The sequence below is a fragment of the Methanonatronarchaeum sp. AMET-Sl genome, from assembly GCF_029854155.1.
Lineage (GTDB): Archaea > Halobacteriota > Methanonatronarchaeia > Methanonatronarchaeales > Methanonatronarchaeaceae > Methanonatronarchaeum.
The window spans coordinates 115,343-230,685 of record NZ_CP122958.1; the positions used below are offsets into that span (position 1 = coordinate 115,343).

The 115,343-nt window shown below is 39.9% G+C and carries 105 protein-coding genes, 2 tRNA genes and 1 pseudogene (1 of these 108 cut by a window edge); 47 read left to right on the top strand and 61 right to left on the bottom strand.

The features are described from left to right. The 4 genes from QEN48_RS00555 to QEN48_RS00570 all read right to left on the bottom strand — a co-directional run. Positions 1 to 160, bottom strand: the beginning of a protein-coding gene (locus tag QEN48_RS00555; protein WP_280108473.1) for a glutamate synthase-related protein. Its footprint begins 1,481 nt before the window's first position; 160 of the gene's 1,641 nt are visible here — the first part of the coding sequence; the start codon lies at positions 158 to 160; the stop codon falls past the left edge of the window. 271 nt (positions 161 to 431) lie between these two features. Beyond that, on the bottom strand, positions 432 to 977 hold the full coding sequence (locus QEN48_RS00560) for a ribbon-helix-helix protein, CopG family (protein ID WP_280108474.1): 546 nt from the start codon (positions 975 to 977) through the stop codon (positions 432 to 434). Between the two features lie 22 nt (positions 978 to 999). Next, positions 1,000 to 1,824: a methanogenesis marker protein Mmp4/MtxX gene (mtxX, locus tag QEN48_RS00565; protein WP_280108475.1), complete on the bottom strand. Its 825-nt coding sequence runs from the start codon at positions 1,822 to 1,824 to the stop codon at positions 1,000 to 1,002. A gap of 156 nt (positions 1,825 to 1,980) precedes the next feature. Then, entirely contained in the window at positions 1,981 to 2,958 is a 978-nt protein-coding gene (locus tag QEN48_RS00570) for a methanogenesis marker 2 protein (RefSeq protein WP_280108476.1), read from the bottom strand. Positions 2,959 to 3,148: 190 nt separating this feature from the next. On the opposite strand from QEN48_RS00570, the gene QEN48_RS00575 reads away from it, so the two are divergent. The 4 genes from QEN48_RS00575 (at position 3,149) to QEN48_RS00590 (ending at position 7,084) form a co-directional block, all read left to right on the top strand. Then, complete coding sequence (locus tag QEN48_RS00575; protein ID WP_280108477.1) at positions 3,149 to 3,787, top strand: fumarylacetoacetate hydrolase family protein; 639 nt, start codon at positions 3,149 to 3,151, stop codon at positions 3,785 to 3,787. Further along, positions 3,780 to 5,261 carry a stage II sporulation protein M gene (locus tag QEN48_RS00580; protein WP_280108478.1) on the top strand — a complete coding sequence of 494 codons (1,482 nt, stop codon included), beginning with the start codon at positions 3,780 to 3,782 and terminating at the stop codon, positions 5,259 to 5,261. The genes QEN48_RS00575 and QEN48_RS00580 overlap by 8 nt, the downstream gene beginning before the upstream one ends. A 402-nt stretch (positions 5,262 to 5,663) precedes the next feature. Further along, positions 5,664 to 5,948 carry a hypothetical protein gene (locus tag QEN48_RS00585; RefSeq protein WP_280108479.1) on the top strand — a complete coding sequence of 95 codons (285 nt, stop codon included), beginning with the start codon at positions 5,664 to 5,666 and terminating at the stop codon, positions 5,946 to 5,948. Between the two features lie 53 nt (positions 5,949 to 6,001). Continuing rightward, positions 6,002 to 7,084, top strand: coding sequence for a GTP-binding protein (locus tag QEN48_RS00590; protein WP_280108480.1), 1,083 nt, complete (start codon positions 6,002 to 6,004; stop codon positions 7,082 to 7,084). Between the two features lie 50 nt (positions 7,085 to 7,134). On the opposite strand, the gene rtcA is transcribed toward QEN48_RS00590, so the two are convergent. The 3 genes from rtcA to QEN48_RS00605 form a co-directional block, all read right to left on the bottom strand. Then, positions 7,135 to 8,139, bottom strand: coding sequence for an RNA 3'-terminal phosphate cyclase (gene rtcA, locus QEN48_RS00595; RefSeq protein WP_280108481.1), 1,005 nt, complete (start codon positions 8,137 to 8,139; stop codon positions 7,135 to 7,137). Positions 8,140 to 8,160: 21 nt separating this feature from the next. After that, the gene (locus QEN48_RS00600; RefSeq protein ID WP_280108482.1) at positions 8,161 to 8,694 is read right to left on the bottom strand and encodes a nicotinamide-nucleotide adenylyltransferase; all 534 of its coding nucleotides are present in this window, start codon (positions 8,692 to 8,694) and stop codon (positions 8,161 to 8,163) included. A gap of 218 nt (positions 8,695 to 8,912) precedes the next feature. Beyond that, positions 8,913 to 9,476 (bottom strand): RNA 2'-phosphotransferase, encoded by a 564-nt coding sequence (locus QEN48_RS00605; RefSeq protein WP_280108483.1) that lies wholly within the window; start codon positions 9,474 to 9,476, stop codon positions 8,913 to 8,915. 244 nt (positions 9,477 to 9,720) lie between these two features. On the opposite strand from QEN48_RS00605, the gene QEN48_RS00610 reads away from it, so the two are divergent. From QEN48_RS00610 to QEN48_RS00635, 6 genes are all read left to right on the top strand, one after another. Further along, complete coding sequence (locus tag QEN48_RS00610; RefSeq protein ID WP_280108484.1) at positions 9,721 to 10,302, top strand: DUF2179 domain-containing protein; 582 nt, start codon at positions 9,721 to 9,723, stop codon at positions 10,300 to 10,302. A gap of 260 nt (positions 10,303 to 10,562) precedes the next feature. Continuing rightward, a complete protein-coding gene (locus tag QEN48_RS00615) occupies positions 10,563 to 12,689 on the top strand; it encodes an STT3 domain-containing protein (protein ID WP_280108485.1) in 2,127 nt (708 codons plus the stop codon). A 177-nt stretch (positions 12,690 to 12,866) separates the two neighbouring features. Beyond that, the gene (locus QEN48_RS00620) at positions 12,867 to 13,919 is read left to right on the top strand and encodes an NAD(P)-binding protein (protein WP_280108486.1); all 1,053 of its coding nucleotides are present in this window, start codon (positions 12,867 to 12,869) and stop codon (positions 13,917 to 13,919) included. A 140-nt stretch (positions 13,920 to 14,059) separates the two neighbouring features. Then, complete coding sequence (locus QEN48_RS00625; RefSeq protein ID WP_280108487.1) at positions 14,060 to 15,493, top strand: flippase; 1,434 nt, start codon at positions 14,060 to 14,062, stop codon at positions 15,491 to 15,493. A gap of 118 nt (positions 15,494 to 15,611) precedes the next feature. Continuing rightward, positions 15,612 to 17,612, top strand: coding sequence for a ribosome rescue protein RqcH (gene rqcH, locus QEN48_RS00630; protein ID WP_280108488.1), 2,001 nt, complete (start codon positions 15,612 to 15,614; stop codon positions 17,610 to 17,612). Next, complete coding sequence (locus QEN48_RS00635; protein ID WP_280108489.1) at positions 17,596 to 18,657, top strand: mRNA surveillance protein pelota; 1,062 nt, start codon at positions 17,596 to 17,598, stop codon at positions 18,655 to 18,657. Before rqcH ends, QEN48_RS00635 begins: the two co-directional genes overlap by 17 nt. A gap of 164 nt (positions 18,658 to 18,821) precedes the next feature. Here QEN48_RS00635 and QEN48_RS00640 read toward each other — a convergent pair whose 3' ends face one another. Genes QEN48_RS00640 through QEN48_RS00650 form a run of 3 tightly spaced genes read right to left on the bottom strand, consistent with a single transcriptional unit; the run spans position 18,822 to position 20,475 of the window. Beyond that, positions 18,822 to 19,280: a bifunctional nuclease family protein gene (locus QEN48_RS00640; RefSeq protein WP_280108490.1), complete on the bottom strand. Its 459-nt coding sequence runs from the start codon at positions 19,278 to 19,280 to the stop codon at positions 18,822 to 18,824. 27 nt (positions 19,281 to 19,307) lie between these two features. Beyond that, complete coding sequence (locus tag QEN48_RS00645) at positions 19,308 to 19,544, bottom strand: hypothetical protein (RefSeq protein ID WP_280108491.1); 237 nt, start codon at positions 19,542 to 19,544, stop codon at positions 19,308 to 19,310. A gap of 40 nt (positions 19,545 to 19,584) precedes the next feature. Continuing rightward, entirely contained in the window at positions 19,585 to 20,475 is an 891-nt protein-coding gene (locus tag QEN48_RS00650; protein ID WP_280108492.1) for a mechanosensitive ion channel domain-containing protein, read from the bottom strand. A gap of 461 nt (positions 20,476 to 20,936) precedes the next feature. Here QEN48_RS00650 and QEN48_RS00655 point away from each other — a divergent pair, with 461 nt between their 5' ends. Further along, the gene (locus QEN48_RS00655; RefSeq protein WP_280108493.1) at positions 20,937 to 21,266 is read left to right on the top strand and encodes a DUF5611 family protein; all 330 of its coding nucleotides are present in this window, start codon (positions 20,937 to 20,939) and stop codon (positions 21,264 to 21,266) included. A gap of 1 nt (position 21,267) precedes the next feature. Here QEN48_RS00655 and QEN48_RS00660 read toward each other — a convergent pair whose 3' ends face one another. Genes QEN48_RS00660 through QEN48_RS00680 form a run of 5 tightly spaced genes read right to left on the bottom strand, consistent with a single transcriptional unit; the run spans position 21,268 to position 25,480 of the window. Then, on the bottom strand, positions 21,268 to 22,035 hold the full coding sequence (locus QEN48_RS00660; RefSeq protein WP_280108494.1) for a DUF2797 domain-containing protein: 768 nt from the start codon (positions 22,033 to 22,035) through the stop codon (positions 21,268 to 21,270). Positions 22,036 to 22,070: 35 nt separating this feature from the next. Continuing rightward, positions 22,071 to 22,901 carry a metal ABC transporter permease gene (locus QEN48_RS00665; protein WP_280108495.1) on the bottom strand — a complete coding sequence of 277 codons (831 nt, stop codon included), beginning with the start codon at positions 22,899 to 22,901 and terminating at the stop codon, positions 22,071 to 22,073. Between the two features lie 8 nt (positions 22,902 to 22,909). Further along, complete coding sequence (locus QEN48_RS00670; protein ID WP_280108496.1) at positions 22,910 to 23,668, bottom strand: metal ABC transporter ATP-binding protein; 759 nt, start codon at positions 23,666 to 23,668, stop codon at positions 22,910 to 22,912. Positions 23,669 to 23,680: 12 nt separating this feature from the next. Next, positions 23,681 to 24,994 carry a zinc ABC transporter substrate-binding protein gene (locus tag QEN48_RS00675; protein WP_280108497.1) on the bottom strand — a complete coding sequence of 438 codons (1,314 nt, stop codon included), beginning with the start codon at positions 24,992 to 24,994 and terminating at the stop codon, positions 23,681 to 23,683. 9 nt (positions 24,995 to 25,003) lie between these two features. Further along, complete coding sequence (locus tag QEN48_RS00680; protein WP_280108498.1) at positions 25,004 to 25,480, bottom strand: iron dependent repressor, metal binding and dimerization domain protein; 477 nt, start codon at positions 25,478 to 25,480, stop codon at positions 25,004 to 25,006. 146 nt (positions 25,481 to 25,626) lie between these two features. Here QEN48_RS00680 and QEN48_RS00685 point away from each other — a divergent pair, with 146 nt between their 5' ends. Continuing rightward, the gene (locus QEN48_RS00685; protein ID WP_280108499.1) at positions 25,627 to 26,403 is read left to right on the top strand and encodes a sulfide-dependent adenosine diphosphate thiazole synthase; all 777 of its coding nucleotides are present in this window, start codon (positions 25,627 to 25,629) and stop codon (positions 26,401 to 26,403) included. Between the two features lie 63 nt (positions 26,404 to 26,466). Here QEN48_RS00685 and QEN48_RS00690 read toward each other — a convergent pair. The 3 genes from QEN48_RS00690 to tatC all read right to left on the bottom strand — a co-directional run bounded on the left by QEN48_RS00690 (position 26,467) and on the right by tatC (position 28,090). Continuing rightward, positions 26,467 to 26,538: transfer RNA gene (locus QEN48_RS00690), tRNA-Ala, on the bottom strand. A 111-nt stretch (positions 26,539 to 26,649) separates the two neighbouring features. Continuing rightward, positions 26,650 to 26,988 (bottom strand): DUF192 domain-containing protein, encoded by a 339-nt coding sequence (locus QEN48_RS00695; RefSeq protein WP_280108500.1) that lies wholly within the window; start codon positions 26,986 to 26,988, stop codon positions 26,650 to 26,652. A 10-nt stretch (positions 26,989 to 26,998) separates the two neighbouring features. Next, positions 26,999 to 28,090: a twin-arginine translocase subunit TatC gene (gene tatC, locus QEN48_RS00700; RefSeq protein WP_280108501.1), complete on the bottom strand. Its 1,092-nt coding sequence runs from the start codon at positions 28,088 to 28,090 to the stop codon at positions 26,999 to 27,001. Between the two features lie 179 nt (positions 28,091 to 28,269). On the opposite strand from tatC, the gene QEN48_RS00705 reads away from it, so the two are divergent. Further along, the gene (locus tag QEN48_RS00705) at positions 28,270 to 29,511 is read left to right on the top strand and encodes a Glu/Leu/Phe/Val dehydrogenase (RefSeq protein WP_280108502.1); all 1,242 of its coding nucleotides are present in this window, start codon (positions 28,270 to 28,272) and stop codon (positions 29,509 to 29,511) included. A gap of 329 nt (positions 29,512 to 29,840) precedes the next feature. Further along, a complete protein-coding gene (locus QEN48_RS00710; RefSeq protein ID WP_280108503.1) occupies positions 29,841 to 30,053 on the top strand; it encodes a ferredoxin in 213 nt (70 codons plus the stop codon). Between the two features lie 130 nt (positions 30,054 to 30,183). Here QEN48_RS00710 and QEN48_RS00715 read toward each other — a convergent pair whose 3' ends face one another. From QEN48_RS00715 to ilvE, 5 genes are all read right to left on the bottom strand, one after another. Then, positions 30,184 to 31,272, bottom strand: a complete 1,089-nt coding sequence (locus QEN48_RS00715; RefSeq protein ID WP_280108504.1) for a radical SAM protein — start codon at positions 31,270 to 31,272, stop codon at positions 30,184 to 30,186. Between the two features lie 16 nt (positions 31,273 to 31,288). Next, a complete protein-coding gene (gene lysS, locus QEN48_RS00720; RefSeq protein ID WP_280108505.1) occupies positions 31,289 to 32,848 on the bottom strand; it encodes a lysine--tRNA ligase in 1,560 nt (519 codons plus the stop codon). Between the two features lie 196 nt (positions 32,849 to 33,044). Further along, positions 33,045 to 33,359: a divalent-cation tolerance protein CutA gene (cutA, locus tag QEN48_RS00725; protein WP_280108506.1), complete on the bottom strand. Its 315-nt coding sequence runs from the start codon at positions 33,357 to 33,359 to the stop codon at positions 33,045 to 33,047. A 199-nt stretch (positions 33,360 to 33,558) separates the two neighbouring features. Continuing rightward, entirely contained in the window at positions 33,559 to 34,791 is a 1,233-nt protein-coding gene (locus QEN48_RS00730) for a site-2 protease family protein (RefSeq protein ID WP_280108507.1), read from the bottom strand. A gap of 17 nt (positions 34,792 to 34,808) precedes the next feature. Then, positions 34,809 to 35,681 carry a branched-chain-amino-acid transaminase gene (ilvE, locus tag QEN48_RS00735; protein ID WP_280108508.1) on the bottom strand — a complete coding sequence of 291 codons (873 nt, stop codon included), beginning with the start codon at positions 35,679 to 35,681 and terminating at the stop codon, positions 34,809 to 34,811. A 236-nt stretch (positions 35,682 to 35,917) separates the two neighbouring features. Between ilvE and ppcA the strand changes: the two genes are divergently transcribed. Beyond that, a complete protein-coding gene (ppcA, locus tag QEN48_RS00740) occupies positions 35,918 to 37,528 on the top strand; it encodes a phosphoenolpyruvate carboxylase (RefSeq protein ID WP_280108509.1) in 1,611 nt (536 codons plus the stop codon). Between the two features lie 214 nt (positions 37,529 to 37,742). Here ppcA and pyrG read toward each other — a convergent pair whose 3' ends face one another. The 9 genes from pyrG to thrC form a co-directional block, all read right to left on the bottom strand. After that, positions 37,743 to 39,377 carry a CTP synthase (glutamine hydrolyzing) gene (pyrG, locus tag QEN48_RS00745; protein WP_280108510.1) on the bottom strand — a complete coding sequence of 545 codons (1,635 nt, stop codon included), beginning with the start codon at positions 39,375 to 39,377 and terminating at the stop codon, positions 37,743 to 37,745. A 94-nt stretch (positions 39,378 to 39,471) separates the two neighbouring features. Beyond that, the gene (locus QEN48_RS00750; protein WP_280108511.1) at positions 39,472 to 39,648 is read right to left on the bottom strand and encodes a methytransferase partner Trm112; all 177 of its coding nucleotides are present in this window, start codon (positions 39,646 to 39,648) and stop codon (positions 39,472 to 39,474) included. 1 nt (position 39,649) lies between these two features. Beyond that, the gene (locus QEN48_RS00755) at positions 39,650 to 40,663 is read right to left on the bottom strand and encodes an adenylosuccinate synthetase (RefSeq protein ID WP_280108512.1); all 1,014 of its coding nucleotides are present in this window, start codon (positions 40,661 to 40,663) and stop codon (positions 39,650 to 39,652) included. A gap of 112 nt (positions 40,664 to 40,775) precedes the next feature. Beyond that, entirely contained in the window at positions 40,776 to 41,759 is a 984-nt protein-coding gene (locus tag QEN48_RS00760; protein ID WP_280108513.1) for a radical SAM protein, read from the bottom strand. Then, positions 41,756 to 43,057, bottom strand: coding sequence for a TldD/PmbA family protein (locus tag QEN48_RS00765; RefSeq protein WP_280108514.1), 1,302 nt, complete (start codon positions 43,055 to 43,057; stop codon positions 41,756 to 41,758). The genes QEN48_RS00760 and QEN48_RS00765 overlap by 4 nt, the downstream gene beginning before the upstream one ends. Further along, positions 43,047 to 44,396: a TldD/PmbA family protein gene (locus QEN48_RS00770; RefSeq protein WP_280108515.1), complete on the bottom strand. Its 1,350-nt coding sequence runs from the start codon at positions 44,394 to 44,396 to the stop codon at positions 43,047 to 43,049. The genes QEN48_RS00765 and QEN48_RS00770 overlap by 11 nt, the downstream gene beginning before the upstream one ends. A gap of 288 nt (positions 44,397 to 44,684) precedes the next feature. Then, positions 44,685 to 46,607: an ATP-dependent protease LonB gene (gene lonB, locus QEN48_RS00775; RefSeq protein WP_280108516.1), complete on the bottom strand. Its 1,923-nt coding sequence runs from the start codon at positions 46,605 to 46,607 to the stop codon at positions 44,685 to 44,687. 240 nt (positions 46,608 to 46,847) lie between these two features. Continuing rightward, positions 46,848 to 47,405, bottom strand: a complete 558-nt coding sequence (locus QEN48_RS00780; protein WP_280108517.1) for a VIT1/CCC1 transporter family protein — start codon at positions 47,403 to 47,405, stop codon at positions 46,848 to 46,850. A gap of 22 nt (positions 47,406 to 47,427) precedes the next feature. Next, positions 47,428 to 48,633, bottom strand: coding sequence for a threonine synthase (gene thrC, locus QEN48_RS00785; protein ID WP_280108518.1), 1,206 nt, complete (start codon positions 48,631 to 48,633; stop codon positions 47,428 to 47,430). Positions 48,634 to 48,811: 178 nt separating this feature from the next. Here thrC and QEN48_RS00790 point away from each other — a divergent pair, with 178 nt between their 5' ends. Continuing rightward, positions 48,812 to 49,360, top strand: a complete 549-nt coding sequence (locus tag QEN48_RS00790; protein WP_280108519.1) for a TATA-box-binding protein — start codon at positions 48,812 to 48,814, stop codon at positions 49,358 to 49,360. 118 nt (positions 49,361 to 49,478) lie between these two features. On the opposite strand, the gene QEN48_RS00795 is transcribed toward QEN48_RS00790, so the two are convergent. The 4 genes from QEN48_RS00795 to QEN48_RS00810 all read right to left on the bottom strand — a co-directional run bounded on the left by QEN48_RS00795 (position 49,479) and on the right by QEN48_RS00810 (position 53,395). Then, a complete protein-coding gene (locus QEN48_RS00795) occupies positions 49,479 to 50,156 on the bottom strand; it encodes a phosphoglycolate phosphatase (protein ID WP_280108520.1) in 678 nt (225 codons plus the stop codon). Positions 50,157 to 50,160: 4 nt separating this feature from the next. Next, positions 50,161 to 51,132 (bottom strand): DNA repair and recombination protein RadA, encoded by a 972-nt coding sequence (gene radA, locus QEN48_RS00800; protein WP_280108521.1) that lies wholly within the window; start codon positions 51,130 to 51,132, stop codon positions 50,161 to 50,163. A gap of 106 nt (positions 51,133 to 51,238) precedes the next feature. Then, a complete protein-coding gene (locus tag QEN48_RS00805; protein ID WP_280108522.1) occupies positions 51,239 to 52,669 on the bottom strand; it encodes an OB-fold nucleic acid binding domain-containing protein in 1,431 nt (476 codons plus the stop codon). Between the two features lie 63 nt (positions 52,670 to 52,732). Then, positions 52,733 to 53,395, bottom strand: coding sequence for a DUF5612 domain-containing protein (locus tag QEN48_RS00810; RefSeq protein WP_280108523.1), 663 nt, complete (start codon positions 53,393 to 53,395; stop codon positions 52,733 to 52,735). Positions 53,396 to 53,521: 126 nt separating this feature from the next. Here QEN48_RS00810 and mtnA point away from each other — a divergent pair, with 126 nt between their 5' ends. Continuing rightward, the gene (gene mtnA, locus QEN48_RS00815; RefSeq protein WP_280108524.1) at positions 53,522 to 54,484 is read left to right on the top strand and encodes an S-methyl-5-thioribose-1-phosphate isomerase; all 963 of its coding nucleotides are present in this window, start codon (positions 53,522 to 53,524) and stop codon (positions 54,482 to 54,484) included. A 36-nt stretch (positions 54,485 to 54,520) separates the two neighbouring features. Continuing rightward, positions 54,521 to 55,063 (top strand): DUF116 domain-containing protein, encoded by a 543-nt coding sequence (locus tag QEN48_RS00820; protein WP_280108525.1) that lies wholly within the window; start codon positions 54,521 to 54,523, stop codon positions 55,061 to 55,063. Between the two features lie 160 nt (positions 55,064 to 55,223). Here QEN48_RS00820 and pheT read toward each other — a convergent pair whose 3' ends face one another. The 3 genes from pheT to QEN48_RS00835 form a co-directional block, all read right to left on the bottom strand. After that, the gene (gene pheT / locus QEN48_RS00825) at positions 55,224 to 56,870 is read right to left on the bottom strand and encodes a phenylalanine--tRNA ligase subunit beta (protein ID WP_280108526.1); all 1,647 of its coding nucleotides are present in this window, start codon (positions 56,868 to 56,870) and stop codon (positions 55,224 to 55,226) included. Then, the gene (locus QEN48_RS00830) at positions 56,861 to 58,375 is read right to left on the bottom strand and encodes a phenylalanine--tRNA ligase subunit alpha (protein ID WP_280108527.1); all 1,515 of its coding nucleotides are present in this window, start codon (positions 58,373 to 58,375) and stop codon (positions 56,861 to 56,863) included. The genes pheT and QEN48_RS00830 overlap by 10 nt, the downstream gene beginning before the upstream one ends. 150 nt (positions 58,376 to 58,525) lie before the next feature. Then, entirely contained in the window at positions 58,526 to 59,158 is a 633-nt protein-coding gene (locus QEN48_RS00835; RefSeq protein ID WP_280108528.1) for a diphthine--ammonia ligase, read from the bottom strand. A gap of 102 nt (positions 59,159 to 59,260) precedes the next feature. Between QEN48_RS00835 and QEN48_RS00840 the strand changes: the two genes are divergently transcribed. Genes QEN48_RS00840 through QEN48_RS00860 form a run of 5 tightly spaced genes read left to right on the top strand, consistent with a single transcriptional unit; the run spans position 59,261 to position 64,293 of the window. Continuing rightward, positions 59,261 to 60,217: an NDP-sugar synthase gene (locus tag QEN48_RS00840; RefSeq protein ID WP_280108529.1), complete on the top strand. Its 957-nt coding sequence runs from the start codon at positions 59,261 to 59,263 to the stop codon at positions 60,215 to 60,217. Between the two features lie 9 nt (positions 60,218 to 60,226). Beyond that, on the top strand, positions 60,227 to 61,570 hold the full coding sequence (glmM, locus tag QEN48_RS00845; RefSeq protein ID WP_280109110.1) for a phosphoglucosamine mutase: 1,344 nt from the start codon (positions 60,227 to 60,229) through the stop codon (positions 61,568 to 61,570). Further along, on the top strand, positions 61,567 to 62,481 hold the full coding sequence (locus QEN48_RS00850) for an SDR family NAD(P)-dependent oxidoreductase (RefSeq protein ID WP_280108530.1): 915 nt from the start codon (positions 61,567 to 61,569) through the stop codon (positions 62,479 to 62,481). Before glmM ends, QEN48_RS00850 begins: the two co-directional genes overlap by 4 nt. A 28-nt stretch (positions 62,482 to 62,509) precedes the next feature. Next, positions 62,510 to 63,208, top strand: coding sequence for a glycosyltransferase family 2 protein (locus tag QEN48_RS00855; protein WP_280108531.1), 699 nt, complete (start codon positions 62,510 to 62,512; stop codon positions 63,206 to 63,208). Then, on the top strand, positions 63,205 to 64,293 hold the full coding sequence (locus QEN48_RS00860) for a glycosyltransferase family 4 protein (protein ID WP_280108532.1): 1,089 nt from the start codon (positions 63,205 to 63,207) through the stop codon (positions 64,291 to 64,293). Before QEN48_RS00855 ends, QEN48_RS00860 begins: the two co-directional genes overlap by 4 nt. 843 nt (positions 64,294 to 65,136) lie before the next feature. Here QEN48_RS00860 and QEN48_RS07950 read toward each other — a convergent pair. Next, a pseudogene (locus tag QEN48_RS07950) lies at positions 65,137 to 65,285 on the bottom strand (flagellin); the annotation flags it as partial. Between the two features lie 369 nt (positions 65,286 to 65,654). On the opposite strand from QEN48_RS07950, the gene QEN48_RS00870 reads away from it, so the two are divergent. The 4 genes from QEN48_RS00870 to QEN48_RS00885 all read left to right on the top strand — a co-directional run bounded on the left by QEN48_RS00870 (position 65,655) and on the right by QEN48_RS00885 (position 68,559). Beyond that, positions 65,655 to 66,845, top strand: a complete 1,191-nt coding sequence (locus QEN48_RS00870; RefSeq protein WP_280108534.1) for a FlaD/FlaE family flagellar protein — start codon at positions 65,655 to 65,657, stop codon at positions 66,843 to 66,845. Next, positions 66,845 to 67,282 carry a hypothetical protein gene (locus tag QEN48_RS00875; RefSeq protein WP_347985112.1) on the top strand — a complete coding sequence of 146 codons (438 nt, stop codon included), beginning with the start codon at positions 66,845 to 66,847 and terminating at the stop codon, positions 67,280 to 67,282. The genes QEN48_RS00870 and QEN48_RS00875 overlap by 1 nt, the downstream gene beginning before the upstream one ends. A 2-nt stretch (positions 67,283 to 67,284) precedes the next feature. Further along, positions 67,285 to 67,737 (top strand): hypothetical protein, encoded by a 453-nt coding sequence (locus tag QEN48_RS00880; RefSeq protein ID WP_280108536.1) that lies wholly within the window; start codon positions 67,285 to 67,287, stop codon positions 67,735 to 67,737. 93 nt (positions 67,738 to 67,830) lie between these two features. Next, on the top strand, positions 67,831 to 68,559 hold the full coding sequence (locus tag QEN48_RS00885; RefSeq protein WP_280108537.1) for an ATPase domain-containing protein: 729 nt from the start codon (positions 67,831 to 67,833) through the stop codon (positions 68,557 to 68,559). Positions 68,560 to 68,918: 359 nt separating this feature from the next. On the opposite strand, the gene nrdD is transcribed toward QEN48_RS00885, so the two are convergent. Both nrdD and QEN48_RS00895 read right to left on the bottom strand, forming a co-directional pair. Then, positions 68,919 to 71,177 (bottom strand): anaerobic ribonucleoside-triphosphate reductase, encoded by a 2,259-nt coding sequence (gene nrdD, locus QEN48_RS00890; RefSeq protein WP_280108538.1) that lies wholly within the window; start codon positions 71,175 to 71,177, stop codon positions 68,919 to 68,921. Then, a complete protein-coding gene (locus QEN48_RS00895; RefSeq protein WP_280108539.1) occupies positions 71,164 to 71,433 on the bottom strand; it encodes a glutaredoxin domain-containing protein in 270 nt (89 codons plus the stop codon). The genes nrdD and QEN48_RS00895 overlap by 14 nt, the downstream gene beginning before the upstream one ends. A 495-nt stretch (positions 71,434 to 71,928) precedes the next feature. Here QEN48_RS00895 and pyrE point away from each other — a divergent pair, with 495 nt between their 5' ends. From pyrE to QEN48_RS00910, 3 genes are all read left to right on the top strand, one after another. After that, positions 71,929 to 72,447, top strand: a complete 519-nt coding sequence (gene pyrE, locus QEN48_RS00900) for an orotate phosphoribosyltransferase (protein WP_280108540.1) — start codon at positions 71,929 to 71,931, stop codon at positions 72,445 to 72,447. A 94-nt stretch (positions 72,448 to 72,541) separates the two neighbouring features. Then, positions 72,542 to 73,039 carry a hypothetical protein gene (locus tag QEN48_RS00905; RefSeq protein WP_280108541.1) on the top strand — a complete coding sequence of 166 codons (498 nt, stop codon included), beginning with the start codon at positions 72,542 to 72,544 and terminating at the stop codon, positions 73,037 to 73,039. 2 nt (positions 73,040 to 73,041) lie between these two features. Then, the gene (locus QEN48_RS00910; RefSeq protein ID WP_280108542.1) at positions 73,042 to 74,031 is read left to right on the top strand and encodes a homoserine dehydrogenase; all 990 of its coding nucleotides are present in this window, start codon (positions 73,042 to 73,044) and stop codon (positions 74,029 to 74,031) included. A gap of 190 nt (positions 74,032 to 74,221) precedes the next feature. On the opposite strand, the gene QEN48_RS00915 is transcribed toward QEN48_RS00910, so the two are convergent. Both QEN48_RS00915 and QEN48_RS00920 read right to left on the bottom strand, forming a co-directional pair. Further along, positions 74,222 to 75,124 carry a homoserine kinase gene (locus QEN48_RS00915; protein ID WP_347985140.1) on the bottom strand — a complete coding sequence of 301 codons (903 nt, stop codon included), beginning with the start codon at positions 75,122 to 75,124 and terminating at the stop codon, positions 74,222 to 74,224. A 109-nt stretch (positions 75,125 to 75,233) separates the two neighbouring features. Beyond that, entirely contained in the window at positions 75,234 to 76,313 is a 1,080-nt protein-coding gene (locus QEN48_RS00920) for a DUF373 family protein (RefSeq protein WP_280108543.1), read from the bottom strand. A gap of 352 nt (positions 76,314 to 76,665) precedes the next feature. Here QEN48_RS00920 and QEN48_RS00925 point away from each other — a divergent pair, with 352 nt between their 5' ends. Next, complete coding sequence (locus QEN48_RS00925) at positions 76,666 to 77,895, top strand: GDP-mannose 4,6-dehydratase (RefSeq protein WP_280108544.1); 1,230 nt, start codon at positions 76,666 to 76,668, stop codon at positions 77,893 to 77,895. A gap of 83 nt (positions 77,896 to 77,978) precedes the next feature. Here QEN48_RS00925 and QEN48_RS00930 read toward each other — a convergent pair whose 3' ends face one another. The 10 genes from QEN48_RS00930 to QEN48_RS00975 form a co-directional block, all read right to left on the bottom strand. Next, positions 77,979 to 79,106: a DNA topoisomerase IV subunit A gene (locus QEN48_RS00930; RefSeq protein WP_280108545.1), complete on the bottom strand. Its 1,128-nt coding sequence runs from the start codon at positions 79,104 to 79,106 to the stop codon at positions 77,979 to 77,981. Continuing rightward, positions 79,096 to 80,958: a DNA topoisomerase VI subunit B gene (locus QEN48_RS00935; protein ID WP_280108546.1), complete on the bottom strand. Its 1,863-nt coding sequence runs from the start codon at positions 80,956 to 80,958 to the stop codon at positions 79,096 to 79,098. Before QEN48_RS00935 ends, QEN48_RS00930 begins: the two co-directional genes overlap by 11 nt. 104 nt (positions 80,959 to 81,062) lie before the next feature. Continuing rightward, positions 81,063 to 83,474 carry a DNA gyrase subunit A gene (gene gyrA / locus QEN48_RS00940; RefSeq protein ID WP_280108547.1) on the bottom strand — a complete coding sequence of 804 codons (2,412 nt, stop codon included), beginning with the start codon at positions 83,472 to 83,474 and terminating at the stop codon, positions 81,063 to 81,065. 14 nt (positions 83,475 to 83,488) lie between these two features. Then, complete coding sequence (gene gyrB, locus QEN48_RS00945) at positions 83,489 to 85,372, bottom strand: DNA topoisomerase (ATP-hydrolyzing) subunit B (protein ID WP_280108548.1); 1,884 nt, start codon at positions 85,370 to 85,372, stop codon at positions 83,489 to 83,491. 152 nt (positions 85,373 to 85,524) lie between these two features. Further along, on the bottom strand, positions 85,525 to 85,758 hold the full coding sequence (locus tag QEN48_RS00950) for an Lrp/AsnC ligand binding domain-containing protein (protein ID WP_280108549.1): 234 nt from the start codon (positions 85,756 to 85,758) through the stop codon (positions 85,525 to 85,527). Then, the gene (locus tag QEN48_RS00955) at positions 85,759 to 86,181 is read right to left on the bottom strand and encodes a dCMP deaminase family protein (protein WP_280108550.1); all 423 of its coding nucleotides are present in this window, start codon (positions 86,179 to 86,181) and stop codon (positions 85,759 to 85,761) included. 101 nt (positions 86,182 to 86,282) lie between these two features. Continuing rightward, positions 86,283 to 86,356 (bottom strand) — tRNA-Lys (locus tag QEN48_RS00960). A 36-nt stretch (positions 86,357 to 86,392) separates the two neighbouring features. Further along, positions 86,393 to 87,478 (bottom strand): hypothetical protein, encoded by a 1,086-nt coding sequence (locus QEN48_RS00965; protein ID WP_280108551.1) that lies wholly within the window; start codon positions 87,476 to 87,478, stop codon positions 86,393 to 86,395. Then, positions 87,478 to 88,797: a replication factor C large subunit gene (locus QEN48_RS00970; RefSeq protein WP_280108552.1), complete on the bottom strand. Its 1,320-nt coding sequence runs from the start codon at positions 88,795 to 88,797 to the stop codon at positions 87,478 to 87,480. The genes QEN48_RS00965 and QEN48_RS00970 overlap by 1 nt, the downstream gene beginning before the upstream one ends. Before the next feature lie 111 nt (positions 88,798 to 88,908). After that, positions 88,909 to 89,811, bottom strand: coding sequence for a hypothetical protein (locus tag QEN48_RS00975; RefSeq protein WP_280108553.1), 903 nt, complete (start codon positions 89,809 to 89,811; stop codon positions 88,909 to 88,911). Positions 89,812 to 90,020: 209 nt separating this feature from the next. Between QEN48_RS00975 and QEN48_RS00980 the strand changes: the two genes are divergently transcribed. Continuing rightward, on the top strand, positions 90,021 to 90,437 hold the full coding sequence (locus tag QEN48_RS00980; protein ID WP_280108554.1) for a 4Fe-4S dicluster domain-containing protein: 417 nt from the start codon (positions 90,021 to 90,023) through the stop codon (positions 90,435 to 90,437). Beyond that, complete coding sequence (locus tag QEN48_RS00985; RefSeq protein WP_280108555.1) at positions 90,437 to 92,335, top strand: aldehyde ferredoxin oxidoreductase family protein; 1,899 nt, start codon at positions 90,437 to 90,439, stop codon at positions 92,333 to 92,335. The genes QEN48_RS00980 and QEN48_RS00985 overlap by 1 nt, the downstream gene beginning before the upstream one ends. 74 nt (positions 92,336 to 92,409) lie before the next feature. Here QEN48_RS00985 and QEN48_RS00990 read toward each other — a convergent pair whose 3' ends face one another. Continuing rightward, positions 92,410 to 94,386, bottom strand: coding sequence for an IGHMBP2 family helicase (locus QEN48_RS00990; protein WP_280108556.1), 1,977 nt, complete (start codon positions 94,384 to 94,386; stop codon positions 92,410 to 92,412). A 130-nt stretch (positions 94,387 to 94,516) separates the two neighbouring features. Between QEN48_RS00990 and hemL the strand changes: the two genes are divergently transcribed. Genes hemL through cobA form a run of 3 tightly spaced genes read left to right on the top strand, consistent with a single transcriptional unit; the run spans position 94,517 to position 97,376 of the window. Then, the gene (hemL, locus tag QEN48_RS00995) at positions 94,517 to 95,791 is read left to right on the top strand and encodes a glutamate-1-semialdehyde 2,1-aminomutase (protein WP_280108557.1); all 1,275 of its coding nucleotides are present in this window, start codon (positions 94,517 to 94,519) and stop codon (positions 95,789 to 95,791) included. After that, on the top strand, positions 95,788 to 96,642 hold the full coding sequence (gene hemC, locus QEN48_RS01000; protein ID WP_280108558.1) for a hydroxymethylbilane synthase: 855 nt from the start codon (positions 95,788 to 95,790) through the stop codon (positions 96,640 to 96,642). Before hemL ends, hemC begins: the two co-directional genes overlap by 4 nt. 5 nt (positions 96,643 to 96,647) lie before the next feature. Then, positions 96,648 to 97,376 carry a uroporphyrinogen-III C-methyltransferase gene (gene cobA / locus QEN48_RS01005; protein WP_280108559.1) on the top strand — a complete coding sequence of 243 codons (729 nt, stop codon included), beginning with the start codon at positions 96,648 to 96,650 and terminating at the stop codon, positions 97,374 to 97,376. A gap of 43 nt (positions 97,377 to 97,419) precedes the next feature. Here cobA and QEN48_RS01010 read toward each other — a convergent pair whose 3' ends face one another. Next, positions 97,420 to 98,475 (bottom strand): flippase-like domain-containing protein, encoded by a 1,056-nt coding sequence (locus QEN48_RS01010; RefSeq protein ID WP_280108560.1) that lies wholly within the window; start codon positions 98,473 to 98,475, stop codon positions 97,420 to 97,422. Positions 98,476 to 98,696: 221 nt separating this feature from the next. Here QEN48_RS01010 and QEN48_RS01015 point away from each other — a divergent pair, with 221 nt between their 5' ends. The 4 genes from QEN48_RS01015 (at position 98,697) to QEN48_RS01030 (ending at position 103,047) form a co-directional block, all read left to right on the top strand. Next, positions 98,697 to 99,332: a hypothetical protein gene (locus QEN48_RS01015; RefSeq protein ID WP_280108561.1), complete on the top strand. Its 636-nt coding sequence runs from the start codon at positions 98,697 to 98,699 to the stop codon at positions 99,330 to 99,332. Positions 99,333 to 99,447: 115 nt separating this feature from the next. Next, the gene (locus QEN48_RS01020; RefSeq protein WP_280108562.1) at positions 99,448 to 100,686 is read left to right on the top strand and encodes a YcaO-related McrA-glycine thioamidation protein; all 1,239 of its coding nucleotides are present in this window, start codon (positions 99,448 to 99,450) and stop codon (positions 100,684 to 100,686) included. After that, positions 100,637 to 101,287, top strand: coding sequence for a TfuA-related McrA-glycine thioamidation protein (locus QEN48_RS01025; RefSeq protein WP_280108563.1), 651 nt, complete (start codon positions 100,637 to 100,639; stop codon positions 101,285 to 101,287). The genes QEN48_RS01020 and QEN48_RS01025 overlap by 50 nt, the downstream gene beginning before the upstream one ends. Before the next feature lie 5 nt (positions 101,288 to 101,292). Beyond that, on the top strand, positions 101,293 to 103,047 hold the full coding sequence (locus QEN48_RS01030; RefSeq protein ID WP_280108564.1) for an ATP-dependent DNA ligase: 1,755 nt from the start codon (positions 101,293 to 101,295) through the stop codon (positions 103,045 to 103,047). A gap of 151 nt (positions 103,048 to 103,198) precedes the next feature. On the opposite strand, the gene QEN48_RS01035 is transcribed toward QEN48_RS01030, so the two are convergent. Then, positions 103,199 to 103,852, bottom strand: a complete 654-nt coding sequence (locus QEN48_RS01035) for an ATPase domain-containing protein (protein ID WP_280108565.1) — start codon at positions 103,850 to 103,852, stop codon at positions 103,199 to 103,201. Then, positions 103,849 to 105,030, bottom strand: coding sequence for a nickel pincer cofactor biosynthesis protein LarC (larC, locus tag QEN48_RS01040; RefSeq protein WP_280108566.1), 1,182 nt, complete (start codon positions 105,028 to 105,030; stop codon positions 103,849 to 103,851). The genes QEN48_RS01035 and larC overlap by 4 nt, the downstream gene beginning before the upstream one ends. Before the next feature lie 146 nt (positions 105,031 to 105,176). On the opposite strand from larC, the gene QEN48_RS01045 reads away from it, so the two are divergent. Both QEN48_RS01045 and QEN48_RS01050 read left to right on the top strand, forming a co-directional pair. Further along, positions 105,177 to 107,402 (top strand): CDC48 family AAA ATPase, encoded by a 2,226-nt coding sequence (locus tag QEN48_RS01045; protein ID WP_280108567.1) that lies wholly within the window; start codon positions 105,177 to 105,179, stop codon positions 107,400 to 107,402. Between the two features lie 119 nt (positions 107,403 to 107,521). Then, a complete protein-coding gene (locus QEN48_RS01050; protein ID WP_280108568.1) occupies positions 107,522 to 107,755 on the top strand; it encodes a PRC-barrel domain-containing protein in 234 nt (77 codons plus the stop codon). 61 nt (positions 107,756 to 107,816) lie between these two features. On the opposite strand, the gene QEN48_RS01055 is transcribed toward QEN48_RS01050, so the two are convergent. After that, the gene (locus tag QEN48_RS01055) at positions 107,817 to 108,497 is read right to left on the bottom strand and encodes a metallophosphoesterase family protein (protein ID WP_280108569.1); all 681 of its coding nucleotides are present in this window, start codon (positions 108,495 to 108,497) and stop codon (positions 107,817 to 107,819) included. Positions 108,498 to 108,544: 47 nt separating this feature from the next. On the opposite strand from QEN48_RS01055, the gene QEN48_RS01060 reads away from it, so the two are divergent. Together QEN48_RS01060 and QEN48_RS01065 are read left to right on the top strand one after the other, a co-directional pair. Next, positions 108,545 to 109,234 carry a DUF1614 domain-containing protein gene (locus tag QEN48_RS01060; RefSeq protein ID WP_280108570.1) on the top strand — a complete coding sequence of 230 codons (690 nt, stop codon included), beginning with the start codon at positions 108,545 to 108,547 and terminating at the stop codon, positions 109,232 to 109,234. A gap of 129 nt (positions 109,235 to 109,363) precedes the next feature. After that, positions 109,364 to 110,395, top strand: a complete 1,032-nt coding sequence (locus tag QEN48_RS01065; RefSeq protein ID WP_280108571.1) for a radical SAM protein — start codon at positions 109,364 to 109,366, stop codon at positions 110,393 to 110,395. Between the two features lie 12 nt (positions 110,396 to 110,407). Here QEN48_RS01065 and QEN48_RS01070 read toward each other — a convergent pair whose 3' ends face one another. Both QEN48_RS01070 and QEN48_RS01075 read right to left on the bottom strand, forming a co-directional pair. After that, positions 110,408 to 110,938 (bottom strand): FumA C-terminus/TtdB family hydratase beta subunit, encoded by a 531-nt coding sequence (locus QEN48_RS01070; protein WP_280108572.1) that lies wholly within the window; start codon positions 110,936 to 110,938, stop codon positions 110,408 to 110,410. A 3-nt stretch (positions 110,939 to 110,941) separates the two neighbouring features. Further along, a complete protein-coding gene (locus tag QEN48_RS01075; RefSeq protein WP_280108573.1) occupies positions 110,942 to 111,778 on the bottom strand; it encodes a fumarate hydratase in 837 nt (278 codons plus the stop codon). Between the two features lie 103 nt (positions 111,779 to 111,881). Here QEN48_RS01075 and QEN48_RS01080 point away from each other — a divergent pair, with 103 nt between their 5' ends. The 3 genes from QEN48_RS01080 (at position 111,882) to QEN48_RS01090 (ending at position 115,322) form a co-directional block, all read left to right on the top strand. Then, positions 111,882 to 113,285, top strand: coding sequence for an aspartate kinase (locus tag QEN48_RS01080; RefSeq protein WP_280108574.1), 1,404 nt, complete (start codon positions 111,882 to 111,884; stop codon positions 113,283 to 113,285). A gap of 55 nt (positions 113,286 to 113,340) precedes the next feature. Beyond that, positions 113,341 to 114,159 (top strand): glycosyltransferase, encoded by an 819-nt coding sequence (locus QEN48_RS01085; RefSeq protein ID WP_280108575.1) that lies wholly within the window; start codon positions 113,341 to 113,343, stop codon positions 114,157 to 114,159. Positions 114,160 to 114,332: 173 nt separating this feature from the next. Continuing rightward, positions 114,333 to 115,322 carry a glycosyltransferase gene (locus tag QEN48_RS01090; RefSeq protein ID WP_280108576.1) on the top strand — a complete coding sequence of 330 codons (990 nt, stop codon included), beginning with the start codon at positions 114,333 to 114,335 and terminating at the stop codon, positions 115,320 to 115,322. Positions 115,323 to 115,343: the final 21 nt, after the last annotated feature.

Genomic DNA, 115,343 nt, shown 5'->3' on the forward strand with positions numbered 1-115,343 from the left:
CAAAATCTCTGGGATAAAGCATTTTACGGCCCTTCAAACTAGACATCCATACCTCACACTTACCTTTACAATCAGCTCTGCAGAGCGTGCATAACCCAGACTCAGATGGATTGCCTCTATTAATCGTACCCAATACGTCATTTCTTTTCAAATTAGACATAATAAACACCAAATATTAAATGGAGAGCTCAACACACATACTGGAAACACAATTCAAACAACATTAAATGGCCATAACAAAACTCTCCAACGACACTCTATATAACCTATATATTAATTTAAATCATTTCCTACAAAACACAAAAAAACTCAACACCCATCAAGGTAGCAAAAATTTATAGACAGGATGGCTAAGTCAGAGCTAAGATCCTTTTTTCCCTCCTAAATAGGGAGGTCTTAGCACTGCTTTAAGATAACCTAAGAACGCTTCTTTAGGTGGGGTTGGATGTCACTTTAACTCTTATTTTAGAAACACCTTCAATAACCTCTACTTCATATCCCATACCTCTTAATGTATTTTCTACGAGTTGTTTGATGAATTTCTTGCTTTCGTTGTTGTTCAATATCAATGTATATTCTTTCGGGGAGGTTTGGTTTAATTTAAAGAAATTACAGGCCTCTATTCTCTCTAAATATTCTTTTGGACCGTCAATGGTTTCTTTTAGTTGTTCGGCGTGGGACTCTGCAACCTTCTCGATTTCTTGCCAGAGCTCACTGTCATCTGGAATATCTTTGAGGTATTTTAAGAAAAGTATCCAGTGGTCCATGTCAAGTATGACGTGTTCGCCTTTGAAAAGCATGTCAGCATAGAACTTAACTCTATCTTCACCATAGTTTTCTAAAAACTCTTTGTTTTCTGAATAAAACTTTAAGGCGTTTCTAACCACTTCACTTTGGTTTTGGTCGAACTCTTCTTTAAGTTGGTCTAAAAGGTGTTGTGATTCTTCATCCAACACGATTGTTACTCTATTGGTCATATTTAACACTTCTTTTTGTATCTCAAATATACTTGTTTTTAAATTTGGCTAGGGCCGCTGCAAGCGCTATAGAGTCTTCATAGTTATCGCTTGCTCTCGAGGTATCGATATAGGTCTTATCGATATTCATTATGGGGGCTCCGATTGCTTTTCCATCTCCTAAAAACGTTAAAGTTCTGAAAATGAGGTTTCCGGTAATTCCATCTGGGGGTATAATCATGTTGGAGTCCTTGATTGCATCTTCAATCAATATTTGGTGGTTAATGGCTTCAACCCCCTCTTTTTTTAGTTTCTCAGTCAGTTCTTTAGCTTGTTTTAAGGTAAGGTCTACTCTCTCGCTCCTACCAAAATCTTCGGCTCTACCGCCAGATAATACAGCGATCTTTCCATCCATATCTAGCTGGTTCAATAAAGAGATAGATAATAAACCGAACTTAACTTTTTCATCTACAGTTTCTCCCTCATCGATTCCGACTGGTGCAAGTAAAAAAACCTTGTTGGTTGGATGGAGAGTTTCAAGAACAGCAACCCTGTAAAGGCTATTTAAACTAAATAAATCTTTTAGCGATGAAAGGGTTTTTTCAGCACCTAAAGTCCCTCGGACAACTGCATCTACCTCTCCTTGGACGAGCATTTCAGTAATAAGTTCTTCAGGACGTTCAGATTCAACAAAATCAATCTCTCCACCAACATCATTATACCCAACAACAACCACGTTAAACCTATCCTCTATCTTTCTAACTGAATCAATAACTTTCTGGGTATATCCTTCTCTCTCAAGACCGGCTCCAACAGCAACCTTAACATCCCTCCGGCCACCCAAACTATACAGCTCATCTAACCTCATAGCTATCAAGGAAACATACAGGGCTATAGTACTTAAAACAAACTTTTTAAAAAATTGCTTTCGTAAACTCAATATTATTTTTATTGTGGTGTATTTGTGGTTTTGTTTGTTTAGATTGGCTTAAAACGTTATTCTTCGTGTTTTTGGGGGTTTTGTTTATTTTTTAGGTTTTTGGCAGGAGATTCCTGTTATTTTATCTTTTTCAAAGTCGAATACTGTTTCTTCTTCTTTTCCTTGTTTTATTTTTAGTTTTCTGTGTTCATGGACCTCTCCGATTTTCTTGCTTGTAAGCCCTGATTGTTCGAATACTTTTATGGCTTCGTCTGTTTTTTCTGGGGGGGTTGTTACTACGAAACCCATTCCTGGATACATTTTGATCCAGTCAACCATATCTATGTCTTTTGGTTTTGGTATGCTGTCTATATCGATCTCTGCTCCCATGTCACATATTTCTATCATCATTCCTGCGGTCCCGACAACTCCAGGGTTGCTTATGTCCTTGCCTGCCGATACTAATTCTTTTTTAGCAAGTTTCTCCATCGACCCTAACTGTTTTAGTAATATGTCTCGGTCTTTCATTGTAGTTGTATCGTAGTTGTATTGGAACGATGGATGTATTCGGCCTTCTAGGTCTATTCCCACCACTATGTCGTCTCCTGGTTGAGCTGTTGTGCTGAAGATTACGTGGTCAAGATCTATTGTACCCATGATTGCGACATCTATTGCGTTGTATTCACAATCTGGGTTTGTATGGCCACCAACCATTGGGACGTTAAGTTTTTTCATCCCCATATTGATTCCTTCGACCAATCTATTACAAATGCCTTCGTCGGAGGTGCTGCAGACGCTTACCATTGCTATTGGGGTTCCACCCATTGCAGCTATGTCGTGTGTGTTTACTAGGACGGAGCAATATCCGGCCCAATGTGGGTCTGCACGCATTAATTTGTCCCAAATACCATCTGCTGCAAAAACGACTCCCTTTTCTCCTACCTCTATAACGGCGGCATCCTCTCCAAAAGAAGCTATTACATTTTCAGGGTGGTCTGTGAACTTCTCTACCAATTCGCCTATAGGGTTTTTTCGGGTAACCCCAGGAAAATTCCTAATCTCCGATGCAAGTCTTTTTAGCATGGCATATCAGATATATTCTATATCTTTTTATCTTTTTTGATTAAATTTTGATTAAAAACCGAAATCAATATACGGATTAAGTTTTATTTAGTGTTTTTATTTTGTTGTTTATGGTTTGTTGTTTGTTTTATTTTGTTTTTATGGAAATTGTTTTGTGGTTATAGGTATATAGTTGGGTTTGGAGGTATTTTTGATTACTGGTCTTGGTGATGGGTTTCCATGCTATCCGTCTAAGGTTGTTTGTGTTGGTTTGAATTATGTTGATCATGCGAGAGAACTTGGTATGGATATTCCTAAGCGGCCTGTGTTTTTTTATAAACCGGTTTCTAGTGTTGTTGGAGATGGGGATGTGATTCAAGTTCCTAGAGGTGTTGGTCGGGTTGATTATGAGGCTGAGTTGGCTGTTGTTGTGGGGGAGCGTTGTAAGGATGTTGAGCGGGATGAGGTTGATGATGTTTTAGCTGGTTTTACCTGTCTGAATGATGTGACTGCTCGAAAGGTTCAGGAAAAGGAGAGTCAGTGGGTTAGGTGTAAAGGCTTTGATAGTTTTTGCCCTATAGGTCCTCGGGTTGTAGGTAGTATTCCTGTTGACGCTGAAGTTAAGTGTAGGGTTAATGGTCGTGTTAAACAGGAATCGGATATCACCAATTTTATATTCAGTATAGAGGAAATTATCATGGATTTATCTAGCGTTATGACTTTGGAGAAGGGAGATGTTGTCTCTACCGGCACTCCCTCCGGTGTTGGAGAGTTAAGGGATGGAGACGTTGTTGAAGTTATGGTTGATGGTGTCGGTGTTTTAGAAAATGAGGTGAAATATATTGAGTAACATAGATTTTGAGTTTAATATAAGAGAGAGTATATGGGTTTTCAGACGTTATATCTCGAAGATTGTGCCTTTCTTTGCTTTTGTTTTAGGTCTTAATATCGTTATACAGATTCTTGGTCTCGTTGGTTTAGGTACGGCTTTTTCATATCTACATCTTACTGAGGGATTGGGTACCTTTGTGGATCTGTTGGTTGATGGAGAATTTATGTTGTTTTTTGAGACCATATTGGATCAAACTGTTTTCCTTGTATTAATTGGCCTCACAATGGTTGTGGGGGCTATAGCTAATCTAGCTGGATATAGCTTGATATTGGGTGGTTTTATTGAGCTTGTGAAAAACTCGTTGATTGGTGAAAGGGTTAGTGTAGGTGTTGGTTTGAATGGGGCCGTGAAATACTTCAAGAGGTTGTTTTTACTCTACCTACTTGCTTTAATCCTACTTTTCCTGGGTTTTGTTTTACCGTTTGTTGTAGGGCAACTCAGTATTGTGGCAGGCGTACTTACAGGTTTGTTTTCCGTTATAGCGTTGTTGTTTATCTACGTTGTCTTCTTCCTTTTTGCACAGGAAGCGATAGTTATAGAAGACGTGGGTGTATTAAGTGGGTTGAGAAAAAGTGGTGGGTTTGTTAAATCCAATCTACTGGAGGTAGTTGGGTATATAATTCTGGTTGTAGCTGTCTCTATAGTTATAGGAGTTCTGAGCCAGTTGTTTACATTCCTATTCCGGATTCCGGTTGAGAGTTTCGTTAGTGTATTTATGTTGTTAGTGGTTTTACCGGTACTTTTGATTCTAAAGGTCCGTATGTACACGGCATATAAGGGAGTTGGTGAGTTTAAGAGGTTTGATGCAGAGTATTGGCCATGGATGAAGAATGGTTTTCTTAAGTCATGGAACACTTTCCTTGGGTTTGTAAAGAAGGAGTTAGGTTTGTTTGGTGTTTCCCTTGGAATCTTCTTGATAGGTGTTTTAGGCGGATGGTATCTAGGTGGCTATATACCTTTTGAGTTAGCAGAACTTGATTTGCCTCAACAAATTGATTTAGGTGTTGACGGGGCGTTTGCCTCTTTATTCCTCTATTTGATGTTCCATAACTGGACGGTTGGTATTGGAGTTGCTTTTGGAGGTATTGTTTTCGGTTTACCTACAATTGGAGCTTTGTTATTAAATGGAGGTATTGTTGGAGTTGTATTTGCTTTAATAGATGATTTAGTGTTCTTCCTTGTTGGAATATTGCCACATGGAGTTATTGAAATACCTGCAATAGCTTTTGCAGCAGCGATGGGTCTTAAACTCGGTATTGGCCTTAAAAAATATCTATGGAACGATCTTGAATTAGAACAGCTCGGAGACAAAATTGAGAAAGTAATGATCGCTTTAGTAGGGTTGTTCCCATTGTTTGCAGTTGCCGGCATTATTGAAGCATTTATAACACCAGTATTGATGTCTATCTTCCTGGGGACACCACTGTTTTAACTATATACCTAAATTTAATATTGGTCTCTATCCCCTATTTAGGTTGGATAGGGTGGATTGTTTTTTTTTCATTCTCTGTTTTTTATTTGAAGGTGGTTTGTTATTGATTGGTTTCTGTGTTTTAAGTTGGTTTTAGAGAGGGTTTTATTTAGTTTTTAGGAGTTTTTTTGTATCGGGTTTTTAGGCCATTATTTAGTGGTTGTTTTTTTATATCTGGGTTTTTCGTTATACCTAATTTTCAGTATCTTAAAAAAATTTTTATAACCTTTAATATAAATTAATAGTAGTTTTAAATGCTTTAGTTCTTATTTAAGGAATTTTGTATTGTTTTTCAATCCAAAAGTTTTATATTAGATTTAGTATATTAATTGAATCACCCTAAAAAGAAAGGGGGGAGATTAGATGGAAATGATCAAAGAAAAGAACACAGTACCAGACTCATGTGCAGAGTGTCTTGTTGAAAAATGCGCTAGCTGTATTCGACAGGGATGTACACTTTCCGAACGGGCTTGCAACCTATGTAGTGAAGACAAACAGGACTCACCAGAGTTCGAAGATATTATCGATGAAATTGAGGAATGTCAAAAAGAAAAACTTAACGACCCCCAAGGAATGGCGATGGGGTATGAAGACGATTTTTATTCAGAAGACCAATTCGATGATGGCTCCGACCCCTACATGTATTGAATTGGTTGAAGGTAAGGTTTATTGAGTGTGAGAACGGAAAGATTCTGTAGAAGATGACAGAATCAATTAGACAAGAAATCAAAGAACTCGAAGATGAAATAAAAAACACGCCATACAACAAAGCAACCTCTAAACATATAGGTAGGCTTAAAGCAAAGGTTTCAAACCTAAAAGAAAAACTTGAGAAACAAAGTTCTGGCTCCAAAGGCGGAGAAGGATACGACGTGCAGAAAAGCGGTGATAAAACCGCTGTCCTCGTCGGCTTTCCCTCCGTCGGAAAATCTACTTTATTATCAAAATTAACGGGAGCAGAATCCGAAATAGCTTCCTACGACTTCACAACACTAGACGTAATCCCAGGCATGCTTAAACATAAAGGATGTGCCATACAGCTTCTCGACGTACCTGGATTAATCGAAGGTGCCTCCTCCAACAGAGGTCGAGGTCGGAGAGTTCTATCAGTTGTGCGAAACTGCGACCTAGTACTGATAACAACAGACGTACATCGAATGGAACACATCGAGAAGATTAAAAAAGAGTTATACGATGCAGGAATCAGACTTGACAAAGAACCACCTAAAATAGAGATCGAAAAAAAAGATAAAGGCGGTATCGACATAGTCAGCTCAGTTGAACAAGAACTTGAAGAAGACACAATAAAAGCAATCCTAAGTGAATACAAAATCATAAACGCCACAGTTATCTTAAGAGAAAAATTCGATTTAGATCGATTGATAGACGGAATCGCAGACAACAGAGTATACATGCCATCCCTAACCGTAGTAAACAAAATAGATGAAACCACACGAAACACAAAAGAAGACGAAGAAGGCCGTATCTATATCTCTGCCGAAAAAGAAATCAATCTAGATTACCTTAAAAACAAGATATTAGGGAAACTTGATATAAAAAGAGTCTACCTCAAGCCACATCGAGGCGAACCAGACATGGAAGACCCAATAGTAGTTGATAAACACGCAACCGTACAAGATGTATCCAGAAAACTACATAGAGATTTTGAAAAAAAATTCAGATACGCAAAAGTATGGGGCGATTCAGCCAAACACGATGGCCAGCAGGTAGGTAAAGACCACCAACTAGAAGATGGAGATATATTAAGCATAATCACAAATTAACATAATCACAAACTAACCCCTTTTTTTTCACTAACTCGTTTATAGTGTTTTTATGCCGTTATTTTGGGTGGCTGGTTTTTGTTTTCCTGTATCTTGATTTTTTTGTTACCGATGAATTGGTTAACAAGCCAGGCATTTGTTTTTGTATGCGTTGTTAGCTTGGTTGTTGTGTAACTACCGCCTGATAAACCAACTATAGGTAATATCTGGTCACCAGAATATTTGTCAACAGCTCCAATTTCTTTAATTTGTTTTATTAGTTTTTCACCGGCTTCTTTACCAACTTTTTCAGCGGGTTTTCCGGGCTCTCCTAGAGCGCTGGAGCCATAACGACATCCTTCTGTGCTCCATAACACAATTCCAGAGCCCTTCCCCATTACATCAGTTGTTTGTTCAACCTTTATCTCAATCGGGATGTCAAGTTTTTTTAATTGTTTTTCGGCTGAATTGGCCTGTCTCTCAGCTATATGGCGTGGAAGATTTCCACAATGCGATATCCCCATTATTTTCTGAGGCCTTTCACAATCTATATCAAAAGGATTCAAATCGGAATTGGAGGCAGTAAACCGTACTTCACCACCACCTTTTGGGTAATACCCTCTTTTTATTAAATCCAAATCGAATTCAAGTCCATATTTACTTAATATTGGTTTAGTAACATTTATTAGGTAATCTATAGGTGGAGACCACTTTACATCTGTTCCACCAACCGCATATACCCTTATTTCATTTGAAACATGCAGGGTAGGTAATAAACACTGCAATAACAAAGTTATACTCCCAGCAGTCCCAATATCGATCTCTATATCTCCCCCTGGTTTTTCAGTTGGTTTAAAAAATAATTCGGTTGAACGGAGTCTATCTCCATTTACCTCAGCATTGGTTAACCGTTTCATCAACTTTACACAACTTAAATGTTGATACGACAACCCTGGATTAGACCTACCAGCCCGGATATTCATTAATTTAATAGGTTCCCCAAAGACACTTGATAAAGCCAGAGATGTTCTAACAACCTGTCCACCACCCTCACCATAACTACCATCGATTTCCAACAAAAAACCACCTAAAAAAATTTATATATTCTTTCTTCCATACGAGTCTTCTTCTCTAACTATATCTTTTAATCTCTGCACCCCATCGACTTCATTTATTACCTCTAAAGTTCCCTCCGGGACTAAATGACTCCAACTTTCACCCTCAACCATCCGACGCCTAATCTCAGTTCCAGAGTACTCCTCACGCTTAAACAACGGTGGATGCCTCACCTCATAACCCTCTTCCTTACACAACCTAACCACCAAGGGATTGTTACTATAAACTACATCAAAAGGAGGTGTCATCGACTCAAGATGTGCAGTCCAGATAGAGTTCCGTTGAATATCCTCAATAGGAATTATATACGACAGGCCCCTAAAACCATTCAACTCAAGCGTCCTACGAATCATAGCAACCCTCTCACCCGCCGTAAACGGATTATCAAGTTCATGACTAATCTGAGCACTACCAATACCAACCACAATCTCATCAACCACATCAATAATCTCCTTAATAACATTGAGATGGCCTTTATGAAAAGGCTGGTACCTACCGATAGTGAGAGCTCTCATACCCCAATATTATATCGCAAAACACCATATAACTGACGGAAACAACAAAAAACCCCTTCAACTCAGTTTGAATAAAAATGGTAACAAAACTAATCAAATGGAGAGCGAGTAGGTCAAAGCCTCTTTTTCGAAATTATTTTGTCCCCAAAATCCCTCTAAACCATTTATCATGGTGTTATCTAAAGCAGGGTAGAAGACCTATTTTATAGGGGTCAATTTTATAGGTTTATTTTTTCATTGACTTCTATAAATGCTGGTGGTACTTCATCTGCAACCCATACTCCTTCTGCTGCCTTTCTTATGTCTACACCATTTACCTGTGCTTCTCTACTTCTAACTATTATAAGTATTGGGTTGTCTGTTGATGAACTGGCGACCTGTAAAGCCGATTCTTTCTCCTCACTAAGATGGACTTTAACTTTGTCTGCTGGTTTTAAACCTATTTCAAGAACTCTTCCAGCTTCTTCTTCACTACTACCGTAATAGAGTTCTTCTGGCGGTTCAGTAATTGGTAGGTCTGGCTCCACATCTACTGTATGGCCGTATGTTGCACGGATCTCCCCGTCCTCAAGTTCATACCTACCTTTCTCATCTGTTTGGACAAGAACCTCGATATGTTCTTTATCAAGCCAGCTATACCTACCTCTCCTACTAATAGCCTTATATAAACCGTCAAGAGAAGCCCAGCCATTACCATCCAACTCAACCCCAATATCTTTAGGGAAATGCCTCAGAGAACCAGAAACTATCTTACCCAAAGCAGTAGCCCTCTCTTCCGACATAAACAACTCTCCCTCTTCCCCACAATCACAGAGATCGCCACGAAAGTAACCATGGACGGGACATTTCTTTATTTGCATCCTTTAAAAAGAAGACCCACTCCTCTAAAAAATTTTCTATCAATAACCCTACAAATCACTACCAAAGAAATATAGATAACTTCAATTAAAAACCTATATATCGACTCAAAATCGATAAAACTATATGTATAAACCCTTAAATTAAGTTTAGTTAAGAGAGATATTTTTGATTGAATCAGAGTTGTTTAGTCTAGTTATACTGCCATTGTTGATTTTTATCGCCAGGGTAATCGATGTAAGTATGGCAACGATACGAACAATATTTGTTGTAAGAGGGATCAAGTTTTTAGCTGCCTTTATAGGTTTTTTCGAAATCCTTATCTGGTTATTAGCTATCGGCCAGATAATGGCTAACCTAACCGACCCAGTAAACTACATAGCGTATGCCGGAGGTTTCGCAACCGGAAGTTATGTTGGAATCATATTAGAAGACAGATTAGCAATAGGCGACCTTCTAATACGAGTCATGACCACGGATAAAGCAGACGAAATGTCAAATGAACTGCACAAAAAAGGATACAAAGTAATAAAAACACCGGCAACCACAAACGGAGATAAAATCGAGTTGATACACATACGGATACAGAGAAAAGAATTAATGAAAATAATCAAAACAATAAAAAACCACGACCCAAATGCAGTATACACAGTACATGACATACGAGAAGCAAGTGACGAAACATCACTCCAAATCGAACAAAAACGATACCACAGACGTATATTCGACTACATAAGACGGGGAAAGTGAAATCCTAAACAACCAAAAATATTGATGCACCCCAACAGGTATATTGAATCTGTCATTGAGTCTATTTTTTTAGAAAAACCAATAAATTGATTATTAAATCACACAATAAACCATTAGACAGGACAAATTGAATTATAAATAATTAAGAGCTATTTGAATGAAAACAGTTAAAGACCATTGGGTTATTAAACGTTTTTAGGGATTGAAATAAATATCTAACCTACTTCAATTTATAAATGCGAAAACGGGGTTTTCAGTATATGGCGGATGATTCTAAAAAAGAAAAAACATTTCAACAAAAACTTGCCGACGGAGATTATACACGTAAAATCTCTATAGTAACAGTTCTTTTCGCTATAGTGGTCGGTACTTGGATGCGGATCAGTATGGGGACCTTGGATCGGTTGCAGAAATTCGATCCATTTCAACACTATTTATTATCGGAATATTGGTATGAAAACTGGGCTTACGCAACCCATGACTTAATGATGTATCCAGGGCCAGATGGAGCGCTTAGAGGTGTTGGATATCCTCCATTAACACATGCAGTACCGGCAATAATAACCGAGATAACAAGTTTCTTTACCTCGATAACTGTTTTGGATGTTGTGATACTTGGCCCCGTGATATTCACCGCTTTAATACCCTTGGTTTATTGGGGTCTGGGGACTGAGCTTTATAACGAGAAGGTTGGTATTGTTGCTGCCCTACTTACCCTGGTGTTTCCACACTTTATTGAGGTTGGTCGTGCAGGAGCTTACGACACAAACCCCCATATAGCTTTGTTCTATCCATTGATCCTGTTATTATTGGTTAAATCATTCCGGCAGAACACAATTCGTGGAAGAGTGCAGTGGGGGCTTGGTGCAGGCGTAACTATGGGGTTATTCGGGTTGTTTTGGGCTGGTTTTAACTCAATATTCGCTTACACCGCTTTCGCAATAGCAATATATGTCTTAATCGGGTCATGGCTGGATAAGGTAAAACCGGAAGACAGTTATTCATTACTCGGGATATTGGTGGCATACCCAATAATCTCTTATTTCCACACCCTATCATTCCCAGGTGAAGAAACACTATTGGTTGCACCACTTGTTGTATTGCCTTATATAGCTGCTAAACTACCAGATTGGTCAGAAAAACTAAATTATGTATCTAACGGCATTAAATTCAGAAACTATGTAGCAACCAGCATAGTAGGTATAGTATTTGCTGGAGCCTTATTGGTCTGGTATGGAATACTGCCGATAAGTGTCAGTGGTTTCGGGTTGATCAGTGGTGAAGGGGTTTGGGGTACTGTCGCCGAACTTCAACCTACTTTCGGAACAGGGTTTGAAGCCGGATTAACACCTCTATACAACCATTTCGGACATTGGGGAACATTCCTACTGCCTCTAGTATTTATCGGTCCAATTCTCTATACTGGTTATAAGATTTATAGTGATTTCCGGACGGAGCGGGTGTTCGAGTTTACATTCCTGTTGTTAACATTTATAATGATTTTCTGGGCTCACAGATTCCTACCACTCTACCTATACTTCGTTCCACCTGTTGCCGCTGCAATGATTGTTGGTTTTGTCGAGTTTATTGGTTTGAAAGATATCAAGAGAGAGATGTCTCGAAGTTGGGGTGAGATAAAGAATTGGGATATCCTCAAGGTCTCAGCAATCGTTGTTTTTGTAGTCATGATTTCATTTATGTCTTTACCTCTTGCAGATGGAGGTGTGCAACAATATCCATCTACGATATACCATGAGAATAATGGTGCTTGGATATCTACTTTTGACCACATGGATGAGTCGGAAGACTTCACTCCGGATGAACATGTAATGACTTGGTGGGACTATGGATTCCCATTAAAGGCTCTGGGTGATGTAGGTGCTTTCACCGATAACACTCAATGGAACGTGGATGATGCAGCCGCATTCTATATGTCTAAAGATATTGAAGAGGCGCATGAGATGTTGGTGGAGTGGTCTGAAGACCGGGATGAAGAAGTGGATTACATAGTTGGAAACAAAGGACTTGGAATACTTGTTCCAGGAACGATGTACGGCGGTAAAACAAGCGCCGTTGCAACAGTAGCCGATGTAAACCCTAGTGATTACGTTGATGATTGGCCAGAAGGACAAGACGATATATCACAGCAAGTGCCATGGTCAGTGGTCTGGCAAGAAGGTATGGCTGAACCAAATGTTCCAGAACCACTCCAGAACACCGTGTACTACGACCTAGCTTTCCCAGAGGGAGTGACTCCAGGCGATGACGAACCAGAAGTTGGAGACGTATTATACGATAAATTCGAAGTGGTTTACAAAAGCCCAGAAGTTATTGGCGGGCCTTTCGATGGTAACGCGATAATAGTATACGAGGTAATATACGACTAAAGCCACAGAGAGACGTTTCCAACAGGGGTTCTCCACAACCACCCCTCTTATTTAATAATTATAGATTCGTCATCGATTTTTCTTTTTTTTGTTTTTTTGTTTGGTTATTTCATAAAGATTAAAATTGTTTGATGTTGATATCTTTATTAATGTCTTTTGGTTTAAGGGGGTTTTTTATTGGATATAGGTGATGTTGGTGTTGTTGGGGGTGGTCTTTCAGGTTTGTTGACTGCTAGGTATATTGATAGGTTGTGTCCTGATATTGAGGTCAGGGTTTTTGAGCGACGTAGTAGGGATAGGTATCGTGTGGATTGTGGTGGGGGTTTTATCGATCTGCGGGGCGAGTTGGGTCGAGTGGTTGATGAAGTTAGGCCTTTTGTGAGTTGTATGGTTGATCGGTCTTTATGGCGTTTTAGTAATGGCTCAAATCTAACAGAGGTTTGTTTTAAACATGATGATTTTTTTTGGATTATCGATAGGCTTGGTTGGCAAAAAAAGATATTAAACGATATTGAAGGTAGTGTTGACGTGGTTTTTGATATGGAGGTTGAACCGGGTTCTCTAGATTTTGATTTGGTTGTTGATGCAAGTGGGGCTAAATACCAGGTTGCAACTGCTGTATATGGGGTTTATAAAGGAGATTTTTCTAGTTTTTCTGGTAAGGCTGTTTTTGATTATAAAAAAGGTTTAAATGGTTATTATTGGTTATTTCCATTAGAGAGTGGTTATGCTAACATAGGTTATGGAGATTTTGGTGGAGAGATCCGAGAGCAGATGTTGGATAGGTATATTGAGAGTTTACCGGTTGATGTAGAGTCTAAGGAGAGCGGTGGTGGAGGTTATTTTGACTACACCTACTTCCTCAAGGATGTCAGGGGTAAAAGAAATAAGTTGGTTCAAAAAAGAGATGGCGGTTGGTTGGCTAGGGTTGGAGACGCAGCAGGAATTATGGATCCACTTACAGGTGAAGGTATCGGTGGTGCAGTATCCAGTTCTTATCACCTAGCCAAATCCATCAAAAAAGGCAATCTAGAGAAATATCCAAACAGGATAAAACGACATAACAACCATTCAATACGCTTAAAGATGGCCCGACATAGAACTGAAAACTACCATAAGTTTGTTAAAAAAATCAGTACATTGGATGGGGTTAATGCCAGCGATTGTTATAAAGTACCGAAATTCTTGTTGAAACACCCAATACGCTCAATAAAATTCCTGTTTGCCTGAAAAACCCAAAAAAATAACTCAATACACCTAACCTTGTTTTTATCAAAAATAATAAGCCTATAGGTTAAACTACTGGTAGAGTTTAATTGAATAGTTAATTGGTAATTTAACTGGTAATTTAATGGGGATTGGTTAATTCGATGAAACTGGCAAAATCTTCTATCGCTGTTTTTTTAATTAAGATTTCAGTTGCGGTTATCGGTTTTCTAGGTACTTTGTATGCGGCAAGGGTTGTTGGTGCTGATGGTCTTGGTGTGTTTTATTTGTTTACTGCCGTTGTTTCAGGATTATCTTTATTCCTTTCATTTGGTATTGGGAGCGCTACTACTAAGCGGGTTAGTGAGGGAAGGGAACAGGGGGAGTTTTTAGGTGCGGCATTCTTAATGAATTTAACGCTTTATGGGTTTACAGCTTTATTTATATTGATATTTAAGGATGAAATAATTAGTTTTATCGGTTATGAACCAGCTTACTACTTTATTTTCATTGTATTGTTGTTTAAGGTTTTTAAGAAACCTATCAGTTATGCTTTAAAGGGTGAGAGGCGGGTTGCGACTGGTAAATCTCTGTCTTTGGTAAGTGATTCTGTTAGGGTTGGTTTATGGGTGGTTTTATTATCGGTTGGAGCCGGTGTTTTAGGCCTGATCGTTGGTTATGTGGCTGGATATTTAATCGCATTGATTGTTGGTTTGTTTCTTATATCGATTAGGCTTAAATTACCTTCTAAAAGACATTTTAAGAGTATATTTGATTTCAGTAAATACAGTTGGCTTGGCTCTGTAGAGAGTAAGGCGTTTAGTTGGACCGATACAATTGTTCTTGGTTTGTTTGTAACCCCTGCATATATAGGTATTTATGAGGTTGCTTGGAGTATCTCGGGTCTTTTCTATTTCGTTGCGAGTGCGGTTGGAGCGGTACTGTTTCCCAATGTAAGTTATCTAGCTTCAAAAGGGAAAACCAATGAAATTAGAGATATTATTGAAGAAGCTTTGATATATGTACCTATAATAGCTTTTCCTGGACTTATAGGGGCTGCTATAATTGGGGAGGGGGTTTTAAGGCTTTATGGTGAAGAGTTCACAATCGGTTACATCGTTCTAGCAATATTGATATTTGCTAGGATAGGAAATACATTCAAATCTGTTATGGCCAAAATAATTAATGGGATGGATCGGCCTGATCTTTCGTTTAGGGTTTATGGTGTATTTCTTGTTTTGAATCTTTCTTTAAACTTCATTTTGGTTTACATGGTTGGTTGGGTTGGTGCTGCGGTTGCAACCGCTTTTTCGATATCAATTGCTGCTTTATTGGCGTATTGGTATCTAGATAACTTAATAGGTCTATCTTTACCTCTGGGTGAGCTTGGTAAGGAGGTGGGTGCTGCTTTAGCGATGGGTCTTTTCTTGTATCCCGTTAGTCAGGCTTTAACACCTCTCTCGATGTTTGAAACAATCGCTCTCGTTGTTTTAGGGACGTTGGTTTACTTCGGTGTATTGTTATCAATTAGTAAAAAGATACGAGATAAGTTATTTGGCTTATCTAAAACTATCTACAGTGAATACATTAAGGTTTGATGTTGTAGTCTTTGTGTGGTTAAAAACTGTGGTTAAAAACTGTGGTTAAAAACTGTGGTTAAAAACTAAATTGTGTGAGGAAGATTACCATATAGATTTATGGTTTTTTGGTGTTTTTATGAAAGAACGTATGACAAGTGTTGATGTTGCTGCTATTCAAAGTGAGCTTGGTAGGTTTGTTGATGCTCGGGTAGAGAAGTCTTATCAACTTACAGAGGATGAGGTTTTGATTAAGCTTTATCATCATGAGCATGGTAAGGCTAATCTATTGATCGTTGCAGGTGAACGTATCCATTTTACTGAGTATCCAAGACCTTCTCCTGAACGGCCTCCTAACTTCCCTATGGTTTTGCGTAAGCATACCAAGGGTGGAGTGATTGTTGATGTTCGTCAATATGATTTTGATCGGATTGTTGAGATAGATATTGAGAGGGGTGGGGAAAAGATGACTTTGGTTGCAGAGTTGTTTGGTGAAGGTAATGTTATTTTAACCAGTGGTGGAGAGATTGTTGCTCCTTTGAAGCGGAAGAGTTTTAGAGACCGTAAGGTTAAGCATGGGGATCGTTATGAATATCCTCCTAGTAATGAAAATCCACTTGAATTGGATTTAAATGGCTTTCGAGAGATATTTAGTGGTTCTAATTCCGATGTGGTGCGGACGTTGGCTACTCAACTTAATATTGGTGGTACCTATGCTGAAGAAATCTGTTTGAGGTCGGGTGTTGAAAAGAACAAGGATGTTGATGAAATAGAGCCAGATGAATTAAGGGTTTTATATAACGCGTTGTCAGAGATTGCAGAATCGATTCGGAGTGGTGATATCAAGCCTCAGATAGTTAAGGATGGGGAGAAGGTTGATGTTGTTCCCTTAAAACTTGAGATCTATGAAGAGATGGATACTGAGGATTATAGTTCATTTAACCGTGCTTTGGATGAGTTCTTCAGTAAGGATGAAATCAGGGAGTTGGAAGAGGAGAAGAAAAGTAAGTATCGAGAGAAGCTTGAGGGATTGGAGGGTCGTAAACGAGGTCAGTTAGGTACGGCTGAAAAATACATGCAGGAATATCACACTGGAATCGAGAAGGGGGATTTGATTTATGCCTACTTTACTCAACTAAAAGAGATATTAAATACAATTAGAGAAGCTAGAGAGTCATATACATGGAGTGAGATTAAAGAGAGGTTTAATAAAGCTAAAGAAAAAGGTATAGAGCCCGCAAATATCGTTAAGGAGATTAATGAGAACAAGGGTGAGATAGTTGTCGAACTAGATGATAAAGATGTTTCTATCGATATAAGGAAATCGATAGAGAAGAACGCTCAACATACATATCAAAAAGCTAAGAAAATGAAGAGGAAGAGTAAAGGAGCTCGAAAGGCAGCTAAAAAAACCCAGGAATTGATTGATGAATTAAAAGAAAAAGACATCGATGAATTTAAATCACGTGAAATCCCACAGAGAAAGGTTCGGAAAAAACAGGTTTGGTACGACAAATACAGGTGGTTCAAGAGTTCAGATGGCCATATCGTTATCGGTGGGAGAAATGCAACCCAGAACGAAGAGATAGTGAAAAAACATATGGACAGCACCGACCTTTTCTTCCACACACAGATGGAGGGGGCTTCAGCAGTTGTAGTCAAGTCAGAGGGAGATGAAATACCCCAAAAAACTAAGGAGGAAGCAGCAGTTTTCGCAGCTTCAAACTCCAGTGCATGGAAGAAATATTACTCCACAGATGTATACTGCGTCTCACCAAACCAAGTTACAAAAACGCCTGAAAGCGGTGAATATGTCGGTAAAGGAAGCTTTGTAATCAGAGGAGAACGTGAATATTTCCGAAACACACCACTTAAACACTCGGTTGGACTAGAAATAACCGACCAAACAAGAGTGATTGGCGGCCCTCCCTCAAGCGTTGAAAAAAACGGTGAATATAAAGTTGATTTAAAGCCCGGTGACACAGATAGGATGAAAGCCGCTAAAAAAATATATGAAATTTTTCTAGATAAAGCCCAGCCTGAAGACCGTGACTTAATAAAGAAGATAGCTAAACCTGATGAAATTGATCGATTCATACCACCAGGAGATGTGGAGATAGAAAATGCAAGTTCGTCATAAAAACCTTGAAGAAGGAGTTTTAGCAATAGTTCCAGAAAACGTAGATGATTTCTGGACCATCCGTAACATCGTTCAAGAAGGCGATTATGTACGTTCACTCACCTACCGGAGTCCAGAAGACGCTGAAGACAAATTAAGGCCTGAAGCAAGGAAGAAACAAGCTGTTAAACTAACAATTGAAGTCAGCGACATCGATTACCAAGATTTTTCAAACAGACTCCGCATTGGTGGAACTATACGGGAGGGAAAACAGGAATACATCGGCCGTTACCACACAATAAACGTAGAAGAAAATAAACAACTCACAATCAGGAAAAAAGAATGGAAAAAAGACCAGTTAGACCGAATTCAAACTGCCGTCAAAGAATCAAAAAAACCAAAGGTATTAGTAGTGGCTGTAGAAGAAGGGGAAGCCACACTTGGAGAAATAAGGCGACATGGTGTCGGAGAAACAACCTCAATAAAATCAGGGTCTGGAAAAAACCTAGACGGTTCAAAAAACAAAAGAACAGAGTTTTTTGGAGAAATAAATAAAATAATTAAAAGAACTATCGAAACAAAAGACATAGAATATCTGGTTCTCGCAGGACCAGGATTCACAAAAGACGATTTATACGACTACCTAATCGATAAAACACCAGAAATCAAAGACAAAATAGTGAAAGAAGACACCTCAAGCGGTGGAGAAGGAGGAATCCATGAAGCGATAAAACGAGGAGCAGTCCAGAGAATATGGAAAGAATCCAGAATAACAAAAGAAGCAAACCTAATCGACCAACTACTAACAGAAATAGCCAGAGATGGAAAAGCAACATACGGAAAAAAAGAAATAGAGAGAGCAATAAAACTCGGAGCAGTAAAAAAACTAATAATAACCGAAAACACCCTCAGAGAACAAAGAGAAAAAGGAAAAGAAATCGAAAAACTACTAGAACAAACAAAACAACAAGGAGGCGAAAACACAGTAATAAGCAGTAAATTCGAGCCCGGAGAAAAACTAGAAGGACTAGGAGGAATCGCAGCCCTACTAAGATTCAAAATCTAAAAAAACCCAAAAACAAAATAAAAAGGCATTAACTAAAATACCTCAAGAAAAAACCAAGCCAGACCTTTTTTTGATTATGGTTATGTGGTTGACTTGATATCCTCCTCTCCCTAAAGAGGAGAGGACTATACTGCTCTCTCAAACCCTCACAAAAGTTAAAAAAGTTATATATAATCTTTAAATGGTTTTAAATCCTCTATATCTTCTTTGTCTTTACCTACATCTTTGATTATAGTTGTTTTTGTATAGAGCTTTGTGTTACATCTTGTTGAGAGGGCAAGGCAATCGCTTGGACGTGCATCAATATTAATATCCTCTCCCTCACTCTGGGATAATGTTAGTTGTGCGAAGAAAACGCCTCCCTCCAATTCATCAATAACCGCTTTCTCTGCGTTTGCACCAATCTTTTCCATTAAATTCATCATCAAATCATGGCTATAGGGTCTTTTTAACTTCTCTCCTCTATGTCCTTTATCAATAGATATAGCTTCAGATAGACCTACATAGATATTTATGTATTTATCTTCTTTTGTTTTCAAAACAACTACTGGAGCGATGCCTTTATTTGTTTCAGTTATACAGACATCATATATCTCTATTGGAACCAATTTATTATCTGACATCAATATATACCTCAAAGTTGGGGGAGATTAGAATGGGTTTGGGTCTGGTATCCCACGTTCTTCTTCAGGATTTGTGTATTCCCTGCAGTCTAGACAGTAGTTCACCTGTACCTTTCCTCTTAATGAACAATATACAATTGAGAAACTTCCTCCCTCAACATACTTTATAAAGTATTTACAGTCGGATGTCTCTAGATCTTCTTGATGGCTGAATAAACCACCATTTATGTCATCGCCTGGAAACCTTTTGTCGTCATCTGGCATACCAATTCTAGATAACTTGTTACACAATAAAACATTTTGCTTAATCTGTTTCTGGTGGTATGTTTCCATCTCCACCAACGTCCATGGTATTTAAATCGTTTTTAAACCAAACCGATCTCTGTGGGAATGGAATTGTTATATCTTCTTCCCTGAATCTCTTATCTATCATGTAGTTCATCTGGCTCCTAACGGTTCTCCGTTCAAACGGCCCTCTAACCCAACACTTAACTACGAACTCTAGTGATGACCCACCGAACTCACGGAATCGAACCATTGGTTCAGGGGTGTCTAAAACACCTTCAATCTCTTCAGCCACTTCATAAAGAATCTCAGTTACCTTCTCAACATCAGAGCCATATGCAACACCTACCTCCACATTCATCCTGACCTTCTCTTCAACATAAGAGTAGTTCGTAAAGGACTTGGAGAACAACTCCTGGTTAGGAACGATAATAAAGATGTTCTCTCTTGTTCGAATCGTTGTAGCCCTCATACCTGTATCATATACCTCGCCCAAGGTACCATCGAATTCAATAACATCACCAATCCGGACCGTTCCCTCCCCCATAAGCAATATCCCTGAAATCATGCCGGAGGTTATCGATTGTAAACCAAAACCAAGTACAATACCAATAATACCAGCAGCTGCCAACAACCCTGTAAGAGGAATCCCAACAATGTTAAAAGCGAGATATACACCAAATATAATTAACGTGTAGTAAGTTAACTTTAAAATAGGATGGATTTCTTTTTGACCAAATCCACGGCGCTTTAAAACAGCGCTCAATATATTTCTAATCCATCTAGCTATGAAAACAGCTACCATTAATGCAATCAAGAAAATAAGGATGTCTCTAAGGCTGATAGAGGTCCCGGCAATCGTGAACAATTCATAGGTCCATAAATCTAATAAACCGATGTCAAAAGCCATCCTTCACCAAAACTACATTCATTTTTTACTTAAATACATTTATGATTTACCGACGCTTGAAATCATGGGCTTTCTAATTCAGCGGAGACAGTTAACGGAACAATTGTTCAATCAACAGTATCTATATCATAGAAATTAATCCAGACACACTACATCATATTTGTCCTAACCCTTTTTTAAACAATATGCATCATACCGCATTTAAATAACGGTCGGCCTTAAAAATCGTTTCTTTCGGTAGATGTGTTTTATAGATAGGTATATATTCTTTGACGAAAGCTATGGATATTCTGCCTCAAACATATGTAGTTATCGATTGTTCAAATGTGAACTGCCCCTGAATCACGTTCCAATGCACCCTCCCTCGCAATCTGTAGAAAGAAAAAGCTACCCATAACTATTATATCTTTAATGGAAAGTTATTTGCTATAGACGAAAAAAGGTTTTTGGAGGTAAAATTAATGGATGGTAGAATTTTTGAAGCGAAACGTGGACATTACATAAAACGGGAAAAAGTTGAAGATAAGATCAACAGTTTTTTTGGTGACTATCGGAAAGAAGATGGTGTTTACTTAATTGATGATTTTATGGCTTTTAAGTTGATGGAGATAGAGGTATTGGAGAACAAAAACAAGAAGAATAGGTTGAGGGTTAACACTGAGTCTGATATGGATAAGGCAGATCAAGCTCTTGAATCGAAAAGAAAGTTAGATAATTTTTTAGAGGAGGTTACTGGATATACACCGAAGGAGAGGATGAAGAAGGCGAAAAAGAAGGCGAAAGAATCTTGAATCATTTTTTAAAAGTATCAAGGGCGGTTTGAGATGGCTTTGTTATTTTTTTACCAGAAGTTAAAGCCATACAGAGGTCTCCATCTGAAACTATCTGTCCCTTAACTGTATTTATCTCACCACTGAACCGTCCTTTCCTCACCAACTTCCTACCTATTTTATCCGGATAACTAACGACATTCTGTAGGTCAACAACCTCTCCCTCCATCCCGATCAACTTTAGGTAGTGATTTAGTTTACAGGGTTTTTTAACAAGTTTCTCCTCTTTCCTTATAGTCTGACTCAAGTCTCTATGTTTTATGGATAGGTTTTTTTCGATATCTAGAGCTTGTTTTGAGGAAAGGCCGTCTTTGATTTTTACAGCGTAATCAACTCCCTGCTCCACCCAACGCCTTGTTAATTTTCTAGATCTAGTTACGCCTACCTTAACTTGGTTGCCGGCTTGAGCTAGATAGACGGTGAATTCGGCGTCTATTTTTGCTGGTGTCCGGCCTTCGATATAACCAGAATAGATGTCTCTTTCTCTACATTCATAGCATTGGGAGCCTTTTGATATTTCTCTATGTTCTGGGCAAGGCGTCATTTTTCGTTTAGAGTTATAATATCCTGTGCATACACGTTTATCAATGACCTCGAATTCAACGTGCATTCCGTTAACCAACTCAACCTCTTTATAGTTGGTGTTAGTTAGTTTGAGAAATGGTTTCCATTCGTCTTTGTATTTCCAACTAACCTTTACAATACCGCCTATTAGGTCCAGAGCTAACACCTAATAGGTCTTTTTGTTTGATTGAGAAATAGTTATTATTGTTGTTTAGATATTTTTTCTCCAATTTTGTTTCCGATTAATGCTCCTATGAATACTATTCCGGCGAATGTTACTATTGTTGGGCCTGCTGGTATGTCTAGGCTGTATGAGATGTAGAGGCCTAGGTAGGTGAATATTAGTGAGAATCCTATTGAGTATATCATTATGTGTTTCATGTTGTATGTTAGGAGGTTTGCTATTGTGGGGGGTATTGATAGCATTGCTATTACTAGGATTATTCCTACGAATTTGAGTAGGAGTACGATTGATATTGAGACTAGTAGTAGGAGTAGATAGTAGATGTGTTTTGTATTTATTCCTATGACTTCTGAGAATTCTTCGTCGAAGCTTACGGCTTGGAAACGTCTATAGTAGATTGTTACGATTATTATTGTTGCTATTGTTAGTATTGTGAGTAGTGTTATGTCTATTGATCTTATCATTAGTATGTTACCGAATAGGAAGCTTTCTGCGGAAGGTAGGTAGCCTGGTGTTAGGTAGTAGAATAATGCTCCTAGAGCCATTCCTACTGCCCAGATTATTCCTATTGAGGTGTCTTCTCTTTGAACGGATTCTTTTCCGATGTATCCTATTGAGATGGCGGAGCCTACTGCGAAGATTAGTGCTCCAATTAATGGGTCCCATCCTAAGAAAAAAGCCATTCCTACTCCTCCGAAGGTGGCGTGGGCGATTCCACCGCTTATGAAAACGATTCTTTTAACTACAACAAGGGTTCCTACTATTCCGAATATTATTGATGCTAGGAAACCGACTATCACTGCGTTACGGATGAATGTGTATTGGAAGAGTTCGATTAATTCAAGCATATCGGTTTTCACCCATCTTTCTGAGTTTTTTCTGGATGGTTTGGGTGTTCGTTGCTTAATATGTTTACGGGGGCGCCATAGGCTTCTTCGAATACTTTTAGTGGTATTTCATCTTCTCCATGGTAGATCAATCTCTGGTTTATACATGCGATGCTATCCATATCTAGGTGGAAGACTGTTGTGTCATGTGTGGATAGTAATATGGTTATGCCGGTTTTGTTTAGTTTTTTTAGAAGGCTGTAGATGTTTTGTTTTATTTTTTGGTCTATACTTGCGGTTGGTTCATCAAGTACTAATATTTCTGGTTCTGTGGCCAGTGCTCTGGCTATTAATACACGTTGATGTTGGCCGCCGGATAGGTCTGATATTTTTCTATCCATGTGGTCCTGCATATCGACTTTTTCAAGGCTTTTTCTGATTATTTCCCTGTCTTTCTGATTTAGTATGTCTAATAAACCGGTTTTACCGTACCTACCCATTTGAACAACTTCTTTAACGTTGATTGGGAATTCAGGGTCGAAGTCGGAGTATTGTGGTACATACCCGATTTCTCCTTTCGCTTTATCTGGAGATTTTCCTAATACTTCTATAGTTCCTTTATCGGGCTTTAGTAGTCCTAAAATTATTTTGATTAGGGTTGTTTTGCCACCGCCGTTAGGCCCGATCAACGCTGTATAGGAACCGTCCTTGATCTCTAGGTTAATGTTTTCTAGTGCTCTAGTTTCTCCGAAGCTAATTGAAACGTTCTCTAATTTGATTGCTTTCATTTTAATCGGTTTTTATTCAAGTGTTTCTTTAAGCTGGTTGTATATGTTGTTGATGTTGTCTTTGAGGTCTTTGTCAAGTGGGTTAAGGGTTTTCACTTCTCCATCAATTTCTTCTGCAATGGAGGTTGCTGCATCTTGGCTGAATTGTGGGGATACGAATATGGTGTTTATTCCTTCATCTTTTGCTTGATCAATTATGTTTTTGAGTTGTTGGGTTCCGGGGTCTTCTCCTTTTTCTTCGATAGCTATTTGACTTAAGTTGTATCGGTCGGCGAAGTATCCAAGGCTTGGATGGTATATCATGAATTTTCTGTCATCAAGTTCTGCTAGCCCTGTCTCTATCTCTTGATCTATTTCTTGTAATTCAGAGATGTATTGGTCTGCGTTTTCTTTATAAATATCAGAGTTTTCTGGGTTGACCTCAATCATGGCTTCAAGTATGTTGTTGGTCATTTGAATTGTGTTGTTGGGTGAAAGCCAGATATGGGGGTCCATATATCCGTTTTGTTCATCTTGGTCAACTTCTTCAACTAAAACTGTAAGGTTATCGATTCCTTGTCCATCTAACTCGATTATGTTTTCACCTGGCTCTAGCTCGATTGTCTGGTACTCAGCTATGTAATTGCATTCTTCAACTTCGTTGATATGGGTTGGTTCATTGCCTATGAAATCTATTTTGTCTTTTTTATCAGTAAAGAAGGCATATTTTTGAGTTTGATCTGTTTCAAAGGCTATGTATCCAGTTTGATCAGATAAATCGATTTCGTATGGTTGGTGTGTATCTGAAATAATGGTTGGGTTTTCTAACTGTCCGATGTCTATATCTATTCTTTCATCATGCTCCATGTGTAGACATGCATGCTCTATATCATGTGTGGACAAGCCATTGCTATCATCGTTGTGGTGGTCATGGTCGTGGTCGTGTGGACATTCATGGTCTTCCATGTCGATTAACTGGATGTCTTGGCTTCCATCTACGATTTTCATGTCTTTGTTGTATTCGATTATTGTATCCATGTGTCTTTCTTCGAATTCTAGGCCTGAACCTACTTTGAAGTATATGTCGGCTTCGCTTACTTCTTGTAGTCTTTGTGTGGTTGGGTCGTAGGTGTGTGGGTCTTCTCCTTCTGGCACCATTGTTGTGGTTTGTATTTTGTCTCCACCGATTTTTTGGACTATTTCTTCTTGTGGTGGGATTGAAACGGCTATGTTTATTTCTTTGTCTTGTTGAAGGATTTGGTCACTGGTTAGTGCTAGGGTTCCTCCTACTAGGATCATTATGAAGATGAGTATTGTGATTAGGGTTGTTTTTTTCTGTATTTTCATTTTTATTCCTTACTTGGTTAGGGTTTTTTGTTTTGTCCAGTGGCATTCGGGGATGTGTTTTGTTGTGACTTTTTTTTCTGTATGGAATTTGCATTTGTATTTTATGTTGTGGTCTGTTTTTTCTTCGATTTTTTTGATTAGGTTTTTGCTGAAGAATGGTGCTATTCTGTATGATTCTTGGCAGGATTCTTTTGGTGTTAGGTTTAGGTGGGTTCGGAGGAAGTTTTCGACTATGTGGTGTTTTTTTATTTCGTTTTTTATTGTTTTTAGGCCTTTTTCTGTTATTAGGAAGCCTTCTCCTGGTATGTATTCTCCATATCCATGTTTTGATAGGTGTTTCATTTTTTTGTATGCGCCTGCTCGGCTTATTTGTCTTTCTTCTGCGACTTTTGCGGGGCCTACTGGTTTTTTGTGGCCGTTTTGTTTTATTATGGTTCTTAGGTATTGGATGTCTCTTTCTGTTTTAGAATAATTCACGTTAACCATGCCTTAACAACCTGTTAACACCTAGTTAACAAAATCATTCTATTTAAAACTAACCCAAAAAACAACAAAAAACCAGGACAACCAAAAAAACGAATAGATTCATAATGAATTTAAATTATATTTTAGTAATCTGGAGAGTATAAAAATTGAACATAGACGATAAATTTGTATCCAAAGCAATAATAGACGAATTCAGCAAAGACTTCCTCAACTCACTATCAGTAGACGTAGTTATAGGAGGAGCCGGTCCAGCAGGAATGGTAGCAGCAAAATACCTAGCAGAAAACAACATCGACACAGTAGTATTCGAAAGAAAACTAAGCGTAGGAGGAGGAATGTGGGGCGGAGGAATGATGTTCCCACGAATCGTAGTAAAAGAAAAAAGCCTACCCATACTAGACGACTTCAACATCAACTACAAAGAATACAAAAACGGATACTACGTAGCCAACTCAATAGAAAGCGTAGGAAAAGCAGCATCAGAAGCAATAGACGCAGGAGCAGAAATATACAACCTAATGACAGTAGAAGACCTACTATACCGAAACAACAAAATCGAAGGAGTAGTAATAAACTGGAGCTCAGTAGACCTAGCCGGCCTACACGTAGACCCTCTAACAGTAGAATCAAAAATCACAATAGACGCAACAGGACACGACTGCGACCTAATAAAAGTAGCAGAACAAAAAACCGATCAAGAACTACAAACAGAAACCGGAAAAATAATCGGAGAAAAATCAATGTGGGCCGAACAAGGAGAAAAAGACGTCGTCGAACTAACAGGAGAAGTCCTACCAGGCCTCTACGTAACCGGAATGGCCGTAAACGCAGTTCACGGAAAACCAAGAATGGGCCCAATATTCGAAGGCATGTTACTATCAGGAAAAAAAGTAGCCGAACAATGCATAAAAAAACTAAAATAACACACAACTAAACATCCAAAAAAAGGCATCGCAGCGAAAAAGATAAAAAAATAACTTGGGTAATGGACCGACCGGGATTCGAACCCGGGGCCTCGTCCATGCCAAGGACGCGATCTACCGCTGATCTATCGGCCCACAATCTAACTTAATTTTGTGTTCGATGGTTAAAAATATATGCCAACAAAAACCAAAACAAACCAAAAAAACAAACCAAAAAAACAAACCAATTATTAAAATTGAGGTTGGTTAGGGATTTATCAATAATTTTTCGCCAATCTTTATTTCTTTATAGTTTTTTTCCGGGATTTCAATGATTTTTCTAGCTTTTCCTTTTGCCCTACCTCTCCAAGCCTTCAATCTCTTTATTTTCCGTACGTAATTATCTTCATCGAGGAATAAAGCTACTAAATTGAAGGGAACAAACAACATATGTAGGTCTATCTCTTTTTCTTCCTCAAATATGAAGACCATTGCGTAGTCATCCGGTGGGTTCGGTTTAAACATAAGGCCTTTCATTCTAGATAAATAGGTATCGGCTATCTCCACTTTATTGACAATTATTTCCCCGTTAGTGGTTTTAATCATCCTAATTCCTTTATAGATATATTCGTTTGTTTATTGTTTCAAGTATGTATGTTAGGGCAATTATCAATACGATAGTTGTTATAGCAAGTGTTAAATCGGTTTTAATTTCAAGAGAACTCAATAATACTGCTCCAATTATTGTTGCAGTCACCGGACCGATTATACCCATGTTTATAACTTTGTTTTTTAATATGACTTTGAAGCTTAAGCGATGTCCAATATAGAAAACAGTTGCTGTTGCAGGTACAACACTCCACCATGGTATACCTAGCTGTAAAGCTGTGTAGAATGCCAGTATTGCTCCTCCACCTGCAAACAAACCACCTGTTCTCTCAAACAATCTGAAAAATGTCTTTATGTCTTGTTCGGTTCGTGGTGTTATATACCAACCAACCGCTAAGCTTGCTTCATATAGAATTATGAATACAAAAGTAACTATCATCTGGGAAACAAGGGTTGGATCAGGAGATACAATGCTTGCCAGCACGAAGAAACCGATATATATGAATATACGTTTATCCCTAAGAAACGTCGGAGAGATTAAGTCAACTTTTATCGCCAACAACATCACGATTGGAAGTTGGAACAAGAAACCAAATGTAGCAACAATCGACATAACGAAGTTATATGCAAGCTCTATCGATATAGCTGGCTCTACAACCCCTTCACCCATATAAAAAACAAGGTTAGCTACAACAGGTACAACAAAGAAATACGCTACAGCTACACCCATAAAGAAAAGCAGTATCGATGCAGGAGCTATTAAAGCAAAGAATCTTTTCTCGTTCTCAAACAAACCTGGCTCCATAAACTTGAATACTTCATAGATAATGAGCGGTAAACCTACACCTATAGCGAAAATAAACGAGAAATTAAACTGTATCAAAATAGTTTCCAAGGGGTCATACACAACAAGCTCGCTTGGATCCATAACCGGTTCAACAAACCAACCGATTATTTCAAATGAGAATATGAAGGCTATAACTGATAATATAATTATACCTACCAGGATTACGACCATTCTGTCTCTAAGCTCGATTATGTGCTCCATCAACGGACGTTCTTCATCGCCCTCAGGATCACCAAAATCCCTATTCTCCATCAAAAAACCCCAACAATAACCAAGTTAACCTAATATAACAAATAGGCTAAAGGATGTTTAAACCTAGAACAATAAAGAGTTTTTTTAATTTATAACAGCCATTACCAAAAAAATGATTTAACTTGTTTCCAATGAAATATTAGTTAGTTTGATTTGATAGTTATGTTTGGTGGTTATTAGTGGTTGAAACTGGTTTTTCAAAACATATTAGTGATGCTGGAGATCTTCTTGATATTGATAAAGCGATTGTGGATAGAGTTATTAAGCCTGAGAGAGTTTTAGAAAGTTATGTATCGGTCGTTGTAGATGGTGAAGCTAAGAACTTCCGTTGTATAAGGTGTCAACATTCCTCTTTATTAGGACCTTATAAAGGTGGTATTCGTTTTCATCCAGAAGTCACTCTAGAAGAGAGTTTAGAGTTGGCTCAAACCATGACATTTAAAAACGCGGTTGTTGACGTGCCTTTTGGAGGGGCTAAAGGAGGGGTTGTCTGTAACCCTAAAGAGATGAGTGAAAAGGAATTAATGGAGCTATCTCGGAAATACATAGAGAGTTTAAATGATTTTATTGGGCCTGAAAAAGATATACCGGCTCCTGACGTAAACACTGGACCTAAGAATATGGCTGTTATGATGGATAGTTATTCCGAGTTGGTTGGCAAAAACGTTCCTGCAGTAGTTACTGGAAAACCGGTTGAAGTAGGAGGTACCGAGTTAAGGAGTGGTGCAACAGGTCGTGGAGTAGCAACTGTGTACCATGAATACATACAAGATCATGGTTATTCAATAAACGATGTTGATGTAGCTATTCAGGGATATGGTAAGGTTGGACAGGTGGCTGCAGAACTTATAGATAGTTATGGTAGTAATGTGGTTGGTTTAAGCGATTCAACTGGAGCAATAATAGATGAAAACGGCCTACCAACCACTGAAATCAGGGAGTGGAAAGAAAAAACAGGCAGCGTTATTGGTTTCAATGAAACAACTGAAATAACCAACAAAGAGTTACTGACCCTTGATGTAGATGTCTTAATACCCGCAGCACTTGCAAACGCTATAAACAAAGAAATCGCAGACCAAATACAAGCCGAAGTAATAATCGAAGCCGCAAACAACCCCATAACACCAACTGCAGACAAAATCCTGAACGAAAAAAACCATACAATAATCCCTGACATACTGGCAAACGCAGGAGGAGTAACCGCTTCATACCTAGAATGGGTTCAAAACATGCAACACCACAGTTGGAGTCAAGAAAAACTGGTAAACGAACTGGACACCAAAATGAAAACAGCATACCAAAACGTTAAAAAAACAAAAACCAAAAAACCCAAAACACATAGTTATCGGGAGTCAGCAATACAAATGGCCCTACAGAAACTAACAAAAACACTGAAACTCCGAAAACCAATATTCAAGTGAAGTGACCTCTTCCCTCTAAAGAGATAGAGGTTTTAAAGCCTGATTTAAGATAACAAAAATTTTTTTGGGGCTTTCCATTACCCAACTAAAAACGAAAAAGTTAAGCATCTAAACCAAAGATATCTTGATACAGTAAGCAACTAAATTGAAACCAACTGCCTTATAATGAAAAAATAAGTTGATTTATATCGTTGATTCTATCGACGCTCGTTCAATGTTAGCATCAATAACTATGGTTTTTGGTTTCTGAAGTTTGGTTATCTAAATCCGGGTAATAAACCAACAAGGTATGTTGTTTAGATGGTTAATTTGGTGTTGGAGGTATTTTTATGAAAATAGTTGTAGATCAAGATGCATGTATTTCCTGTGGTATCTGTTCCGATGTCTGTGATGAAGTTTTCGAAGAAGACGATTTCGGTATATCCCAGATAGTTTCTGAATATAGAAACGAGGAGGCTAACATCGGTGAAGTAGATGATGACATTGATTGTGTTGAACTTGCAGTTGAAGACTGTCCCGTTGCAGCCATAGAAACAAAATAAATAGTCTGTTTTGATATTATACGGAATAAAGCCACACAAAAAAATCTTTATTTATTTTTTTTATCTTTGATTTAGGAAGAACTTCTTATGTAGGGCGAGTGGTGTTAGTTCTTGGTGGTTGATCGAGTTTTTATTTGTTTTGGTTTTCTGGGTTTTCTGGGTTTTTTTGGTTGAGTGGTATTCTTTGTACTTCGAATCTGTTTGATGTTGGGTATATTTCGATTATGTCTGTTTTTAGTTTGTGTTTTTTTAGTTCGTTGTGTATTTTGTCTGCTATCCACCAGGCTGTTTCTGTTTTTTGTTTGTGTTGGCCGATTTTGTTGTTTGGTACGTTGTATTTTTGTTTTAGTATTTTTTTGGTTTGTTTGGGGGGTTTTCCTGTGATTTCTGCTCTTATTAGGGTTCCGTCTTTTGTTATTTCGTCGTATGGTTTGGCTTTTTGTTTTGCGGTTCTTTGTAGTCGTTTTCTGAGTTGTACTGAGTCTTTGTAGTTTGATGTGCAGAAATGGATTGGTGTTGTTGGGTTTTGGTTTATTATTTGGATGGCTGTTTCTCGGCTTTCTGTTATTGCGTGTGTGTTTCCTCCGATTAGTTTGTGGCCTTTTTGTTTGATTTTTTTGTAGTTTGTTTCTGAGTATTCGAATTCGTTGAGGTTGTAGAAATCTATGTATTGGTTGGTTTTGTTGATTATTTGTTGTATTTGGTTGGTTTTGTTGGGTATTGTTGGTATTTCTATTCCTGTTTTGAAGTGTTTACTGGCTTTTTTTATGGGTTTTAGGTAGGGTTTGATGTTTAGGTTGGTTGGATGGAGTCTGATTTCATCGAGGCCTTGTTTGTTGAGTTTTTTTATTGTTTTGGTTTTTGGTGGTTTTGATGTGTATAGGTGGATGTGGTGTTTTTCTCCATACCGGTTTTTGAGTTTTTTGATGTATTTGAAGAGTTTTTTTGGTTTTAGTAGTGGTTCGCCACCGGTTATACCGGTTCCTAATGCGTTCATACTGTCTATTTCTGTATAGACGTCTTCGGGTGTTTTAACTTGTTTTTCGTTTATCCATGTTTTGTCTTTGTTTTTTCGTTTTTTTGATATTGGGCAGTAGTAACAATCGTTGTTGCATATTCCTGTTAGGAATAGGACTGCTTTAGCTCCTTTTCTACATAACTTACAGCCTGAGGCGATTTCTCCAGATATTATTGGTTCTGTCTCTGTGTTATTTTTCATTTTTATTGGTTTATGTTTAGGTTGTTTTTTTGGTTGCGTTTTCTGCGGCTTTTTTTAGTCTTTTTGTTACGAAGTTTTTGTCTAGGGATAGTAGGAACCATGCGGCTCTGGGGCCTGATGGCCTTCCTAATAGGGCTATGTATATTGCTCCGAATGCTTGTCTGGGGTTTAGGTCTTGTTTTTTGAATATGTTGTATATTTGGTTTTTGAGTTCTTGGTCTGTGTATTCGTTGTTTTTTAGGTCTATTGCTAGTTTTTCTAGGAATTTTGCTTGTTTTTGGTTCAGTTCTTTGGTTTCGGGGGGTAGTTGTTTTTGTATTTGGAAACGGGCTTTTTCTGGGGCATAGGTGTCTATCCAGGTTTTTGCTCTATCGATCCATTTATCTAGCCATTGTTGTTCTATTTCTGGGTTCCAGTGGCCTGTTCTTTCTAATATTTTTTGTATTTCTTGTTTGTTGTTTGCTATTTGTATTGCGTTTACTAGGTGTTTGAATGGTATTTGTATTGGTTGTTGTTTTGGTGGTTGGTTGTTGGGTTGGGATAGTTTGTATGTTTGTTGTTTTTCTTGGTTGAGTTCGTTGTTGTAGTATTGTTTTTCGTGTTTTTGGTAGTTGCTTATTGTTTGTACGGTTCCGAATCCGGTGTCGATTTCTATGTGTCTGTTGGGTGGTTTTTCTACCAGCATGTATCTGATGATTTCGGGGGGTAGGAACTCTAGCATTCTTTTTGGAGTTAGTGCTATTCCTTTTGAGCTTGACATCTCGCCTTCGCCTTTGAGTCCGACCTGTTCATATACGATTGGGTAGGGTTGTTCGTATCCATATACTTCTTTTGCTATTCTTTGGCCTGTGTCGTATGATCCTCCGTCTGCAGCGTGGTCTTTACCGAACGGCTCTACGGTTACTCCTAGTATGGTCCATTTTGCTGGCCAGTCAACTCTCCATGGTAGTTTTCCTTCTCCTTTGTCTATTTGGGCTGTGCCTTGATGTCCACATTCACAGCTATAAGATACTTTGAGTTCTGTGTAGTCATGGGGTGTTGTTGTTGATATGCGGCCACATTCACTGCATAAGGGGTTGTATGGTAACCAGTTTTGTGGTAGGTCTCTACCTGTCTCCTCTTCCAATATCTCGATTATTTTATCGGTTTCGTCTAGGGCTTTTGTTGTAACTTTTGAGAAATCGCCTTCTCTGTACATCTGGCTTGCGTATTTTATTTCTGGGTTTATTCCTAGTTTTTCTAGTGATTCTGTGAACTCGGTTGCGTAGTGTTCTGCATATGAGTCATGACAGCCTTCGGGATCTGGAACTGTGTTGAGGGGTTTCCCTACGTGTTCTTGGTAACTTGAATCTAGGTAGGGATAGACCTTTCTTAGGGGGTCGTAGTCATCGAATATGAATAATAATTTGGGTTTTGCACCAACCTCCTCTAATGCTCGATACATAAGGTCTGCAGTCAATATTTCTCGGAAATTACCGTAATGTATCGGGCCTGAAGGCGATATTCCTGACGCTACTACTTGTTTCTCTCCTTTCCATTGTAATGCTTCTTTTGCTTTTGAAATAGACCAATGCAATTTTCCAACTCCAATTAAAACAATGTCTTTAGGGTTTTTAGGAATAAAAACAACTAAACTTAAATTGAGGTATCCAGCCTGCTTTCTTAGACAAAACAGATTCCTAATTAGTTATTTTTATTTTTGTTTAATCTATTAGGGCTGGCTATACAAAAAAGAATGTTCAGGTTTATTCCCTAGATTTAGGTTGATGTTGTCACTGCTCCACTTCTTTCTCAATCCAGTTTTTATATTGTTCAGTGGTTTGTCTTACATTAAAGAAAAGTATTGCTGGGTTTTCATAGCTATGTAATTCCATTACCCTGTTTTTTGTTTCTTCAACCGCTTTAGATGTTGTCTTAACTATCAATACAACTTCATCATCATTGTTAACCTCGCCTTCCCACCAATAAAACGACTCAACCTCACCAATAATGTTAGCGCAAGCAACCAATCTTTCACGAACCAACGTCTCAGCAATCTCTCCAGCCTCTTCTCTCGTACCAGCCACTATATACCCAACTTCAACCATTACTATAACCACCAAATAAACTATACTACCTCAAACACCTTAGATTTGACTCAATATAACATCCCCCACTCTCAAAACCGTTTCCCGCCTTAAATTCCAATAACCAATCCAAAACCTTTTTTACTCAATTAGTTTTTTTATGTGATTAGATCTGTCTGAAGGTTTGGTTTGGTTTGGTGTGTTGTGTTGTGGTTGTTTTTTATATCATGAGTAGGTAGGCTATTGGGGCGAGGTAGATTATTATGAATATTATGCTTATTATTCCGACTATCCATTTGGTTGCTGTTTCTGTGTTTTTGATTATGTTTTGTTTTTCTAGTAGTGATTCTATGATTTCCCAGAATACTCTTCCTCCGTCTAGTGGGAAGATTGGCATCATGTTTAGTATTCCTAGCCATAAGTTGAGTAGGCCCATCCAGAATGCGCCTTGTGCTATTGTTAGGGTTATGTCTGGGTTGATTGATGATTCGTAGAATGGTGTGTCAAGTGTTGGCATTGTCATTCCCATTTGTGGGGTTATGTAGGCTATTGGGTTTGAGAATATTGTGTATAGGCCGGTTACGTCTATTAATTGGATTCCCATATATGGTTCTCCGTTGGCGTTTCCTAGTTGTAGTTGGAAGTCGCCGTGTTCTGCTGTGTTGATTGTTATTGTGTCGTCGGGGTTGTATTGGTTTATTATTTCTTGGAATTCTTGGTGGCTTTCTATTGTTTGGTTGTTTATTCCTGTTATTATCATGTCTTCTTGTAGTCCGGCTATTTCTGCTGGTGAGTTTTCTTGTACTTCTACTAGGCCTATTCCGGGGGATACTGGTGTGAATGTTGTTGTTATTATTAGGAATACGATTATTATTGAGATTGCGGCGAGGTATATGTTGGATGCGGGGCCGCTTGAGAACATCTTTAGTTTTTGGAGTCTACTGCTCTGTTTTATGTCTTCGATATTGGGTTCGACGAAGGCTAGTGGTAGTATTGCTAGTAATCCGAATCCTACTGATTCGACTCCTATGTCTTCGACTCTTGCGTATATTGCGTGGGAGAATTCGTGTATTACTACGGCTACGATTAGGGCGATTAATCCGAATATTATTGGTAGGGCTAGGCCTGGTAGTAGGATTGCGTCTGTTATTGCGACGTCTCCTATTAGGTCTGGCCCGAAAAATATTATGAATAGTTGGAATGCGAGGAATATTGTTACTATTAGGATTGCTGCTAGTGAGAGTATTATGTTTAGGGTTCCTATTTTTTTGAGTGGTTTTCGCCATCTCCTCGCTATCTGGTCCATTAATTGTTTTCCTTTCTCGGTTCTCCAAGCAAGGAAGAACATGCTGTCAAGGGAGAATCCAAATCTCTCTATATATCCTTTCTTGTTTAGGAGGTGTAGGATTATCCAGAATCCGAAGAATGCTGCTATGATTAGGTATATTTCCATTTATTCTTTCCCCAGACTTATCCATCTATAGGTGTTCCTACTTCTCCTGTTATCTCTTTGAATCTATCCATTAGTTCTGTTGTTATGGTTCCTGGCTCTCCATCCCCTATCTCTCGGCCATCTACTTTTACTATTGGAGCTATTTCTGCTGCTGTACCTGTTACGAATATTTCGTCTGCTGTATATATGTCGAATAAACCTAAATCGGTTTCATGAACTTCGTATCCTTTTTTTCTTGCGATTTCTATTGCTTTTTTTCTTGTTATTCCCTTTAAATTGTTTAGTGATGGTGGTGTGTATATCTCGTTTTCTTGAATTATGAATAGGTTGTCTCCTGAGCCTTCTGATATCTTTCCTTGTTGGTTTAGGAATATTGCTTCGTCTCCTCCTTTGACGTTTGCTTCGATTTTAGCAAGTATGTTGTTGAGGTAGTTTAGTGATTTTATGTTTGGTGGTAATGCGTCTATTGAGTTTCTTCTAACGCTTACCGTCACTGCTTCTAGGCCTTGGTTATATAGGTCTCCGTACATCGCTTCCCATTCTTGGACAATTATTATTACCGATGGTTTTGGACATTTCTCGGGGTCAAGTCCTAATGACCCTACTCCTCTTGTGATTAATGGACGGATATAGGCGTCTTTTAGTTCGTTCTTTCTAAGTGTTTCTAGAACTGCTTCTGTCATTTCTGTTTTAGTTATCGGTATATCTAGTTTTATGGCTTTAGCGGAGCGATACAACCGGTCGATATGTTCTTCTAGTTTGAATACTTTTCCGTTGTAGGCTCTTATTCCTTCAAAAACTCCGTCACCATAAAGTAAGCCGTGGTCGAAAACGCTTACAGATGCTTCCTCTTCATGGACGTAATCGCCATCTATGTAGACGTATGTCATCTTTTCCCCGCCTGTTTTTAATTTTATGTTAATATATAGGTTGTCAGTTCTACTGTAATCAAAATTTATTTAGGTTGTTGGTTCTCCGGTGGATGTAAATATTTTTTGTAGGTTCCACTTGTTTTTTGTTATTGTCTGGTTGGTTTTTGGGTTATCTCGTTTTCTTTGTTTAGGTGTTTAGGGTTTTTTCACCAAAATTTATGTGGTTAGCTCACATTTTATTTGCAGGTCATATTATGAAGATTCCTAAAACTATGGTTACTCAACATCCTGACAGCGCCACTAAATATACTCCTATTCAGGATGAGGCTGAAGAAGGGTTGGAGTCCCTTAAACCCGTTGAAGAGGGGGGTCTTGGCTCTGATGAGTATATGGTGGATTATGAGGGGAAAATGACTCCTTACCATCAGGTTTCTCAAGTTGTTATGGAGATTATACAAAACACAGATCTTGTCCCTGGTGAAGATGTCTATATAACCCCAAGAATTCCAAGTGCTTCCGAAGAAACTGTTTTCAGACAGTTGATGACTTTGATGTCTATTATGGAGGCAAACCACCAGGCTTCTCAATATCAAGACAACCTACCCGTCTTTGAAGTCATACATCCAATGACCAAGGATGCTAACGAACTTCTTGAAGTAAAAAAGAGGTTTAAATTTGTTTCTAAACTTAGTAAAGAAGAATTCGACATACCTAAAGACTTCAATTTCTATCTAATACCTCTCATAGAAGAGGTTCCTGAATTAATGTCGATAGGTGAAATACTTAATGAATACATCAATGGTTGTAAAAAAGAGCTTGACGACAGCCCCGACCGATTAAGAGTTATGCTCGGCCGCTCCGACCCAGCATTATCATATGGAAACCTCCCCGCCGTATTTAGCGCTAAAATAGCTATTTCAGAATGTAACAAACTGAGCAAAAACGTAGATGTCGACGTTGCACCAATATATGGAGCTGGCGCCCTCCCCTTCAGAGGACATATAATGCCAGAAAACATCGACAGCGTTATGGAAGAATTCGCTGGCGCGAAAACAATAACAATACAATCAGGTGTCCGATACGACATAGGTTACGATGAAACCAGAAAACTGATAAAAAAACTACGAAAAGACCTCTCCAACCAAGACCCACTAAATTACAACGAAAAACAGATGGAAGAAATCAAAAACTACATAGGCGTATTCACAAAAAACTACCTAAGAACATTCTACCAAATAATAGAAGCCGTAAAATCAATATCAGACCTAATGCCAAGCCAAAGAGACCGACTAGCCAGAAAAGGACCCGTAGGATACGCAAGAGACGTACCAATGCCAAGCCACATAGCTAAATTGGTAAGCGATAAAGAACTCCAGAGAGAACTGAAAGAAATGCAGCTAGACAAACTACCAGAACTCCCAAGAGCCATAACATTCACAGCAAGCCTATACACAATAGGACTACCCCCAGAATTCATTGGAACCGGACGTGGATTAGAAGAAGTAGGCCGTAGATTCGGTGACGACGCAATAGACAAAATATTAACCCAATACTATCCCTCACTAGAAAACGACCTAAAATTCGCAGGCAGATTCGTAAACCTCAATTTCGCACAAGACTTCCTACCAGACCGATCAGTAAGAGAAGTCGACCAAGACATAAAAACACTAATGGAATACACAGACTTCGAACTAGGCCCAATGTACGACAAAGACGAAACATACATGGATATAATGGAATCCCTAAAACCAGTACTAAAAGAAGTATTCATGGACAAACCAGGACTAATGAGCGAAGAAACAGAAAAAGAACTATTCAAAAAAGGACTAGAAAGAATGGGAGAAATCAGAGGAAGCCTCGGATAACCCTCTCTCCTCTCCCAACCCAAAAACCACCAAAAAAACAAAAACCTAGATCCCTTTTTTCCAAAAACACTATTTAATATTTTAAAGCTCTTTGTCTTAAAAAGGGTAAGAAACACAGTTACCCAATAAACATAACCAAGTGATCAGGTTAAGAGGGTGGGTTCGGGGTTATTACGTGTTTTATTTATATTTCTTGGTTTTTTATTTCTTAGATCTAGTTTTTATTTGAATTGTTGGGATCTGGGTTTTTGTTTTTGTTTGCTGTTTTTATTAGGCCTTGGAATGGTGGGCTTGGGTTTTCGAGTCTTGATTTGAATTCTGGGTGGAATTGGGTTCCTAGGTAGTATGGGTGGTTTGGTATTTCTAGTATTTCTATTAGGCCTGTTTTTTCTTCTTTTCCTGAGAATTTCATTCCGTGTTTTTCGAGTTGTGGTATGTATTCGGGGTTGACTTCGTATCGGTGGCGGTGTCTTTCTATTATTTTTGTTCTTTGGTAGATTTGGTGTGCGAGTGTTTGTTTTTCTATTATTGTTGTTTGGTTTCCTAGTCTCATTGTTCCGCCCATTGATTCGATGTTTTTTTGTTCTGGTAGTATGTCGATTACTGGTTCCTCGAGGTTGTCCATTATTTCTGAGCTTCCGCAGTTTTCTAGTTGTAGGACGTTTCGGGCGAATTCGATTACGGCTAGTTGGAATCCGAAGCATAGGCCTAGGAAGGGTATTTTTTGGGTTCTTGCTATTTCTATTGCTTTTATTTTGCCTTCTGATCCTCTTTTTCCGAAGCCACCTGGTACTACTATACCGTCTGTTTTCTGGAGTTGTTGTTTGATTTTTTGTTTGTTTTGTTGTTCTAGTTTTTCAGCGTTTATCCATTTTATTTTTAGTTCTAGTCCTTCTTCTGCGGCTGCGTGTTTTAGTGCTTCTGTTACGCTCATGTAGGCGTCTTCTAGTTGGGTGTATTTTCCTACCAGGGCTATTTTGATTTCGTCGTTGGGTTCTTGGATGTTTTTGACGTGTTTTCTCCATTCTTCCATGTCTTTTTGTTTGGATTGTAGGTTTAGGTGGTTGAGTATGATGTCGGTTGCTTCTTCTTGTTCGAGTTGTAGTGGGACTTCGTATATGTCGTTTGCGTCGTGTGCGGATATTACTGCTTTTTCGGGTACATCGCAGAATAGGGCGATTTTGTTTTTTGTTTTTTTGTTTAGGGGTTCTTTGCATCTGCCTACGACCATGTCGGGATGTAGTCCGAGTTCTCTTAGTTCTTTGACGCTGTGTTGTGTTGGTTTTGTTTTTTGTTCTCCTACGACCTCGAGTACTGGTACGAGGGTTACATGGACTAGCATTACGTTGTTGGGTCCTTCTTCGTTTATGAGTTGTCTGGTTGCTTCGAGGAATGGCATTCCTTCTATGTCTCCGACTGTTCCTCCTAATTCGATTAGGCAGATGTCGGCGTAGCTGTTGTCGGATACATTTCTTATTCTTTCTTTTATTTCGTTTGTTATGTGTGGTATTATTTGGACTGTTCGGCCTAGGTAGTTGCCGTTTCGTTCTTTGTTGATTACTGAGCGGTATACTTTGCCTGTTGTTATGTTGTGTTCGCTTGTTAGTTCGGTGTTTAGGAATCTTTCGTAGTTTCCGAGGTCTAGGTCGACTTCTCCTCCGTCTTTTAATACGAAGACTTCCCCGTGTTGGAATGGACTCATTGTTCCTGCGTCAACGTTTAGGTATGGATCGATTTTTATTGCTGTGACGTCGAAACCTCGTTCTTTCAGTATTCTGCCTATTGATGCTGCGGTAATTCCTTTACCTATACCGCTCATTACTCCTCCAGTTACGATTATATAGTTCATGAATTGTCATCTCGTTAATGTTTAATCGGTTACCTACCTACCCCCTAATTAATTTTTGTAGGGCTGTTTCTTGTTGGGTAGGGTTTTGGTGTTTTTATTTGTTTTTTGGCAGTAGGTTGGGGATTCCTTGTTTGATTGGGTAGTTTTTGTTGCAGGTGTTGCAGGTTAGTTTGCCTTCTATTATTTTTTCGTCCTCTACTTTTTTTTCTTTTAGTTGTAGGGGGTTTCTGCATTCTGGGCAGACGATTTTGTCGAGTAGTTTTTTCTTCATTTTAGAGTTTCTCCTTTCTTAGGTCTATTGTTTCGTCGTTTCTTGGTCCGGTTGATATTAATGTGACCGGTACACCCATTTCCCTTTCCTTTTTTTCTATAAATTTTTTTGCTTTTTCGGTTAGTTCTTGGTAGTCTGTGATTCCACGGCATCGTTGGTCGTATTTGTCGATGCAGGTTATTGCTGCTTGGGTTGCTCCGTTGACCATGACTGCGTATTCGGCCCAATCTTTCATCCATTTGCCTACTCTTCTTGGACGTCCGGTTACTGTTCCATATTCTTCAACGCCGTGTTCTTGGGCTTCTTCCTCTGTCATTTCGGTTGGGAATGGGCCTGCTCCGACACGTGTTGGGTATGCTTTGAATACGATTAGTACTTCATCGATTTTTGTGGGTCCGATGCCTACGTCGCAGGCGGCTTGGCTTGCGCCTGTGTCTTTGGATGTTACGTATGGATAGGTGCCGTAAATAAGTGATAGGCCGAATCCTTGGGCTCCTTCTACTAATATGTCTTTGTTGTTTTTTATTGCGTTGTTTATTTCTTTGGGGACGTCTGTTAGGTATTTTTTTAGTTTTGGTATGTCTTTTGCTTGTTTTAGTTTTCTAGCAACTCGGTCTTCGTTTGCTGGTCCACATCCTGTTCCTGTTGTTTCTATTTCGTCTGATAGTCTACTGTCTTTTTTATCTCGGTTGATGTGTTTTTGTTCTATGATTCCACATCTTTTATCTATGCCTATTCTGTCCTCTATATCTAGTTTCTCTATTTCTTGGTTCATGACTTCTGGGTCGATTAATGTTCCAGCTCCAACTAAAAGCCTACATTCTTCATCGAAAAATCCGGAAGGAGTTAGGCGTGTTCCGAACTCCTCACCATCTACCTTTACTGTGTGTCCAGCGTTTGGACCTACCCCACCTCGAGCTACGATTGATGGGGAGTCTTCACGAACCAGGTGTGAGACTATCTTGCCTTTACCTTCGTCACCAAAAAAACCACCGATCACAATAGTTACTGCCATAAGTACCCTACCTTCATCTATCTAAGGTTAGTTAATTTTTTCGAAAAAATGGGTTTGGAGTTTAAGGGGGTGTTCCTTGATATTTATTTGGGTTATGGGGGTTTGGTTGTTTTTATCCTACTAGGTTTGCTAGGCCTTCGTTCATGACTATTTCATGTGCTCGGTCTTTTTCTTCTGTGGTTAGTGTTCGGTTTATGTGTGGGTGTTTTTGTGCTTTGTGTGTTGGTCTGTATTGGAACATTAGGTTGAATCTTGTGTTTTTTCCTAGGTTGTTGCTTACCCATTTGGCTATGTGTTTTGTGCAGCACTCGATGTGGCCTGGGAGTACTAGGTGTCTTATTAGTACGTCTGTTTGTTGGTTTGCTTCTAGTAGGTTTCTTTCGATTGTTTCTGTGTATTTTGGTGTTTCTGAGAGTTTTTGTGCGCATTGGTTTGTTCCGTATCTATAGTCTGCTAGGTAGAGGTCTATTGTTCCGTCTAGTAGTCGCATTGCTTGTGTTGACATGTACATGTTTGAGTTCCATATGACTGGGATTTGTGCGTTGAAGTTGTTTAGTATCTGTAGGACTGTTTTTAGGTGTGGGGTTGGGTCGCCGCCAACGAAGTTTACGTTTTTTGCTCCCTCTATTTTACGTCTAACTATTTTTTCGCACATTTTTTTTGGGTGTACTGCGGTTCCGGCTTTTGGGTCTTGTGATATCTCCCAGTTTTGGCAGTAGGCGCATTGGAAGTTGCAGCCTTGGAAGAATATTGTGTGGCTTGGGACGAGTTCGGGTTCTTCTCCGTAATGTAGGAATTCACTGCTGTATCTAGAGACGGCGGGTATTTTACAGATTCCTGTTTCTTTTGCGAGGCGGTTGACTTTGCATCGATGTTCGCATAGATGGCAGTTTTTTAGTATGCGGTGTGCTAACTCTGTTTTTAGGTCGAGGTAGGTGTGTGAGCCTTCACTATCGGTGGGGTTTTGGTGTTTTTTCCATAAAATAGATGTATCTGCATCTAGGTTTATGTCTACTGGTTTTTTTTGGGTTGTTATGTAGTTGGGCTCGATTTCGCCCTCCAGAACACTGTTGTAGTGTTCGAGGCCTTTTTTCATGTTGAGATCCTCAATCTTGTTTTTATTGATGGGGTTACTATGTTTCCAACCTGTCTCACATCGTCTCCTATTTCAATTATATCGTTGAGGAGTTCAAATATATTTCCTGAAACCATTATTTCTGAGATTGGTTTTGTTTCTCCATTTTTTATTTCGAATGCTTCGTTTGTTCCAACTGAGAAATCGCCTGAGGTTTGGTTTGCTGTGTGTGCTCCTAAAACACTACGTATCACTATTGTACCATTTTTATGGAGGTTTTGTTTATCTGTATTTGGTTTTATAACGAGGTTTCTAGGTTTTATTTCTGGTAGTGAGCCATAGGAAGATCTTACTCCGTTTGAAGTGCTTTCATGTCCTTCTTTATAACCTGCTTTAAGGTTGTAGAACGCGTTTTTTAACACTCCGTTTTTTATTATTTGGTTGTTTTTTGATGGTACTCCTTCGTCGTCTGTTGGCCTTGAGTTAAGACCGCCATCTAATGCTCCATTGTCTTTTATATCTAGTATTTCTGGAGCTATTTCTTTATTCATATATTTCTGGGCTTTTGATCTGCCTCGCTGTATTTCTTCTGCGTTTAGCGATGGTATTAATGTTGAGGCGAGTAGGCTGGTTAATGCGATTGGTTCTAGAATTACTTTCCGTTTCCCGGGCTCTGTTTTCTGGCCTGACATTGATTTTTCTGCGATTTCTGCTGCTTGGCTCCCTATCCATCTATAGTCTAGGTCGTTTTTTCTTGAGAACTGGAATTCATATGATGTGGATGCGTTTTCTCCAGTTCCTGCTATGGTGCTTATACTGGCTTGCATCAAGGTGGTTTCACTTTCTACGTCAACGCCATTTGTATTTAGAATATGTGTTTTTGCTTTGGATGTGGTTACTGAACCTGAGGTTGAACGGGTTTTTGGGTTTGGGTTTGCGGAGTTTATTAATTCCTGGATTTTGGGTAGTAGGTCGTTGTATGTTGCGTCTGCAACCTCTTTATCGTAGATATCGTTTACCTTGGGTGTTTTTTTGGGTTCTGCGAAACTCCCTAGGGTTTTTTTACTTGATTCTGCGTGTTTTACCGCGTCTATTATTTTTATATTTATTTTCTCTGGGTTTGTGGTGCTTGAGAAACCAGGGCTGTTGTTTTTTATTACTCTTATTCCCATTCCCCAGAGTTGGTCAGATTTAACGTATTTTATATCTTTTTTCTCTATCTCGATGTTGAGTGATTCTTCTTGTTTTAAGTAGATCTCTGCTTGGTCTGCACCTTTTTTTAGACATTTTTCTAATGTTTTTTCTGGATCAATCTTCATTGGATCCACCTCCAACCAATAGTTCTTTGACTCTGGTGTGTGGGCCTCCATCGGTTACTGGAACTCCCTGCCCTCCTTTACCACAGAAACCTGGGTAGTATTGGAGGTCGTTTGCGAGTGCGTCGATTCTATCCAGTATGTTGAGTGTTTTTCCTGAGAGGGATACGTCCCGTAAGTGTTGATCAAGTTCACCATCTTTTATTATGTATCCATCTTCGGCGTTGAACTGGAATGTTCCTTCACCACTTGACACCTGGCCTCCCCGAGAACCTCTGAGGTATATTCCTTCGTTTAGGTCTGTTAGCATTTCCTCAAGGCTCCAGTCTCCCGGTTTTAGGTATGTATTGCTCATCCTTACCAATGGGTTGTTTGAATAGCTCTGGCTTCTGAAGTTTGGTGTTACAGGTGTGTTGGTTTGGGGGGCGCTCTCCCTACTGTTGAGGTATGCGTTTAGAACTCCGTTCTCAATTATTGTTGTTGGTTTTGAAGGAACGCCTTCCCAATCGAATGGATAATATCCGAACTTTCCTTTGAGGGATGGGTCGTCAAAAACTGTTACCGTTTCAGATCCAACCTGGTCTCCTAAACGGTTTTTAAGTATTGAGTTGTCCATTGCAACCAGGTCGCCTTCACTTGCATGTCCAACGGCTTCATGTATAAAGACTCCTGCGAGCTCGGGATCCATGATAACTGGATATTGACCGCTGGGTGGTGTCTCTGCATCTAAAAGATCATCGGCCTTCCTACCCATATCCCCGGCTCTCTCTAGATAATTATTTTCATCAAGAACTTCAAATCCCTTTGCTCCAAACGCTCTTTCACTCGCTGTCTGCAAGATATCTCCTTCTTTCGCTATCGCCTTACCTGAAACACCGGTTCTAAATATGTTGTAACTTGCTTCCTCCCCACTCGAGTTCTGGTAATGGAACTCGGTTTCTGCCTCGGTATAACTGAATTTAGTGCTTTTAACACGTCCTTGCATTGCTTGTTCATGACAATCAACTAAGTAATCGATTTTCTCTGATAGATCGATGGAGCGGGGATCGATTTCAACAGTCATTTTAGTTGAAGTTGGAGACCTTTCAACCATTGCTGTCTCGAAATCTGGTCGGCCTGGAGAAAGTTCAGCAAGTCTACAAGCCTTCTCAACAACAGCTTCTCTATCGATTTCTTCAGAACCAGTTGATGTAGTAGAAGCGAAACCCCAAGAACCATTGTCTAATGCCCTTACAGAAAGCCCTATAGAACTATCAGACTTAACATCTTCAACCTCACCATCCTCTAAATCAATACTTGAAGTATCTGAAGCAACCCAAATTGTCTCAAAAAAATCAACCATCAATATCACAAACCATCAATATCACAACTAACTGAAAAAAATTTCAAATACATATGCATTACCCACTAAGTACGTTAGATTCTATCTATAGAACATTGGGTGGCAAACCACTTCAAGCCTTAACAAAAAAAGAGATTGTTGATGTGGGATATGTTGATTTTGTATTGTTTTGGTGAGTTTATATTAGTTACCTTAGTATATTAGTTGTCTTAGGTTTTTTCAGTAGTGTGTTTGGGTGTTTTTGTTGTCTGGTTTTTGTTATTGATAAATGGATTGGGGAAGGGGGTGTTATTGGGGTGTTGGTTGGTCGTCGAGTGAGACCCCTTCTACGCTGTCTTTTGCGACTGTTGCTATGTTTTTGAGTTTGTTTACGAAGTCTTTTTTCTTTTTGCCTGAGAGTGCTTCTTTTAGGACTTCATCTATGGTGCTTACTGGTATTATTTCTATTTTTTCGCGGTATCTGTCTTCGATTAGTACGTCGTCTTCGTTTGCTTTGGGTATTAAGACTTTTTCGACTCCTGCTTCGGCGGCGGCTTCGATTTTGGCTGTGACTCCTCCTACTGGTAGTACTTCGCCTCTTACGCTTAGGCTGCCTGTCATTGCGACGTTTTGGTTGACTGGTATGTCTTCTAGGGCGCTTATAACTGCTGTTGCGACGCTGATTGATGCTGAGTCGCCTTCTACTCCTTCGTATGTTCCGACGAACTGTATGTGGACGTCTAGGTTTGACATGTCTTGTCCACTGAATTTTTTGATTAACGCGGATACGTTTTGAACTGCTTCTTGTGCTATTTCTTGTAGTCTTCCTGTTGCTATTACTTGGCCTCCTTCTTTTGATTGTGCTGGTGTGATCTCTGTTACGATTGGTAGTACGATTCCTGAGTCGCCTCCCATCACTGCTAAACCGTTTACTCGACCTACTTTCTGGCCTTCAACTTCGAACATCCGGTATTCTTTTCTTTTTTCTATGTAGTCGTCGGCTACTTGTTGTTCTAGGGTTCTAGCTATTTTTTTGGCTTCTATGACGTTTTCTCTGTCTACGAGGTCTTCTCCCCGTGCTCTTGCTATATCTCCTGCTACTCTGATTAGGCCTCCGAGTTCTCGTATTTTTAGGGTTAGTCGGCCTTTTCTTCCTGCTCTGCGTCTTGCTTCTCTTATTATTTCTTCGACTGCTGGTTCTTTGAAGTGTGGTATTTTTTCGTCTTTCTGAACTTCTTGTGCTACTACTCTGACGAGGTTTCTACGGTTTTCTGGTGTGTCTTCCATGTGGTCGTTCATGTAGATTTCGTATCCATATCCTCTTATTCTGGATCTGAGGGCTGGATGCATTCCTTTTAAGGCATCTAGGTTTCCTGCGGCGACCATTATGAAGTCGGTTGGAACTGGTTTGGTGTTTACCATTGCTCCACTGCTTCTTTCAGACTGGCCTTTTATTGAGAATTTTCTGTCTTGCATTGAGCTTAGTAGTTGTTGTTGGCTTTCTATTCGGAGTGTGTTTATTTCGTCTATGAAGAGGACTCCTTTATTTGATTTGTGTATTGCTCCGGGCTCTACTCTTTCGTGTGCCGGTGTTCCCAGGCCACCTGACTGGAATGGGTCGTGTCTTACGTCTCCGAGTAATGCTCCTGAGTGTGCTCCTGTTGCGTCTACAAATGGTGCTTTGTCACTGCCTTCGTTGTTTACCAATAGTTTTGGAACTGCCTGTTCGCCTGATGAAGAGATGTATCTTGCTGCAACGAATACAACTGCGGCTGCAATTACGGCGAGAAACATTCCACTGAACTCACCGGTCTGTATGTATGATGCTATACCGAAAGCCATTATAGCCAGGATTATAAGCATTAATATGGCGTTTCTAGCTCGGTTACGTTTCTCAGCTTCTTCTTTATGAGAATCTACTATCTGTTTACCCTTTCCAGCTGGAACAACCCTTACATCCGGGTTGTTTTCATCCTCTGGATTTGGATAGATAAGTATGTCTTGGAGCTCTTCGCTTGGTAATATTTCGGCCATAGCTTTAGCCAACATAGATTTACCTGTACCTGGTGGGCCAAGCATCATCACATGTCTTTTCTGCCTCGCTGCCTTCTTTATAACCTCTACAGCGTGGTCTTGACCTATAACCTGATCAATAAGTTGGTCAGGAACCTCAATCTCTTCGGTTGTTTCAATTTCAAGGCCGCCTAGAGGGTCGTCTTCCGCTTCACTCATTATATATCACAAATTTTTAATTAGTCAACAAATAATCCGAGTAACTTCATATCAAGTCGGACAACAACTTAAATTAATGGGCCTTAAACACCCTTTTGTTTAAGAACTTGTTATGCAAGCAAGCTCAGTTGATGTTTTTGGTTAGTTTGTTTAGTTGTTAATTTGGTTTATATTCATATCTATTTTTTTATAACTATCTTGGTCAACTACCGATCGCTGGGGCCGTGGGGTTTCGCTTTGTTATCTTAGGGAGATGTGGATTCCTTGTTGGATTAGTGTGGCGACTACTGCTACGATTAGGGCGATTAGGGCCATTTTGATTCCCATCTGGATGAATTTTTTTTCTGAGATTTTGCCTGAAAGGAATCCTATTCCGAATGCAAAGATTGCTGTTAGGGTTATTGCTATGAAGACTGCTTGTTCTGCTGGAAAGAAGAAGTAGGGTGTTACTGGTACGGCTGCTCCGATTATTGAGGCTAAGCCATCCATGATGGCTCTTATTCTTACTTCTTTTTTCTTAGACTTATGTAGTAATGTGTCTTCCATCTCTTCTCTCAACATCGATTTTCGTATCTTTTTCATTCCGACTTCCATTTCGGTTTGCTCTGCTGAGAGAGCTGCAAATGTGTTGGATAGAGCGCTGGCTGCACCACCACTTATGCCGGCTGCGATTATTATGGTTGATTCGGCTCCATATGCACCTATAACTATCCCTAATGTGGTTAGTATGCCGTCTATGGCTCCCCTGGTTATGTTTCCAAGGGTCCGCTCGATTATCTTGAAATAAGGTTTCAACATTTTCAGTTATTTACAATAGGAGTTAGATGTGGTTTAGTACTGTTTGTAGGTCTGGTTCTACTTCTGTTGGTGGTGTGCAGACTTCGATTATTTCTTCTGAGTCTTTTAGTAGGTGTCCTGTTGTTACGCATACGGTTTTTTCGTCTGGCTGTACTTCTCCCTGTTCGACCAGTTTTTTTAAGCCGGCTACTGATGAGGCGCTGGCTGGTTCGACTCCGATTCCTTCGAGTCTTGCGAGTTTTTTCTGTGCTTCAACGATTTCTTGGTCTGTTACTGATTCTGCTGTCCCTCCGGTGTCGTATACGGCGTTTAGGGCTTTGGGGCCGTTAACTGGGTTTCCTATTCTTATTGCGGTGGCTAGGGTTTCTGGTTCTCCTTCGGGCGCTATTTTTTTCTTATTGTTTTTAATTGCCTCTACGAATGGTTTTGAGCCCTCTGACTGGATTCCACACATCTTGGGTAGTTTTGGTATTATGTCGTGTTCTTTCCACTCTGTTAAGCCCTTATGTATTGCTGAGATGTTTCCTGCATTTCCTACTGGAAGGAATATCCGGTCTGGAACCTCCCAACCAAGTTGTTCAATTGCTTCATACCCAATGGTCTTTTGCCCTTCAAGCCGGATTGGGTTTATTGAGTTAAGTAAGTAGATGTCTTTTTCGTTACAAGCCTCTCTTACAAGCTCTAAAGCCCTATCGAAGTTGTCTTTTATTGATATGACGTTTGCTCCATGCATCAAAGCCTGAGCCACCTTACCCATAGCTACTTTTCCTGCTGGCAAAAGAACTATTGCATCTATACCAGCTTTAGCGCCATATATAGAGAGAGCTGCACTTGTATTTCCAGTTGAAGCACACCCAACTTTTGTCAAACCCATCTCCAAGGCCTTAGAGACCCCAACAGTCATACCACGATCCTTAAAACTACCTGTTGGGTTTCCACCCTCATTCTTTATATACAGTTCATCTACCCCAACCCATTCAGCCAACCTATCAGCTTCATACAACGGGGTAGCTCCCTCAGCAATGCTAACCCGCTCATCACAAGGCAAGAAAGGCCTGTACTTCCATACCCCTAAATCCAATGACTTCATCTCATCTATATCCAGTTTCTCCTCAATCTCTGCCTCTCCATAATGGACCTCAAGCAATCCATCACAACTAGGGCATGTGTATAAAATCTCTTGATCTGAAAACCTCGAATCACAACTAATACATCTAAGTTCCGGCATACCAATAGACTCATCCTAAACCACTTTATTTTTTTAGGTAAAAAACACCCAAAAACCAGATATCTAAACAACCATATCTGGTTGGTTCCGGTTTGTTGTATGAAAAATCTACCAATATTATAACTAAAACCCTTGTATTTATAAGGGAGTACTTATAAACAATATAAAGGGATTAAGTATGGATCCAAAAATCAAGATTGAGAATGTTGTAGCCTCTACTTCCTTTGACCAAGAAATTGACCTTGAAAAAATTTATAATGATTTTGAAGATGCTGAATACAACCAAGAAAAATTTCCAGGCGTTGTATACAGACTTACAGAACCAAAAACCGCTGCATTAATATTTTCCTCAGGAAAACTGGTTTGCACCGGAGCTAAAAACGTTGAAGACGTAGAAGTAGCAGTAGACAAAGTAATAGAGAAATTAAAAGGCGCTGGAGTAGACATAAAAAACAAACCAAAAACCATCGTCCAAAACATCGTTGCAAGCGCAAACCTAGACCACCCACTCAACCTAAACCAAATAGCAATCGGATTCGGATTAGAAAACGTAGAGTACGAGCCTGAACAATTCCCAGGACTCGTATACCGACTAGAAGAACCAAAAGTCGTATTACTACTATTCGGAAGCGGAAAAATAGTATGTACAGGCGGTCGAAAACCCGAAGACTGCGAAGAAGGAGTCAAAAAAGTCAAAAAAGAACTAGAAGACAAAGGACTCATCTAAAAAACGTAATACGGGCCTAAAAACCCGTATACCAAACCATTTAAAACCTGTTTTGATCTAAAAAACCAAAAACAAATAAAGAACTTTTTTTGTATTACAAAAACAAAAGTTGGTTTTTTTATATTATTTTTAGTTTTTTTAGTGCTTTTGTTACTCCTTTTCCGTTTGGTTTGTTTATTGTTATGTCGGCTTTTGTTTTGAGTTCAGGTGTTGAGTTTTTTAGTGCTACTCCGGTTTCTGCTTGTTCTATCATTTCTATGTCGTTGTTGGAGTCTCCGATTGCGATTGTTTGTTTTTGTGGTATATCTAGTTTTTTTGTTAGTTTTTTTAGTGCTGTTGCTTTGTTGATGTGTTTGTTTTTTATGTGTATGGCGAATTTTGTGTCCACTACCTCGATGTTGTAGTTTTTAGTGATTTCTCTGACTTTTTGAGGTGTTATTGTTGGTTGGAATGCGATTTCGGTGTATCGGTGGTCTTTGAATTCTTCTATCTCTGTTTTTGTTTTTAGGTGGTTGAATGCTTTTTGAACTTCTTTTTTGTTGGCTAGTATTTGGTTTTTGTTTATTCCGTAGTTTATTACTCCACCGTTTTCTGCTATGACTGGGCTGTCTGTTCCGATTAGTATGGCTGTGGATCTGGCGAAGCAGGTTGCGTTGCCTGTTGCTAAGATGATTTTGTGGTTGTTTTTTATTGCTTGTCTGATTGATTTGGTTGCTTGTAGGTTGAGTCTTCTTTTTTTGTCTGTGATTGTTCCGTCGATGTCTATTGCTATTGCTTTTTGTTGGTTTTTTTTCATTTTGTTAGGCGTCTCGTATTCCTTCTTCTCCGATTGTGAATACGCTTTCTCCTTCTGGCATGCATGGTGAGTCTACGAGTCTGGCGATTCTTTTGTCTCCTTTTGATTTACGGAGGTAGAGTCTGTATGTGGCCATGTGGCCTAGTATGTTTCCGCCGATGGGTCTTGTTGGGTCTCCGAAGAATGCGTCTGGGTTGCTTTGAACTTGGTTTGTTACTAGTGCTGCTGCGTTGAATAGGTCTGTGAATTTGATTACTTCGTGTAGGTGTTTGTTGAGTTTTTGTTGTCTTTCTGCTAGTGATCCACGGCCTACGTATTCGGCTCGGAAGTGGGATGTTAGTGAGTCTATTATTAGGAGTCTTACATCGCCGTCGTTTTCTTTTATTTCTTTTGCTAGTTCTCTGGCTTTTTCTGATAGTAACATTTGGTGGTTGGAGTTGTATGCTCTGGCTACGTAGATTTTGTCAAGTACTTCTTCTTCGTCGAGTTCTAGTTCTCTGGCCATCTGTTTGATTCTTTCTGGGCGGAATGAGTTTTCTGTGTCTATGTATATTGCGTTTGAGTTTAGGCCGCCTTCTTCTTCTGGTAGTTGTACGGCTACTGCGAGTTGGTGGGCTATCTGTGTTTTTCCTGACCCGTATTCTCCGTACATCTCTGTTATTGTTTGTGTTTCGATTCCTCCTCCTAATAGTCGGTCGAAGTCGTCTGCCATTGTTGTTATTTTGCCTATGTTGGCTCTTTTTTCCATTAGTTTGTTTCCTGTTTCGAATCCACCTATGTCGGCTTCTTTTCTTGCTGCATCGATGATGTTGATTGCTGTTTTTTCTCCTATATCTACTTTTGCCGATAGTTCGCTTGGTGAGCTAACTGCTATTGCTTCAAGTGAATCAAATTCATTTTCTATTAGTTTATCAGCTGTTGCAGGCCCCACGCCAGGTAGTTCTTCTAGTTTTTCTTGTTGAGATAGTTCAGACATGTTGTTTCACACTCAATATTAAAATTAAAGACAGTTTTCTTAGAGGGTTTTGTTTTTTGTATTATATTTAAAAAAAGGTCTGTAGAGGGGAAGTGAAAGTATTAATTCAATCGTTTTCTCCTTCTTGTTTTTGTTTTTGTTTTGTTATTGTTTGTATTTCTTGTAGTATCATTTCGATGTCTTCGGGGTCTTGGTGTGTTTTTTCTATTTTTGTTGGTTTTACGGTGTTTGTTGATCCTTTTCTTTCTGCTGTGCCTTTGACTCTGATTGTTGTGCCTATTTGTGGTAGTTCTTGGTTTGTTATTTTGATGCAGCCTGTGCCGTCGTCTATTATGTTTTTGGATATTACTGTTCCTTTTACGTCGATTTTTGTTCCGCCTTTTACTTTGGAGATGTTGCCTTGGATTTCTTTTATTTCGTTTTCGATTTTTTTTATTGTGGAGCTCCATCCGATGCTGAGTTCTATGTCGTCTTGGTATCCTTCTTTTGCTCTTGCGTCTTCTATTCGTATTATGTCGCCTACTTGGAGGTCTTTTGTTTTTTCTGTTTGTTCGTTCCATAATGCGGCTCTTATTTCTTGGGTTCCGTCATCGAGGTATATGTTTTTGACTTTGCCGTTGGAGCCGTCTTTTTTTTGGAATGTTTTTGTTGGTTGTATACCGGTTATGTTTGCGGTTATGTCGTATTGTTTTCCGGGCTCTATCTCTTTTAGTGGGGTTGTTTCTCGTTCATAACTTACTTCTTTATCTGTTTCTTGTATGTTGCCTCGATATCCAACACTTAGTTCAAGTTCTCCGTATCTTTCTTTTGTGTATCCATGTTGGATTAAAACTCTGTCTCCGACATTGAATGTTTTTTCTGCGTGTTCATCCCAGAGAGATATATCTATTTTTCCTGTTTCATCGCCTATTTTTATTGACCTGACCTTTCCTTGTTCTCCATCTTTTTTTGTGAACTCTTTTAGGTCTCCGATGTCTAGTATTTCTCCGGCAATATCTACGTTCCCGAGGTCGGGTGTTAGTTCAGATATTTTGGTTGTTTCCCGTTCATAATTTACTTCTGAATCGATTTTTTCAACTCGAGTGCTTCCACCTACATTTACTTCTAAACCACTGTATCCTTCTTTTGTTTGGGCATTGCGGATACTTAGAACGTCATCTTTCTGGATTTCGTTGGTTTTTACAAGGTCGGCCATTTCATCCCATAACACAACTCTTATTTCTCCGGTTTCGTCTCCCAACAATATGTTTGCCACCCGGCCAACGGAGCCATCGTCTCTATCAAATGTACGGACCTGTTCGACCTCAATAACCTTTCCATCGAAACTAACGGTTTCACCCTCACCATCTATCTCTGAAATCTCTATAGGGCCTTCACCATCTATACCGATGTCTTTGGCAACAAGTTTTGCAGCTGTGTCTCTATCGCATAATCCACCTAATTCAGTTACCTTCTGGTCGATTAGGTCGGTAAACTTATTTTTTGAAACTTCAATATCAGATTCCTTTATTTTTTCGTAAACTTCATCGATTCCCATAGGCACCAACAAGTTTTGTCTTCCAACCTATTTATTAAAACTGGTTACCCAAAAAAAAGGGGTTTAGAGTTGTTTTCCTTTGGCTTCTTTGATGTCGAATTGTGCTCTGTTGGAGATTGTCATTACTGCTAGTACTCCGGCTAGTGTTGGGTCTGAAACCACGAGGTCGGCTTGTTTGTAGGCGCTTCCTACGTTTTTTAGGCTGATCACCCATACGCCTTCTTTTTTAAGTTCTCTAACCGCCTTTGTTATTTCGCCGCCTAATAGGGCTCCGGCTAGTACGAGTACTTTGGCGCGATGTAATCTTTTAACCGCTCTCACTGCTTCTGCTAGTGATTTCTCTCCGACGATTGGTAATGTGTCTACAGATATTTTTTCTCCCCTTATGTTGTGTCGGTCTGCTTCGCTTATTGCTCCTTTTGCAACTTCCGATACTTGTGCGCCGCCGCCAAATATTATTACGCGTTTACCGTATACTTCATTGAATCTAGGGGATTTATCGGCTTTAATGACTTTGGGGTCGGCCTTGATTTTTTCTATTATACTATCGATTTTATCTGTGTTACCTATCTCCATGTAGATATGGGCCTTTCCTTTATGCTCTCCTCTATCCAAAATGAATTGCTGGGTATAGTTTATGTTGCCTTTTTCCTCAGCAACTATCTTGGTTATGTCTCTGAGTACTCCAGGCCTGTCATCTGCGATTGCTGAAATAGCATTGACCATTCTAACCACATATATTTTAGATTGAAGGGCTATCTAAAGATTGTGGGGAAACTCCTACAAAAAAATAATTGACATTTATATTATGTATGTGTCATTTTAGATAGATTTATTTGAAGGTGGTTGTTTTTGGATACAGTAAGTTTTAAAGATGGTAAGGTTTTGATGATCGATCAGACAGAACTACCGAATGAGTTGGTTTTTCTTGAACTTGAAAACTATAGGGAGGTTGCTAGGGCGATTGAGGAACTTAAGGTTCGGGGAGCACCGGCTATTGGTGTTTCAGCTGCATTTGGTTTAATGCTTGCAAGCCAGAAAGGAGATAAAAAGGTGTTGGAGAAGGCTGCCGGTCGTTTACGGCAGACCAGGCCTACCGCTGTAAACCTGTTTTGGGCTATCGACCGTGTTTTAGAGGCGGCTAAGTCAAGTGATAACTGGCAGAAAGCTGTTGAAGAAGAGGTTCAGGCTATTTACAGGGAAGATCGAGAGATAAACAAAAAGATAGGTGACAATGGAGCCAACTTACTAAGTGATGGAGACACGGTTTTAACACATTGTAACGCTGGAGCTCTAGCGACCTCAGGAAGGTATGGAACCGCGCTTGGAGTGATAAAAAGAGCTGTTGAAAGAGATATAGATATAGATGTGGTTTGTACTGAGACACGGCCTGTTTTACAGGGCGCCCGATTAACAGCCTACGAATTGGTTGAAGATATCGGTGTTGACACAACCCTGATAGTTGACAGCGCCATTGGCGCTTTAATGCCGGAGATCGATAAGGTTGTTGTTGGAGCAGACAGAGTTGTCCAAGATGGAGTTGCAAACAAAATAGGCACATACAACATCGCGGCCTTAGCGGAAAGACATGGGACAGAGTTTTATGTCGCTGCACCAAAATCAACCTTTGACCTTGACATCACAATCGATGAAATAGAAATCGAAGAAAGAAACGAAAAAGAGATAAAAGAAATATGTGGTTGCCAAATAGCTCCCAAAAAAGTCAAGGCATACAACCAAGCCTTCGATCTAACTCCCAGTGAATTGATAGACGGCGTAATAACAGAAAAAGGTATCGAAAAGCTAGATAGATAAAAAACCCTTTTCGGGCCTCAAAAGAGGTCAAAAAACTTGAAAGATAAAATAAAAAGCTTAATAGGACGTTTATATACCTCCGGGGCACATACAAACGCCCATGAACTAACATCAAAAGTATTAGGCCAACTTAACCTAAGTGAAGAATGGTCACAATACGTAGACATAGAAGTACGAAACATGATGGATAGAGAAATATTCAAAAAAACACCAATCGAAAAAAGAGCCCTATTCCTACCACACTGCCTACGGAAAACCAGCGAATGCAAAGGCGAATACGGAGACAACGGCCTAGAATGCAAACAATGTGGAAAATGCGACATCGCAGACATAATCGATTACGCCAACGAACTCGGCTACCAAGTCTACGTCGTACCAGGCGGAAGCCTCGTATACAAAGTACTCGAAAACGGAGGAGTCGAAGCAGTAGTCGGAGTAGCTTGCTACGAAGAACTAGACCAAGCAATCAAAAAAGCAACACAAACCGGAATCCCAAGCCAAGGAATCCTATTAACCAAAGACGGATGCGTCAACACAGAAGTAAACAAAATGGAAGTAGCCAGAAAACTCAAACTCTAAAACACCAACCCCAAAAACCAAACCCAAAAACACAACAAACAAAAACACAAAAAAATAGATTTAAACTAGAGAATGAAAATGCCTATATGGGGGTAAACCTCATTAAAGACTTCCTGGGGAGGTATCTTTAGAGAGGTTTTTTGTTTGGGTTTATCGGGTTTTATTGGTTTTTTTGGTTTTTTGGTATTTTTTCTGGTTCTATTTCTAGTGTTGTTATTGGGTGGTTTAGTTCGTGTTTTTGTATTATTTCTGGGTGTATTTCTCCGAATTCTCCGATTTTTTGGTTGTTGATGGTGATTTTGGCGGCTCTTCCTGGTATGTATGGTCCTTGTTTTTTGGGTTTTATTTGGTAGTTTAGGTCTAGTTCTCGGAGTATTGTTTCTGTGTGGGATTTTATTTGGCTGTAGTTCATTTTTCGGCCTATTGCTATGGCTGTTAGGTGTCTGCATTCTTTTATTTGGTTTTCCTGGTTGTGGAAGCATTCTCCGTATTCGAATATTTTTTGTGGTAGGTCTCTGTGTCTGTTGAGTTTTAGTATTTGTATTAGTTTGGGTAGTATTGTTTCTCTTAGTATTGTGTGGTCGGTTGATATTGGGTTTTGTATTTTGACTGGGTTTTTTGTTGGTTGTTTTATTTTTTGGGTTTCTTGTTTGTTGGTTAGTGTTAGTGTCATTGCTTCGTTGTATCCGAGTCCGGTCATTATGTTTCTTAGTTTGTCTCCTAGTTCTTCTGTTGGGTGGCTGGATCCTATTCCTGGTGTGTTTGGTAGTTCTGGCTGTATGTTTTGGTATCCGTATCCGATTGCTATGTCTTCTATTATGTCCCAGTCGTGGAGTATGTCTGCTCGGTAGCTTGGTACTTTGACTGTTATCTGGTTTTGTTGGTTTTTGGCTTGGTATCGCATTTTTTGGAGGGCTTTGACGGCTTGTTCTGGGGTTATTTGGTTTCCGATTAGTTTTTGTATTTCTTGGTGGTTTATTTGTCGTTTTGTTGGTTTTAGGTTTGGCGTGGTTTGGTTTTTGGTTCCTGTTAGTTCTATTTTTTCTATTTCTCCGTTTCTTTCGGATAGTGCTGTTACCATTATGTTGAGTGCTTTCTCTATGCTGTGTTTTTGTGTTCCGGTTACGTCTATGAAGACTTCTTTTGTTGTTGTGTTTACTTCTGTTAGTTGGCTGTTGATTATTGGTGGGAATGAGAGTACTTGGTTGGTTGAGTCTGTTATTATTGGGTATTTTTCTGCGTCTTTGATTATTTCTTGGTATTTCTGGCCTTTTTCGTGTTTTTTTAATATTTCATGGGGGGTCATTTTTTGGTTGTGGTCGAGGGGTTTGAATGGATGTGTGTCGGGGTTTACTGCTTGGTAGGTGAATGGTGGTTCGAGGTGTTTTAGGTCATGTATTCCTATTGATACTTTTTTTCTATCTCTTCCTAACCCCCAATGCAGGTCTTCTTGGAGGTCCATGATGGTTTTAATGGTTTTTTCGTTTAGGTTGAGGTTTCTTACTATGGCTCCTACTGCGTGGGGTCTTACTTCTTTGACCGTTGGTTTTATCTCTAGTTTGGTTGTTGGTGGTTTTACGTTGTAGATGGGTAATCCAGTTTCAATTCCAAGGAATCCTTTTAGGGCTCTTGCAACTCCTTCTATGCTGAATAGGTCTGGCCTGTTTGGGAAGAACTCTATATAAGCGGTTTCTCCGTCTATACGTTCTACGTCTGCTCCGATCATTGGTACTCTATCTAAGATTGTTTCTCTTGGTGTTTCCACCATTTCTTCTATGGTTGGTAGGTCTATTTCTATTACCGGCATGATGGATGCCTCCTTAACCAATCTATATCGCTTTGGTATAGGTCTCTGAGGTCTGTTAGCCCTAGTTTAAGCATTGCAAGCCGGCCTATACCAAGCCCCCATGCTAGGACGGGGTGTTCTACATCGATGGGTTTGGTTACTTCTCGACGGAATACACCTGCTCCACCAAGCTCTACCCACTCTCCTAATTCCTCTACGTATACTTCTGGCTCTACACTTGGCTCGGTATATGGGAAATATCCTGGCCGGAAACGGATTTCATCGAAACCCATGCGGCTATAAAAAGTTTGGAGATATCCAAGTAGGTTGTTGAATGATAGGTCTTCTCCTAATACGATTCCCTCTAGTTGGTAGAACTGTGGTAGGTGTGTTGCGTCGATTGTTTCTCTACGGTATGCTCGGTCTATACTGAAAACCTTTTCCGGAGGCTCGGGGTTTTCAGATAGATACCTGATTGTGGTGGAGGTTGTGTGTGTACGTAAAACAGCTTTTTCAGCGAGCTCCCGACTCCATAGATTCCCCCAACCAATCGAGTCAATTTCCCCACCGCTTTCATGCATCTCTTTAACTTTATTAACCAGTTCTTCGTTCGGTAACTCCAGTTTCCCGGGGTTTTTTAGATAAAATGTGTCTTGCATCTCTCTTGCTGGATGGTCTTGAGGCTGGAAAAGAGCGTCAAAGTTCCAGAAACTGGATTCAACAGTCTGACCCTTAATCTCCTTGAAACCCATATCCCGGAAAATCCTGCGGATATCATCTAAAATCAATTGGTATGGATGTCTTTTTCCTGGATAACTGGGTTTGGTGCTGGCCGAAACATCATATCTACGGAACTCACGTTCACGCCACCTACCCGATGAAATCAATTCCGGAGTTAACTCATGTATATACTCTTCAACCTCTAAATCCTCAATAGATAAGTCAAGACCTTTCTTGGTTATCTCTAGCTCTCTCTCTGTTCTCTCAATTTTCTTTATAGCCGAGTCACGACCCAACAACTCCTCTACAACTGGCTTTGGTTCTTCAACAACCTCTTTAATTTGTTCAAGAGATTTAGGTTCACCATTACTTAAAAAACTTAATACCTTGGTTTCAGGGGTTTCTGGTTTCATTAACCTTCTTTCCCCCCTATCAGTCAACTCTATCCTACCTCTCTCTATCTCACCAAGACCTTTGTCCCGTATCCAACCCAAACCAATATTCAAAACCTCTCCATCCAGTTTTTTAGAAAGCTCACTTAACTCATCAACACCCTCACTAACAAACTCAAGTATCTTATCTTCAGGCAAGCCATCCTCAAGCAACCTACGGCCTTCCCCACCAATCACATAAAACTCTTTCCTAGCCTCATTAATCTCTACAAGCCCCTTCTCCTCAAGCTCTAAACCAGCCCTCATCACACCAGCAACATCGATATCACCATATCTAGCAATCTCCCCAGGACTTGCATTACCCAACTCGGAAACCGCCTTCAAAACATCAACTTCATGTGAACGAAAATCCATACTAAATACCTCAAACAAATCTAAACCAACAGATACCTAACTTACCCTTACTAATTGATTTTTAACCACTCAATATTATTTCCCCAAAAACTCACCACTAAACCACTCAATAACATTTCACGGAAAACTATGACTCATTAACACTGGGGGTTATTTTATGTTTATTGATATGTTTCCTGTCTCTTTATCTCTATTTTTTATGCCTAAACTTACATCTATTTCTTGTTGGAATATTGGACCGTCTACAACGAAGGTATGGTATTCTCCATGCTCACCCATCGGATGTATATCCTGTTTTTTTAGGTAGTTATGGAATTCTTGTGTTAATGGTTTTCCCAACCACTCTTCCCCAACTTTTTCGGGATCGACCTTAACTATGATGGCTTTAAACATATCTATAAACTCTTGGTATAAGTTGTGGGGGTTTTCGTTCCATAACGGTAGTATGGGTTCGATTCCATGTTTTTTAGAGAATTTTAGGACCCATTCTCTATGTTCCTCTATGTCTATGTCGCCGTAAACACCATAACCTACATCTAAGGTATCTATTATCTGGCTGTAGTTCTCTTCATATGTCTCCCACAACACCTCTCTTTGAACCAACTCTATCTGAAGGGATTCTGCTTGTTTCTTGATCAGTTGTGGTGGTGTTCCATGTCCAATATGCCGGTCCTTATTAATCATGTTCACTATGTACTTAACCTCTAAATCAAGGTCTTCTTTAGCTCGATATAGGGATAATGCACTATCCTTCCCTCCACTCCAAGAACAAAAACCAATCATCAAGAATACCAAAATACCCAGAAACACAAAACAATTACCCCCTACACCTGGGGTGTGGTGTTTTTAATGTTATCTAGGTATAATTGTTAGGTTGGTGTATCTATGAAGGCTGTTGTTCTTGCCGGTGGTAAGGGGACTCGTTTACGCCCTCTTAGTTTGGAGAGACCTAAACCTTTGTTGCCTGTTGGTGGTAAACCTATTTTAGATTGGATTATTGATTCGTTGCCAAGTTATTTTGACGAGGTTTTGTTGGCCTGCAACTACATGGAGCAGGAAATAAAAGATTATTATGAAAGAAGAGATGTGGGGGTTGGTGTAAGGATAGTTGATGAACCCAAGCCCCTTGGTACCGGTGGCGCTATTAAAAACATGGAGGAATATATAGAACAAGATTTTGTTGTTTTTAATGGTGATATACTGTCTTCAATCGATGTAGATAGTTTAATAAAGTTCCATAGATCTCGGGGTGGGGTTGGTACTTTATCTCTCTGGGGTGTTGACGACCCCACCAGGTATGGGATTGTAGGGCTTAACCAGAACGATAAGATCACTCGTTTTATGGAGAAACCCAGTCCCAATGAGGTTTTTTCAAACCAGATTAACGCAGGAATCTACGTATTCAAACCCCAAATATTCAATCATATAGAGCCGGATAAAAAAATCTCTATCGAGAAAGAAGTTTTCCCGAAACTCACTGAACATGGGTTATATGGATATAAATTCGATGGATATTGGATAGATATAGGAACACCAACCAGCTATATAGATGCACATAAACTACTAAAAAAACAGACAAAACGAGATTGCTTGATCTATCCAGATGTAGTTATAGAAGATAATGCTGTAATTAAAAACTCAGTTCTGTTAAGCGGCGCCAGAATAAAAAGCGATAGCCAGGTGGTGAACTCAGTCATCGGATCCAACACCAAAATTAAAGATTCCGTTGTTAGGGATTCGGTTGTTGGGGATGGCTGTAAACTAAATAATGTTGAGATATGTGATAGAGTTAGAGTGTGGAACAACATAATGTTAAACAAAGATGTTTTAGAGGTGTTTTAAATTCCAGAGATTTTTGGTACAAATGGAGTTAGAGGTATAGCGAACGATGAGATAACGCCTGAGTTTGCGATTGAAATAGCTAGGTCACTCAGTTCTTATGTTAAGGGCTCAATAACGGTTGGCCGTGACACACGGGTTTCAGGAGATATGTTGCGTAGAGCGGTTGTATCCGGAATACAATCCACTGGTTCAGATGTTATAGACCTTGGAGTTGTTCCATCACCATGCCAACAATACTACACAAAAAATAGTCAAGCAAGTTCTGGAATAATAATCACTGCCAGCCACAACCCACCCCAATACAACGGCTTAAAACTAATCGACCATGAGGGAGTGGAGTACTCGAGTGATGAACTGGATAAGCTCGAAGAAATCTATAACCAAAAAGACTATCGATATAGCGATTGGGACAAACCAGGCAACTACCAAACCCATGAACCGAAAAAGAAATATATAAACGACCTAACCCGGTTGGTGGATACCGACATTATTCGGGAATGGGGTCCGAAGGTTGTTGTCGACCCTGGTAATGGTGCCGGCTGCAACGTCACCCCCTACCTACTACGTAAAATTGGTTGCAATGTCATTACATTGAATGGACATCCGGACGGGACCTTCCCAGGCCGCGACCCCGAACCAATACCTGAAAACATACAAGACCTATCCAAAACAGTAGAAGCCGTTGGGGCTGACCTGGGTGTGGCGCATGATGGTGACGCAGATCGAGCCACATTCGTAACAGAAGAAGGAAAGGCTTTGTTGGGAGATGTCACACTCGCCCTACAACTAAAAGAAATGTTAAAAACCAACAAGGGAGATATGGTTGTTACTCCGGTTAGCTCTGGATATAAAGTTAGTGAGACAGTTAAAGAGGTTGGTGGAGAGATCGTTTGGACTGAGGTGGGTAGTACAGCCGTTGCACGTAAAATGATGGAGCTCGGAGATAAATGCGTTGGAGGAGGAGAAGAAAACGGAGGCGTAATACACCCAGAGTTCCAGTACTGTCGAGACGGAGCATTAACAACAATCAAAATAATCGAATTAATAGCTAAAAAACAAAAACCACTCTCCAAACTAGACAAAGAACTACCAAACTACCAAAACATCAAGACCAAAATCAAAGTCAAAAACAAAAACAGAGTCATGCAAAAAACAAAACAAAAACTCCAAGAAGAAGGAACCGAACAAACCACCATCGACGGCATCAAAATATTCTATAGCGATGGATGGCTCCTAATACGGCCAAGCGGTACAGAACCCGTAATAAGAGTCTTCACAGAAGCAAAAACAAAACAAAAAGCCAAAAAACTATCCAAAAAAGGCCTAAAAACCATCAAAGAGGCAAATAAATGAAAGTATTGATAACAGGACATGCAGGATTCATAGGAAAACACCTAACCAAAAAACTAATCAACAACGGCCACACCGTACGTGGACTTGATAACTATAGCGCCAGCAAAAAACTAGAGCTAAAAGGACTCAAAGAAATAGAAGGAGACATAAAAAACCCAAAAGACATCGAAAAAGCAGTCAAAGGTTGTGACACAATATTTCATTTAGCGGCACAGAGCTCAGTACCCAAATCAACAGAAGACATCGATAAAGACTTCCAAACGAACACAACAGGAACACTCAACATACTCAAAACCGCCAGTAAACACAACATAGAGGTAATAAACGCCAGCACATCAACCGTCTACGGAAAACCCAACAAAACACCAACACCCGAGACCGAACCACTAAAACCCATCTCCCCATACGGAGCATCAAAAGCATCCGCCGAAATGTACTGCCAAGCACTACACAACACACACAACATAAACGTAAAAACACTAAGACTATTCAACGTATACGGCCCCCACAACAAAAAAGGAGTAATGTGGGACTTCTTCAACAAACTAAACAAAAACCCAAACAAACTAAAAATCCTCGGAACAGGAAAACAAGAAAAAGACTACATCTACATAGACGACGCAATAAACGCCTTCACCAAAATCTGGAAAAAAGGAAAACCAGGCCAAACCTACAACGTCGGAACCGGCCAAACACTAACAGTCAACCAAATAGCCAAAAAAATAACACAAATAATGGACATAAATCCAGAATACACATACACCGGCGGTAAAAGCTGGAAAGGCGACGTAGAAAAAACACAAGCCGACACAACAAAACTCAGACAGATAAACTGGAAACCACAGACAACACCAACAAAAGGATTAGAAAAAACATACAGATGGTGGAAAAAACAAAAAAACCACCCCTAACCCTAGCTTTTTTTAGGAGATTTTTTTCATGAAAATCAGCGTTATCATACCAACATTAAACGAAGAAAAAGGAATCAAAACAACCCTCCAGAAACTAACAGACCTCAAAAAAGAATACAACGTCGAATTCCTCGTAGTTGATGGAGGCAGCACCGACAAAACCCAACAAAACGCCAAAAAACTAGGAGCAAAAATCATAATTGAAGAACGCAATGGGTATGGCCGGGCATACAAAACCGGCTTCCAACAGGCAACCGGAGACATAATAATAACAATGGATGGAGACGACTCATACCCAGCAGAAAACACACTCCAACACCTAAAAACCTTCTTAGAATCAGATGTTGATTTTTTAACCACCAATCGATTTGGAGAGATAGGGGAAGACGCGATGTCCCGCAAACACCGGTTTGGAAACTGGGTCCTAACAAACACCACAAACCTATTTTTCAATATAAACCTAAAAGACTCACAATCCGGAATGTGGATATTCAAAAAAGAAATACTAGACAAAATAGAGTTAACAAGCGATGGAATGCCACTCTCAGAAGAAATAAAAATAGAAACCACAACACACCCAGACATTAAAACCATCGAAATACCAATCAAATACCGAGAAAGAGTTGGAGAAGTCGTAATAAGCAGTTGGAAAGACGGACTCAAAAACCTACTATTCATACCAAAAAAACGACTCAAAAAAACCAAAACCAAAAACAAAGGAAAATGAAGATCGCATACATAACAGACGTAATGTACCCATGGGTAATAGGAGGCGCGCAAAAAAGGATCTGGGAGATAGCCCGCCGACTAACAAAAAACCACGACATACATATATACACAATGAAATGGTGGGACGGCCCCAAAACCATCACAAAAAACGAGGTAACACTCCATGGAATCTGCAAACCCAAACCACTCTACACAAACAACCGAAGATCAATAAAAGAAGCAATACACTACACACTTCACACAATCAAAATCAAAAACAACTATGACATAATTGATGTAAACCAATTCCCTTACCTACCAGCGCTACCAATCTACCTCAAAACACGAGGTAAAAAAACACAGATGATAATAACCTGGCTCGAAGTCTGGGGCGAATACTGGAACGAATACCTAAAATACGGAAGCCAAATAGGAAAAATAATAGAACGAACAACAGCCCACACAACAGACCATCATATATCAATATCAAAAACAACACAAAACAAACTAAAAAAACTCGGACACAAAAGCACAGTCATACCACCGGGAATAGACATCAAAGAAATAGAACAAATCAAACCAAGCCAAAAACAATACGACGCCCTATACATCGGCAGACTAATAAAACACAAAAACATCGACAAACTAATAAAAGCAGTAGACAACACCGACATCAAACTAGGAATAATAGGCACCGGCCCTCAAAAACAAAAACTACAAAAACAAGCCCAAAAAACCAATGCCCAAATTAAATTTCATGAAAACCTAGAATACAACCAATTAATAGGCCTACTAAAAACAGCAAAAACCCACGTACTCCCATCATCCAGAGAAGGATTCGGCATAACAGTCATAGAAGCCATGGCCTGTGGAACCCCAACAATAACAGTAAACCAACCAAACAACGCAGCAAAACACCTAATAACACCAAAAACAGGAACTAAAACAAATCTTAATCCGGAGTCACTTAGAAAAACAATACAAAATGTTTTAGCTAATCGAAAAATAAATGAAGAAAAAATCAAACAACAAGCCAAAAAATACGATTGGAAAAGAATAACAAAAAAAACAGAAAAAACCTATAAAAAAATCCAAGATAAATAACATACATAAATATTTTTTTTTAAAAAAATAGGTCTTAAAAGACCTAAACTGTTATATTTATTTAAAGTGTAACTACCGACATTCAACTGAGTGTGCTTGGTACGAATACTGTTGTGTATGTGGTTGAATCCTTGTCCTGGATAAAGGGCTATGTTGAATGATTCTCCTGTTTCTAGTCCTAAGTCACCGTTGATGGTTTGTGTATCTACTATTAGTTCTGTTCTGTCTATTAATGATGTTTTAACAAGGTCGTCACTTACTGAGTCTTCAGTTTCTTGTATTACTTCAACTGCGAATTCATCTGCTGTTGGTTTTGTATCTGTTTCATCTGGTGCTACCAGTGTTGTAGCTACTGAACCATCTTAATAATCGACTGTCAATGCGGTTAGGTCAAGATTATCGCTACCAGGCTTCAAATCAACATTCATCGTTAGCTCACCAATATAACCAATATCCTATTCCTCTAACTCAACATTTATAACCACAGTAGAATCTTCTACACTCTACTCTTCTTCAAGTGCTATTTAGATTTTATCTCCGTCTTTTAGGTCGTATTCGTCTCTTTCAAAGCTGAGGCTTACAACTAAAGTTCCATCTTCACTATCAATACCTAATGTTAATTCAGTAGTTCGCATTTCAAAAGTTTCAACCTTAACATCATTTGATTCAGTATTTTTGAGGGTGGTGTCTAGTGTTACTCCATCATTTTTTACCTCCTTATCTGCACTTTCAACTTATAAATCACCTAGTTTTAAGTTATTTATATAACCTTCAGCGTCATCTTTTTCTTTTAGTATTTCGATCTTTTTTACATCTGTGACTACGTCACCTCATTACTGTGGAGATGTCTAGTCGGTCTGATACTGCGGTGTTCGATTCTTCTCCCGTTCTGGTTGCTTGTTCTTGTAGGTATGCGGCTGTGTTTATTAGTACTGCAGCAACTAAAGCTTGAAAACCAAGACCATGGCTATGAAGACGATCAGGGTATCGATTCAGACCTGACCTTCTTTAGCCTAGAAAGAGTTTATTTCAGTATATAAATCCGTTCAGCGTTTATCTAAAATAAAAAAAAATTTATATAAATCTGAATTGGTTTTTATGGTTTTTAAATTTTTTAAAGTTGATAAAAAGGTTTTTGTTTTATTTTAGAGTTATCTTTATTCTTAATTTGTCTGGACTGGTTTTTTATTTATTTTGTGGAATGAGGTTTAGATGGAGTTGTAGATAGCGGGATGTTTTTGTTTGTTTGGTGTTTGATTCATTTTTGTTTTGTTTTTTGTTGAAAAAAGCTTTATATATGAGTTTGATTAAACTGTATTGATTGGTATTATTAAGGAATTAGTTTGTTTGGGATGTTTATTATGAATTTTAATCCATTGAAGATGTTGTTAGGTAGGGGTTCTGATGAAGATGAGGGTGACTCGATTGAGGAGGATGAGGAGCTCTTTGAGGATGAGGGTTTTGATGACTTTGATGAGGAGTCTGATGATTTTGATGATTTTGAGGAGGATGAGAGTTCTCAGTTGTCGGATATTCAGGGTAGTATTGAGTCTTTGGAGACGGAGGTTGGTAGTCTTTCCTCAACGATTTCAGTGACGAAGGATGATATTGAGTCTATTGGGAATCGAGTAGATGAGGTTGAGGAAAATGTTAAGAAATTGCTTGATGTTTATGAGATGGTTACCAAAGATATAAATCCGTTTGTAGGTGATGGTGAAGATTTGAGTAACCGTGATCTCGAGAACGCGGATGATTTCGGTGTATTTGAAGGCGGTGGCCAACAGGAAGAAGATTTTGATGATAGTTTTCTAGATGAAGATGAGGATGTTGATTTTGAGGAATCCAGTGAGGATGAGTTTTCAGATGAGGGTGAGGGTCGGCAGGTTATAACTCCTGATGACCTTGAAGAGGATTCAACTTCTGATGACCTTGAAGAGGATGTTGGTTTTGATGAACCTGGTTTTGATGAAGATCAAGATTTAGTGGAGGAGATGGATATTTCGGAAGAGAAGCTTAAACAACTTGAGACACGTATAGAGATGGTTAACAGTAAGTTAGAGAAAGTGGCTAACGGTGATGACGATATGGATGCTGAAGTTTCTGATAACGGTGATAGTGGTGAGCGGGAGTATTATTTAGAGGAGATTAAGAGGGATTATTATTCTGATATTGTGTTGATGAACTGGACGAACTTCTTGTTGACGATGGTTGATACTACGGAGTTCAGACAGATCTTGGATGTATATGTTGATTTGAAGTGGATTTCTCCTGAGGTCAGGGATTATGTTGAGCGGTTTGAGGAGAGTATTTCAACTCAACCGATTTTTGAGTATGGTGTTAAGGCCCGTAAGTCCGGTACAGGCAACTCTTCCTATTCGGCCGATGAGGAGGAGTTTATGAAGAGTGAGGGCGGTATGACTGTTGAGGACCATACTAGGTCTTTGATTTTTATAAGTAAGTTACGGGATGATGAAGACGCTCTTTCAGAGAAAAATGTTGATAAACTTAAGAAGGAGATAGACGACATACTTAAATACAATCTTGAAATCTAATGGGCTTCAGCGTATCCGCATCTACTATAATAATATTTATAGGACTGGTAATGTCGGCAGGAATGATATATGGAGCTTGGGATCACTCCCAAGACACCTTGATAGAGGGAGAAAACCTGCGGACCGATATGCAAGTAGATAAACAACAAACAGACATAGAAATACAGTGTCAAACAATACAATATACAGATGGTGTATTGGAGTTTGAGGCTGTTAATGAAGGGAATACAGGGCATGATGTGGATGGTGTTTCAATAATACTGGATGGTTATATAGCCGATAACCAAATCAATGAACTCTATGTAGTTGGATCAATGGATAGTGGTGTTTGGTTACCTGGTGATACGTTGTACGTGAATGTTAGTGTTGGTGAAGAGCCTGATCAAGTTGTTTTGGTAGTTGATAACGGGATTAAAGATATCTGTAGGGAGTGGTGAGTTTGGCAGGGGCCTCTGGCAGTGAACTCATTATCTTCATTGCCGCCATATTAATCGCTGCATCGGTTGCAGGGGTAATAACGACGGAGGTATATTTCGCAACCGATTCATTCCGAGAATCCGCAACAAACCTAGATGAACAGATACGTGGAGACATAACAATAATCAACGACCCAACCATGATACCAAACAACGATAACACACTAGAGATCTACGTTAAAAACACAGGAGCTTCAAACCTACCCGACAACCCAGAATACATTAACATCTTAATAGATGGTGCTCACTATACAAATGTAGATGTAGATATCATTGGTTCAGATGTATGGAGACCCGGTAACACTGCCCAACTCGATGTAAACATTGATTCCGATGAATTCAGTTCAGGTGATGACGTACGTATCTTAGTATATGTAGAGTCATTACAAGATGAAATAACAGGTCGCTTGACCTAAAACAAAACAAAATAAAATAAAATAAATTGTAAATTAAGTGGAGATGTTGTTTGTTGTTTTATATGATAATTAAGTTTGTTGGAGTGGTTTTTGATGGCTGATAAGATTTATTCTCTTGGTCTTGAGGATAGGGATCGTCTTAAGGAGAAGATTGGTGGTGGGATACCGAAGGGCTCGATTATGGCGATTGAGGCGGAGTATGGTGGAGGTAAAAGTGTTCTTTCTCAAAGGTTTGCATATGGTTTTTGTGAGGAAGGATACCGAGTAACATACTTATCAAGTGAGTTACGAGCATCCAGTTTTATAGATCAGATGGATTCGCTTAACTATAATGTTGAAAAACATTTGTTAAATGAGAATCTCTTATTCCTACATGCCTATATGGAGCAGCGGCAGGAAGGTGGTGGAAAGCCTTTGAGCAAAATTATGGATGCAGAATTGATGTGGAAAGCTGACGTCATAATAGTTGATACCTTTGACGCAATCCTAAGAAACGATAAAAAATTTGACCACCTTGTTAGAGAGAGCGATGAAAGACAAGGAGCACTAGAAATAATCTCTTTCTTCCGTGACCTAGCATCCGCCGGAAAAACAATAATACTCACAATAGACCCCACAACCCTAAACGATGAAGTACTCTCACCATTTCGAGCAATAACCGACGTACACCTAAAAATAAACATGGAAGAAATAGGAAACGACATAAGCCGAACAATACACGTAAACAGGTTTTCAGGAATGGGTCAACAAGTAGGAGACAGAATCGGATTCAGCGTCCGACCAGAGATCGGAGTCGTAGTAGAATCCAGAAGCGTCACCTAAACCCTCTATATCCCCTCCTCTCTCCCCATACCTATTTTCATCAACTCATTATTTTTAGAGTTACCAGTTAAAGAGGTCTCTTGTTTTTAAAGAACCTAGATTTTTTTATCTGATTTGAAGTGCGGCTATAGCTTATTTGTTTATGGTGGTTAGAAAAAGGTGTGTTTTCTAGATCAACTAAGATAAAGTATTAGGTTTTTGTTGTTTTTATTTGATTAAAACGGTTTTTGTTTTCTTGAGAGGTTTTTTGGTTATGTTTTATTATTGAGGGAGGGGTGGTTTTTTTAGAAAAGAATTTAAAAAAAAGAATAAAATAGAATAAAAAAGGATAAGAGGGGAGATATGGGGGTTTTTTGGGTTTAGGGTTGTTGTGTTGGTTTTTGTTTGATTTTGTGTCTTTTTCTGTCTTTTAGTTCTTGTTTTTTGGCTTCGTTCCATCCGCTTACGGCTTGTAGGTATCCTGTTACTCTTGATATGTGGTCTATGTCGTTGGAGCCGCAGTTTGTGCATTGGTTTTTGAGTCCGCTTTCTACGTGGAAGTCTTGGTTGCAGACTGTCATGTCTTTTGTGTAGCTGAAGTATCCGGTTTGTGTGTTTTTGGCTATGTTTTCTGTGAATTTTCTGAGGCCGTCTGTGTCTGGTTGTGTTTCTCCGAGCCATATGTGCATTATGTTTCCGCCGTCTACGATTGGGAAGAATTTGTGTTCTATGTTTATTCTTTGGCCTAGTGATATGTCTGCGTCTACTGGTACGTGTGTTCCGTTTGTGTAGTATACTGGTACGTCTCTTGAGCCTCTTAGTTTGTTTTGGGCTTTTTGTATGTCTCCTCGGATGACTTTTTTGGCTTTGTTTTTGTATTTGTGGTTCATGAGGTCTGATACTGCGAATCTTTGTACTGTGCTTTCTGCTGGTGTTCTTGCGAGTGCTATGTCCATTTGGTGTTGTTTTTCTAGTTGTCTGGCGTATGCTTCCATTTCGGCCATTGTTCTTAGGGCGAGTGCTTGGCTGTCTTTTGATTGGTGCATTTGTTGGCCTGTGTGGTAATGGACCATGTCGTTTATTCCTAGTACTCCTATTGTCCATACGAGTTGGTCTAGGTTCGCTGCTGTGGTTCCTTTTCTTCCTGTGTTGGGGTCTTTTGGTTGTTGTGTTGCGAATGGTAGGCGGTTGTTTTTGCGCATTAGGTCCATCCATTGTTTTTTGGTTTTGAATATTTCGACGGCTGTGTCCATCTGGTTTTTGAGTTCTCGGAATAGTTTGTCGTCGTCTCCTTCTGCTTTGTAGGCGGCTCTTGGGCAGTTTAGTGTTATTACTTGCCATCCGCCCATTGTGAAGTGTTTTCCGTTTTCGAAGTAGAGTTTGTCTTGATAGTTGTCGTCTGTGTCTTCGTTGGCGCTGAATTGGTATGCGCAGCATTGGTAGCAGGATATGCCGCCGTCTTTACCTCGATATTCTGGTATTTCATTGTCGAAGTAGGGTGTTCCGTATTTGCTGGTTAGTTCGTATGCGAGTTCCCATTGTTCGTCGTATTCTGGTGTTAGGAACTCGGGTTTTATGTTGATTTCTGGTTTTGGGAAGTTGAAGGGTTTGCCCCAATAATCTCCCCCTATCATTACGTTCATAAGGGCTTTGAAGGCTTGTTGCACTTCACGTTCATAACTGCCGTAGGTGTCTGGACCTACTTGACCCCCTTTCACGATTGGTTTGTCTCTCCAGATCTCTGGGACACCTGGTGTTAGTTGGACGCTGCTGAAGACCAGTTGTCCTCCTCTGGCAACCATCATCTGGGTCATTTCGTATACGAACATCTGCATTAGTTGTTCGATTTCTTGATATGACATGCCATCTAGGTAGGGTGCGAGGAAGGTTAGGAAGTTGTAGAATCCTTGGCCACCGGCCCAATTGGTTTGGGCTGAACCAAGGGCTTTTACTGCGTGTAGTACGGCTACTTCTGGTTTGTGTGCTGGGCCTGCGACGCTTGATTTACGGCCGCTGCCGTCTGGCATTAATCCGTAGTATAGGAAGTATCGGAGGTCCCAATCCATGCAGAAGGGTCGTGATGCGAAGTATTCGAGGTCGTGTATGTGGAGGTCTCCTCGGAGGTGGGCGTCTGCTAGGTGGGTTGGCATTGTTAATAGGTATTGTTCTTTGGAGATTTTGTCGGCCTTCTTTTTGTGTGATGTTTCTGGGTTGCCGATTAAGTTGGCGTTTTCATTGCTTTCGAATCCACCGCCAACATCCATCTGGAATGCATCGTATACGGGTGTACCTACCCTAGTGGATATGTTTCGGTAGACCTGGCCGGAGCTACCGTCTTGTTGGCCATGTTCCAATAGGATTGTGTTTACTATCTCTCTTATTAGGGGGCCTGATAGTTGGTCTACCTCTAGTTTCCGTATCCGTTTTTCTGCTTCCCGGGCTACTTCCTGTGCTAGTTCCCTTGATATTGGGGGTGTGTTGAAAACAAACTCTGCTAACTCTGTTTCTCTTGTGAGTTGGTCTACTATTTTTTGTCGGTCCCAAGGTAGTAGGTAGCCGTCTGTGGTTCGGACCTCGGGCAGGCCTTCCACCGGCTCTCCCCGTATGTTAAGTTGTGTATATTCATCATCCTGACTCATCGGTCTCTTCCTCCAGATCACTCAATAATTCTTTATTCAATTTCGAATCCATAAACAAATCAGATATTGTATAATAACTATCTTCAATATTCAGTACGGGGGCGGATAGTGTGAAGACCTCGTTCATAGCTAACTCGCTCCTTGATTCAGGAGAGGCCATGTCAACTTCTTCAAAATCGATGTCGTTTTCCAGAAAATATTGTTTCAACCTTTCACACTTACTGCAGTTTTCTGTTGTAAAAATCCTATAATCCATAAATATCACTTCAGACATCCAGTAGGTTTGATGGAGATATAAAAAACCATAATCAATCCACGAGTTATGACGGAACTCTATATATTGTTTAGATTTTATCCAACAAACTTGTTTCCATCCCTTCTTCTATAAACCTATTTATTCATTCCCTGTGGACGAATGCCTCCCATCCCTATGTTCCGGGGGGGTTTGTTGTATTTGTTGTGTTTGGGGTTTCTAGTTTTGGGTGGCATTGTAGTTGTTGTGTTAAGGTGGGTTGGGTGAAAGTGTTTTTTGGGTTTGGTTTCTAGTTTTGGGTGGTAAATTATACTTTTGTTAAGGAGTATATTGGTTGGAGGGATTTTTAGATGGGATATGATAGTTGTTCAATTTGTAGTAGGGAGTCTAGTGATGCTAGAGAGTGTTTAGTTTGTGGGGAGATTGTTTGTTCTAATCATTTTAGGTTCTTTATGGGTGTTTGCACCAATTGTGCTCCTGAAAAAGGGGTTGAAGAAAGTGGTCAAAAAGTTGATAAAACTATTAAATGATTTTGGCGGAGTTAAGTATGGTGAGTTCACTCTCTCTTCCGGTGAAGAGAGTAGTTATTATATTGATATAAAGGCGGTTAGCACCGAACCTGACTTCCTTAAAGAAGTTGGTAAGGAGATATCAGGTTATGTAGGTGGTGTTGATCGGTTGGCTGGAATCGCTTTGGGTGGCATTCCCTTGGTTACTGCTACTTCTCTTGAGTCGGGTGTTCCCTACTTGATGATTCGTAAACAAGAAAAAGGGTATGGGACCGATGACCGAATCGAAGGTAGTTATCTAGAGGGAGAGAGTGTTGTTATAATTGAGGATGTTACTACTTCCGGTAACTCGGTTTTAAGTGGCGTTGAAACCCTTCGAAACGTAGGTTTAACTGTTGATAAAGCTATTACTGTTGTTGATAGAGAATCCGGAGCTATAGAGAATTTAAGGGAACATGGTGTTGAGTTGGAGGCATTGATTTCTGTTTCACAACTTATAGATGAATAACCAGTTTTCAGTGTTGGGGGAATAAGTTAGTTAGTGTTTTAGGTTCAGTAAAGATATATTGATTAAGGTTTTTTGGTTTTTTGAGGTATTTAGTATGATTACGACATTTGATCTTGAGCTTAAGGATATTCCTGGTCAGCTTGTGGATGCGTTGGAGCCTTTCAGTAGTTATGGTGCTAATATAGTTAGTGTGGTTCATCACAGGGAGAAGAAGACTCCGCGGGGTACTGTTCCTGTTGAATTGAAGGTTGAGGTTGGTAAGGATCGGTTGGATAGGATTATCAGTGAACTTGAAGAACGTGATATTCAGATTGTGCAGATGGGTGAGGAGCGTCTTGGAATATCTTTTTCAGTTGTTTTAATTGGTCATGTAGTGCACACGGGTATTCGAGACACGATAGATCGGATAGATGCGACAGGTTATGCTGAAGTCATCGACCTATCTCTATCGATGCCTGGTATCGGTGAGGAGTCAAGTGCCCGACTGCTCATCAAAACCATGGATGGAGAGAAAGCTGAAAAAACAATCAACATAATCGAAGAGATTGCAGAAGAAAAAGACCTTAAATTAATAAGAGAGATGGAAGTCTAAACATGAAGATCGCTTTAATCGGTTTCGGAACTGTAGGCCAACAACTAGGCCACATACTACTAAATAGAAAAGAAAAACTTAAAGAAGACTTCAATTACGAGCCAAACGTGGTGGCAATCGCCGACTCCAAAGGAACTGTAAACAATCCAGAGGGAATAGACCTAAAAAAAGCAATTCAAGTAAAAGAAAACCAGGGTAGTGTTATTCATGGAGATTGGAGTGAGGGCCTCGATGTGGATTACGATGTATTGGTGGAGTGTACTCCAACAAACATAGAAGATGGAGAACCAGGACTAACAAACATAATGAACGCACTAGAGAGCGGTAAAGATGTCGTAACATCCAACAAAGGGCCTTTAGCATTAAAATGGAGAGAGTTAATGGATACCGCCGAAGAAAACAACGCAGTCTTAAAGTTTGAAGCCTGTGTAGGCGGCGCCATGCCAATAATCAATCTAGCAAACGAAGTCTTAGCCGGAAACAAAATCAAAGGAATACGGGGCATCCTAAATGGAACATGCAACTACATACTCACAAGAATGACAGCTGAAGGACTACCATACAACCACGTATTATCAGAAGCACAAGACCTAGGAATAGCAGAAGCCGACCCAACCTACGACGTAGAAGGAATCGACACAGCACTAAAAGTAGTTATAATCGCAAACTCAGTAATGGGATTAAACAAAACCTACGACGACGTAGACCTCGAAGGAATCACAGGAATAACACCAGAAGCACTAGAACTAGCCAAAAAAGACAACAAACAAATCAAACTCATCGGAGAAATACAAAACCAAAAACTAATGGTAGCACCAAAAATGGTATCAAAAGACCACCCAATAGCAGTAGGCGGAACACTAAACGTAGCATCCGTAAAAGCAGACCTAGCAGGAGAAATAACAGTAACAGGAAAAGGAGCAGGCGGAAAAGAAACAGCCAGCTCAATACTCAGCGACCTAGTATCAATCTGGAGAAACCACAAAAACTAACAACCACAACCCTTCCTTAAACAACCAACCCAACACCACAAACACTCACAAAATTCAAACAAAACAATTCCCCTACAATTTTTTCAGGTAATTGGGGTCTATAGAGCTGAGGGAATGAAATTATAGTTTTGATTTGAATTTAAACCAAGGTGTAGGTTTTTTTGTTTTTTTGGGTTTGGTGGTTGTGGTTTTATTTTGTTTGGGTTGTTCCTTGTCCTGGTTGGGTGATTGTTAGTTTGGAGTTGATGTTGTGTTTTTTGTAGGTTTTTTGGATTGTTTTTCCTATTTTTTTGGGGTTGGGTCCTACTGCGATTGTTGTTGGGCCTGATCCGCTTATTGTGACTCCGTAGGCTCCTTTTTGTAGGGCTTTTTGTTTTGCTTGTTTGTAGCCGGGTATTTTTTGGGCTCTGATGGGTTCGGCTATTGTGTCTTGCATTCCTTCGCCGATTTTTTTGATGTCTCCTTGTATTATTCCTTGGGTTATTAGGGAGGCGCTGTAGATGTTTTGTTTTGCTTGGTTTAGGGTGATTTTGGATGGTATTGTTTTTCTTGCTTCTCTTGTCATTGTTGTGTGTTCTGGTGTTACTACAACTATTTTGAATGGTTTTGGTGTGGTTGTATGTATTTTGTTTTCTTTTTTGTTTTTGTTTGGTTTTATTATGGTGAATCCGCCTGTTATTGCGGGGGCTACGTTGTCGGAGTGTGTTTCTCCTGCGGCTACTTCTTCTCCACGGGCTGCTTGTTTGATTAGTTTTTTGGTTGGGTGTTTGAGGTTGAATAGTTTGTTGATTGCGTAGACGGTTCCTGCTGCGCTTGCGGCACTACTGCCTAAACCACTTCCCGAAGGTATTCCCTTATTTAGTTTTATGTGGAGTGGTTGGTTTATCATTTCTTTGGCGACGACGCCGGCTGTGTTTAACTCTGGGTCGACGGGTATGTCATCTTTTCCGATGCCTTTGATTGTTATTTTGGTTTTTTTGGCTTTGGTTATGGTGATGGTGTCGTATGGTTTTTTGAGGGCTAATCCGAATACGTCGTATCCAGGACCTACATTTGCGATGGTTGCTGGAGTTCTAACGGTGATGCTGTTTATAGAAAAACCTCCATATTAATTAAAAAAAATATCTATTTTAGGGTTTGTTGTGTGGAGTTTGTTTATCTACAATCCGGCCTTAAGGACCTTTTTTGAGGGTTGGGTTTGTTTATGTTTCTATTTGGAATGATTGTTTTATTTTTTTGGCGTATTTGACTGCCATTATTCCTAGGAATGCTATTGTTAGGCCTCCGATTATTGAGAATACTAGTACTTGGTATGCGGTTGCTGTTGCTCCTTCTGATATGTTTAGTACGTATTTGCTTCCGCCCCATACTATTAGGCCTGTTGCCATTACTAGGAATGGTAGTGCTGTGTATCTCCATATGTGTTTAGATTTTTTGATGTAGCTGTCGGATATTTTTCCGAGTAGGCCCATTATGGCTGCTCCGACGATCCACCATATGCTTGAGGTTAGTATGTGTGCTGTCATTATTAGGTTGGCTGCTTCTCCTATCTCTAGCCATGTTAAGTATGCTTGCATTGCGGCTATTACTAGTAGTATGAATGAGGCTGTGTAGGTTACGAATGATATGTTTCCGCTGACTAGTGATTCTTTTAGTTCGTATACGGCTTTGAATATGTATTCTTCTCCGCCTACGGCTTTGAATATCATGTACATTCCGATTACTATGAATATACCGCTGACGGCGAGTTCGCCGTGGCCGAGAAATGTGAAGATTGCGTATGCGACTAGGGCGAGGCCTATTGGTATGAAGAATGTTCGCATGAATTTGGGGTCTTCCATGAATCTCTTCATGATGTAGTAGGTTGTTTCCAGGTTCTGGCTTTGTTTTACTACGACTCGTTTTACTGAGTTTACTTTAACCCTTGATTCAACGATGGGCATTACGTTTTCGTCTTCTGCTCCATCTGTTACTACAATTGCTTTATCTATATCATGGTTTTCTAATATTTCATCAAGTTGTCGGGCAATTTCGTTGTCTGACTCGAGCCCGAGGTTTTGTGACCCTGTTACTGTTGCTAAAACAACTTCCTCTTCAGGTTCTAGGTCTCGAGCTATCTTTATACCTGCATACACCGAGTTGATATCCGAGTCTTCGGGGTCATTGACTGCAAGTTTCTGAGCAGCTTCTAAATTGGCTCTATCACCTACAATAGGTCCATCTATCCCCGCCTTCAAACCAATATCATCATCCCGATCAATACAAAGAACAAGAGTCGTCATTGAATCATACAATACAGCTTTTTTTAAGTCTAACTCAATTTAATTAAAAACCTATACGCTTAACCACAAACGAACATACAAACCGGCCTAACCATCTCGACATTTTTTAATGTATTGAAAAAATAGTGCATCAAAAGCAATAAAAATATCGATTAGAAATCTAAAAGAACTATATCGCCTTCCTCTTTATCTTGATGTGTTTAAATTATAATTTGATTTTATTTTACTTTAATTATAAAGAATTTATTTTTATTAGATTTATTCATTATGTTTTATTGTTTTATCTGTTTAGGTTGAGTTTAGTATGGAATAAAAATTAAGTGATAAAAAGAGGATTTATAGCGTGATTAAAATGGATTTTAAAGGAGAAAGTGTATTAATCACTGGGGTTTCTGGTTTTGTTGGTCCTTATCTTGCGGAGTATATTCTTGATCAGGGTGGAGATGTTTATGGGTTAATGAGGAAGAGAGCTGATGGTAAGGATCCTAAAAATCTGGAAGAATTGAATTTGAAGGACCGTATAAATACGGTTTATGGTGATTTAACTGACATATCTAGTTTAGCCAATGCGATTGATTTGTCAGAGCCTGATCATATTTTTCATTTAGCAGCTCAGTCTTTTGTTCCTTACTCTTTTACGAACCCTTTGGAGACAAGTAATGTAAATACAATGGGGGTTGTGAATTTATTGGAAGCTGTTAGATCTTCAGGCTATGATCCTTCATTTGTTTTTGCCGGTAGTAGTGAGGAATATGGCTTGGTTATTGCCTCAGAAGAACAATATGAGGATGTTTTAGAAAATAGAGGCCATATTTTTCCAGAGCCCAGAAGGATCCCTGAACTACCTATAAAGGAGACAAATCCACTACGGCCTATGTCGCCTTACGGTGTAACCAAGGTTTTTGGAGACCATATGACGAGGAACTATTTTGACTCATATGGCTTAGACACTAAAGTTTCTAGAGCGTTTAACCATGAAGGTGCTAGAAGAGGAGAAGACTTCGTCACATCTGTAGTTACAAGGCAGGTTATGAAGCTTAAATATGGGGAAAAAAATAAAATAGACATTGGAAATGTAAATGCCTTCAGAGACTGGAGTCATGTGAAAGATATAGTCAAAGGATACTGTTTAATATCTAAAAAAGGACGTAAGGGAGATGTCTATAACCAAGGCTCAAACAGAATTACATCAGTATTAAGCTACATACTATTAAGCCTTGAAAAGATAGGTTACAACATAGAAAAAATTGAAACAAATAAAAACAACAAGGAGATTGAAAACCCAACCAAATTTAATAAAGACACAACCTATGGCTCTAAATTTAAGAAAACAAAAGTAGACAACCTCCTGCTAAAAAATAAATTAAGGTTTAAATTAGAAGATCAAGGGATTAAAGTAAAAACAGATACGGACAACATCGAAATAAACTTCAAAAAAGATCGTTTTAGGCCTGCTGAAGTACCAATCCTACTTTCCGATACAACAAAAATAGAAAAAATAGGATTTAAATCAGAATACGAAGTTAAAGACATAATAAAAGATCAACTAAACTACTATCTTGATCAAAATAGAAGAAAATAAAAATATCTAGGGTAAATACCCTTCTTTAAACCCACCTACCTATTTTTTTATCTACTATTTTTTTGATGAGTTTGGGTTTGGGTTTAGATTATGTTGTTTTGTTTTAGTTTTTCTGGTAGGTATGTTTCGGTTACGTAGTCGAGGCCGTATTTGGCGAGTGATTGTTGTTCTGATTTTTTTTCGAGTTCGAGTTGTAGTTCTATTTCGTTTTTCCAGTATGGTGTGTTGAATCTGGGGTCGGTTAGTTCGCTTTGTAGGGCTTTTATGTCTTGGTCGTTTAGTTTGTCTGTTGGTAGTTCGTATTCTACTATGTCGGTTGGGCAGACTCCTATGAATTGTGCGTTTGGTGTTGCCATGTATTCTGATAGGTGTGCGCTTTTGATGGAGCCGTATGCTACGCTTGAGAATATTCTGTAGCTCCATGGGTCTGCGTCGGTGAATACTGTTATTGGTAGGTTTAGTTCTTCGTTTAGTCTTTTTATTATTCGTCTGGTGCTGCGTGCTGGCTGGCCTTTTAGGTGTACTACGATTGCGTTGTATTTTTCGTCGAATCCGTTTTCTATTAGTCGGTCTCTCATTCCGCCTGTTTCTATGGCGATTACGAAGTCTGCTTCGTGGTCTGTGAATTTGACGTTGTCGGGGTTGTTGGGTATTTGGTATCCTCCTTCGCCGACGTCGTATTGGCAGTGGATTTTTCTTGTTCCTCTTTTGGTTTTTTCTTTTATTGTGAGGGGTCCGATGATTGTTGCTCCGTCTTCTTCTGGCCTGATGTGGAAGTCTTCTCTTTTCATGTCTGTTACGATTTCGAGGTCTTCTATTAGTTTGTCTGATTCGCTTTGTTCTCTGAATTTTGCGTTTTTCCAGTTTTCGCTTATGTAGTAGAGTTCTCGGAGGGTTGATGATCTTTCTTGTTCTAGCTGGGTTTTGAAGAAATCGATTGTGTATAGCATTTTTAGTAGGCGGTAGGCTCCGCGGATGCTTTTTGCTGACCGTGTGCTTGTTCTATCTCCGTATTTCCAGACCTCCAGTTCTTCGTCTAACTCGATGTTGTTTTTGGTTCTTGTAGGTATCTCGATTTGGGGTATTTCTGTGTTTTCGAATTGTTTATGGAATTGGTATGCGATTTCCAGTATCCGATTTATGTCTTGTTGGGTTTGGCTGTCTTGTTGGCTGTCTTGTTGGTTTTGGTTTTGGTTTTGTTTACTGGTCATTTTGGTTTCCTCTTGTTATTGTTAGTATTTCTTTTGGGACTCCTGTGATTTGTGGTTTTATTTTGGGTTTTTTGTTGTTTGGGGTTTGTATTTGTATTTTTATTTGGTCTTTTTCTCCTGAGGTTAGTTGTCGGTTCCATTTGAGTGTTATGTGGTCTTCTGCTATCTCTTTTTTTGGTTTGGGTTGTGCTTTGATTAGTTTGTGGGTTAGTGGTATTGTGAGTGTTATTTCTTTTTTTGTTCTGTCGTGGTTTTCTAGGTTTATTGTTGCTTGGTGGTGGTTTTTGTTTTTGGTTATGTTGGTTGTTACGAGGAAGTTGTTGTTTATTTTGGCTATTACTTCTTCTGTGTTTTTGGTTGGTTTGTCTGTTATTTTTTGGATTTTTTGTGCCATGTCTGGTATGATTTTTTGTATTACGTTTCTTTTGCTTTTTCTTTGTGAGATTCGTTTTTGTCGTTTTAGGTATTTTCTTAGGTTTCTGGCGGTTTCTCTTACGGCTCTTTCGACTTCGTTTCTTATTTCGTCTACGTTTGCGATTGCGTCTTTGCTTTCGCTTGTGAATGGTACGTTGGTGCTTGCTATGTGGATCATTATTACGGCGGGGCCTTTTGGGATTCCTGTTCCTCCTGATTGGTTTAGTTCGTATCTTCGCCAATCGATGTCTTTGATTGCTTTTGTGGTTACGCAGCCGCCTCTTTGGTATAGTAGGGGTACTCGGTTTGCGAGTCTTAGTAGGTCTATTTTTTCTTCTTCTGGTTTTTGGATTCCGTATGCGATTCCTGCTTCTACTATGAATGGGTTTCCGTTGGAGACGCTTGCTGATCTTGTTGTTGCGGTTATGTATTCGGCTTCTGGATATTCTTTTGCTAGGCCTTTTTCGACGCGGTCCTTGCCCATTGGGCTTAGGCAGTCGGTTGGTGGAGAGATTAGGTTGACTTCTTGGAATGCGTTGATTAGTTTTTTTGCTTCCTTTCTACCCATTCCTTTTACTTTGCTTTCTGGTTTTAGGCCTGATGTTTCGCAGATTTCTTGGGCTGTGGTTTTACCTACTCTGGTAAACTCGTTTTTGAGGAATGCGTTTAGTTGTCTTGATTCGGTTTTACGCATCATCTTTAGTAGGGTTCCGAGTTCAATTCCGGCTGGATGTGGCTTGATTTCTTTGGGTTTTTCTGGAAGTTCGTTTACAGCTCTTTCAAAAACAGTTCTTTCACCATCTGGTTCAACAAAGGTTATTCGGGCATGTGGGTTTGCTATACCGGTGGTTTTGAGGTAGTTGTATATGGATTGTCTTCTTCCTTTGACGTACATGCCTGTTAGGTTGATTTCTATTCGGGTGCCGTGGGGCCTTGTCCAGTCTACAACTTCATCCCGGGTTATTTCGGGTTCGTTTGTATCTGTATTAATGTTGATTTCGTATAGGTGGGCTGGGTCGTCTGGAGAGATCTTGGAGATAATACGGGCGCTTTTTCCAGTTGTTAGTTGTCCGTATAGGACGGCGGCGGATATCCCAATTCCTTGTTGACCTCTTGATTGTACGAATTTATGGAACCTACTGCCGTACAGGAGTTTTCCAAATATCTTAGGTATCTGTTTCTTTATTACTCCCGGGCCATTATCCTCTATTATAACTTTATATTCATCGTCTTTCTCTTGTATCTCTATGTATAGGTCTGGGAGGTATCCTGCTTCCTCACATGCGTCCAAACTATTGTCTACCCCTTCTTTGACACATGTTATCAGGCTTCGAGCGCTTGAGTCAAACCCAAGCATCTGCCTGTTCCGTTCGAAAAACTCCGCTACACTTATCTCTCTCTGGCTCTCCGCGAGCGATTCAGCTATAGGGTCCTCCATAAATCTACCTCATATTCTATAAAAAAATAACTTAATTTAGTGAACATTATTCAATTAATTTTATTAGCCATGGTTTTTTGTGTTGTGTTGTGTTGTGTGGGTTGTTAGTTTTGTGTTCGTTGTATGTCTGTTATTTTGTCGTTTTTGGTTTGCATTAGTTTTACTCCTTGGGTGTTTCTTGATTGTGTTGATATGTCTGTTATTGGTATTCTTATTATCATTCCTTTTTGAGTGGCGAGCATTAGGTATTGGTTTTTGTTTACGGCTTCGATGTCTTTTACTTTGCCGTTTCTTTTGTTTGTTTTTAGTGTGATTACGCCTTTTGAGCCTCTGTGTGTTTGTCTGTATTTGTGTGTGGGTGTTAGTTTTCCGTATCCGTTTTCTGATACGGTGAGTATGTGTTTGTTTTCGGTTGTTGTGGATGCTCCGATGACTTCGTCGTCTTTTTCTAGTCTCATTCCGATTACGCCCATTGTGTTTCGGCCGGTTGGTCTTACTTCTGTTTCGTCGAATTTTGTGAGTTGGCCGTTTTTGGATGCTATTATTATTTTTTGGTTTTTCTTTAGTTTTTTTACGTCGATGAGTTGGTCGTCTGGTTGTAGGTCGATTGCTATTATGCCTGTTTTTCGGGGGTTGCTGTATTTTTTTAGTGGTGTTCGGTTGATGTATCCTTTTTTGGTTGTGAAGAGTAGGTCTATGTCTTTTTCGAGGTTGTTGGTTGGTAGTATTGTTGTGATTTTTTCGTTTTGGTTGAGGTTGAGTAGGTTTACTATTGGTTTTCCTTTGCTTCGGCGTGAGTATTCTGGTATTCGGTAGGTTTCTAGCCAGTAGACGTTTCCTTGGTCTGTGAATAGTAGTAGCATGTCGTGTGTGGATGCTGTTGTGATTTCTCGTAGTTGGTCTGTTTCTTTTAGGTCTGTTCCTATTATTCCTGTTCCGCTTCTTCTTTGGATTCTGTATTCGGATAGTGGTGTTCTTTTTATGTAGCCTTGTTCTGTTAGGAAGATTGTTACTTGTTTTTTGGGTATTAGGTCGATTTCTTGTATTGATTCCATTCCGTCTTTTATTTGGGTTTGTCGGGGGTCTCCATGGTTTTCTTTTAGTTCTACTAATTCTTTTTTGACTCTGTCGAGTAGGTTTTGACGGTCTGAAAGTAGGTTTCGGTATTTTTCTATGGATGTTTTTAGTGATTTATGTTCTTCTCGAAGTGATTCTTTTTCGAGTTTTGTTAGTCTCTGTAGTCTCATGTTGAGTATGGCTTTTGTTTGTTTTTCTGTTAGGTTGTATTTGGTTTTTAGTCTATCCATTGCATCTTGTCTGCCTTCTGATGATTGTAGTAGTTCTAGGACGGGGTCGATGTTGTCTACGGCGTGTATTAATCCGTTTACTATGTGTAGGCGGTCTTCATCTCCTTTGAGTAGGTATTGGGTTCGTCTTTTCACTACGTTTGTTCTGTGGTCGATGTAGTGTTGTAGCATTTCTTTGAGTGATAGGACTTCGGGTTCGTCATCTACTATGGATAGGTTGTTTATTCCGAATGTGGTTTCTAGGCTTGTGCTTTTGTAGACTCTGTTTTGAACTACTTCGGGGTTGGCGTCTCTTTTTAGTTCTATTACTATTCTGAGGCCTTCTCGGTCTGATTCGTCTCGTAGGTCGGATATGCCTTGGATTTTATCTTCTTTCACGAGGTCGGCTATTTGTTCCACGATCTTGGATTTCTTGACTTGGTATGGGATGCTGTCGATTATGATGCGGTCTTCGTCTTCATCGATTCTGGTGGTGCCTCGGACGGTTATTTTACCTCTACCGGTTTTGTAGGCCTGGTATATTCCTTCTCTTCCCACGATCTCTCCAGCCGTAGGGAAATCGGGTCCCTCGACATAATTCATTAGGTCTGTTATCTCGGCGTTTGGGTTTTCGATTAGGTGTATTGCTGCGTTTATTACTTCTGTTAGGTTGTGTGGTGGTATGTTTGTTGCCATTCCGACTGCTATGCCGGATGCTCCGTTTACGAGGAGGTTGGGTAGTTTTGCTGGTAGTACTTCGGGTTCTTGCATTGAGCCGTCGAAGTTGTCTTTCCAGTCGACTGTTTCTTTGTCGAGGTCTTCTAACATTTCTTCGGCGAGTTCGGTTAATCTTGCTTCTGTGTATCGCATTGCTGCTGCGGAGTCTCCGTCGAGTGATCCGTAGTTTCCTTGGCCGTCGATTAATTGGTATCTTAGTGAGAAGTCTTGGGCCATTCTGACCATTGCGTCGTATACGGCTGTGTCGCCGTGTGGGTGGTATTTACCTAGTACGTCTCCGACTACTCTTGCGCTTTTTTTGTATGGCCTGTTGTGTTTTAGGCCCATGTCGTGCATTGCGTATAGTATGCGGCGGTGTACTGGTTTTAGGCCGTCTCGGACGTCTGGTAGTGCTCGACCTACTATTACGCTCATTGAGTAGTCTAGGTAGGCTTCTTTCATTTTGTGTTGGATTTGGACGTCTTCGACTCTGCGTGCTTCACTTGGGTTCAAAAAAATCACCTTTTTTAGATGTCAAGGTTTGTGACCTCGGATGCGTTTTCGATTATGAAGTTTCTTCTTGGCTCTACTTTTTCTCCCATTAGCATTGTGAAGAGTTCGTCGGCTCCTACGTCGTCTTGGTTTTGTATTTGTAGTAGGATTCGGTTTTCTGGGTTCATTGTGGTGTCCCATAGTTGTTGTGGTGACATCTCTCCCAGGCCTTTGTATCGTTGTATGCCGGGGTTGTTGATTTCTTGGAGGGCTTGTTGTTTTTGTTGTTCTGTGTATACGTATTTGCTTTTTCCACGGCCTGTTATTTTGTATAGGGGTGGTCGGGCGAGGTATACCATTCCCTCTTCGATTAGGGGTTTCATGTATCTATATAAGAATGTGAGTAGTAGGGTGGAGATGTGTGCTCCGTCTACGTCGGCGTCTGTCATTATTATTATTTTGTCATAACGCCGGTTTTCTAGATTGAATTCGTCTCCGATTCCGGTTCCTATAGCTGTGATCAGGCTTTTTATTTCGTTGTTGTCTAGTATTCGGTCTAGCCTGGCTTTCTCTACATTTAGGATTTTTCCTTTTAGTGGTAGGATTGCTTGGAAACGTCGGTCTCTTGCTTGTTTCGCTGAGCCACCGGCTGAATCTCCCTCGACTACGAAGAGTTCGGAGAGCTCTGGGTCTCTGGAAGTGCAGTCTGATAGTTTTCCAGGTAGTTTAGTGCTTTCTAAAGCTGATTTACGGCGTGTTAGTTCTCGAGCCTCTTTAGCTGCTTTACGAGCCCGCATAGCTTGAACAGACTTCGAGATAACGGTTTCAGCCACCCCTGGGTTCTCCATTAAAAACTCCTTTAAACCGGAGTTTAAGACACTACGAACTATCCCCCGGACCTCACCATTACCTAACTTGGTTTTGGTCTGGCCTTCAAACTGTGGTTCCTCAAGCCGTACACTCACCACAGCCGTTAGGCCTTCACGCACATCCTGACCAGATAACTTCTCATCATCTAAAATGCCTTTATCGCTTCCAACTTGGTTTATTACTCGGGTTAAGGCAGATTTGAATCCGCTTAGGTGGGTTCCTCCATCTTTTGTGTTTATGTTGTTTGCGAAGGAGAGTATGTTCTGGCTGTATCCATCTGTGTATTGAAGGGAGACCTCTACCTCTACGTTATCGCTTGAATCGGTTATGTAGATTGGTTCTGGATGTAAGACCTCTTTATTCTCATTAATCTTTTTAACAAAGGATTTGATGCCTCCTTCAAAATGGAATGAATCGGTTCGGCCGTTTCTACCGTCCTTTAAATCGATTTGCAGGCCTTTGTTAAGGAATGCTAGTTCCCGCATACGGGATAGTACGCGGTTGTAATCCAGTTTGATTTCATCAAATATCTTGGGGTCGGGTTTAAAAGAGATCTTTGTTCCAGTCTCACTGGAATCTCCAATTTTCTTTAGTTCGGTGGCCGGTAAACCACGTTCGTATCGCTGGCGGTAGATACCGCCATCCCTCTTAACGGTTATCTCTAGCCATTTTGATAGGGCGTTTACTACTGAGACACCGACTCCGTGTAGACCTCCGGAGACTTTGTAGGTTTTACGGTCGAATTTACCTCCGGCGTGGAGTTTGGTCATAACGACCTCGACCCCGCTCTTACCAAGTTCGGGGTGTTTATCGATCGGTACACCACGGCCATTATCACTTATAGTTACAGTTTCTCCGTCCTCTATTGTGACGTCTATTTGGTCGCAATAGCCGGCCATAGCTTCATCTATGCTGTTGTCAACTACCTCGTAAATTAAGTGGTGGAGGCCTTGAGGCCCGGTACTCCCTATATACATGCTTGGGCGTTTACGAACCGCTTTCAAGCCCTCCAATATCTCTATATCTCTAGAACTATACTCAATCCCCATACATGCCCCTCCAGCCGTTACAGGCTAACATAACTAAGTTTATCAGTTTAAGGCGCTCCAGATAAAATCTATAAAAACAACCAATGCTAAGGTTACTATTTTTTGGTCTTCGAAATACTTTAAATTTCTTGATATAACTAAATTAGTTTTTTTCAGGACATCTCGGCGCCTATAATTGTCTGTGTTGACAACACTCCACCTATTTCACGTATTTCATCGACTATATCGTTTAGTTTGCTCAATCCATCGACTTCAACAATTACAATAAAATCATATTCACCAAAAACATGCAAGACCTCACGAACGCCTTCACGGCTTTCAAGGTCTCTCTGAATCTCACGCTCTGTACCTGGCTTAACATTTAGTAAAGTAACTCCAACAACCATTTAAATCTCCACTTCACCATATTGGTTTTCTTCCTCTTCTAATTTATCCACATCAACACTCTTAATAACACCATCATCAAGATACTTAATCTCATTAATCTGTGCATTAACAATCAACTTCTCACAGATCCTACATGGATATCCCGTAATGTAGATGGTTGCACCCTCCATCAACTGTTTCTCACCCTGAATAATCGCATTCATCTCCGCATGCACACCACGACACAACTCATAACGATGGCCACTAGGAATCTCCAACTCCTCCCGGTTACAGCCATTACTGGTACAATGCTCCCAACCACGGGGCGCACCATTATACCCAGTACTCACAATCTCCTTATTATTAACAATCACAGCCCCATGCTTCCGGCGAGTACACGTAGAGCGTTTAGCAACAACCCGAGCAACCTCCATCCAATTCATATCCAAACTCTGTCTAACACCACTCAAAAAAACACCTCTAACAAACAAAAGATAACTCCAAAACAATAAGATAGTTCTCCCTAAAAAGGGGTTGGGTTAGGCGGGCTCGAGGGGATTTGAACCCCTGACTAACTGGTTAAGAGCCAGCCGCTCTGCCAAGCTGAGCTACGAGCCCCGGTATTTAGTTGGGTGGTTTTGTTTGATATATCTTTCATTTGTTGGGTTGGTGTATATTGGCTAGGAATTTTTTGTAGAGTGCTCTTCCGTATTTCTTTTTTTGGTTTGGGTCTTCTGGTAGTTCTCTTATGTCTATGTCTAGTTCTGCTAACTCGATTTGTATTTTGGCTTTTGTTTTGTCGTTTATTGGTAGGTTGTGTGTTGTTTGGCTCCATTTTTCGAGTAGTTTGTCGAATCGGAGGTTTTCTTGGTATATTAATTGATCTGTTTTCTTGATTGCTTCTTTGGTTTTTCCTTCAATTGCTTTCATCAGGCTTTCTTTGATGTTTTTTGTGTTTGTTTGTTGGATTGTTTTTTGGATGTCTTTTAACTCGATTGTTTGTTGTTTCTGTGTGTTTATGGCTTGTAGTAGTAGGAATGATTTTATGGGGTCGTTTTGGGTTGCGTATAGTAATGCTTCGATAGCTTCATCTGTTATCTCGATACCTTCTTTTTGGATTGCTTTTTTGATTCTTTGGTGGGTGTTTTGTGTGGTTGTGGTGGGTATGTGTAGGCATCTGGATTGTAGTGCGGGGATTAGGTCGTTTAGTGCTGTTACTACGAATGCGTATCGACAGTTGTCGCCGTATTTTTCGATTGTTCTACGTAATGCGTTCTGTAGGTTTCTTGAAAGTCTTTCAGCTTCAAATAACACTAGTAGGCGGTAGTCTGCGTTCACCGGGTGGTTGGTTGACATGGTTTTTATGTATTGTTTGAATGCATTTTCCTTGCTGACGCTGCCTGCAGATTTATCTATGTCATATCTCCGGTAGAGCCGTTTGGTTTCCCGTCGGGCTTCACGGAAATATCGGGAGTATTTTTGGTCGTCTTTTAAATCACTTTTAGTTCTGGAGAAAAACTCCTCCACGCTCGCGAACTCGGTGTTGTTTTCAAATTGACTTCCAAAAGCTGTTTTAGATAATGCGTAGGCAAACTCTATTTTATCACTACTCTTTTTTCCAGAAATAATCGTGTGTGGTAAACCTGTTTTTTCAATCTGTTTTTCTAGGCCTTTAGCAACCTCTTTGTTTGCAACCTCCCCAAGGTTCTGCGGCCTGTATTTATCAAATAACAATGGCATTAGAAATCACCAAGCGATACCTGTGCTTCATCCTCATCATCCTCAATCTCCTGAACCTCCTTTACTTCTTTGTTAGCTATATCGGGGTCGCCACCTAGATACGTGACTTCATCCTCATCAAGCCTTAAGTAACTAGCTATCTCACATGCCAGCTCCCTATCGTTTTCAAAAACAATCTTTAGGTATGGAACCATTTCAACCGCTAGGTCTTCAGAAACAAAATATCCATTAGATATCTTCCGGGTGAGGCTGTTCTGTTTATTCATCAAAGACCTAGATTTGGATAGCATTCCAAACATCTCCGGCCCCCGATACTTAGGAGCCGATTGAAATGACTTAGAAACACAAACTCCATAGGTAGACATCTCAGATGCATAACTCCATAAAGAATAATTACCACTTGTACCAACCCTACCAAGGTAGATCGAGGCCCTAGCTAAATACTTGGTTGGTCCAACCAAGTCCCATCCCTCATACTTTTTTGGGAGGTTGCTGTCAACCCAATGCAATAAATCATCGGGGTTTATATCTGAATCCAAGTCCCGTTTCACCCTCCTTAACTTATCAAGGTCGTCGTTTCGGAACACAGAGTTCAATAATTTCCAGATATTCTCTTCACGGTTGCGGTCGCCTAAATCCACATCCTCTTTCCTTAAAACCTCTTTTTCTCCACGGAGTTTGGATTCAGCGATCGATTGTAGGTCATTTATCGCTCCCCGGACATCTCCATCTGCGTTTCTGGCGATCTCTCTTAAAGCATTCTTATATGCCTTAAATCCCTCTTTTCTCTGCACCCTCTGCAAAGCCTTTACAACCTCATCCTGTTTAGGATGTTTAAACTCAATTTTCTTGGTGTTACGCCGCATACCACCCGACATACCATACTCATCATTCGCAATCAAAACAATAGGCTGACTAGAACTCTTAATAATCCTAGTGATAGCAGCCTTACCACCACGATCAGCATTACCATGAAGGTTATCAGCCTCATCAATAATTAAGAGCCTCCGGCCACCTGTCCCCATAGATAGGGTGCCAGAAGAAGAAGCGGTTCCCGCCAACCGCTCAACAATATCTTTAGCACGTTCATCACTAGCATTCATCTCCATAACCTCCCAACCAAACTCACCAGCCAAAACATAGGCAGCGGTAGTCTTACCAATCCCCGGCGGCCCAACCAAACGAATCCCTCTCTTTTTCGGCCGGCCATTCCTCCATTTCCCGGCCCAATCTACAAACTTCTTAACCGCTTTCCGATTACCAACGATCTCTTCAAAAGACCCTGGCCTATATTTCTCAACCCACTTCTCTTTAGACATAACTAACCTCTCTATATTGTTTAGTTGGATTTAATCAAACATTTTATCTTTGCCCTAAAAAATAACTCTAAAAAATAGGAGATTTAAATTTAGAGGGTTTATATTGTTTTTTTAGGTTTGGTTTTTTGTTAGGTCTTTCATGTCTGGGTGGTTTAGGTGTTTTTTGGATTTTTCTGTGAGGTTTTCTTTGTTTTTGGTGGCTATTTCTTTTCTTAGTTTTTGCCATTTTTTGTGTCTTGCGAGTACTCTTACAGGTATTTTTGGTATGCCTAGTAGTTTTGCTATTATGAATCTATGTCTTCCTTCATCGAATATTAGTTGACCGTTTCTTCCTATGTTTATTCTAATTTCGTTTTTAGCTGCTGGCCGGAATATTAGTTTTTCTTGTTTTAAAGGTATTTCTTCGTTGTTTTTTCTTTTTTCTATGATTTCTTGTTGTGTTTTGTAGCCATGTTTCTCTATGTTTTGGTATAGTTTGTCGAGGCCTTTGAGGCGTTTTTTTAGTTTTGGTTTTGTTCCGGTTCTTTTTTTAGGTCTGGGTCCTTTCTCTTCGATTTTTTTGATTCTTTTTTTATAGAATTTGGTCTCTTCCCATGGAACTCCTTCAATAAAATGTTTTTTAAACGATTTATATCTGGGATATGTTCTTATGGGAACTATGAATCTTTTTCCTTTTTTCTTTTTTTTAATTTCTCTGTATTCTTGGTAATTTTCTAGTTTGTTGATATCCCAATCACCATCAACTGTGTATGTGAATAAACTTCCCTTGAAACGTGGTTTTTGCATGTATTTTACTTCTGCTGGATCTATCTCAATTATTTTCAAAGGATGGGCCATTGAATTTCTATACTTCAGTTTATCTAGGGTGTATTTATTCAAGGCTTTTAGATTGCCCTTAATATTCCCTTGGTCTATCACCTCAGGAATTCCTTTTAAAATTCCTTTAACTCCATTCTCTTTATATACTTCCTTAAACCTCTCTAAATATGATTTAGGCAACTCTGAATACGGCATTTTTAATATTACCTCAATAAAACTAGGTATTCTTAAAATTTCTTTTTTTAGAGATTAATGTGGTTTAGTTATAATGGGTTTTGGTTTTTCTATGTTATCTGATTTTTTCTTACACATCTCTGTATTACGTTTGTGTTACGGTAGGTTGTTTATTTAGGGGTTTGGGTATACAGGGCTTTCTGGAATTGTTTAATTATAATGTGATTGTTATGTCTGGTAATGAAAGGGTTTTGGTGGATGTGGATCTGTGTAGGGGTTGTAGGCGTTGTGAGGTTTTGTGTTCGTGGAATAAGAACCTGTCTCGTGGTAGGGCTGTTGTTAATCCTCGGTCTAGTGGTATACGGGTTAGGTCTGATGAGCGGGATGGGGTGTTTGAGCCTGTGGTTTGTAGTCAGTGTTCCAGTGCTGATTGTCTTGAGGCCTGTAGCCATGATGCCTTAACTCGTACGGATGGGGTTGTGGTTGTTGATCAAGAGTTGTGTGTTGGTTGTGGTGATTGTACTGAGGTTTGTAGTCATATCTGGCTTGACCCCGATTCAGAGGTTGTTGTTAAATGTGATTTGTGTGGAGATAGTGACCCTGTTTGTGTTGATGGTTGTAAGCATGATGTATTGAGGTGTATTTAATGTCAGGTTGGAGTGGTTGGAGCGGTAACCAATTGGAGGTTGATTTGGATCGGGAGAAGGCTGTTGTTAAAGAGATGGATCGTAGTTTAGTTGAGGGGTTTATTGGTGGTGCTGGTTATAACGCTAAAATATTGTATGACCGGGTTGATCCTAATACGGATCCTTTGGGTCCTGATAATGTTCTTTGTTTTGGTAATGGCCCTCTTTCTGGGACGCCGGCTCCGTCTTCTTCTAGGTATACTGTGACTTCTAAGTCACCGGTTACTGGTATTTTTGGTGACAGTAACTCTGGTGGTCATTGGGGTCCTGAATTACATAATGCTGGTTTTGACCATGTTTTTATTCGGGGTCGTGCGGATAAACCGGTTTATTTATGGATTGATGATCATGATGTTGAGTTAAGGGATGCAAGTGAGTTGTGGGGTCTTGATACGTGGGAGACGACTGAGGCTATTCAGGAGGATTTGGGTGATCCGAGTGTTCGTGTTGCGTGTATTGGGCCGGCTGGAGAGAATTTAGTTAAGTTTGCTTGTGTTATTTCGGATATGCATCGGGCTGCCGGCCGTACAGGCATGGGCGCTGTTATGGGGTCTAAAAACCTTAAAGCAATAGCTGTACGGGGTACTAAAGGGGTTGAAATCGCAAAACCAAGAGAATTCATGGATGCATGTAACGAGCTTGAAGAAGCCATTCTAAATCACCCGAATTATGAGACCGTTTCAGAACTCGGTACCACAATTTTACAGAGAATTATCGATGATGCTGGTGTTGGTGGATACCGGCATTATCAAGATGGTCAATGGCCAGAGTGGGTTGAAGAATGTGGTGGCCAAGCCTTATTAGAGAACTATGTTGTCAGGCATAAGGGTTGTTATGGCTGTCCAGCCAGCTGCAGCCGGTACTACCACGTTAAGGAAGGTCCATACCAAACTAGGGGTGGAGGGCCGGAGTATGAGAATGTTGCTGCATTTGGAGCTGAACTTGGAAACATAAACCTTGAATCCATACTTAAGTGCAACACGCTTTCCAATAAACTTGGTTTAGATACTATGCACACCGGCCACGCAATAGCCGTAGCCATGCACCTCTATCAAGAAGACATGTTACCAGAAAGAATGGTCGATGGTGAATTGGAGTGGGGTAATCCAGAATTAATTGTGGATCTGGTTAGGAAAACAGGTTTACGAGATGGTTTTGGAGATAAACTTGCCTTAGGTGCAAAGAAACTTGGTGAGATATGTGGCAATGGTGCCCAAGAGTTGGTTGTTGAAACAAAAGGTATGCGTGGTTCTCTAGCCGACATTCGAAGCCATTTACCCTGGGCCTTGAACCAATGCACCGCCACACGTGGTATGGATCATTTAAAGGGATTGTCAGTTGCCTACCCTGACAGTGAGGTCGCTCTTGAGGCTGCCGATATGGAAGTTAGTGGTGAGCCCGAAGGCGTGGAGGTATTTCTAGGTAAAAACCCATTCCACGTTGTATGGAGCCAAAACAGACATGCAATAGTCGACTCAACCGGCCTATGCAAATACGAAGGAATCGTAATGAACCCACAGAGACTAAAAAACTTCAGAGACCTAATCGAAGCAGCCACCAACTGGGAACCATCCCTAAAAGAGCTCTATAGAGCCGGAGAACGAATCTACAACATAGAACGAGCATTCAACAACCGAATAGGAATCACACGAGAAAACGACTACCCACCAAAAAGATTCATGAAAGAACCAATACCAAACGGACCAGCAGAAGGAGCCAAAATAGACCAAAAAGAATACACAAAAACCCTAAACAAATACTACAAACATAGAGGCTGGGACAAAAAAACAGGCAAACCAACAAAACAAAAACTAAAACAACTAGGACTAAACCAAGTCATCAAAGACCTATACAACTAAAATAGAGAAAAAGGGGTTTTTATCCCTTTAATTATTTATCTCCCAATTTCTTTTTTTTAAAAACTGGAAATTTTTTATGTTGTTTGTTGTTGTGTTTTTAGGTATTGGCCGTTTTGTTTGATGTGGTTGATTAGTTTTTTGTAGGTTGGGTTGGTTTTGAGTGTGTTGGGGTTTCCGATTAGTATTAGTTTTCTTTTTGCTCTTGTTATTGTAACGTTTAGTCTTCTTTGGTTTTTTAGGAATCCGATTTGGTTTTGTTTGTTTGATCTTACAAGGGATACGATTATTGTTTCTTTTTCTCTGCCTTGGAAACCGTCTACGGTTTTGGTTTCTATTTTTTTGTTTGGGAGTTTTTCTTTTATTTTTTCGGTTTGTGCTTTGTATGGTGATATTATTCCTATTTGGCTGGGTTTTAGGCCTTGGTTGAGTAGTTTTTTGGTTATTTTTATTGTGATTTCTGCTTCTCCGGGGTTTGTTCTGGAGTTTGAGCCTTCTGGTTTTCTTTCGGGTGTTTTGTTATCTATGAATGTGAGTGGTTCTTTTGTTAATGTGGTTTGTTTGTTGGTTAGGTCTGTTAGTGTGTGGTTTTTGACTTGGTTTGCAGGTTGTAGTTTGTTGTTGTAGAACTCTTGGTTTGGATATTTCATTATTTCTTTGTTCATTCTGTATTGTTTTTTTAAGGTGTGGATGTTTTGACTGTGTTTTTGTGCGAGTCTTTCAAACATTGTTTGTTCCAGGCCTTTCTGTTTAGCTTTTTGGTTCAGGATTGTTGGTGGGAGTTGTTTGTGGTCTCCAGCCATCACTATTTTTCTGGTTTTTGTGGTTGGTATAAGGCAGGATGGTTCTGTTGCTTGGGTGGCTTCATCTATGAATAGTGTATCAAACTCCATCTCTGTTAGTAGGTTGCTTCCGGCTGTTGAGTTTGTAGTGCAAACGACATCAGCTGTTTCTAAGACCTCCCGGATGGCTTGGTCCTCGAGTTCCTTGGCTTTATCCATTAACTGGTCAATTTCTTTTTTTAGTTCTATCCATTTTGCCATGCTCTCTATTTTTTTGGGTGGTATTCCTCTAGCTCCTTCTCCCTTTTTGGCTAGATCTTGTATTGCTTTGTTGCTTAGGCCACGTCTCCACCGACCGGATGGATAGGTATGTTTCTCCTGTTCATCGAGTAGGCGGTAGGCTTTTTGTCTTGCGCTCTGACCTTCCTTGTAGGCCTCAACGTTCTGTAGTATGTGGTCAAGTGTGTGTTGTTTGAGTGTTTCTGTGACTCTGGCTGGATGGCCCACCCGAACCACATGCCTTCCTTGCTTGTTTAACATTTCAACCATGTTGTCAACCGCGGTGTTTGAACTTGCTGTTGCAAGAACACGATCTCCCTGATCGATGTGTTGTTCGATAGCTTCAACCAGGGCTGTGGTTTTACCTGTGCCTGGCGGTCCATGTATTAAGAATAGGTGTTCTGCGTTTAATGCAAGTTGAACAGCTTTTTTCTGCGATTTATTTAGGTTTTTGTTGTTCAAATCGATTCTAGTTGTTTCTGGCTCCCTTGGTTCTTTAATTCCAACGATGATGTCTCTTAATGTTTTTGATGTGTTGGGTTGACTCCATTTTTTGAGGGCATCTAGCATTCGTTGGTAGGTGATGTCATTTACATAGAGGTCGACTCTAACACCTTTTCCGAATGCGAAGCCTGGGGGTTTATTGGTATATTCAATTGTTATGGAGTAGTTGGTTTTCTCAATCACAGTTCCAGTTGGATTATCTGGGTTCAGGGGCTCGTTCCTACTGACCATAACAAGATCGCCAACCGATATCTCGTTATCGGGTAATTCACCACCCCGCGACCCCAAGTATTTAACCTGGTATTTCTGGCCTACACCCCGTCCTTTGTCTTTACCCTTCATGTTGATTAGGGCTCGGCCCTTCGACTGCCTCTCACGTGGATGCATCTCCCTGATTTCACGGCGATGTCTCTCCATCTCTTCCCTACGTTCAAGCTGAACCAACTCAACATAAAAATCTTTATAAGAACTATAGTCACTAAAATCCATTATTAAACCTCCAACAAACCCAAAAAACAAGAGAAAAACAAATTAATTTGATTCAAATATATAATGGGGTTGTGTTTTTTCCAGTTATATTATGTTTTTGAAGTGACTATGTTTTTTGGATGTGGTATTTATGAATGGGTTTAAGCGTTCACGGGAACTTTTTGATCGTTCAAAAGATGTGCTTGTGGGTGGTGTGAATAGTCCTGCGCGTTCTTATAGTCCTTTTCCGATTTTTATGGAGGATGCTGAGGGCAGTAAGATCTATGATGTTGATGGTAATGAGTATATAGATTACTCTCTTGCTTTTGGTCCTCAGATTTTTGGTCATAAACACCCGAAGATCAAGCAGGCTGTTGAACGGCAATTAGAGCGTGGTTGGGCTTACGGTACCTCTACTGAGGGGGAGGTAGAGTTGGCTGAGATGGTTGTTGATTGTTTTGATAGTATTGATAAGGTTCGTACTGTGAATACGGGTACTGAGGCTACTATGTCGGCTATCAGGCTTGCCCGTGGTTATACTGGTCGGGATCAAGTTGTTAAGTTTACTGGTGGTTTTCATGGTGCTCATGACTCTGTTTTGGTAGAGGCTGGTAGTGGTGCTTCTACACATGGTGCTCCAGACTCTCCTGGCGTCCCCAAGGATCTGGCTGAGAAGACGAGCGTCTTGCCTTGGAACGACCATGAAGCAGTTAAAGAGTTGTTTGAAGAGATTGGAGGTGAGATAGCTGGTGTTATTTCAGAGCCAGTTTTCGGTAACGCTGGCTGTATACCACCAAAAAACGGTTTCTTAGAGTTATTGAGAGACCTAACCCATGACAATGATTCTCTATTGATTTTTGATGAAGTTATCACAGGGTTCAGGGTTTCGATGGGTGGTGCACAAGAGAAGTTCGATATCAAACCAGACTTAACAACGCTCGGTAAGATTGTTGGCGGTGGTTTTCCAATCGGCATGTTCGGTGGTGACAGTGAGATAATGAGCCATCTATCTCCAGAAGGAGATGTCTATCAAGCAGGTACATTCAGTGGAAACCCCGTAACAACAACTGCAAGCATACAAGCCCTAAAAACACTAGATAACGATAATGTCATCGAGAAAGCAAACAAAAAAGGAAATAAAATACGGGAGAGACTTCGTGGTGAATTAGATGGCTATCCAGTCCGGATACAGGGCCTTTCCTCTATGTTTTCAATATTTCTCAGGGAACAAGAGGTTAATGATTATGATGACATAGTTGAGTGTGATTTTGAGAAATATAATGAGTTACATCGTGAGTTGGCTCGGATGGGTGTTTACTTACCGCCTTCTCAATATGAGATCTGCTTCATATCCTATGTCCACTCAGACCAAGAGATTGATGAGACTGTTCATAAAATTGCGATGGCGTTGGAGAAAGTATTATGACCATAAGGGTTGGCACAAGAAAAAGTAGGCTTGCAATGGCTCAAGCCAAACAGGTAGTACATTTACTTAGAGAAAAAACCGATCGAGAAATTGAGTTAGTTACATTGGAGACTTTAGGGGATAAGGAGAACTGGAAATCTATCGAAGATATCGAGGGAGAGGGCGTGTTCACCAGGGAGCTGGATGAAGCATTGATAAACAACGCGATAGACCTAGCAATCCATAGCTGTAAAGACGTTCCAACAGACATGCGGGAAGAAATAACACTCTCCAGTTATATCAAGCGTGGTTCTCCACACGACGTTTTGGTTGGAGGCCATCTAGATGAATTGGATAGTGGAGCAATAGTTGGTACCGGTAGTCCTAGGAGGCAGGCTGAAATAAAGAAGTTAAGGCCCGACCTAAAACTAAAACCGATACGTGGCAACATCGATACCCGTGTAGACAAGGCGTTGGAGGGTGAGTTGGATGCGGTTATGTTGGCTGAAGCGGGTTTACAGCGATTAGGGCTGGAAGATAAAATCAGTTATCGGTTCCCAATCCCAGAGACACTTCCAGCTCCTGCACAAGGAGCACTATGCATAACAAGCCGGAAGGGTGATGAAGAAATGATTAAATTCTCCCAAACAATTGATCACCCTCCTACTCGGTATGCGGTAGTTGCTGAGAGGGCGGCGATGAATGAGTTTGGTATGGGTTGTACAATACCGGTAGGGGCCTATGGAGAGGTTGACGGAGAACTCAACTTTAAGTTAGAACATATAGAGATGGATAAACGGGTTGAATTAAGTGGAAATCCGGAGAAAGCTGAAGAAATAGGTAGAAAAGCTGCTAGAAAAATATTAAAGTGATATAAATGACAGGTAAAGTATACTTGATAGGGGCAGGTCCTTCAAAAGACTTGATAACAAAAAGAGGTCTGGAAATAATCGATACTGCAGATGTCGTAGTTCATGACCGTTTAATAGACGACCAAATACTTGATAACGCGCGACAAGACGTTGAAATGATAGATGCAGGTAAAAAAGCCGACAAACATAAACTAAAACAACATGAAATCGAGGAAATACTGATCGATCGAGCCCAAAAAAACAAGGATGTTGCGAGAGTTAAAGGCGGCGATTCATTCCTTTTCGGTAGGGGCGGAGAAGAGATGTTATCACTCCGAGAAGCCGACATACCATACGAAATAATACCCGGAGTAACAACAGCCATATCAGTACCAGCCAGGTTTGGAGTTCCCGTAACACACCGAAACGTCTCATCATCACTAGCTATCGTAACAGGCCACGAAGACCCAACCAAAGATGAAAGCGCTATCGATTGGGACCACATCTCACACGCAGGAACAATCGTAATCCTAATGGGAGTCGGAAACCTACCAAAAATCGTTAAAAAAATATTAAAAAACAAAGACCCCGAAACACCTGTCGCATCCTTCCAAGACGCATACTCCAAAAACGAACGAGTAGTACATGGAACACTCGAAAACATAACCGAGATCGCAGAAAAACAAAACCTCAAACCACCCGCCGTAACAGTAATAGGAGAAGTCGTCAAACTCGGAGAATTCTATAAAAAATAAAAAAGATTGAGATTCAGTGTTATGACCCCTCTTAGGGGAGGTGTCATTTTATTTCTTCAACCGCTTGTTTTTCAACATCTTTGTCAACTGATTCATCAATTTTTTCTTCAACAATTGATACATCTTTGATTACTTTACCGATCAATAGGCCACCAACGACTAGGTTTACGTAGTGGGTTGAAACTCTCCATAATAACACTAAAACGCCTATTGATGCTGCTCCTGTTAAAGCTGAGTAGACAACGAAACCCCCTACCTCGGCCAGACCACTTCCACCTGGAGCAAGTGGAATAAACAGGAATAACAATACAAGGAAATAACCGAACCATACGGTCAGGAAATCAACTTCACTACCCATACCAACAAAAAGTATATAGGGTATACTGAAATGTAAACTCCAAAGCAAAGCGGTTGCCAAAAAAGCGCCCGCTAAATAAATTCTTTTCTCCCTCAAAAACATCCACAAAATACGGTGGAACGAATCAATCTCCCTATATATCTGCTCCATCGTCCCCTCTCTAAAACTCTCTATAGGTCTCTCAAAATAACCAAAAAAACCCTTAATTAAATGTGGTTTGAAAAAACCCAACACAATACCCAAGACAGCTAAACCGATTAACACTCCAGCCATAGTGAACGCTATCTCAAGATTCGCAATCTCACCAAACTGCTCCCTCAAATAAAACATACCAACCAAAGCAAACAAAACAATAAAAACAAAATCAAGCGCCCGTTCAGCAAAAACAATAGCACTCGCCCGACCAGCATACCCCTTCTCCTTACCAATCAAATACACCCTTAACGGCTCACCACCCGCATAAGAAGGCGTAATACTAGCTAAAAACGTACTAGAAACAACTATCCCTAAACTCTTCTTAAAACCCAGCTTAATATCCGAAGCACGACTAAAAATATCAATCCGACCAGCCCAAAACATCCAACCCAAAACATGAACACCAATAGCCAACACCAAAAAAACAGGATCCACAGCACCCAAACTAATCAAGAGGTCCTCACCCTCCATCAACAAAAGAATCAACGCCAAAGTAACAACACTAACCGACACCGAAATAACAAAAAACTTCTTAAGCCTATTCAAACAAGGACCCCTCCACCCAATATATGAAGGACAAAAAAATAAAAAAACCGGAAAAAACACACAAACCCCACCCAAAACAAATAAAAACCAAACCAACACGTTGTTCATGCTGAAATATTGTATTTCGATGATTGCTACACAAAAAGTTTGAAACAACAGTAATCAGACATCGATAAAAACAAGGTAGTTTTGATGTTTGGTGTTTGAAAGGTTTTTGAGGTTTGAAGTCATATATCTATTTGAAGATGGATAACTTATATCTGGGTATCGATGAGGTTGGTGTTGGTGAAGCTGTCGGCCCTCTCATTGTTGGTTACGTGATGGCTAGTGAGTCAGAGCTTGCTAGATTACGTTGTCTTGACTTCCGGGATCCTAAAAACTTGAATCGGAACGCTGTTTTGGATTTAGGGGATAAGATTTTTTCTATCGCTCAGACTGGCACTATTGTTATTTCTGCTTCTGAAATTGAGAGCCTCAGAAGTGATGGGAAGACATTACAAGAAGTTCAAGATCAATCTATCGTTTCTTTATTGAACTCGGTATCACCTACACATCTTTATATTGATTGTTATTATCCCACGACCAAGATGTTGAAAAACAGACTTTTAACTGGTTTGAATGGCCAGAGCCGTGAAGTAAAATTCAATATCAGCCATCGGGCTGAAGAAAAATGGGATATCGTTTGCGCCGCAGCCATCGTCGCTAAAATACATCAAAAACGCAATTTAGACCGCCTAAGAAGTATACATGGTGATGTTTTTGGAAGTGGAAACGTAAGCGACAGAAAAACCCGCGAATTCATAAAACAATTCGACAAAGACAAACTACCCTACTTCGTAAGAAAAAACAACCTCTAACCTAACCTAAACCTAAACTAACCTAAATTGAAGGTAATATGGTGGGTTTGGGTAGGAAAGTTAAAATCTGGTTTAGGTTTAATATTGTTTTGGTTTTTGTTTTGTTGTGGTTAAGATGAGTTTTGATAGTACTAAGAAGGATTATATGAATGGGACGCATCGTGTTGTTTCTCCTAGTGAGACTCTTGAGATGGTTGAGCCGGTGAAGGATTTGGTTGGTATTACGAGGGTTGCTGATATTACTGGTTTGGATCGTATTGGTATTCCTGTCTACTCTAGTATTCGGCCGACTGCTGAGCGGGGTGCGATTTCGGTTTATAATGGTAAGGGTAGTACAGTGGAGGAGGCGAAGGTTTCTGCGATTATGGAGGGTGTTGAGAGGTATTCAGCTGAGCTTCATGATCGGGAGTTGTTTTTCGATACATACCGTAATTTGGATGGTAAGGCAGATGTTTTGGATCCGAGGAAGCTTATTTTGCCTGAAGCGACTCCAGATCCGCTTAATGCGAGGATTTCTTGGATGAAGGGTTATGATATGATTCAGAGTGAGGAGGTTTATGTTCCTGCTAACGCTGTTTTCCATCCCCTACCTCCCGGTAAGAAGGGGGTTGGGTTTTTCCAGACCAACACGAACGGACTTGCTTCAGGGAATGTGCTTGAAGAAGCAATATTCCACGGCCTAACTGAAGTAATTGAGAGAGATGCCTGGTCATTGGTTGAGTCGGCAAGAGACACCGGCCCCCAAGTCAAGGTAGATGACCCCGGGATAAATGATTTGGTTGGTCGGTTTAGGGAGAAGGATATTTCGTTGGTGATTCGTGATATCACGAGTGATGTTGGATTACCTACTTTTGCTGCGGTTTCTGAAGATTTGGAGTTAAAGGATCCTGCTTTATTAACTATGGGTATGGGTACCCATACGGATGCCGGTGTTGCAATTAAAAGAGCTATAACCGAGGTTGCTCAAAGTAGAGCAACCCAGATCCATGGAGCTAGAGAAGACACACTGAGTGGAGACGATATGCGGTCTCTTGGGTATGAAACTGTCAAAAAACGGAACAAACATTGGTTCGATAACTCCAATACAAAGGAAATCAATGATCTTGAGAAAGTTTCATATATAACCGATGATTTTGTTGACGACATAGCCTACACACTCCGCAAACTAACAGAAGTTGGTGTACAACACGCTATATTTGTAAACCTAACCCTTGATGAAGTTGATGTCCCGGTTGTCCGGGTTTTGGTTCCAGGACTTGAGTTAAGAGCTATCGATCCGGAGCGCGTGGGAAGGAGGTGCCAACATGCCCGACAAAAAGGTAGTTGTGTACACGGGGCCCAGCCTCCATCCTAAAAAAACTCGACAAAAAATAGATGCCAGGGTATGTGGGCCTGCAGAACGAGGAGATATAAAAAAAGCCCACAAACAAGGCTATAACCTAATCTGCTTAATCGATGGTGTTTTTTCACAAGACTGCTCCGTATCCCACCGAGAAATACTAAACGCACTAAACAACGAGGTAAAAGTTGTTGGAGCTTCAAGCATGGGAGCCCTCAGGGCATCCGAACTGGATAGGTATGGAATGAAAGGAATCGGAGAAATATACAAACGATACAAAAACGAGGTAATCGATTCTGACGACGAAGTGGCCCTCACATTCACACCAACCACCTACAAACCCATATCCGAACCCCTAATCAACATCCGATACAACCTAAAAAAAGCCACAGAAAACAAAATAATCACAAAAAAAGAAATGAACTGGTTGATAAAAAAATCTAGATCCAGGTTCTATCCCAACCGCAACTACCAAAAAGTAATTAAGGACGCAAGAGAACACCCAGAAATAAACCACCAAGAATTGAGAGAGTATTTGCGGGAGAATAAAGTTGATTTGAAACAAAGGGATGCTTGTAAGGCTATTATGTATATTAAAAATATGTTTCAGGTTTGAAGATTATGAGTTCTCTATTGTTCAGTGATTTAATTGATGTTTTTTTAAGGCTTGAGGAAACTCGGTCCAGAAATGAGATGACCGATATCCTTGTAGACCTCTATGAAATAACTCCTAGCTCTGATGTAGGGATTGTTTCTTATTTGGTGTTGGGGCAGATTGATGCCGACTACAAGGATGTTAAGCTTGGTTTAGGAGATAAGATGGTTGCCGAATCCCTATCCATCGCTTCATCCCGCTCTAAAAAAGAAATACAAGAGATGTATCGAGAAGAAGGGGATTTGGGTACTGTTGCTGAAAAAGTATCAAGCTCCACCAAAAACCTCAACCAATTTCTAGATGAAGAAAAGGACCTGTTGGTTCAAGAGGTCTACCAAGGCCTGAAAGACATAAGTAGTTTCGAAGGAGATGGTTCCCACGACCGAAAGATACGGAGATTAGCCGGCTTAATAACCCAGGCCAGCGGGGATGGCGCTCGCTTCTTGACAAGAATCGCTTTAGGTAAGCTACGTCTAGGTGTTGGAGCGATGACATTGCTAGACGCACTAGCCAAAACCTATAGCGGTAGTGATGAAAACCGGCCTGAAGTAGAACACGCATACAACATCAGCAGTGACATCGGGTTGGTTGCAGAAAAACTAAGCAAAAACGGCCTCAAAGGCCTCAACCAAATAGATGTAGAGGTAGGTAGGCCAATTCGAATGATGTTGGCACAACGACTCGAAAAACTAGAAGACATAAAAGATAAGATTGAAGGTAGGTTTGCAGCCGAAGTTAAATACGATGGAGAACGAATGCAAATCCATAAATCAGGTGACAATATACAGATTTTTTCTAGACGACTCGAAGACATCACCAATCAATACCCCGATGTCGTCAGATCTATTCGGAGGTCTGTTGGTTCTGAAGATGTTATTATTGAGGGAGAGGCAGTTGCAACCAAAGATGGAGAGTTACAGGATTTCCAGACATTGATGCAGAGGAAAAGAAAATATGATGTAGAGCAGTATGTTGAGAAAATCCCTGTAAAACTATTCTTATTCGACATGCTCTACAAAAACAAAAGCCTACTAAACCAACCATTCTCTGTAAGAAGAAAAAAACTACAACAAACAATCCAAACAAAAGACAAACTAGAGCTATCCAAACTAACTACCACCCAAGAAATAAGTGAAGTTGAAAGTTTCTTTCAGCAGGCAGTTGACCGGGGTCAAGAGGGTATTATGCTTAAATCATGTGGAGAGGACTCAGTCTACAGGGCAGGGGCGAGAGACTGGCAGTGGATTAAATGGAAAAAAGACTACCAAACCAGTATGTCAGACACCGTCGACCTAACAGTAATTGGGGGTTTCGCTGGAAAAGGCCGCCGCTCCGGGTTATACGGAACATTACTCTGCGCAGCATACAACAAAGAAAAAGATATCTACCAAACAGTCTGCAAAGTCGGCACAGGCTTCACAGACCAAGACCTAGAACAACTACCAAACCTACTACAACCACACAAAACCAAAAGGAAACCAGCCAGAGTAGAATCGGACATCACACCAGACCAATGGATACAACCCAACATAGTAGTCGAGATACTCGGAGCCGAACTAACAAAAAGCCCCGTACACACCGCAGCCAGAAACAAAAAAGACAAAAAAGGAATAGCAATAAGATTCCCAAGATACATAAAACTAAGACAAGACAAAGGACCAACAGACTCAACAACCACCCAAGAACTAAAACAAATGTACAAAAAACAAAAAAACAATTAACAAACACCACCTAAATCTAGGTTAGAGACCTTAATTCTGGGTTTTTGGTTGGTGGCGTGATGATGACCTTGGCCTGACAGAGCTCGATGAAGAAGATTTTGAGTGCTGAACGCCATCAACCAACACTCATTTCCATTATCGAGGGGTGTTTTTATTTTATTTTTGTTTGTTTTATTGTGAGGTATGTGTGTTTTTGTGGTTTTGGTTTGGTTTTTATGGCTTTTCTTTTGTTTTTTTTCTTTTTTTCTAGTTTTATTGTGGTTTTGGATATGTCTTGGAGTGTTTTTCCTCCTATTGGTGTTGCTTTATTTTTTTCTTTGTTTATATCGGTGTAGATTTGGTTTGTTATGAGTATTGCTGTTTTTTGTTTTTTGGCTTTTGCTAGGAGGTATTTTAGTTGTTCTGTAACCTGTTTTTTGGTTTTTTGTTTTTCTGTGTCTCTATATCCATAGTAGGTGGGGGAGTCGATTGTGATAAGTTTTACATCTGTTTTGTTTGTTGTGTGTGCTGCGTTTTGGATTGCTGCTTTTAGTTTATCGATGTTTTTTGGTTCGAATATTATTAGGTTTGAACCGATTTCTTCAGGTCTTTCTGGATAGCATAGTTGTTTGAATCTTTCAACCATGAATCTAGGTGTTGCGATATAGACTGTGGTGCCACCATTTTTTATTGTTTCAATTGAAGCTTGGAGAGTTAAACCGGTTTTTCCGGATCCTGACTCACCATAGATATGGGTGATGGCTCCAGGTTCTAGGCCTCCATCTAGAAGTTGGTTGAGTTGGTTGCTTCCGGTTGATATTTTCATAGTTCTCTCCTTGCCTTGGATTCAGCCATCTCCTTAATTTCTTTAAGAGGTTTACCTGTTTTCTTAGCTAGTTCGATACAGTCATCATATTCAGCAGAAACATCAATAACCTCACCATTCTCTAGAAAACCAACCTTAACTTGAATCGACTCTCCCAGAACCTCTATTTTTTTGAAACGGCGGTTTGCTATTAAGCGGTGTTGTCTTTTGTTTATTCGGACTCCTAAACTACCTGTTTCCCTAACTATAACCTCTGCTAAACGATCAATATCCTCTGGTTCAACTAATACCTTTAATAGTTCTCCTTTGCGGCCTTTTTTCATTAAGCCAGATATGACAAATACGTCTAACGCTCCTTCGTTCATCAACTTATCGATGAGGTAGCCGATTGTTTCACCATCTACATCATCGACATTGGTTTCTAAAATACCTATAAAATCATTAATTAGTGTGTTGGTTTGGCCTAAATAGATGGTTAGTATGTTTGGTGTTTCAAAATTTTTAGTTCCGGCTCCCCTGCCCCGGTTTTTTATTTTGAGTGGTGGGGTGGTTTCGGTGTATTTATCGATTATGTTTGATAGTATTGCGGCGCCGGTTGGGGTGAGTAGTTCTCCTTTTACAGGTCCTCCTGCCCAGGTCATTTGGTTTTGGGTTAGTATTTCAGTTACTGCTGGTACAGGTATTGGTAGGTTTCCATGGCTTGTCTTAATGTATCCATCTCCAACCATCAATGGGGTGGAATAAACTGTATGTTCATTTAGTTTTAGGTTGTGGTATGCGGTGGCTGCTCCTACGATATCTGCTAGTGCGTCAAGCTTACCTACTTCATGGAAACTATGGTTTGGGCCATGAACTTTTCTTTCCGCCTTCTTCAAACTCAATAAAATATCCAGAGACAGGTCACATACCTCTCTATCCAATCCGCTTTCTTTGATTGCTTTTTGCATGTCTTTATAGCTGAGGTCTGGGTTTTCGGATTTTATTTCTATATCTATTTTGGTGGCCTTTATCGAGTTCTTCTTAACTTCATGAGGCCTGACATTAATCTCTCCACAGGTGTTGGCCACCGTTTCCATGTTATCTAATACTTTTTGGGGGTCGGCGCCTGCGTCAATCAAACAACTAATGATCATGTCTCCGGCCGCACCCATCTTAGGATCAAAAACAACAATATCCATAAATAAAACACCACAGAACCAACAATAAAGTAGGTTTTAGCTCTAACTAAAACTACCTACCATACAGAATTAGTTATTTTTTTGTTTTTGTGGTGTTTTTTTGTAGAAAGTTTAATGTGGTTTTTTGGTCTAGGTTTAGTTGAGTTATGAAAGAGATTCAGCTTCGGGTTGAAAAGGCTTACCCGAGTGATAATGGGAAGGGTACTGCTCGCCTTGACCCTGATACGTTTGTTGAGCTTAAGATTTCGCCTGGTGATTATATTGAGGTTGTTGGTGAGGAGCGTACTTTGGCGAAGGTCTGGAGGTCGGATAGTGAGGATTGGGGTAAGGGTATAATTCGTATTGATGGTTATACCCGGCAGAATGCTGGTGTTGGTATTGGTGAGTCTGTAGAGGTGCGTAAGACTGAGGTGGAGCCAGCTAGCCGTGTTGTTTTATCCCCTACCCAGAAGGATAAGAAGTTACCTACTACCCGTGATATTAAGAATTTTTTGAGGCGTCAGTTGCTTAAACGGGTCTTCACTGAAGGAGATATTATTCCTGTGAAGGCGCCTATGCAGAAATCATTTTTCCGGGACTCAGGTAATTTAGTGCCTTTGGTAGCGGTTTCAGCAGAACCTGAAGATCAAAACCTGATCGTTACTGAAGATACTGAAGTTGATATTAAGAGCCAGCCGGTCAAGGAATACGACTCTGTCCGGGCTAGTCGAATAACCTACGAGGATGTTGGTGGTCTGGAGGATGAGGTTCAGCATGTGCGTGAAATGATTGAGCTGCCTTTAAGACATCCAGAGGTGTTTAAACGGCTTGGCATCGACCCACCAAAAGGAGTCCTATTGCATGGCCCACCAGGAACTGGAAAAACATTGATCGCGAAGGCTGTGGCCAATGAGTCAAGAGCCAACTTCCGCAGCATTAACGGTCCGGAGATAATGAGCAAATACTACGGAGAGAGCGAACAACAATTGAGAGAGTTGTTCCAAGAAGCCCAAGAATCATCTCCATCAATAATATTCATAGATGAACTCGACTCCATCGCCCCAAAAAGAGAGGAGGTCGGTGGTGAGGTTGAGAGGAGGGTTGTTGCCCAACTACTCTCACTAATGGACGGCCTAAATGAAAGAGGCGAAGTAGTAGTTATAGGAGCAACAAACCGAATATCCGGAATCGACCCCGCCCTAAGAAGGCCAGGCAGGTTTGACAGGGAGATTGAGATTGGGGTTCCTAACATAAAGGAGCGGCAAGAAATTCTTAAGATCCATACCAGGGGCATGCCATTATCAGAAGATATACAGCTCGAAGAATATGGAAGTCTAACCCACGGCTATGTAGGAGCCGACATAGAAGCCCTATGTAAAGAAGCAGCAATGAAAGCATTAAGAAGATTCCTACCAGACATAGACCTAGAAAACAACCGGATACCAGAAAAAGTACTAAACGAACTCATAGTCCAACACAAAGACTTCAAAGACGCAATGAAAGAAATCGAGCCATCCGCCCTAAGAGAAGTCCTACTAGAAGTACCAAAAGTAAACTACAACGACATAGGCGGCCTAGAAGACATACTACAAGAAGTCAAAGAAAGCATCGAATGGCCATTACAAAAACCAGAATCATTCCAGAGAATGGGCGTAAAACCACCAAAAGGCCTACTACTATTCGGACCCCCAGGAACCGGAAAAACCTTGATAGCAAGAGCAGTAGCAAACGAAACCGACGCAAACTTCATATCCGTCAAAGGACCCGAACTACTCAGCAAATGGGTAGGAGAATCAGAAAAAGGCGTAAGAGAAGTATTCAGAAAAGCACGCCAGACAGCACCCACAATCGTATTTTTCGACGAACTCGACTCAATGGCACCAACAAGAGACAGCGGAGACAACAACCGAGTAACAGAACGAGTCGTCAACCAACTACTAACCGAAATCGATGGAATCGAATCACTAGAAGACGTAATAATAATCGGAGCATCAAACCGACCCGACATCATCGACCCCGCCCTAATGAGACCCGGAAGATTCGACCGCAGAATATTCATACCAGTACCCGACCAAAAAGCCAGAAAAAAAATACTAGAAATACACACCGAAAACATGCCCCTATCAAAAAACATAGACCTAAACGAACTATCCTACGAACTAGAAGGCTACGTAGGCTCAGACATAGAATCACTCTGCAGAGAAGCAGCAATGCTAGCCCTAAGACAAAACATCCAAGCCAAAAAAATAAACAAAAGACACTTCAGAAAAGCAATGGAAACAGTATACCCAACAGTAGACGAAGAAACAAAAGAATACTACAAAAAAATCGAAGAAATGCTAAAAAGCAGACCCGACAAAAAAACAAAAGAATCAATAATAGGATACCGCTAAACCAAAAACAAAAAACAAAACCAAACAAATAAACCAAGAAACCTTAAATATAAATACATACATAAAAAACCAAATAGATACCCATCACATAAAAAAATAAACAAAAGGAGAAAAATAAAATGGAAATCCCCGTAACCAAACTATCAAAAAAAGACATAGTAAGCTCAAACGGAGACGAAATAGGCTCACTACACAACGTAACCATGAACCAAAAAACAGGCGAACTACTAGACCTAATAATAGAACCACACAGAGACGTCGACACAGAAAAATACCAAACACAAGAAGACTACATAATCATACCATTCAAAAACGTAAAAGCAATAAAAGACATGATAGTAGTCAAAACATAAAAACCAAACCCTAAAACAAACACCAACCAACCTATATTCAGAGTTGGGGGGGGTTTGTGGGTTATCGGCCTTGGTATAGGCGTCTGGCTAGTTTTTCGGCCAATCCTTCTTTTCTTATTTTCTCAGCAACCCTATCGATATCGTATTCTATTCTATGTAGTTTGCATTCTCCTGTTGTTGGATTGAATTTACAGTAGGCTGCTCTTTCATCCTGGTCTCTGGGTTGGCCTACACTCCCAGGATTAAGCACCACCCCCTCCTTAAACTCCTTCCTCATCGGTAGGTGGGTGTGTCCTAAGACCAGATATTTTGATTCAACCTCACTGATCATACCCCTCAACTTGATGTCGATTGTTGTTGGACATACATACTCTTCAACCGATCTTGGACTGCCATGAGTAACTGTAACCCTAACATCGCCAACATCAATAGTTAACCGGTCCTCTAAACCAGATAGATACTCGATTTCTTTTTTATTGAGTTGGTTTTGGGTCCATTCTACGGCTTCTGCGGCAAATGGGTTAAACCATGAGACATCTCCAGTGACCACAGCTCTATCGTGGTTACCGATAACCGACCTAACATTATGTTCTCTAAATAATTTGATTACTTCACTTGGGTAAGGGTTGTATCCAACTATATCTCCTGCAGATAGAATCAAATCTACATCCCCAATATCTTCCAACACTCGTTCTAGAGCTAGTAGGTTTCCATGAACATCCGAGATTAAAGCTAACTCCATACTACAAAATATAACACTTCAACTCCAATAATAAATATGGTATTACAATGCGAGGCCGCCTCTTCTTACCACTAGCACTACCACTCCTAATCATATTCTTCATCATCCCCTTCCTACTAGCATACATCGTACTAACAGTAGGAGCTGTATTAGGTTTCACACCACTAACAACCCTACTAATCTATATGGCAATCCTAGTAGGCAGCATCGTTAACATACCAATAACAGAAATCGAAAAAAAACAAATAATGGATCAACGTCCATCTTTTTTCGAAACACCATTCCAACAATATAACGAAAAAAAATACACAACCATCGCAATAAACCTGGGGGGCGCATTAATACCAACTTTAATCTCAATCTACCTAATCTTCGGCCTCACCCCAATAGAGATATTAGCCACTTTATCTTCCTTATTAATAGTTATTTTTGTTTCTAAAGCGTTTTCAAGGATTGTTAAGGGTGTTGGGATAGCGATGCCAATGCTAATACCACCAATAACCGCAGTAACCGCCTCACTACTAGCCACAATAATCTTTAGCACCGGACAGGCAAACCTCGCCAAAATATCATTCGCCTCCGGAGTACTAGGAGTCCTAATAGGAGCAGACCTCCTAAACCTACATAAAATAAAAAAAGTCGGCGCAGACACCATAAGCATCGGAGGCGCAGGAACATTCGACGGAATATTCCTAACAGGCGTCTTCTCAGTAATATTCTCAATCTTCTTCATCTAACCCCAAAACAACCCAACAAAACCCTTAATCATTGGTGTTTTTGGTTTTATTTGGTTGTGGTTAGTTTCGGTTACCTATTCACTAATGCTAACTTTTTTGTCTTGGTATTTTTTGGTTAGGATGGGTTTGTTGAGTCGTGTTAGGCGTTTATCTGAATCAGGTCAGTATGATGTGGTTTGTGGTGCAAATCATAAACTTCCGGTTTTTAATGCTAAGTCGAGTTATGGGTCTCACTCGATGTTGAAGCTTTTGTTATCGAATGAATGTAAGTTTGATTGTTTGTATTGTCAGAATAGATGTTCAAACAATGGGACCTCAATAACTCCGGTGGAGGTTAGTAGGTTAGCTAACTACCTAAAAAAGGAGGGGGTTTGTGGTTTATTCCTTTCAAGCGGTGTTTACGGTGATGTTGATTCTGTTATGAGTGATTTGGTTCGAGCGGCAGAGCTAACTCGAGAACGGGGTTTCGATGGGTATATTCATCTTAAAGTGATGCCTGGAGTTAGCCGCCACCATATAAAGAGGACGGCTGAAGTCGCAGATAGATTAAGCATCAATATAGAAGCTCCAAACAACAACTACCTAAACGAACTATCATCAATCAAGGACATGAAAATCGATATTGAACGGAGGTTGAGGTGGATCGATAAAATGGATGTTAGCCATTCAACACAATTCGTAGTTGGAGTCCTCAACGAAAAAGACCAAGAAATACTCGACAAAACAAACGAACTATACTCCAAATACAACACCCAGAGAGTATACTACTCCGGATTCAAACCACTAAACAACACACCCCTCCAAACAAAAAACCCAGTACAAACAGGAAGAATAGGAAGACTATACCAATCAGATTGGCTACTAAGAAAATATGACTATAAACTCAAAGAAATAAAACAAATTCTAATAGATGGAATGTTGCCGGATAGAGACCCTAAACTAGAGATAGCGAGAAAAAAAGAACCAATCAACATAGAGATAGCAGACATAAAACAATTGATGCGGATACCTGGAATCGGCCCAAAAACAGCTAGAAAAATACATCAAAACAAAAACCACATAAACAGCCGGAAAGACCTCAAGAAAATAGGAGTGCCTAAAAAATCAATCCCATTCATCGAGATTAACAAAACGAAACAAAAGAAATTGACTGGATATTAAGCTGGTCTATGGTTATTTTTTGTATAGGTTGTTTCCTTGTGTGTCTATTGCTACTGTTGTTGGTAGGTTTTTGATTTTTAGTTTCCATATTGCTTCGGGCATTCCTAGGTCTAGCCACTTTACATCCATTACTTCCGTGATTTGATCTGATGCTAGTGCGGCGCATCCACCGGTATATGCGAGATAACAACAACCATATTTTTCCATTGCTCTGATTGCTTGTTTTCCGAGCCCGCCTTTTCCGATCATTGCTCTGATTTTGTGTTTTTGTAGTAGTTTTGGAATGAATTTGCTGAGCCGAGTGCTTGTTGTTGGGCCTGCAGCCACTACTCTCCACCAATCGTTTTTCTCCATTAAAGGCCCACAATGATATATCACTGCTCCATCCAAATCCAACTCTATATCATTTTCTAAGATTCGTTTGTGAGCAGAGTCTCGGGCCGTATATATAACTCCAGATAACTGGACCTCATCTCCAGCCCTTAATTTCATTATCTCGTTTTTGGAGATTGGTGTTATTATATTGGTATTGGTTTTTGTCATTTTTTAGGCCTCTATAGTGGTGGTGGCGGTTCTGGTTGCCCAACACTGAACATTTAATGCAACAGGTAAGGAGGCTGTATGGCAAGATGCAGTCTCTATAGAGACTCCAAGGGCAGTTGTATCTCCACCAAGCCCCATCGGCCCAACCCCCAACTCATTAACTTTTTCTAAAATCTGGTTTTCCATCTCCCCTATCTCTCCTTTGCTTGTGTTTGGTTGTTCCATTAAAGCTTTTTTGGCTAGTTTTGCTGAAATATCCAGGCCTCCACCAATTCCCAGTCCAATGTAGATAGGTGGGCAGGGTTTAGCTCCAGCCTCACCAACCACCTCAACTACCCACTCTGGGATTTTGCTTGCTTCGTCCGGTAGGAACATTTTTTGTCTAGCAACATTCTCCGACCCCCCACCCTTAACCAAAACACCCAACTTAATTTCATCACCCTTAACCGGTTCGTATTCTATATGTGGAACTCCCCTACCAGTGTTGTCGTCCGTGTTTTTTCTGGTTATTGGGTCTACGATGCTTGGACGCATCGGTAGTTCTTTTGTAGCGTCTCTAACAGCTTGCTCTAATGCCTTTTGTATTTGAAAATCTATTTGTAGGTCTCTTCCTACTTCGATGTAGAATGTGATTAGTCCTGTGTCCTGGCAGATTGGTTTGTTTTTTAATTTTGCTATTTCTAAGTTATCGAGGATGTTTTGTATTTGTTTCTTTGAAACGCCTTCTTCTTTCTGGTAGGTTTTCTGTAGTTTTTTTTCAGCCCAACCTGGCAACTGTGTCTCCGCTTCCTGAATCAGTTGATTGGCGGTTTTTGTTAGTTTTTTCTGTAGCTCCGTCATTTTATTTCCCTTACCTATTTTTTTGTTTTTTCTCTAGGATATCTATTTATGTTGGTTTTGGTGGTTAAGTTTTATAATAATTCCTCGTCTATATGTTGCGGAGATGTCTAGTCTGGATAGAGTTGTTATGAAGTTTGGCGGTACAAGTGTAAAGGATGCCGAAATGATAAAGAAAGTAGCCTCAATAACCCACGAAAAATATAGTGGGGGTGTTGAGGTTGTTGTTGTAGTGTCGGCTATGTCCGGAACCACCGATCAACTACTTGAAATTGGTGAAAACCTCAAAAAAGGAAAAAAACAAAAAGCAAACCAACTAATCGACGAAATTGAAACCAGACATAAAAACACCATCAATCAAGTTATATCCGATAAAAAATTGTTGGGTGAGGTGTTGGGTGAGGTAGGTGAGGTTTTTGGTGAACTTAGGTTGTTGGCTGATGAGATGGATAACTTTATTGATCGTTCTTTTGATTATTTGATGTCTTTTGGTGAGAGGTTGTCAGCTCCTATTGTAAGTGCAGCTATCCAGGATATAGGGGTTCCTTCAACACATCTAACTGGGCGTGAAGCGGGTGTAATAACTAATCAGTGTTATGGAAGTGCTATACCGCTCTCAGAAAGCAACAAAAGAATAAAAGAAAGCGTCCTCCCCCTATTAAATGAGTCTGTGCCTGTTATTACGGGTTTTATTGGTTGTTCTAAGAATGGAGATATAACAACTCTCGGTCGGGGTGGGAGTGATTACTCTGCTTCAACCATTGGTAGGGCGATTGATGCAGATGAAATCTGGATCTGGACAGATGTAGACGGTCTATTAACCACAGATCCATCTGTTGTTCCAGATGCTAAAACCTTAAAACGTATTTCATATCGAGAAGCCATGGAACTATCCTTTTTCGGAGCAGAAGTCCTACATCCAAAGAGTATTGAGCCGGCAATAGAAAAAAACATACCGGTAAGAGTTAAAAACACATATAAACCCAGTTTCAAAGGCACATTAATAGTTAAAGATGAAGAGAAGGTCGAGGGAGTGGTTAAGGGAGTTTCTGCTGAACGGGATGTCGCCCTCGTAAACATAACTGGAATGGATATAATTGGGACACCAGGCATCGCAGCAGACGCATTTGGAGCCCTAGCAAACGCGGACATAAACATAATAATGATAAGTACAGGTTCCTCAGAACCAACAATATCCCTACTCGTAGACGAAAAAGACCTATCAAGAGCAACCAAAGCACTAAAAACCGAGTTCTCAGACAACACAATCGAAGAAATAACCAGCGACCCCGAAGTCTCAGTAATAACAGTAGTTGGAAGCGGAATGGCCGGAACACCAGGCATCGCCGGAAGAGTCTTCACAGCAATAGGTCGAAAAAAAATAAACATAATAATGATAAGCCAAGGATCATCCGAATTCAACATATCATTCGTAATCAAAAACAACCAAACAAAAAAAGCACTCACACAACTACACAAAGAATTCGGACTACACAACATAAACTACTGAAAAAATAAGAAAATAAGTTTATAAGATTCTATTTATTGTAATATTTATTAGTATTATGAAGCCTCTTGTTAGTGTTTGTTTGACAACGTATAATGGGGAAAGATTTCTTAGAGAGGTAATTGAGAGTATATTGAGTCAAACGTATAGCAATTATGAGTTTATTATTATTGATGATGGGTCTACCGATAGTACTAAAGATATTTTGTCAGAATACCATAACAATAGTAAAATTCGGATACATCATCAGTCAAATAAAGGACGGGCAATAAGTCTTAATAAAACAATTAATTTATCTAAAGGACGTTATATTGCAATTATTGATGACGACGACCCTTCTAAACCAAAAAGACTTGAAAAACAAGTAAAATTTCTTGAAAAACATCCTGAATATGGTTTAGTAGGAAGCTATTGGGGGAGAGAATACCCTGACAACCCTGAAAAAGAAAAAGAAGTTATAAAACCACCGACCAAAGACGAAAAAATAAGAAAAGCGTTTCCAAGATACAGTCCATTCCTACATAGCTCCATACTAATAAGAAAAAAAATCTTAAACAAAAAACCATACAACGAGAATCTAAGAAACTGCTTAGACCTAGATTTATACATAAAAATAGCCAAAAACCATAAACTAGCAAATATACCCAAAGTACTCGCAAAACAAAGATTCCACGAACAACAACATTTCGCAAACCAACTAAACCGCAAAAAAAACCTAAGAACAGACTCAAAAATCAAAATAAAAGCCGTCAAAAAACTAAAACTAAAACCACACAACTACATATACCCAATAATGATATACCTATACACATTCCTACCCACAAAAATACAAAAACAAATCAAAAAAACATTCAAAAAACACTTCATAGCAAAATAAAAAAACAAAAAAACTATAAAAACCTCATCAACACTAACAGAATTCAATCTATTAAATTAACTTCTATCTAAATTCAACAAATCAGATTTTAAATAAATAACAAAAAGTTCAAAATCTACATCAGAATCTATTGAAAAAACATTTTCTATATAAGCAAATATGGTTGATCGTAAATGAAGATATTTTGTAAATCATTCCCTCCCCATCTAGGTGGAGATGGCATACTTGTTGAAAACTATTTGAAACATGGAGAAAGAAATGCCCATGTCTATACAGTAGGATCTGGAGAAAGCCCCGATAATGTCACATTCCTTTCACCAGAATATGATAGTACTTATCGGAAAAAAGCAAGAGAGATTGCTTCAGATGACGAAATGTTATGGGTTCATTCAACAAGACTTGGAATCGACCTAAATAAAAAAATGACGAAAAACGATTTTCTAACCGTACATGGGTTATTTGGATTAATTCCTAGGAAAACAGATATATGGTGGAAACACTACCGAAATAAAATAGCAGAATACATATATTTCAAATTTCTATGCAACTCACAAGTAACAGTCGTATCCCCTTACTCAAAAGAAAAACTATCCAAATACATAAATCCACACCACATACCAAATGGAGTAAATTTCACTGGCTTCAAAGACACAGAAAAAGAGAAAAAAGCAGTATTCCTTGGAAGACACCATCCACAAAAAGACCTAAAACTTGTAACCAAAATAGCCAAATACCTAACACAACAAGGATACCAAGTACATATAGGCGGAAAGCCAAACAAATACTCACTCAATCAAAAATGGAACAAAATAGACAAACTAACACACGGATACCTAACCGAAGAAGAAAAACAAAAATGGCTAGAAGAAAGCAAATACCTAATCCAACCATCAAAATGGGAAGGGTTACCAATAACACTAATGGAAAGCCTAAAACATAAATGCATACCAATAATCCGAAACTACTCAAATATAAATAAAACTGACTTATCAAAATACTTCATATTTGTAAATCAAAAAAACTATAAAAATAAATTACAAAAAACAGAATACACAGAACATGATTTCAAAAAACTAAAGAAACTATTAAACGGAAAATACAACTGGAAAAATATAATAAAACAATACGACAAGCTATTCACAGTAAAAGAAAATGAAATATGAATTATTTTCTACATGACATGC

What these genes read in the sequence shown, in the direction of transcription:
- QEN48_RS00930 (WP_280108545.1), bottom strand. Translation starts at nt 79,106, where the DNA reads ATGACCAGTAAACAAAACCAAAACCAAAACCAACAAGACAGCCAACAA.
- QEN48_RS00615 (WP_280108485.1), top strand. Translation starts at nt 10,563, where the DNA reads ATGGCGGATGATTCTAAAAAAGAAAAAACATTTCAACAAAAACTTGCC.
- QEN48_RS00790 (WP_280108519.1), top strand. Translation starts at nt 48,812, where the DNA reads ATGGATCCAAAAATCAAGATTGAGAATGTTGTAGCCTCTACTTCCTTT.
- QEN48_RS01050 (WP_280108568.1), top strand. Translation starts at nt 107,522, where the DNA reads ATGGAAATCCCCGTAACCAAACTATCAAAAAAAGACATAGTAAGCTCA.
- QEN48_RS00950 (WP_280108549.1), bottom strand. Translation starts at nt 85,758, where the DNA reads ATGGTTGTTGGAGTTACTTTACTAAATGTTAAGCCAGGTACAGAGCGT.
- QEN48_RS00840 (WP_280108529.1), top strand. Translation starts at nt 59,261, where the DNA reads ATGAAGGCTGTTGTTCTTGCCGGTGGTAAGGGGACTCGTTTACGCCCT.
- QEN48_RS00875 (WP_347985112.1), top strand. Translation starts at nt 66,845, where the DNA reads ATGGGCTTCAGCGTATCCGCATCTACTATAATAATATTTATAGGACTG.
- QEN48_RS00730 (WP_280108507.1), bottom strand. Translation starts at nt 34,791, where the DNA reads ATGGAAATATACCTAATCATAGCAGCATTCTTCGGATTCTGGATAATC.
- QEN48_RS00680 (WP_280108498.1), bottom strand. Translation starts at nt 25,480, where the DNA reads ATGGTTAACGTGAATTATTCTAAAACAGAAAGAGACATCCAATACCTA.
- QEN48_RS00765 (WP_280108514.1), bottom strand. Translation starts at nt 43,057, where the DNA reads ATGAAGATTGATCCAGAAAAAACATTAGAAAAATGTCTAAAAAAAGGT.
- cutA (WP_280108506.1), bottom strand. Translation starts at nt 33,359, where the DNA reads ATGGTTGAAGTTGGGTATATAGTGGCTGGTACGAGAGAAGAGGCTGGA.
- QEN48_RS00560 (WP_280108474.1), bottom strand. Translation starts at nt 977, where the DNA reads ATGACCAATAGAGTAACAATCGTGTTGGATGAAGAATCACAACACCTT.
- QEN48_RS00570 (WP_280108476.1), bottom strand. Translation starts at nt 2,958, where the DNA reads ATGCTAAAAAGACTTGCATCGGAGATTAGGAATTTTCCTGGGGTTACC.
- QEN48_RS00855 (WP_280108531.1), top strand. Translation starts at nt 62,510, where the DNA reads ATGAAAATCAGCGTTATCATACCAACATTAAACGAAGAAAAAGGAATC.
- QEN48_RS00710 (WP_280108503.1), top strand. Translation starts at nt 29,841, where the DNA reads ATGAAAATAGTTGTAGATCAAGATGCATGTATTTCCTGTGGTATCTGT.
- QEN48_RS00715 (WP_280108504.1), bottom strand. Translation starts at nt 31,272, where the DNA reads ATGAAAAATAACACAGAGACAGAACCAATAATATCTGGAGAAATCGCC.
- lonB (WP_280108516.1), bottom strand. Translation starts at nt 46,607, where the DNA reads ATGAGTGAAGCGGAAGACGACCCTCTAGGCGGCCTTGAAATTGAAACA.
- ppcA (WP_280108509.1), top strand. Translation starts at nt 35,918, where the DNA reads ATGAAGATTCCTAAAACTATGGTTACTCAACATCCTGACAGCGCCACT.
- QEN48_RS01080 (WP_280108574.1), top strand. Translation starts at nt 111,882, where the DNA reads ATGTCTAGTCTGGATAGAGTTGTTATGAAGTTTGGCGGTACAAGTGTA.
- larC (WP_280108566.1), bottom strand. Translation starts at nt 105,030, where the DNA reads ATGGATATTGTTGTTTTTGATCCTAAGATGGGTGCGGCCGGAGACATG.
- QEN48_RS00655 (WP_280108493.1), top strand. Translation starts at nt 20,937, where the DNA reads ATGGATGGTAGAATTTTTGAAGCGAAACGTGGACATTACATAAAACGG.
- QEN48_RS00640 (WP_280108490.1), bottom strand. Translation starts at nt 19,280, where the DNA reads ATGTCAGATAATAAATTGGTTCCAATAGAGATATATGATGTCTGTATA.
- QEN48_RS00885 (WP_280108537.1), top strand. Translation starts at nt 67,831, where the DNA reads ATGGCTGATAAGATTTATTCTCTTGGTCTTGAGGATAGGGATCGTCTT.
- QEN48_RS00755 (WP_280108512.1), bottom strand. Translation starts at nt 40,663, where the DNA reads ATGGCAGTAACTATTGTGATCGGTGGTTTTTTTGGTGACGAAGGTAAA.
- QEN48_RS00870 (WP_280108534.1), top strand. Translation starts at nt 65,655, where the DNA reads ATGAATTTTAATCCATTGAAGATGTTGTTAGGTAGGGGTTCTGATGAA.
- QEN48_RS00860 (WP_280108532.1), top strand. Translation starts at nt 63,205, where the DNA reads ATGAAGATCGCATACATAACAGACGTAATGTACCCATGGGTAATAGGA.
- QEN48_RS01030 (WP_280108564.1), top strand. Translation starts at nt 101,293, where the DNA reads ATGAGTTCTCTATTGTTCAGTGATTTAATTGATGTTTTTTTAAGGCTT.
- QEN48_RS00935 (WP_280108546.1), bottom strand. Translation starts at nt 80,958, where the DNA reads ATGGAGGACCCTATAGCTGAATCGCTCGCGGAGAGCCAGAGAGAGATA.
- QEN48_RS00920 (WP_280108543.1), bottom strand. Translation starts at nt 76,313, where the DNA reads ATGACGACTCTTGTTCTTTGTATTGATCGGGATGATGATATTGGTTTG.
- QEN48_RS00760 (WP_280108513.1), bottom strand. Translation starts at nt 41,759, where the DNA reads ATGAAAAAAGGCCTCGAACACTACAACAGTGTTCTGGAGGGCGAAATC.
- QEN48_RS00635 (WP_280108489.1), top strand. Translation starts at nt 17,596, where the DNA reads ATGCAAGTTCGTCATAAAAACCTTGAAGAAGGAGTTTTAGCAATAGTT.
- QEN48_RS00780 (WP_280108517.1), bottom strand. Translation starts at nt 47,405, where the DNA reads ATGTTGAAACCTTATTTCAAGATAATCGAGCGGACCCTTGGAAACATA.
- QEN48_RS01060 (WP_280108570.1), top strand. Translation starts at nt 108,545, where the DNA reads ATGCGAGGCCGCCTCTTCTTACCACTAGCACTACCACTCCTAATCATA.
- QEN48_RS00955 (WP_280108550.1), bottom strand. Translation starts at nt 86,181, where the DNA reads ATGAATTGGATGGAGGTTGCTCGGGTTGTTGCTAAACGCTCTACGTGT.
- QEN48_RS01055 (WP_280108569.1), bottom strand. Translation starts at nt 108,497, where the DNA reads ATGGAGTTAGCTTTAATCTCGGATGTTCATGGAAACCTACTAGCTCTA.
- pheT (WP_280108526.1), bottom strand. Translation starts at nt 56,870, where the DNA reads ATGCCGGTAATAGAAATAGACCTACCAACCATAGAAGAAATGGTGGAA.
- QEN48_RS00675 (WP_280108497.1), bottom strand. Translation starts at nt 24,994, where the DNA reads ATGAAAATACAGAAAAAAACAACCCTAATCACAATACTCATCTTCATA.
- QEN48_RS01035 (WP_280108565.1), bottom strand. Translation starts at nt 103,852, where the DNA reads ATGAAAATATCAACCGGAAGCAACCAACTCAACCAACTTCTAGATGGA.
- QEN48_RS00645 (WP_280108491.1), bottom strand. Translation starts at nt 19,544, where the DNA reads ATGCCAGATGACGACAAAAGGTTTCCAGGCGATGACATAAATGGTGGT.
- QEN48_RS00985 (WP_280108555.1), top strand. Translation starts at nt 90,437, where the DNA reads ATGTCAGGTTGGAGTGGTTGGAGCGGTAACCAATTGGAGGTTGATTTG.
- QEN48_RS00965 (WP_280108551.1), bottom strand. Translation starts at nt 87,478, where the DNA reads ATGCCATTGTTATTTGATAAATACAGGCCGCAGAACCTTGGGGAGGTT.
- QEN48_RS00650 (WP_280108492.1), bottom strand. Translation starts at nt 20,475, where the DNA reads ATGGCTTTTGACATCGGTTTATTAGATTTATGGACCTATGAATTGTTC.
- QEN48_RS00590 (WP_280108480.1), top strand. Translation starts at nt 6,002, where the DNA reads ATGACAGAATCAATTAGACAAGAAATCAAAGAACTCGAAGATGAAATA.
- hemL (WP_280108557.1), top strand. Translation starts at nt 94,517, where the DNA reads ATGAATGGGTTTAAGCGTTCACGGGAACTTTTTGATCGTTCAAAAGAT.
- QEN48_RS01025 (WP_280108563.1), top strand. Translation starts at nt 100,637, where the DNA reads ATGCCCGACAAAAAGGTAGTTGTGTACACGGGGCCCAGCCTCCATCCT.
- QEN48_RS00805 (WP_280108522.1), bottom strand. Translation starts at nt 52,669, where the DNA reads ATGGGAATCGATGAAGTTTACGAAAAAATAAAGGAATCTGATATTGAA.
- thrC (WP_280108518.1), bottom strand. Translation starts at nt 48,633, where the DNA reads ATGCCGGAACTTAGATGTATTAGTTGTGATTCGAGGTTTTCAGATCAA.
- QEN48_RS00695 (WP_280108500.1), bottom strand. Translation starts at nt 26,988, where the DNA reads ATGATTAAAACCACTAACGGGGAAATAATTGTCAATAAAGTGGAGATA.
- QEN48_RS00925 (WP_280108544.1), top strand. Translation starts at nt 76,666, where the DNA reads ATGGATTTTAAAGGAGAAAGTGTATTAATCACTGGGGTTTCTGGTTTT.
- QEN48_RS00670 (WP_280108496.1), bottom strand. Translation starts at nt 23,668, where the DNA reads ATGAAAGCAATCAAATTAGAGAACGTTTCAATTAGCTTCGGAGAAACT.
- QEN48_RS01085 (WP_280108575.1), top strand. Translation starts at nt 113,341, where the DNA reads ATGAAGCCTCTTGTTAGTGTTTGTTTGACAACGTATAATGGGGAAAGA.
- QEN48_RS00810 (WP_280108523.1), bottom strand. Translation starts at nt 53,395, where the DNA reads ATGGTCAATGCTATTTCAGCAATCGCAGATGACAGGCCTGGAGTACTC.
- QEN48_RS00905 (WP_280108541.1), top strand. Translation starts at nt 72,542, where the DNA reads ATGATTACGACATTTGATCTTGAGCTTAAGGATATTCCTGGTCAGCTT.
- cobA (WP_280108559.1), top strand. Translation starts at nt 96,648, where the DNA reads ATGACAGGTAAAGTATACTTGATAGGGGCAGGTCCTTCAAAAGACTTG.
- QEN48_RS00980 (WP_280108554.1), top strand. Translation starts at nt 90,021, where the DNA reads ATGTCTGGTAATGAAAGGGTTTTGGTGGATGTGGATCTGTGTAGGGGT.
- QEN48_RS00585 (WP_280108479.1), top strand. Translation starts at nt 5,664, where the DNA reads ATGGAAATGATCAAAGAAAAGAACACAGTACCAGACTCATGTGCAGAG.
- QEN48_RS00910 (WP_280108542.1), top strand. Translation starts at nt 73,042, where the DNA reads ATGAAGATCGCTTTAATCGGTTTCGGAACTGTAGGCCAACAACTAGGC.
- QEN48_RS00605 (WP_280108483.1), bottom strand. Translation starts at nt 9,476, where the DNA reads ATGTCGGAAGAGAGGGCTACTGCTTTGGGTAAGATAGTTTCTGGTTCT.
- QEN48_RS00895 (WP_280108539.1), bottom strand. Translation starts at nt 71,433, where the DNA reads ATGGATTATAGGATTTTTACAACAGAAAACTGCAGTAAGTGTGAAAGG.
- QEN48_RS00600 (WP_280108482.1), bottom strand. Translation starts at nt 8,694, where the DNA reads ATGAGAGCTCTCACTATCGGTAGGTACCAGCCTTTTCATAAAGGCCAT.
- QEN48_RS00990 (WP_280108556.1), bottom strand. Translation starts at nt 94,386, where the DNA reads ATGGATTTTAGTGACTATAGTTCTTATAAAGATTTTTATGTTGAGTTG.
- ilvE (WP_280108508.1), bottom strand. Translation starts at nt 35,681, where the DNA reads ATGACATACGTCTACATAGATGGCGATTACGTCCATGAAGAGGAAGCA.
- QEN48_RS00750 (WP_280108511.1), bottom strand. Translation starts at nt 39,648, where the DNA reads ATGAAGAAAAAACTACTCGACAAAATCGTCTGCCCAGAATGCAGAAAC.
- QEN48_RS00830 (WP_280108527.1), bottom strand. Translation starts at nt 58,375, where the DNA reads ATGGATTTTCGTTCACATGAAGTTGATGTTTTGAAGGCGGTTTCCGAG.
- QEN48_RS01075 (WP_280108573.1), bottom strand. Translation starts at nt 111,778, where the DNA reads ATGACGGAGCTACAGAAAAAACTAACAAAAACCGCCAATCAACTGATT.
- gyrB (WP_280108548.1), bottom strand. Translation starts at nt 85,372, where the DNA reads ATGGGGATTGAGTATAGTTCTAGAGATATAGAGATATTGGAGGGCTTG.
- QEN48_RS01020 (WP_280108562.1), top strand. Translation starts at nt 99,448, where the DNA reads ATGAGTTTTGATAGTACTAAGAAGGATTATATGAATGGGACGCATCGT.
- nrdD (WP_280108538.1), bottom strand. Translation starts at nt 71,177, where the DNA reads ATGAGTCAGGATGATGAATATACACAACTTAACATACGGGGAGAGCCG.
- hemC (WP_280108558.1), top strand. Translation starts at nt 95,788, where the DNA reads ATGACCATAAGGGTTGGCACAAGAAAAAGTAGGCTTGCAATGGCTCAA.
- QEN48_RS00795 (WP_280108520.1), bottom strand. Translation starts at nt 50,156, where the DNA reads ATGAAAAAAAACCAACAAAAAGCAATAGCAATAGACATCGACGGAACA.
- QEN48_RS00970 (WP_280108552.1), bottom strand. Translation starts at nt 88,797, where the DNA reads ATGTCTAAAGAGAAGTGGGTTGAGAAATATAGGCCAGGGTCTTTTGAA.
- QEN48_RS01070 (WP_280108572.1), bottom strand. Translation starts at nt 110,938, where the DNA reads ATGACAAAAACCAATACCAATATAATAACACCAATCTCCAAAAACGAG.
- QEN48_RS01090 (WP_280108576.1), top strand. Translation starts at nt 114,333, where the DNA reads ATGAAGATATTTTGTAAATCATTCCCTCCCCATCTAGGTGGAGATGGC.
- QEN48_RS00975 (WP_280108553.1), bottom strand. Translation starts at nt 89,811, where the DNA reads ATGCCGTATTCAGAGTTGCCTAAATCATATTTAGAGAGGTTTAAGGAA.
- QEN48_RS00835 (WP_280108528.1), bottom strand. Translation starts at nt 59,158, where the DNA reads ATGATTGGTTTTTGTTCTTGGAGTGGAGGGAAGGATAGTGCATTATCC.
- QEN48_RS01045 (WP_280108567.1), top strand. Translation starts at nt 105,177, where the DNA reads ATGAAAGAGATTCAGCTTCGGGTTGAAAAGGCTTACCCGAGTGATAAT.
- mtxX (WP_280108475.1), bottom strand. Translation starts at nt 1,824, where the DNA reads ATGAGGTTAGATGAGCTGTATAGTTTGGGTGGCCGGAGGGATGTTAAG.
- rqcH (WP_280108488.1), top strand. Translation starts at nt 15,612, where the DNA reads ATGAAAGAACGTATGACAAGTGTTGATGTTGCTGCTATTCAAAGTGAG.
- radA (WP_280108521.1), bottom strand. Translation starts at nt 51,132, where the DNA reads ATGTCTGAACTATCTCAACAAGAAAAACTAGAAGAACTACCTGGCGTG.
- tatC (WP_280108501.1), bottom strand. Translation starts at nt 28,090, where the DNA reads ATGGAGAATAGGGATTTTGGTGATCCTGAGGGCGATGAAGAACGTCCG.
- QEN48_RS00850 (WP_280108530.1), top strand. Translation starts at nt 61,567, where the DNA reads ATGAAAGTATTGATAACAGGACATGCAGGATTCATAGGAAAACACCTA.
- QEN48_RS00665 (WP_280108495.1), bottom strand. Translation starts at nt 22,901, where the DNA reads ATGCTTGAATTAATCGAACTCTTCCAATACACATTCATCCGTAACGCA.
- QEN48_RS00625 (WP_280108487.1), top strand. Translation starts at nt 14,060, where the DNA reads ATGAAACTGGCAAAATCTTCTATCGCTGTTTTTTTAATTAAGATTTCA.
- QEN48_RS00770 (WP_280108515.1), bottom strand. Translation starts at nt 44,396, where the DNA reads ATGGTTGATTTTTTTGAGACAATTTGGGTTGCTTCAGATACTTCAAGT.
- pyrG (WP_280108510.1), bottom strand. Translation starts at nt 39,377, where the DNA reads ATGAACTATATAATCGTAACTGGAGGAGTAATGAGCGGTATAGGTAAA.